Source organism: Enterococcus malodoratus ATCC 43197 (assembly GCF_000407185.1).
In the GTDB taxonomy this organism is placed as follows: domain Bacteria; phylum Bacillota; class Bacilli; order Lactobacillales; family Enterococcaceae; genus Enterococcus_A; species Enterococcus_A malodoratus.
This window is the reverse complement of sequence record NZ_KE136482.1, coordinates 403,700-519,042: the sequence shown is the minus strand read 5'-3', so window position 1 is coordinate 519,042 and position 115,343 is coordinate 403,700. Positions and strand designations below refer to the sequence as shown.

The window sequence follows — 115,343 nt, the reverse complement described above, 5'->3', positions numbered from 1 at the left end:
GAATATGGCGGGAAGTTTGTTCCCGAAACATTAATGTATGCGATCCAAGAATTGGAAGCGACTTACGAGGAATCGAAGCAAGATCCAGAATTTCAAAAAGAGTTGATGTACTATCTGAAGCAATATGTAGGTCGGGAAAATCCACTTTATTTTGCGGAACGTTTGACCAATGACTTAGGCGGAGCCAAAATTTATTTGAAGCGCGAGGACTTGAACCACACTGGTGCACATAAAATTAATAATGCTTTAGGACAAGTATTGTTAGCCAAAAAGATGGGCAAACGCAAAGTTGTCGCTGAAACTGGCGCGGGTCAACATGGGGTGGCAACGGCCACCGCGGCTGCGCTATTCGGAATGGAATGTACAATCTTTATGGGTGAGGTCGATGTGAAGCGTCAGGCCCTGAATGTCTTTCGAATGGAGCTTTTAGGGGCAAAAGTGGAAAGTGTGACTTCCGGCAGTAAGACCTTGAAGGATGCCGTGAATGAGGCTTTACGCTACTGGGTCGCAACGGTGGAGGACACCCATTATGTGATGGGGTCGGTTTTAGGGCCGCATCCATTTCCTGAGATCGTTCGAGACTATCAAAGCGTGATCGGTATCGAGACACGTAAACAAATTCTGGAAGCAGAAGGACGATTGCCTGATTTGGTAATGGCTTGTGTCGGCGGCGGAAGCAATGCGATGGGGATGTTTTATCCGTTTATCGAAGACGAAGACGTTCGATTAATGGGAGTGGAAGCGTCAGGTCATGGATTAGATACCGATGAACATGCGGCCTCAATCAATAAGGGGAGTGTAGGTGTCCTGCATGGTGCAAAAATGCACTTGCTGCAAGATGATGATGGTCAAGTATTAGAGGCTTTCTCGATCTCTGCCGGGTTAGATTATCCTGGGATCGGTCCAGAACATTCATTTCTACATGATATTGGTCGGGCAGAATATGCGGCGATCGATGACGATGAGGCGGTTGAAGCATTTCATTATCTTTCTCAATTAGAAGGGATTATTCCAGCGTTGGAAAGCTCTCACGCATTAGCGCAAGTTATGAAGGTGGCGCCGACGATGGACAAGGATCAAATCATCGTCATGAATCTTTCCGGTCGCGGGGACAAAGATGTTCAGCAAATCAAAGAACGAATGGAGGCAGCAAAATGAAACCATTGACGCAAAACTTAAAAAACAAAGCGGAAACAGAAAAATTATTCGTGCCTTATATTATGGCGGGCGCACAGGGCTTAGATAAATTAGCAGAAGAAATCGTGATGCTGGCCGAACAGGGGGCTGCTGCGATTGAGCTGGGTGTCCCTTTTTCCGATCCAGTCGCAGATGGGCCAACGATACAAGCAGCAGGATTGCGAGCGTTTGCCCAACAAGTCACCTTGAAAAAATTGATCGCAACATTGCATGAAATCCATTCAGAGGTGCCGTTGATTTTGATGGGCTACAGTAATTCTTTCTTCCATTATGGGATCAAGGAGCTGGTGCATGATTTGCAGGGGACGGCCGTTCAAGGTTTGATTATTCCGGATTTGCCTTATGAGCATCGCAATTTGGTGACACCAGATTTAGGTGAGATGGCCTTGTTGACCTTAGTCTCCTTAACGAGTCCCACGGAACGGATCGAGGAGTTGACTGCAGAGGCAGAAGGTTTCATTTACGCAGTAACAGTCAATGGAATAACCGGAACGGATCAAAATTTCCGTCAGGATCTGATGGAGCATTTAGCGAAGGTTAAGTCAGCCAGCAAAATTCCGGTATTGGCGGGCTTTGGCATCTCAACGAGCGAGCAGGTCAAAAACTTCCAACAGGTCTGTGATGGCGTGGTGATCGGTTCGAAAATTGTCCGTTCACTAGAAGAACAGGGAACAGCAGAAACTGGAAAATTAGTAGCCGAAATCTTCCAATAGGGTTTCATTTGGTGTTTAATTTTTTTAGCGTTATACTTGAGATACCATGAAAAGGGAGAGTGTTTCAAGTATGACAAAAAGAGTAAAAGGTTCATGTACCACTGTACTAGTCGGAAAGAAAGCATCAATCGATGGCTCAACTATTATTTCAAGGAACGATGATGGGCATGAAGCTCTGGACCCACAACGTTTTGTAGTCGTTCAACCAGAAGACCAGCCAAGAAACTATCAAGCAGTAATCAGCGGTGTGAAAGTTGAATTGCCTGACAATCCAATGCGTTACACATCAATGCCAAATTCTATTTTAACCAATGGTATCTGGCCAGCTGCGGGGATCAACAGCGAAAATATCGCGATGTCTGCAACTGAAACAATCACAACTAATCCGCGGATTCAAGGAATCGATCCTTATGTTGGAGGTGGGATTGGAGAAGAAGATCTTGTTACTTTAGTTTTACCTTATATTCACAGTGCCAAAGAAGGCGTTGAACGTTTAGGCGCATTGCTAAAACAATACGGAACTTACGAACCAAACGGGATCGCTTTTTCTGATCAAGATGACGTTTGGTGGTTGGAAACAATCGGCGGCCATCATTGGGCAGCAGTACGTATCCCAGATGATGCCTACGTAGTTGCACCAAACCGCATGAATATCGACGACTTTGATTTTGATTCTGCTGATACGCTTTGCTCTGATGATTTGCAAGCATTGATTGAAGATAATCACTTGAATCCAGATTTTGAAGGCTACAACTTGCGCCACATTTTTGGTAGTTCTTCTATTAAAGATACAGTGTATAACAATCCGCGTGCTTGGTACGGTCAAAAATATTTCACTCCTGAAGTGGAACAAGACCCAATGGATCAAGATTTGCCATTCATTTGTCATGCGAACCGCAAAATCTCCATTGAAGACGTGAAATTTGTGTTAAGCTCTCACTTTGAAAATACGAAATACGATCCTTACGGCGACGGGACAGAAGCAGAAAAAACCTTGATTCGTCCAATCGGGATCAACCGTAACCACAATGTACACATTTTACAAATTCGTAACGGTGTACCAGCTGAAATCGCTGGTGTTCACTGGTTAGCTTATGGTGCGAATACCTTTAATACTGTCGTGCCATTCTATTCAAATGTTAATGACACACCAGCATGCTATAAAGATGCGACTGGTACTTTTGACATGAATAATATGTACTGGTTAAGCTGTGCAACTGCTTTACTTGGGGATACGGATTACAATTTCTACGTTGATTTCCGCAATACCTTTGAATTGCAAGCAATGTCTGCCTACCACGGTATTCAAAATGAAACCGACAAGGCTGTTGCAGATCAATCTGATGTCCAAAAATTCTTGGAAGCTGCCAATGAAAAATTAGCAGAAGAATCTTTCACTCGTCAAACCAAACTATTTGGCGATATGGTCATCTCAGGTTCAGAAAAAATGAAATTGCGCTACAACTTGAACGACTAATAGATATTAAAAAAGCTGGAACCTCTCGTCTTAGCGAAGGGTTCCAGTTTTTTGTGGTTATTTCTGAAACATGAGTCGAAAGGTGCAGGTGTCTTTTTTTATGAGGAAAGTACCAAAAAGGCCGGATTTTTGTCAATAGTTTTTTTCAAATTCGTGAAATTCGGCAAAAAATGTCGCGTTTTTGAGACATTTCCCGACAAAGTGAAAAACCTCGTTGACTTTACTGCTTTTTTTGACGTATCGTTTAGGCGTGATCACAAGCAGAAAATGAAAAAAGGAGGCGACAGCATGTCAGAAACCCTATTTACACCGAGACAATTATTTACGTTAAAACGAAAGACTATTGAGAAACGTACGAGCACCTATTACGAAGAAACTCGCGATGAAGCGCAGACAGTCAAAATTTTGATAGCGCTTCAAGTAAGAGATGAACTGGGAGAAGCCGATTTCTCCTTCTTCATGTATGACCTCGTCCGCCGTCTATTTATGAAAACCAAATCGACCCGAGCATTGCGTCGTTATTATGTCTACTTCAAAGAATATTTTGAAGCGAAGGAGTGGCGGTTATTAACGCTCCGCCTATTTCCAATCAAAACCTATATCGCTGAAAAGCTTGAGCAATTATATACGCAATTTATCAAAGAGCCCTTAGAAGGATTGGCTGGGTCTTGACGAAGGAGCAGCAGTAAAAAAATCGAAAAGAAATGATAAAAATAAATGATAAATTTAGCCGCAACATTTGAAAACAGCAATGGCAGAAACCATCGCTGGAGTATGAAAGACCCAGATACCAGTAAATCCGCGACAGAAATCAAAACATCCTTAGAAAAGTTAACGGCGCTCAATCTATTCGAAAAAGACGGTGTCGGCTTGTTCCAAAAAGTCGTGACTGCAAAATTTGTCGAAACGATCGTGACTCCGATTTTTGATAAAAATGATCCAACGAACGATGAAGCAACTGCTATGACAAGGGCTGAATCTGTTAAAACGCAGACAGTTCCAACAGTCGAGCCGATAATTGAATCAACGGAAAATTCTGCAGAACCGATCCGCGATCTGCGAGAATTAATCGTGGAACAAAAAATGATTCAACCAGACATCCTGCGTCAAGTAGTTGAATTACCAGAATGTGTGAACGCAGAAGAGCCAAGCCAACATGAGGCAGTGTCCCTAGTGCTGGCAATCATACCGCCAAACGGGACACTCGAAGACCTTAGTATGGATCAGAGTACAGAGCCTGTGCGAATGATCCTAACCGTTCGAATGAAAGAAAAGCCCAAATCTACAGCTGGCGAATCGCCGCCGAAAAAGAGGCGAAAGCGGCTATTAGAATGGCTTAGAGGTTAAGCTGAAGGGTATAATTCGACGTGGAAAAAATCAAAACAGTATCAACAAAAGGGTGATGAATAGCGCGCAGCCATTGCCCATAGTTTGTGCTGATTAAATATAATTATCGCCTAAACTGAAAGAATCTTTGATAAAAAAGATTCCTTTGGCTTTGGGCTCTTTTTCGTGGGAGGCATCACCAAAGGTAAATCGCCCTCTACCTGTTATACTGAACTAGAAAACGGATACTTGATACTAATTTTCCAGATAACCGAAAAGGGGAGAAATGAAACTATGAAAAAAGCAGTCTTGATCGTCAATCCCAGCTCTGGGAATGAAGAGGCAAAAAAATACTCGGGTCAAGCTCGGAAAAAACTAGAGCAGTTTTTTGACGAAGTAGAAGTTCGGGAAACAGAAAAAGGCGGCGATGCAACTAAGTTTGCTCGTGAGGCCGCAGAAGCAAAAGCGGACAGTGTCTTTGCAATGGGCGGCGATGGAACAGTCAATGAAGCAATCAGCGGATTAGCAGAACAGGATTATCGACCGAAGTTCGGCTTTTTCCCGTTAGGTACAGTCAATGACTTAGGCCGTTCGTTGAATATTCCAATGGACCCGAAAGAGGCGATCGCATCGTTTGATAGCGAGCGAAAGACTTCCTTGGATATTGGCAAAATCAATGAGGACTATTTCATGAATATCGTGTCCGTGGGCAGTATACCCGAGGCCATTAGTGATGTAGACGTAGAAGAGAAGACCAAATTCGGCAAGCTGGCGTATTTCGTAAACGGAGTCAAAGAGGTATTCAATGATGAAAACTATCATTTTACTTTGGAAATTGACGGAGAAAAAACGGAGATCGAAAGCAGCGCCGTTGTGATCGTATTGACGCGCACGATTGGCGGATTTACTCACATCGTACCCGAGGCTAAAAATAATGACGGAAATCTTTATCTGCTTTATCTAAAAGATCAGAGCATTACGGATCGGTTGAAGAGCGTGCCGGACATTATCAAAGGTGTCGATCAGTCCACTGAAAATATTGGGTATACACCCTTTAAAGAAGGACGATTGACGGTGAAAGAGGATGCTGATCTGCATCCTAGTGTTGATGGCGATGAAGGTCCAGAGCTGCCTTTGAGTTTCAAAGTATTGCCGCAGCATCTTGAGGTTTATTGCGGAGCGGAATAAAACAGAAAGCCACTCGATCTAATATTGATGATCGAGCGGCTTTTTTTCTTTAAAAAGAAAAATTATTCTAATGGTACAAATTTCTCATTAAAAGATGTAGGTAAAATGATTTTTAAAGTGAGATTTATGTCAAACCAGCGGGAATTGGAAAACTATTTTCTCCATCAATCAGGAAATTTTTAACGGCAAATAGTTATTTTCCTCCGTTGCTCTCATGAATAATAAAAAGCGCTTAAGCTGAACATTTGGCAATTTATTTGTTAAGGATTATAGTAATTACAGAAAGGGTTTTATTTTAGTTTTGTTATTCACAACAGTAGGGGAGGAATTAAAATGGATATAGTGACGTTGGCCCGCTTTCAGTTCGCTATGACAACGGTTTTTCACTTTTTCTTCGTGCCATTCTCAATCGGGATGGTCTTGGTAGTTGCCATTATGGAAACGTTATTTGTAAAAACGAAAAATGAAAAATACCGTCAATTGGCGAAATTTTGGGGAAATATTTTCCTATTAAGCTTTGCGGTGGGCGTCGTGACTGGGATCATCCAAGAATTTCAATTTGGGATGAACTGGTCGGATTATTCACGGTTCGTCGGAGATATTTTTGGCGCGCCATTAGCAATAGAAGCTTTGTTAGCTTTCTTTATGGAGTCGACGTTCTTAGGACTCTGGATGTTTACATGGGATCGTGTGAAACCGCGGACACATGTCATCTTTATTTGGTTAGTAACTATCGCTTCAATGTTATCGGCTTTCTGGATTTTAGCAGCAAATAGTTTTATGCAGCATCCGGTCGGTTATGTTCTTCGTAATGGTCGAGCAGAAATGACCGATTTTGGTGCGGTCATTGCCAATCCAAAGGTCTGGTATGAATTTGGCCATGTAATCGCGGCGGCGATCACAATGGGCGGAATGATTGCGGCAGGTCTTGCGGCATTCCAATTGTTAAAACGCAAAGACAAAAAAACGCGTGAGTTCTTCATGAAATCGATGCGTATCGGGCTAGTAGTTACTTTATTTGGCTCGATCATGGTTTTAGGTGCAGGTGATGCGCAAATGAAGGCGTTGATTGAAGGTCAGCCGATGAAGTTTGCGGCGATGGAAGGAACGTATGAGGATACGGGCGACCCGGCAGCTTGGACGCTGATTGCTTGGGACAATGAACGGGAGCACAAGCAAGTGTTCGGCGTTCAAATTCCGTATATGCTAAGTATTCTTTCCTATAATAAACCGTCTGGCTCTATTAAAGGGATGGACACAGTCAATAAAGAATTGATCAAAAAATACGGGGATCGGAATTATTATCCGCCGGTAAATGTTTTGTTCTGGAACTTCCGGATCATGGCCGGCTTTGGTATGCTGATGTTGTTAGTTTCAATACTTGGCTTGTTCTTTACCCGTAAGAAGAAACCGATTCTTTATGAAAAACGCTGGATGCTGTGGGTGATGGGTCTTTGTACGTTTGCCCCATTCTTAGCAAATACTGCCGGCTGGCTAGTGACTGAACTAGGTCGTTATCCTTGGACTGTTTATGGTTTATTCACGATCGAAGACAGTGTCTCACCTAATGTTTCGGTTACTTCACTATTGATTTCGAATATCGTTTATTTCTTATTATTCTCAGGATTAGCGGTAACGATGATTTATTTAGTTAGACGTGAATTAAACAAGGGTCCAGAATTAGATGAAGGCAACAAATCTGATCAAGATTCAATTGATCCTTTCGACAAGGGGGCGTTCTCTCATGAGTAGTTTACAATTATTATGGTTCTTATTGATCGGCGTCCTGTTTTCCGGTTTCTTCTTCTTAGAAGGTTTTGATTTTGGTGTCGGCATGTCTGTTCAAACGCTGGCTCATGACGAGCATGAAAAAGATCAGATCGTCCAAACGATTGGACCGGTTTGGGACGGTAATGAAGTTTGGCTATTGACGGCTGGCGGAGCGATGTTCGCTTCTTTCCCATATTGGTATGCGTCACTGTTCAGCGGCTACTATTTGATCCTGTTTATCATTTTATTCGGCTTGATCATTCGCGGAGTGTCTTTTGAATTCCGCAGCAGTATGCCGAAGGAACGAAAACAATTATGGAACTGGACATTGAGTGTAGGTAGTTTCATCGTGCCATTCTTCTTTGGTGTTTTGTTCATCAGTATGATCCAAGGGATGCCGCTTGATGCGAATCACAATATGATGGCTGCCTTTACCGATTACATTAACTTGTATTCAATCGTCGGCGGAGTAGCTTTGACGCTGTTGTGCTACTTGCACGGCTTGAACTATATCGCATTGCGTACAGAAGGTCCGGTTCGTTATCGGGCGAAAAACTACGCGCAAGTATTATACGGTGTGTTGTATTTCGGGTTAGTTGCGTTCGCAGTATTGATGTATTTCAAAACGGATTTCTTCCAAAATAATTTTGCGGTGACGTTGATTTTATTGGCAGTGATCGTTTTACTTACTGTGATTGCCAATGTCTCTGTCTTCAGAAACAAGGAAATGCTGGCGTTTATCACCAGCGGATTGACCTTGGTTGCTTTAGTTGTATTATTGTTCAGCGGATTGTTCCCACGGGTATTGATCAGCTCGATCCCAGGCAATGATCTATTGATCCAAAATGCGTCATCAAGTCCTTATACATTGAAGGTTATGTCTTATATTTCATTGACGATCTTACCGTTCGTATTAGGCTATACAGCCTGGACATACTATATTTTCCGTAAACGGATCAAGCATCCGCATGCGGTGGAGTACCAGTCCAACTCTTAACAGTTTACTTGAAGTAAAAAACTAACGACGTTTATTATTCTATTAACATTAATGAACTAGTTGGATGGCATACGTGATGACAGTAAAACTCATTTTTCGGATTTTGAAAAATGAATACTTTATTAGGAATTAGGAGTTCAATCATGATCGACAAGAAGTTATTACAACTTCCCGGTATCAAAAAAGTTCTAATGTTGCTTGCAGGATCTGCTGTCCTGCAAGCAATCTTTATAATTGGGCAAGCGTATGGTCTATCCATGACCATTACGCATTTATGGAACGGGGAAGGGCTGAACAAACAACTAACTTGGCTGCTGCTGTTCTTTGTTTCTTTCGCGTTGCGGCATTTAATGACTTATTTGCGGGAGCACGCGTTAGAAGAATATGCTTATCAGCAGGCCAAGGATCTACGCAGTCAATTGCTGCGGAAGATTTTTCACTTAGGTCCTCAAGTTGTACAAAAGCAGGGCACAGGGAGTGTGGTCACGACCGCACTGGACGGGATTAATCAAGTAGAAGAGTACTTGCATTTGATTCTGCCGAAAATGCTGAATATGATGATCATTCCGTGGATTTTACTAGTCGCGATCTTTTTTATGGACTGGGAATCGGGCGTGGTCTTATTGATCGTGTTCCCGTTGATCATTATTTTTATGATCATTTTGGGCTATGCGGCACAAAGTAAAGCGGACAAGCAATATAAGGTTTTCCAAGTATTGTCGAACCACTTTATTGATTCGCTGCGAGGAATCGACACGTTGAAATTCTTCGGAATCAGCAAGCAGTACAGCAAGAGTATTTTTACAACCAGCGAACGTTTCCGAAAAGCGACGATGAGCACGTTGAAGGTCGCGATTTTATCAACGTTTGCGCTGGACTTCTTTACAACATTATCTGTGGCAGTGGTCGCGGTTCTCTTAGGTTTGCGTCTGATCAATGAAGCGATTCTTTTGTTTCCAGCATTGACGGTCTTGATTTTAGCACCTGAGTATTTCTTACCGATCCGTGATTTTTCAAGTGATTATCATGCGACTTTGGACGGCAAGAACGCGATGGATGAGGTCAATCAGATTTTAGAGTTGCCAGAAAGCCAAGATGCGACGATCGGCTTGCCAACGTGGTCGGAAGATAGTCAATTGGACGTGAATATGCGTTTTAACTATGAAGAAAAACTAGGCGCGGAAGTTGATTTTATAGTGCAAGGCTATAAAAAAATCGGGATCATCGGGATGAGCGGTTCCGGCAAATCAACACTGATCAATTTACTGAGCGGTTTTTTACGACCGGATGAAAGTCAGCTTCGCTTTAATGAGCACGAGCTGCCGGCCTTTGACCAGCCTCAATGGCAAGAACAACTGGTTTATATTCCGCAAAATCCTTATATTTTCCAACGCTCAGTTCGGGAGAACATCGCTTTTTATCATCCGCAAGCTAGTGATGAAGAAATTCTAAAAGCGATCGAAGTGACCGGTTTGACGGATTTGTTAAACGAATTGCCAGAAGGTTTGGACACGAATCTAGGCGAGGGTGCCCGAACACTCAGCGGCGGACAAGCACAACGAATCGCTTTGGCGCGGGCGTTCTTGGATCAAGAACGGAAAATTTTATTGTTCGATGAACCAACTGCTCATTTAGATATCGAGACAGAAGTGGAATTGAAGGAGCGGATGCTGCCGCTGATGGAAAATCATTTGGTCTTCTTTGCGACTCACCGCCTGCATTGGTTAGCCGAAATGGATTATCTGCTGGTGATGGATCATGGCAAATTAGTCGAACAAGGAACTTTAGCCGAATTGCAGCAGAAAAATGGCGCTTTTACGAAATTGAGTCAAGCATTGCGAGGTGAAAAAGCATGAATCGAATCGGCTTATTTCAAGTCTTAAAAACGGATGAATGGGTCAAGCCCTTCTTCAAACAATATAAAAGATCGTTGATTCTTGCTTTGGTGCTGGGATTCATTACCTTTTTCTGTGCTGGTGCATTAATGTTCAATTCCGGATTTTTGATCAGTCGGGCGGCGTCATTGCCGGAAAATATCTTGCTGATCTATGTTCCAATCGTTTTGACACGGGCATTTGGGATTGGTCGTCCAGTCTTTCGTTATGTTGAACGGTTAGTCAGTCACAATTGGGTTTTGAAAATGACCTCAAATTTGCGCGTGAAGCTCTACGATTCCTTGGAGCAAGACGCGATCTTCTTCAAACAGAATCATCGGACAGGGGATATTCTTGGCTTGCTTTCCGAAGATATCAATCATATTCAAAATTTGTATCTGCGGACGATTTTTCCAACGATTATCGCTTGGCTGCTGTATGCCTTCATCATTATCGGGATCGGCTATTTTTCACCGTTCTTCGCTTTGGCGATGCTGCTGCTTTTAGGCATCGTAGTCTTTTTGTTGCCGCTGTGGTCAGTAATCATTAATGGCGCACGGCAAGAGCAGCAGAAACAAATGAAGAATCAGCTTTACAGTGATTTGACGGATAATGTTTTAGGTGTGTCCGATTGGATCTTTAGTCAACGGGGGCAGGATTATGTGAACCACCATGAGGAATCGGAAGAAGCTTTGCGGGAAGTGAATCGGAAATTACAAAGTTTCCAACGAAAACGCAACTTCGTTTTGCAGCTGATGTTTGGTGTGATCACGCTTGCTTTACTACTATGGACGAGCCGGCAATTTCCTGGCAATCATGGTGGGGCGGCCAACTGGATCGCGGCATTTGTTTTATCAGTCTTTCCTTTGATCGATGCCTTTGCGCCGTTGCCAGCTGCGGCTCAAGAAACCAATAGCTATCAGGACTCGATCAAAAATTTGAATGATCTGCCAGCGATTCAGAAAAATCAATCCGCAGTACCAAGTATTTCGGGACCAGTTACTTTGAAAATCGATCAGGTTCATTATCATTATCCCGAAAGTGCCAAAAAGGTGTTGTCGGGCATTGATCTGACGTTGCACCCAGGCGAAAAAATCGCGATTTTAGGACGCAGCGGTTCTGGCAAGAGTACGTTAGCCAATTTGATTCGCGGCGATCTGCGAGCAACTGAAGGGGCAATCACGTTAAATGGAGAAGAGACCTACAAGTTTGGTGATGACATCAGCAGCTATTTAGGCGTTATCCATCAAACACTGTACTTATTCCATACCACGATCGCGAATAATTTGCGAATCGGCCGCGAGTCAGCGACCGAAGCAGAGCTTTGGCAAGTCTTAAACCGTGTCGAGCTGAGAGAGCTGGTAGAAAGTCTGCCGGATGGACTAGAAACGATGGTGGACGAAGCCGGCTTACGCTTTTCCGGTGGTGAACGTCAGCGTTTGGCATTAGCCCGGATATTATTGCAAGAGGCGCCGATTATTCTGTTGGATGAACCAACGGTCGGACTTGATCCAGTAACCGAGCAGGCGTTGATCAACACTTTCTTCCATGAACTGGAAGATAAAACGGTTATTTGGATCACGCATCATTTGCAGGGAATCGACGCGATGGATCAGGTTATCTTTATCGAAGATGGCCACTTGGCGATGCAAGGTCGTCCGAATGAATTAAAACAAACGAATGCCCATTATCGCAAATTGAAGCAAATTGATAAAGGGATCATTTAAACGAAAAACTTCTCTGGTGGATCACTGGAGAGGTTTTTTTCTGACTATAAAAAAAAATATTAATTATGCTTGACTCCCACGTTACGTGTTGGTCCATACTGATTGTAATGAAAGAGAGATGAATCAGTTCGATTCACTAACTATGAGGAGGAAAAAATGATGGCAAGACCAACGACTAAAAATGATTTGATCCAAGCAGGGAATGATGGGTATAAGAAAATGATCGACCTATTGGATTCTATCCCAAACGAAGAAGTGGACAGTAATTTTACCTTTGATGTTGAAAATGAAAAGCAGGCTCACTGGACACGAGACAAAAATTTGCGGGATGTATTGATCCATTTGTATGAATGGCATCAACTGCTGCTGAATTGGGTGAAGGCGAATCAGGCCGGTGAGGCTAAGCAATTCTTAAAAGAGGGCTATAATTGGAAAAGCTACGGGGCAATGAATATTGAGTTTTGGGAGAAGCATCAGACGACTAGTTATGAGAATGCGCGTGACCTGCTGGCAGAAAGTCATCAACAGGTGATGGATCTAGAAGAGGGATTTTCCAATGAGGAGCTATTTTCGAAAAATGTGTTCCTATGGGTCGGCGGCAGTACATTAGGCAGCTACTTTGTTTCCGCGACGTCGAGTCATTATGAGTGGGCGGCGAAAAAAATCAAGAAGTTTAAGAAATCGTTGTAAATCAAACTATTGAATGGAGCAGTGAATCTGCTCTTTTTTTTATAAAATATAATGCGAACTAAAAATATCGCAAACGAATTATTTTCAAAATTCACTCTTACTAGCCATTAGCGGAATGACTGATCGGATTCTTTTCTGGTAAAATGGAAGAAAAGGCAGGTTGGAGGTAAGGTATGAAAAAGAGCAAAGTTGTTTTAGCCGCAGGAGTACTGGGAGTCACGGCGTTGGTCGCGAAAAAGAAACTTATAGATGAAACCGTCACCAAACAATTAATCCCGCGTCATTGGGATGAGAAGGAACTCAACGATCGATTGATTGCATTTACAGAGGCGTTAGCGTTAGGTGAAGAGGAAGCAATCAAGTCCTTTCTTTTAGGAAAAACAGCCAAACAATTCAATTCGCTGAAAGGTCAGTCCTTAACATTTTTAGAAGCGCATTTCGTGTCCCTTTATAAGGTTAAAGGCGATTCCTATAATGATCTACGCGGATTAGTCTCCTATCGAGTGGCAACCCCCAAAAAGGAGTACACCTACTTGATCAAAGTAGCGCGTTTAGGAAATGAGCAGAAATTAGACTGGTATATCCAAAAAATCGTTGAACAGGATCACGGGATCAAATACCCAAATCAGTATCTACTGCAATTGACGCCGATTCGCTCAAACGAGGAGCTTTGTCTGATTGAAACAGACGCAGGGATGATCACTCTGCGAGTCTTTCAGCAGGATGCGCCGAAAGCAGTCAAAAATTGGCGCGGGTTGGCGAAGCAAGGATTTTATGACGGGACGCCTTTTGCACGCGTAATCAAAGATTTTGTGATTCAAGGGGGCGCCTTGGACGGGTCCGGCGAAGAAGGACAGTCAATTTATGACGGATTCTTTGAAGACGAAGTAGATGAAGGTTTGTATCATTTTGATGGCGCGGTGTGCTTGGGCAATCATGGGCCAAATACTAATGGCAATCAATTTTATATCGTCCAGCGCAGTTATGTAGACAAAGAACAGCTGTATCGGATGAACTTGCCGTTAAAAGTCCGTTCCCATTATGAAGCTGTCGGCGGAATCCCAGAGCTAGATGGCCGCTACACTGTTTTCGGTCAAGTCGTCGAAGGGATGCCGGTTGTGCGTGCGATTGCTGCTCAAGCGACAGATGAACAGGATGTACCGCTAAATCCAATCATGATTCAAAAAATCACGTTTAAAAAAGCCAATCAGACTTGATCTGATTGGCTTTTTCTATTTCTTTCCGTTGTGACTCATTCGTTTAGAGGTTGCCCAGTAAAGTATGATCAGCACGATCATGATAATCAACCGAGGCAGGGCAGGTGGAGACCAGACCCAAATGACAAAAGCCGCAGCTAAAAGATAGAGTAAGGTAGCAAGAATCATCAGATCGCTCCTTTAGTTATTTTATGTACAGAGTGACGAAGTGGTCGCCCAATATTTCTCGCAAAAAAAGTTAAGGAATGCTTAAATCAACTTCCTTAACTCTCTTTATAATACCACATTTTGGACTGAAATTCAAGATTGTCTTTTGGCTGCGGGTGTGCTATTAAGTCTTTGATAGGAGCGTGTGCAGAAATGACTCAATTTGATCTATCGTTATTTAACCAGTATTTATCGGAACGAAAGGAAGAACCGCGGACAAAGATAAACCAAGAGCTTCAGGTAAGCAACAAGAGCTATCAATTATCGGCGGCCGATTTTTCTGAATTGGCTGAGGAACGGAATCAGCTTTTCAAGGAGCATCACTTGCTTGATTTTAGCTGGGAGAATTCACAGGCTTTGGCAGGATTTTTAGTCACGGAACCCCTATTTTACAAAAGTGATTATTTAGAGCATTTGTCGGTATGCCAAGCGATCTTCTATTACTTGCGGGCGTATCATCCTGGTCAGATAACCGATCAGGAAATCATTGACGAAATTCAACGGCGCTATCAAACGTACCAAGGTGATCTCGAAATGTTGCAGGGATCATTTGAAGATTTTCCAGATATGGAGGCGGATGAATGAAAAACGAAATATTAGATCTGGCATTTTATCCTTTTTTTATGGAGAAATTACAAGAGCGTTTAAGTGGTTCGAGCGTCATGCCGATCGATGAAGCAGAGAGAATCCAACAATCAATCGCGTTTGTTTTGGAAAATGGAAATGAAGGGAGTCTGCCCGAACGATTTGAACAAGGGAAAGAACAATTAAAGCAGCGATTAGCCAGATTGAAAACTCTCTATTTGACGATAAAAGAAAATTATCAAAGCTTTGGAATCGAATCCTTAGAAGAGAGCTTAGAGGAAATCTGGCATTTTTTCACGACCTATGATTTGGATTATGGTGCAGCAGAGGTTGATCAGGCTTTTCTTGACTATCAACTCGCGGAGGCTGTTCCGGCAAATTATGTCGGTATTGAATTTTATGAGTGCTATTTGCACAATTTAGCCGCCGAAGTTTTCTTTCTTAAAAGTATTCCGTCAGTTCAAATCTATGAACTTTTGGATCAGTACCAGCAAAAATTAGGATTCGATTATCGTCAGGATGTGAATAATTTATTTGAGATCGTCTATCGACAAATGATTGGAAAACTATTAATTGGAAAAAATCAAAACACGACACTCTTATTTAATCGGATTGAGGCACAATATGCCTTTGGTCGGATCAAGAATGAAAATACTCCTCCAGAGCTAAATCAATTATTTGAACGTAGTGACTATTATCACCGTATCTATCAGCAATTCCAAGTGACTGTCCGTCAGCTAAAAGAGGCTGAGAGCGCCGTTCACTTCTTTATTACCACCGCTCCTAGGAAGAAGCAATTAGAATTGCCTCCTACAATGCCGGCAGCAGCATTTAATCGATTGCTAGAAGCTTATTCGGCCGCGGATTATGAGGAAAAAATCCGACTAATTACGACAAATATTTCAGCACCAGCAGATTTCGAAGAATACCTCAATTTGAGTCCAGAAAAGCCCGAGTTTTACAAAAGACTTTTTAAAGAGCTTGATAAAAACTTTATAATGACTTTAGTTTTATATTTTAGAAAAGAATATAACTACAGAATAGATGTAGAAAACATTGATATTAAAGCAAATAATGACACTTTGCATCTTTTAAAAGATTATTTAAAATCTTTACCTAAAAAAGAGCGATTCGAACTATTTGCCATCATTGATGAGTACCAACTAGTTCCCAATGACTATTCATAAAACTGTAAAATAGTCCCGCTATTAATAATTTTCCTAATTATGTGCTCGCCAGTTTTGTCGACAAAATAGAAAGTTATGAAAATATTGAGCAAAAACCGATTAATTATCGCTTTAAGCGAATAAATATAATATCAATGGTTATTTTATGAGCAGTATACAACTGATAGGACCGATTTTCCGTTAATTTATAAGCAAGAGCTAATCTCTTTGCTTAGGAGGAAATAGAAAATGAGTACCTATCTTAAAATTGTCGTTATCGCTGCCATGTTCCTATCGTCTGGTGCAGCATCTATATTAGGAGATTCTGAAACGAGTTCGCCTAGTACCACCGATCAACAAACAGTAGAACAGTCTAGTAGTAAAAAGACGGAGGAATCAAACCATTCGACGGACGCTTCAGCTTCATCAGCTAGTCAGGAAGCATCATCTGTTCAATCAACAAAAAATAGCGAGAAGGAATCGGCTGCACAAAACAGCAATGAAGTTGCGACAGCTGCTAGTAGTTCAGCTGAACAAGATTCGGCAACCGCTCCTGCAGTAGAAACTGCTGAAGCCAATAGTCGTCCTGCTCCTACTATTAATGAAGCAGCTCCCGCTAGTGAGCCAGCCGCAGCACCAGAAAATCAAAATGCGGCAACACCTGTTCCTGAAACCATGCAGGCCGACCAATTGAAGGTCAACGGTCAATTGATTTCATATTCAAATGCAGGGCAGGGATCTGGCCAAGCGATCATTGATGCTAATCCTAATCAAGTCGCAACTTGGGGTGGAGCGACTGTTCAATCTGGGAACGATGGATCGAATACTCACTTTATCGGTCATAACCCTGGAATCTTCAATGTACTATTCTCAGTAGGAAATGGTGCTACGATCGAAGTATCGGATGGATCAAATAATGTGACTGCTTATAGCGTGACACATACCGTGACCGTGGATGATTCAGGAATAGCCGCAGATGGAACGGACTATTGGGATCAAATCACTGGAACAGGCGGAGGCGAACGTATTACTTTGCAGACCTGTATCAACGATGATTACAACCTAATCGTTTTTGCCAGCAAATAGACACAAAAGAGCCGTGGATTTAAAGTGTAATTTCACTTTGAACCCACGGCTCTTTTTTAGTTGTTTAATACTTTTTGTGAAAAATAAATTTCCTTGGCGGTTTTCAATTTTACGTTGCCCAATTCTTTCAAATGCTTGCGAGCCGCATTTTTTTGAATCGCCACGATGAAGTTCAACAGATTCTCCCGATCGGAGGCAGAGAAGAAATTGTTGACGATCAATACATTTTCATTGTCATAGCCTTTGATCGGATTATTACTCAGCACAATGTCATATTGAGCAAACTTTTCAAAATCCTCTGGTCCGGTTGAAATGACCGGCTCATTGAAGGTAGAGACGACGATCCGCTTATTGTAATTGACGACCAGAAAATCCTGCAGCATTTCTGCATGTCTGCGGCCTAAATCGCTGATTACGAGAATCGTAACTTTCTTTCGCAGATTTTCTAAATGGATAGGCAGATGCGACCATTCTTTCATCAGCAGGAAGAAGACATTATTCAAACGAATGTCCGTCCACAGCTCCGGCGACTTCTTCTCAATATCCCCCAAATAAATTTTTACTAAGGTCGAGAAAATCGGATAGACAAGTTGGATCTCTCGGGCAAATTTTTGATGTTTATCAAACAGCATGATTTGGCGGTAAGGATAAAAATTATACTCTACGTACCAAGACATCATCTCTTGAATAATCTTTCGCTTGTCATCGCGATCCAGCGGGTATTCAATTGCCTGCGAAACGTTTTCTAAAAAGGTTTCGATTTTCCCATTGATTCGGACGATCTGTTCCGGATTGTCCCAATTATAAAATTCATGAAATACGGTTCGACTGATTTCCTTGTACCACTTTTTCGGAAGCTTGAAATCAGTCCCAGCTAATAAATGCTCCGCAAAAGGACGGCTGAAATCCAAGACTTTGTCGAGGGTATCATCTTCTTCAGCATAGACATTTTCCGGCAGATAAAACCCTTGATGCATGCGGTTCAGCGTCACCATGAAAAGATAGGCGGCTTCTTGGATCTCCCGATCATCTAATGAAACATCAAAATCTGTCGATGTCCGCATAATGAAACAGGTCGTACCCTCATGGTCCAAAGTGAAGGGCCACTGATTGACCCCATAAGCTTCAGTAAAATATTGCTGGTAGAAAAAGCGCACCCAGCGTTCATCAGGTCCGGTGACTCGAAAAGGGGAGCGTTCAAGCTTAAGACCGCGCCGCTGCAAGAAATCTTCTAAAGCATTGACCATTCGATAAAACGACGCCTCGCTCATAAACAGCTCATTGATCCAATAATCGGCGTCCTGATTGGATTCATAGAGCATTTTTTCTAAAAATTGAAATTCGAGTGATTCATGATAAATCTGGCCATAAACATTGCCTAATTTATTTGACGTGAGGTTGTTCAAGCGTACTCCTTGAAATTTTGAGTACTCGATATAAATATAGTCGCCCCAAAACTCATTGATAAAATCAATGTCTGATAATAGCGTTTTTACGGAGCAATCCACTGTATGTGCGGCTTCTTTGATATCGCACCAAGAGGGAAGCTGATCCAAAAACTCAACGAATTGAATTCGTCGATAGGTAGAGGAGTTTAATAGTTGTTTCATGTTGCACTCCTTTCAAGAAATAGTTTTTATCATTATAATTTTACCGATTTTTTTCAAAAAAAGCGAGTCATTTAGCTAATCAATCGGATAAATCCTGCAAAAACGCTCTGCACAAAGGAATAGAGGGCCTAAGCAAGTTCTGCCAGAAGGAATTTCCACATAGCTATAGCCGAAATCGATTTCCAGCAGAATTCGATTAAATGCGCAATCCGTTAATGTAGACTTCACAATTTTTTTCTTGAAAGGGAACATCTGTGCTTGTGAATCGTTTATAAATAGAACCACAAGAAATAATTCTGTAACCTTTTATCTTACTAAAACATACCAACAAATCATGCTTTAAGTGCTTTCTTATCAATTAAATTTGAAAAAATAAATATTTTGGGTAGGTTTTTAAGCTGATTTCTAATAAATATTCTAGAATCCTCATTGTGAAACCGTTATACTTTAATATAGACAGGCAGTCGGTCATAAAAGAAAAGGAATGAGTACTATGCGTGTATCAAAAGATCCAACCGTACGAAAAAATGAAATTTTGGATGTTGCTGGCAGGCTTTTTGCGGAAAAGGGCTTTGATCAAACGAGTACTGGGGAGATTATTACTCAGGCGGGGATTGCTCGCGGGACTTTGTACTATCACTTTAAATCAAAAGAGGAAATTATGGATGCCTTAGTGGAACGAACAACGAGTTTGCTGTTCGATGCAGCCAAAAAAGTGGCAGACGATCATTCGATTCCGGTTTATCAGCGTTTTGTTCAAACAGTCCTTGCTCTGCGGTTAGATACTTCAAAAGACGATACGATGATGGATTATGTTCACAAGCCGCAAAATGCACTGATGCATCAAAAAATTCAAACGGCGTTAGTACGGGAAATTACACCAGTACTGACAGGCATTGTTGAAGATGGTATCCAACAAGGAATTTTTCAAACGGATTATCCGTATGAATCGGTGGAGTTGGTGGTAGTTTACGCGAGCGTGGCATTTGATGAACAGGAAATGGTTCCAGACAGCAGAGCTAAGAAAGAACATCGAGTGAAAAGTTTCTTTTATCTTTTAGAACGATTGTTAGGTGTTGAAGAAGGAAAATTAGCAAGAGAAATGGAGGGTATGTTTGATTAGTACATGGGTAAAAATGAAGGAGGAATGGGTTTTATGTATGGTAGGTTAATCACAAATGATATCAAAAAAAGTAAGCTGGTGACCGCCGCGACAACAATTTTCATCGCGATTACCGCAATGCTGGTCTCTTTGGCCGCAATTTTGATAATCAATTTGGCTGGTTCGATCGATGGGATGATGGAGCGAGCGAAAACACCGCATTTTATGCAGATGCACTCGGGAGCACTCGATCAAAGTAAATTGGAGGAGTTCGCAGAAGCACAATCGAATTTGGCCGATTGGCAAGTCTTGGATTTCCTGAATATCGACAACAGTGAATTATTTATCGCTGGAAAGCCTATGACAGAAAGTGTTCAGGACAATGGTTTTTCGGTTCAAAGCGAACAATTTGATTTTCTGGTAGATACGAAGGATCGTATCATTCAGCCAAAGGTCGGCGAAGTCTATCTGCCGATTATCTACGAAAGAGAAGGCATCGCCAAAAAAGGGGATTCATTGGAGGTACGCGGTCATAAGTTAAAAGTCGCTGGTTTTCTGCGGGATTCTCAGATGAATGCGTCGCTGTCTTCGTCGAAACGATTCATTGTTAATAAAAAGGATTATCAAGTGTTAGAAAAGTTCGGCAACGTCGAATACTTGATTGAATATCGGGTCAAAGATACGGAGAAGATCGGTGATTTAGAAAAGGCTTATTTGAAAGCTGATCTGCCAGCGAATGGTCCCGCGTTGACTCATACGCTGTTTCGCATGATGAACGCCATGTCAGATGGAATCATGATCGCGATTATTTTACTGGTGAGTCTTTTGATGCTGGCGGTGGCCTTTTTATGTATTCGCTTCACGCTCTTGTCAAAGATCGAAGATGATTATCCGGAAATCGGAGTACTGAAGGCCATTGGACTAAGAAATTCGGATGTGAAACGTTTGTATCTGGCGAAATACGCGACGCTCGGATTGGTTGGATGTATTCTTGGTTATCTGCTGTCCTTTGCCTTCCGCGGTATTTTGTTGAAAAATATTCAGCTTTATATGGGAGAAAGCGGCAATCAAGGTTTGTCGCTGCTCGTTGGTTTGGTAGGAACGGCGTTGATCTTCTTTGGTGTCGTCTTGTACGTTAATCTCGTCTTGCGCCGTTTTCGGAAGATTTCGGCGGCCTCGGCCATTCGATTTGGCGGATCACAAGATAAAGCTCGTGGGCGCAAAGGAATAAAAATAGCTGGGCGCTCTTTCCCGAAAATCAACAACTTATTAGGGATCAAAGACGTCTTGGCACGTAAAAAGATTTATCTGACCCTGTTTACTGTTTTGCTGCTGTCTTCGTTTATTTTGATCATGCCGCAAAATCTTTACAGCACGGTTTCATCCCAGAGTTTTTCTCGCTATATGGGGATCGGAAAATCGGATCTGCGTTTAGACATTCAGCAAACCAAAAATATTCCTGCTAAAACAGCGGAAGTTATGGAAGCATTGCAGCAAGACAAACAAGTCACCAAATCAGTCGCTTTGACAACAAAAGCTTTTTCTTTGATCAAGCAAGGCAAAGCGGAGGACCAATTAAAAATCGAATTAGGCGATCATACGGTCTTTCCAGTGGAATACGCTGAAGGAAAGGCTCCGAAAAAAGCCGATGAAATTGCTTTATCCAGCTCATTGTCTGATGATATTGAGAAAGCACTCAATAGTTCGCTGACAGTGAAAACCTCAACCGGCAATCGCACACTTAAAGTTTGCGGCATCTATTCCGATGTAACTAATGGCGGAAAGACCGCCAAAGCTGTTTTCACTGATCAAAAGGCGGGAACCATGTGGTGTACGATCAGTGCGAACTTGAAATCCGGCATCTCGGCAAGTGAAAAAGCCAAAGACTACGGCAAACAATTCACCTATGCCAAGGTCTCTGATATTAAGAACTATATGCAGCAAACATTTGGTTCGACGATTCAAACGGTGGCGACCGCAGCCAAAGTAGCAGCAATCGTTGCTTTAGCAATCACAGCTTTAATCGTTTTATTGTTTATCAAGATGCTGCTGGCGAAAGATCGCCACGAAATCGCGGCGTTGAAGGCTTTGGGATTCACCAGTTCAGATGTACGCCAGCAATACTTTATGCGTTCACTCGTCATTGTTGTGTTAGGGACAATTATCGGAACGCTGTTAGCGAGTACATTAGGTGGACAGGTCGCGGGTATCGCCATGTCCATGATGGGTGTCAGCACCTTCCGCTTTTCGATCAATCCGCTAATCAGTTTTGTGCTTTGCCCATTGGGTATGCTGCTGGTGACTTTAGCAGCCACAACATTAGCGACCGGCTCGTTACAAAAAATAAAAATCAGCGATAATATAAAGGAATGATGACGATGAAAAAAATGATTATTGGGACCAATATAGAGAAAGCTTTCGGGCAAGAAAAAGTTTTACGCGATGTGTCAGTTGAAATTGATCAAGGAGAATTCGTCTCGATTATGGGACCCTCAGGATCAGGAAAAACTACTTTAATGTTCGCGTTGAGCGGCATGGATGAAATTGATGCAGGAAGTGTACAATTTGATGATAAGGAATTGGCGAGTCTTTCAGAAAATGCTCTGGCCGATCTGCGCCGCAAACAAATGGGCTTTGTTTTTCAACAGCCGACATTATTGAAAAATCTGAATGTGTTAGACAATATCGTGCTGCCCGCCCAAAAAGGCAATGAAAAACAGGCCAAATCATTAATGGAAAAAGGCCAGCAATTAATGAATCGAATGGGTATCGCCGGACTAGAGCAGCGAGACATCACACAAGTGTCAGGCGGTCAGCTGCAGCGTGCAGGAATCTGCCGAGCATTGATGGGTGATCCGCAAATTATTTTTGGCGACGAACCAACCGGTGCACTGAATTCTAAATCGGCCCAAGAAATCATGACGCTCCTAGCGGAAATCAATCAACAGGGAACAGCGGTTTGCTTAGTCACTCACGATGCGAAAGTTGCCGCGCAAACGCAGCGCGTACTATTCATGAGTGATGGTCAGATCGTTAGTGAACTTCAATTTTCAAAAGATGAGCCGAAAAACTTGGAAGAACGAATGGCTTGTGTTTCGGAAAAAATGCGAGAAATCGAAATCTGAACATCCTACAGAACAAAGGTTGGTGCATAATTGCCCAGCCTTTTTATTGTGCCGTCCAATAATATTCTCTTAAGACGAGAAAAAAAGTGAAATCGTTATGCTATACTTTTTCTATTAAATTTATATGAGAAAAGGGGAGGGAACTGGATGCGAATCGGTTTTATTGGCGCCGGGAAAGTTGGCACGAACTTGGGACGCTACTTTTGTAGCAAAGATTTTCCTATCGTCGGCTATTATAGTCGAAATTATGAAAATGCCGTCGCTGCTTCACGACAAACGAACAGCCGAGCGTTTACAGATTTAAAAGAATGTATTGAAGCCTGTGATTGGTTGTTTATCACTGCGCCTGATGATCAAATAGCCGCCGTTTGGTCAGAAGCAGAACCCTTTGTATCTGTTGAACAATTCATTTTTCACTGCAGCGGAGCGAAAAGTTCACTGGTTTTTGCTACGGACAAAGGTGTTTCTTGTTTTTCGCTCCATCCGTTAGCAGCCTTCGCGAACAAAGAAATGTCGCTGACTCAACTAGCCGATACTGCCTTTACTTTAGAGGGAACAAAGAATGTGGAGCAAGTCGAACAGGCGCTTGTGCGGCTGGGAAACCTGATCGCGGTCATCGCATCGGAGGAAAAAGTGCTTTATCACGCGGCCTGCGTGTTTGCCAGTAATCTAGTTGTCGGTCTAAGTGCGACCGCTGAGGAATTGTTCGTAGCGAGCGGACTGCCTAATGAGTTTGCCAAAAAAGCTTGGCGCCAGTTGTTTTCACAAAATATCCAGAATTTACTGATCATGAGTCCTAGTGATGCATTGACTGGTCCAGTGGAACGCAACGATCTTTCAACAGTAAGCGACCACTTAGCGGCGCTTCCACCCGAATCCGTAGAGATTTATCGCGAACTTACAAAGAAATTGCTTCAAATCGCAGCAGAAAAACACCCCGAACGAGATTACCGACCGATGGAAAGGAAGTTAGATCAATGAAAAATACCGTTTTGACAATGCAAGAGCAAAAAGTAAACCACGAAAAAATCAGTATGTTGACAGCCTATGATTATTCCACCGCCAAATTAATGGACGAAGCAGGAATCAACGCGCTATTGGTAGGCGATTCGCTAGGCATGGTAATGCTTGGATACGAGGATACTTTATCTGTAACTATGGAAGATATGATTCATCACTCCCGCGCGGTAGCTAGAGGAGCAAAAGAGGCATTCGTAGTGACTGACATGCCGTTTATGTCTTATCATGTCTCGATTTCTGATGCGGTTTATAATGCTGGCAGACTTATTAAGGAAGGAAATGCTGCGGCGGTCAAGCTTGAAGGCGGTGCGGAATTTTCCAAAACGGTTGAAGCCATTACCCGTGCGTCCATTCCTGTGATGGGACATATTGGTCTAACACCACAATCGATCAACGCTTTCGGCGGTTTTAAAGTTCAGGGTAAAACCAAGGAAGCGGCGAAGAAAATACTGAAGGATGCCTTAGCTCTGGAAAAAGCGGGTGCTTTCGCAATTGTTTTAGAAGCAATCCCCGCAGATTTGGCTGCGTTGATCACGAAAAAACTAACAATTCCTACGATTGGGATCGGCGCCGGAAACCAAACCGATGGCCAAGTTTTGGTTTATCAGGATATGTTGGGCATGTATGGCGATCTTCAACCAAAATTCGTCAAACGCTACGCTGAATTAGGAAAAAATATGACTACCGCTATTCAATTGTACAAAGAAGAAATCCAACAAGAACAATTTCCGGCTTCGGAACATACATTTAGCATCGCTCCAGAAATAATCGAAGCCTTGGAGAAGGAGATATAGTCATGCAAACACTTGAAACGATCCAAGCAGTCAGAAAACAAGTCAACCTCTGGCGGCAAGCCGGTGAAACCATCGGTCTTGTGCCAACGATGGGGGCGCTTCATGCAGGACATCAAAGTTTGATTGAACGTGCCGCAGAAGAAAACGATCACGTGATTGTCAGTATTTTTGTCAATCCGACACAATTTGCGCCAAACGAAGATTTGACCAGCTATCCTAGAAAACTTGAGGAGGATCAAGCGTTATGCGAAAAGGCCGGAGTAGAAGTGATTTTTCATCCTGAACCCCAAGAAATGTATCCTTCAGGTTTTGACACGTTTGTTGAGGTTCACGGAACGACCGAAGTTCTTGAAGGTGCCAGCCGTCCAACGCATTTTCGCGGCGTCACGACGATCGTTTTAAAACTATTGCAAATCGCTCAGCCTGATCGTGCGTACTTCGGACAAAAGGACGCGCAGCAAGTCGCGGTCATCCAGCAAATGGTTCGTGATCTGAATGTTCCGGTAGAAATCATTGCTTGTCCGATCATTCGAGAAGTCGATGGACTAGCCAAGAGTTCACGAAACGTCTATTTGAATCCCGCCGAACGCAAAGCCGCCTTAGTCTTGAGTCGAGCATTGAATCTGGCGCAGCAGCGATTAAATGCAGGCACACGAGAACCGAAACAATTAATTCAACTTATAATAGAAGAAATAAGTAAAGAATCCTTAGCGAAAATCGATTATGTTGAAATTGTTGATCAAAAAACCTTACAAAAGGTCGAAACGATCAATGCGGCCATCTTAGTCCCGATTGCGGTTTATATCGGCAATACACGCTTGATCGATAATTTTTATTGGGAAGCAAAGTGATATCTAGTTGCGAAGAAGACTGTATCCATATTATTGGATACGGTCTTTTTAATGATGATTTAGCGATTAACGATATCCAACCTTTCCCTGCCTAATTCCTTATGATACGCTTAATCATGAGGGGAGGGCCGCAAATGATTGAAAGCAGATTGTTACAGCTTCTTTTTATTTTATTAGAGAAGGGTTCGGTGACGGCACCGGAATTAGCAGAACGGTTCGAGGTGTCTGCGCGGACGATTTATCGCGATATTGATGCGCTCAGTGCTGCCGGCATCCCCGTTTATGCGGTTCGAGGCAAAGGCGGCGGGATTTTTATCCAAGAAGATTATGTGTTGGATAAGGCTGTATTTACTGACGAAGAACAAAAGGAAATATTGATCGCTCTTCAAAATTTGAATCTCACCAATGGGGCACTGACAAGCTCTTTAGTTTCGAAGCTTCATTCTTTGTTTAAAAAGGAAAGTCATGATTGGTTAGAGATCGATTTTTCCGATTGGACCGGATTACGGAATGAATTATTTACCGACCTTCAGCAGGCGATTCTTTCGAGACAGGTCATTCAGATAGACTATCTTAGTACAAAAGGACAAACGACTACGCGTGACTTAGAGCCTTTAAAATTGGTTTTCAAAGATAAAGCCTGGTATTTATACGCTTTTTGTCGTCTAAGAAATGAAAACCGATTGTTCAAGTTATCCCGAATACGCGCGTTTCAAACTTTAACTGAAAACTTTATTCGAGAGACGCCCAAAAAGGTTTTCGCAGAAAGACAGCATCCCACCGAAAATCTAGTTGAAATGAGATTATTATTCGATTCTAGTGCGGCCTATCGCGTCTATGAGGAGTTTGATACGATCACTCAAAACCCGGATGGCAGTTTGTTGGTTGAGATCACTTACCTCGATGATGAATCAACTATGAATTATTTGTTTTCCTTTGGGGACCATTTAGAGATTTTAGCGCCAGAGTATTATCGTAAAAAAATGGCTGATCGTATTGATGTACTGCGAAATAAATACAGAACTTGACATCAGATTGCAAGTTACACTTGCTAAACTGGAAATAAAGGAGGCGTTCTAAATGAAGCCGATTTTAAAAGACAAGGAAGAATTTCCGACGATTGAAAACTTGGCCAATCATCTATCCCAAAAAAATTTAGCTCTTTACCAGCAGCTGCTGGAGGAAATCCATGCGTGTTCTTTCAAGGAAGACTGGAACTACTATAACGATGGAAAAACATGGTTGAGCAAAATATTGTTCAAAAAGAAAAACCTTGGCTGGATCTCAATTTGGGAGACCGGCGTTAAGGTAACAGTTTACTTTGGGGAACGAGTTTGGCCGCAATTAGTAGCCAATGAACTATTCAACAAACTTGAGGCAAACGACGCGTCGATTCAAAAATCCGGCAAACTAAACGCTGTTTTAATTCCCATTCAAGATGAAACCAGTTTACACGTAGCTATTGAATTGGTGAATTTAAAAAAGAATATCAAATAGTTTCATATGAATACATCATAGTGAAAAGTCTTTTTATTGATAGGTGAAGAAACCGCAATAATTCTGGCTTTGACCTATGATGTTTTTTGTTTTTAGAGACTAAATCAACCCTGAAAATTTGCATATTTTTGGAACGCGAAATGGTATGATTATACTAGACATTAATTTTTTTGTACATAGCTTTATATGATTTTAGAAAACGATATTGGAGAAAAAAATGAAGAATAAACTAGGAATCATTCATGGAAGATTCCAAATCCTACATAATGGTCATTTGGAATATCTTTTAGAAGGAATGAAAAAATGCGAGTATCTGTTGATTGGCATTTCAAGTCCGGATAGCGACTATACTAAATACACAGCCTCAAACCCGCATAGATCATTGGATAGTGCCAATCCGATGACTTATTATGAACGCTTTGAAATGATCCGGTCAGCTATGCTAGAATGTTCGATTCCCAGAGAAAAATTTGATATCGTTCCTTTCCCAATAAATGTACCTGAGAAATTATTTAATTATGTTCCCAAAGAGGGCAAATATTTGATGACTCTTTATGATGAATGGAGCTATGAAAAATATGAGATTCTCTCAGCTCTTGGCTGCGATATTGACGTCATGTGGGAACGAACGAATGACCAAAAAGTAACTAGCGGAACGGAGGTTCGTTCTAAAATCATCCATGGCGAACCTTGGGGAAATCTCGTTCCTAAAAGTGTTTATCGTTTCATCAAAGAAAATGAGATAGATAAAAGAATTATCCATATCTCTAAGGAGAAGTAGCCATGTTAAAAATCTGTTCCCTGCAGAACTTTTCTTCCGCTCACCAGTTTGGAGGAAAAGCGAATGGTCTAAAAGAACTATTTTCGAAAAATTTTAATGTTCCTGAAAGCTTTTTTATTGAGGCAACAGCTGATGTTACTAAGGTAGATTGCTTATTGTTTCAGAATGAACTTTTTACGTATCTGGAAGATTTCAAAAATCAGGAAGGATTATATGATATCGCAATTCGCTCTTCTGCTTTAAATGAGGATGGCGTCAATGATAGTTTAGCTGGACATTATGAATCAATTCTTGGTTTGATGAGTTTTGAAGAGATATTATCAGGAATCAAAAGGGTTATTCTGAGCCAAGATAAGGTGGCTGACGAGACGCAATCGAACAATAAAATGGGTGTAGTCATTCAAGAATTTATTCGTGCTGATTATTCTGGGGTCATTTTTTCCTCGAATCCCTTAACTTTTTCAAAAAATGAAAGCATTGTCAGTTTTACAGATGGCTGTGGGGAGAAATTAGTTTCAGGAGAAGAAGAGGGCACGGATGTGCTGATTACCATCTGCGACAAAGAACTTTCTTTGGCTAATCAACAAGCGATTCCTTTTGGAGAACAAAAATTGTTCGAATTATGTCGAAGGGTAAAAGAGTTGGAGGATCGCTTAGGATATCCGCTTGATGTTGAGTGGACCATTCGGAATGGCAACATTTCATATATTCAGTGCAGACCGTTAGCCTCCATAACTAAAATCGAACCGATGACGGTTCCTGTTAAGGCTGAAGAGCTAGCTGTGCTACCTAAACAGCTTTTAAAAAGTGATAAAGTCGCTATAAGAATGGAAGCGCAGAAAAAAAATACGCATGTTTCCGATGCCTATGTAATAATTAGCAACGACTCGATCAAGCAAGATCGCTCAAATAATCTTAAAATCATTACAAGAAGTCCATTCTGTCAGGGATATAGCGCCGTAGTAATATATCCAAAACTCATTTCAGAAAAAGTTATCCGATCCTTTGTTGGAAATACTGGAAGGCTAAGTCTAGGGTCGCTAAACAAACAAGACAGTTTAATTAAAACTTACCCAAAATATCAGGACATAAACGAAGGCATAGCGGACTTTGTCAGCATGGCAAAGAAAGATTTTTGGGTTTTGTCAATCATCATTCAGGAAATTTATTCTCCAAAATTTACTGGTGTCATCAAAAAAGAAGGCGATAATTATATTATTGAAATTATAAAAGGCCACTTCTTTACAAAAGGGACCATTCCTTCTTCTAATTATCTCATTTCACGAGCGGGGGAAGTCATTTCTAAACAAGAAGTTTTGCAAAACGAATGGTATGAAATATCTGAAGGGGCAGTGATACAGCATAAAGACACGTCTAACAAAGAAAATAGCTTAACAAAACAGGAAATTCAAGCCATTCTAAATGAATTTGAAGGATTTTTGGCTGAAGAAGATGCTTTAATCGAATTTGGTTTATTAGAAATAGATCATGCAGCAAAACCTTATTTAATTGATCTCGTTAAAAACTCTGAGAAGCTCCTGGAGTTAACCTCCAAAGATATTTCTCAAGGAATTTTATCTCATGGAAAACTGACAGGAAAATTAGTCAATGTGGATTTAACCGATGACGAATCGTTTGATCTCCATTTTCATAATAAGTTTACGAAAAACAGTCAAAATATCGAGGAGAACATCATTTTTGCCTGTGATAAAACAAGTATTGAGCTTTTGAACCTCATCCATTCGTATGATTCGAAAAATATAGCTTTCATTTTTGAGCGCGGCTCCATTCTCTGCCACTTGTCGATTGTTCTGAGAGAATATGAAATTCCCGCAATTCAAGTTGGCTCTTTCGAGGAGTGTAATTTAGAGTTTGGGGCATATTACACTGTAGATGCAGAGAGCGAAATGACGGAAAGAACTCAGAGAGTGCAGAAAATTCTAAAGTAGAAGACAAAGGGATTTTTATCCAAGACGAGGGATAGTTTGCGAAAGGTTGTCGCGTTAGTAAATTTCAAAAGAGCAGCAAAAATAGAAACCGAAGTGTCGGAGTGATCAGTAGATGACTCCGATGCTTCTTTTTTAATACTCAAATATCAACCACTTGGTGGATAGGATTCGACTAGAACTTTTTCTACAATGGGTGTAGTTAGGAGGAGAGCGTTGATGAAATCATTAATCGAAGTAAAAAACTTAGAAAAAAGCTATAAAAACAAACAGGTGATTCATGGAATATCCTTTTCCATCTATCAAGGAGAAATTTTATGTCTCTTGGGGCCGAACGGCGCATCAAAAAGCACCACAATCAATATTTTGTGCGGCGCGCTTGGATTTGATCGCGGAGAAGTTACCTGCAAAGGCGATCCAATCGATCAGAATTTACAGGCATTCAAACAACAGCTGGGTGTTGTTCCGCAGGACTTGGCATTGTATGAGGATTTAACGGCTGAAAAAAATGTACAATTTTTTGCCTCCTTGTATGGTTTGAAGGGAAAAGAATTAGAAGCGGGAGTCACTTTTGCCTTAAACTCGGTTGGCTTAACTAGTCATCGAAAAGAAAAGGTCGCGACTTTTTCTGGCGGGATGAAACGGCGGTTGAACATCGCGTGTGCCATCGCCCACCGGCCTGCACTGTTAATAATGGACGAGCCGACGGTAGGGATTGATCCGCAATCGAGAAATCATATCCTGACTTCGATCAAAAATATGCAGTTAAAAGGAATGACGGTTCTCTATACCACTCATTATATGGAAGAAGTGGAAGAAATCTCTTCGCGCATCATTATTATGGATCATGGTCGGATCATTGCTGAAGGAACCAAAGAGGCTTTAAAAGAGAAAAATGATGAGCGGAAGATCACTATTGAGATCAGTGACTCCAATGATATTTCCTTGGACACCTTTTATCAAATCGAAGGTGTAAAGGAAGTCACGTTAAATAAGGATGAATTGCGGATTACTTCGATCAAAGGAATTGAAAATCTCGATCATATTATCGGCAAGCTGATCAGTCTGCAGCAGAAAATTCAAAACGTCTTTGTCCAAGAAGCAAATCTAGAGACGATCTTTTTAGATTTGACGGGTCGCTCGTTAAGAGATTAAGAAAGGAGAAAAAAGATGTATCGATTAGTTAAAATTATTCAGCGAGACACGATCAATCTATTAACGAACCCGATGTGGATTTTCTTTAGTTTGATGTTCCCATTTTTATTAGTGGCGATATTAGGTTTTCTTACGGAGGGGCTATATGGCGACTATTTCACTAGTTATGATTATTACGGCGTCACTCTAATGTTGTTTTCAGCGATGTATGCAGGCACTTTTTCGGCAAATAGTTTTATGGAAGAAAAAATCAAAAGGGCCAATCTGCGAATTGTTTATTCACCTATTCGCAATTGGTTTATCCCATTTTCAAAAGTCATTGCGACATTTATCTTTTCCACGTTCTTTTATACCATCGCCGCTGTGATCTGCCATTTTCTGTTTCAGATACGCTTCGGCGATGAGAAACTCTTGCAAATCTGGCTTTTATTTATCGGGATGAATTTGCTGTTTAGCTGTATTGGTGTTTTGATGTGTTGCATTTTCAGAAGTGAAGGCGTCGCTAATCAAATTTTGAGTATTTTGACGGCCGCTTTGGCGATGCTTTCAGGCTTCTTATTTCCAGTCGCTAATTTGGGCGAAACGTTTGTCAAAATAAGCAAGTGGCTGCCCACGGCCAAAGTAGCAAAGACAGTCTTTGAAATGATTTACGATCAGAACGCGGCGAATTTTTTGCCTGTTTTTATGCTGCTGCTAATTTTGTCTGGCTTGATTATGGCTGGATCAATGATTCTATTTAACGGGGAGGAATATGTATGATTGCGATGTTCAGAAATGATTGGGCTAGAACGTGGCAGAATAAAGCGCGGCTATTTGTCATGTTGGGCTTGATCCTCGTCTCCATTTTTCTAGCCGTTTTTGTCAGCAGCAAAGGAAACTTTTCAACCAAGATTGGAGTAATTGGCGGTCCTAAACAGGAGGTTGCTTCTGATACAGTAAAAATCGTCCCACTGTCCAAAGAGCCGAATAAATCAGCACTAGCATTAGGGACCTACGATGCCATTGTCGATATGCGCCAAGAAACGCCTGTAATTTCGACGTTTAAAGGCGCAGAATACAAAAAAGAATTGATGAACTATTTAAAAGATCCGCAATCGATCAAGGCGATTCAAAAAAATGAGGGCGGGACCGGTAGTAAGATAATCGGCTATATGCTGATGTTCTTGTTGATGTTTAGTGTGACGAATATGCTGCTGTTTAGTGAGGATAAGGAAAAGCACATCATGGAACGGATCATCACGACGCCAATCAGCTTTATCAAATTATTTGCGAACTACGCATTGTTCGCATGGCTGGTGCTGTTTATTCCCAACTTGTTGATTATTGCGGGTATTTCATTTTTAGGATTGACTGATATTGGTCTTTCTTTAATGAACTATACTATTTTAATTGGTGTGATCACACTGTTTGCGACGGCTTTCGCAGTCTGTAATGCGTCGTTTTTCCAAGTAGCTGATACCGCAAGTATGCTAGGATCAATGATCATGATGATTACTACATTGCTATCCGGCAGTTTCTTTTCATTGGATAATGGCAATAAATTCTTTAATGATCTGATCCATTGGCTGCCGCAAAAACAATTCTTAGAGCTGGTGAAAAATATCGAAGCTGGCCAAAGTTATGGAGACAATTTTCAGCTGCTATTCTATCTAATTGGTATCAGTGCCGTTTTGATGATCATCGCGATAGCTAAAACAAGAAAGGAGTATGTCCGCAACTGAGTAAACTGATATACTAAGGGTACTTTTTAGTGGAAGGACTACTTTTATGCGAAAACACTTATCAACCAATCGTGTTAAAGCACCAGAAGCGCTTGAAAATTCTATTACTAGAAGAGAGTTGGCAGAGAAGATCCAAACAGGACTTCAAAAAAAGCTGATGGTTTTGGAGGCTGGTGCGGGACACGGTAAAACAACGGCTATTCGTGAAAAGCTCAATCAACTGCCTTCTGATCGGTGGCAATGGCTGACGTTGAATGAAGACTGCAATCATTTAATCGTTTTTTGGAGCTATCTGATTGAAACGTTAAAGGATCAATTAGGTCCGATGAAAGAGGAAATGCTTGTCTATTTTCAATCTGGAATGAATGCCGAGAACATTGAGGAATTTATTTCCTTTTTAACGGATAGTCTAGTTTTGGAAACAAGTGATTACCTTGTACTGGATGATTTTCATACGATAAATGATAAAGAAGTGCTTCATTCCTTCGAGCGTTTTTTAGAAGAACTACCGGAGAATTTGTATGTAGTAATAACAACGAGATATCAGCCAGAGTTATACTTAACCAAATTTTTACTGGCGGAGCAGCTTCAGTACCTTCAGGAAGAGGATTTTCTGTTGTCCGACGTTGAAGGGGAGAGCTTTATCCAGCAAAATTCGCGAGAGACACTTTCTCAGGAAACAATGACGTATTTACTTAAGACAGCTAAAGGGTGGATCGGCGGACTGAAATTATTGATGGCCGTTAAAAAGATCAATCAATCGCAAAATCAAAAGATCCGCTTCGAAAATAAGATTCTCTCTGAATATCTAGCCAAAGAAATACTTGGCAACTTATCGAAAGAAGAACAGGAATTTTTAGTGATCACTGGTTATTTCCCTTTTGTTTATCCTAATCTGAGTCAACAGCTGTTTCCTGAGATCGACTTTTCAGCGATGATCGAGGACTTGCAGGAGAAAAATCTGATGATCAGCTGCATTGATCGTCTGGAGCAAAAATTTACTTTTCATCCGATTCTAAAAGACTATTTAGTGAAAGAATTTCAGGCGCAGTCCGTTGAGAAGCAGACAACCTTAAAAAATCAAACCGCGGCGATCTTTATTGAAGACGGTTATTTGGATGAAGGTGTGGCATTATTATTTGAATTAGGCAAGTACCAGCAGCTCATGAATTTGATTGTAGAAAACGAACAGTCTTTTCGGCGGATTTATTACATTGAGCAGATACCGAGAGAAGTTGCCTTGACGAATATCGATTTCGCGTTTCAAAAATTTGTCTACTATTACTCCAATCTTGAATATGAAAATTGCCACGATTTGATCGAAGCATTGGAAGAAAAATATCCTGATAAAAAAGAGATTCGCGCCTTAAGCGGAATCAAATTATTATTGGGATCAGATTATTTAACAACGGAGCAAACACCGAATACTATTCAAGAAATCAATCAATTGAAATTGGATGACGTTTCGAAAGCCTTCATTTTTCTAAAAAGCGCATTGATTCTTTTCTTTAAGGAAAGCTATCAGCAGGCCAAGCATTTTATTGAAGCAAGCTTGAAGCTCAATCAAAAGAGCAAGAATAACTTTTTGCTGTACTTTAACCAAACATTGCTGGCACAAGTTTGCGAGGAGACCGGAGAATTAAACAAAGGATTGGCCATTTTGACAGCTATCTATCAGAAGCTGGACGGTATGGGGTTCAATTCAAAGATGAAGGAGACCTATCAAGTCAGTTTCTTTATCACGATCACCGGTATCCATCTGAAACAATTGAATCTGGAGGCAGCGGCAGATACATTAAAAAAAGCCAATACAAATAAACATCCGCATATCCACGCGTCTTATTTGTACAATTTGGCCGAGCTGCATTATCTTTCTGGCGATGAAGAGAAAGGCTGGTTAGCCTTTAAAGAGTTAGAAACCGGGGCAACTGGAAGCTATAGCAATCCATTTACACAATCCGGCATCATGAAATATGCTTTAAAACTTGGTCAATTACCTGGGTATTACGAAGAGCAGTTCATCGAAGCTTTTGAGGCGCACCCAGAACTTCATAATATGGCTTATCGGTTGTTTTATGGCATGATCCTATTTAAAAGAGGGGATTATCAAGAGTGTCTAGCGATAGCAGATCAAATTTTGGAAAAAAGCCGCAAGCAGCGTATTTATTCCAAAATTATTGAAGCCAACCTGCTAAAACTTTCAGCATTGCTGAAAATGAAAGGCGACTCCGCCAGACAAATGCTTAATATCTATCACGAGTGCTTATACTATGGAAGTGAAAATCGAATATTGAATGACTTCTTTCTTTTTCGAAATGAAATCGAAGAGCTGACGAAACTGCTGAAAGACGAAATCGAAGCAAATTTGGAACCACGGGAAAAAGATTTTCATCATGAAATAATCAAGCTGTGCTGTACCAGCTCGGATTCTTTGCTGACCGAGCGAGAGAGCGAGATTTTGGCTGAAATGGCGAAAGGCTTAACCAATAAAGCGATTGGCGACAAATTATTTATTTCCGTAGCAACAGTCAAAACCCATATACTAAATATTTACCGCAAATTGGAAGTCAATTCCAGAGTCACCGCGATTGAAAAAGCGAAACAACTGCATATCCTTTAAACGATCCATAAGAACATACGACTGGTTATGTTTTTATGGATTTATTTTGCGTTTGTAGATGCTGATCAAGCAGCTTCAAAAAATAGATTGAATACAACTTTTTGTAGAGCAAAGTTCTATTTGCCGATTATTTCAATTTAAGAGTAGGAAATAGTCGCTTTATGGTTTGAGAATAATGTTAGTTTTTCTCAAACCATAATATAGCATAAATAGAAGAGCTGATTAAATCAGGAATCCTATAAGATCAGCAATTTTTTTGATTTTTATCGTATTTTTTTCAACAACAAAAAGTTTTACTAAAAGTGTTTAGCATTTTTATTTTCGGAACTAAACTGGTAAATCATAAAGCATAAATCAATTTATCAGCATTCAGTAGCAAGGTTTATGATGAAGTATCTATATGAACGATCTGAAACGAGTTCAAATGATTCGTTGTATGATTGTATGCACCAGATGATCACAGAACCGTGATTGGCCGCAATTTGAAGCTGAATATGGTCAATAAGAGCTGAAAATTGCTGTTAGTGTTGATATACGTGAGCACCAGCAGTCGTTTCAGATAATAATGGCTAGTCAACAGTTGTAACAAGCCTTTTTAGTAGATTATGGGTGGATCAGCAGCCGAGAACGACAAATGAAAAGAAATCATGTTTTCGTAACAATATCTATTTTCCCGAAAGCATGATTTTTAAACAGTGATCCGCGCTAAAAAGCGGCTTTTACGAAGAATTGCTTCGGATTATTTCTTGTGCGAATTTTACTAAAATACTAGTAATTGGTTCACGAGTTCAAGCAAAAACGTCTTATAAACTTAGTTGAACTAGCATGTGCGAACAGACCGATGTATCAAGGTTTTGTTGAGAGATTTCAATTGATTGTTAGCAACTAACGTAAATTTGCGGCAGCAATTGATCATGGATTTCTTAAGTTGAAAAATACTTTCGGTTCATTTTTTCTTGCGACTCTCCCTTTTCTATATTTCTCTATCAGTTATTTTATAGTGGTTTTATAGCAGTCTTTAGCTTTATAGAAAGAACCATTTTTCAGTAATAGTAAATGTTTTTTGATACCTCTCCTCTTTTCAAACAATTGATAAATTCGTTATTTTATAATTGACTTAAAGGTATATACCAATTATACTGTAGTTAGGGATTCCTATCCCTCTCCCACTATAATGAAAGGACTGAATCGAATGAGTCGAGAATTACTAAAAGAACGTTATGAAAAAGAATTTGAAAAATTGCCGGACTTCATCCAAAAATATTTATTGTATTTAGAAGCTATCCCCCGTTCGACCAACACTCTGTATGAGTACTCAAAAGAATATCGCCGATTTCTTGCCTGGCTCACCTCTGAGAAAATTATCTCTGTTAATGATATTTCAGAAATCTGCTTAGAAGATTTTGAACGGCTGAATAAAGATAAAATCGTTTTATATAAGTCCTTTTTGAATCAGTCACCTAAACGGACTTTTGAAGGAAAAACGGAAAATGATGTCGCCCAATCCCCTTTGAGTGAAAGAAATACGCATCGGTTAAAAGTAACGGTACAGAGAAGCATCACTGCCCTGCGTTCCCTCTTTAAATACTTAGCGAATGAGGAGGTCGAGGAATTTGACGAACAGACAGGCGAATATATCATTCGGCCAATGCTGCGGAGAAATATCATGGTTAATATCGAAAATGGCGGTGTTGATGCTTCCGATGCAGTCAGAAAAGACAAGATTGAAAAGATGCTGTATTTAGATTCTGATGCGATTGACTTTGTTGAATTTGTTTATGAAGGGTATGGAAACAACCTTACCTCGCGCCAGGCCAAAACAGCCTATGAAAAAAATCGAATCAGGGATACGGCTATCTTGGCCTTGTTTCTTGGATCTGGGATACGATTATCAGAACTAGTCAATACCAATGTTAGTGATCTCAATTATGATGGTCTATATATCCAAGTCCAGCGTAAAGGCGACACCATGGATCACGCGATGATCTCGCCCATCTTTATTGATTATATCCAGGAATATATCGATCAAAGAAAGGTTCTCTATAATGCGGACGATTCTGTGGCTGCATTGTTTTTGACCAAACATAAGAATGTTGCCAAACGAATGGAAGGCGGATCGATTGAAAAGATGATTGACAAATACTCCACAGCCTTTGGCAAACGAACCACCCCCCATAAGCTGCGGCACAGTGTTGGAACGATGGCTTTTAGAAAGACCAAAAATCTGAAAACGGTCAGTGAGATTTTGGGACAGCGTGGTACCTCAGCCACGGAGATCTATACCCATATCGTCAAAAAAGAAAAACGTTCAGTGATTGACGATTTATGGACATGAAAAAAAGGACACTCTCAATAGAGAATGTCCTTTTTTTGCGAATTTATTTCACTTCTTTAAAAATTGCACGGCGGCGCAGCTTGGGAGAATATTTTTTCAACTCCAAACGATCTGGCGTATTACGTTTACTCTTGCTCGTAAGGTATAAGCGTTCGCCTGTTTCTACGCATTCTAAAATAATGTTTTGTCTCATTCATTTCACCTGCCCCAATTGGTTTATCGATCTTCAAGGAATTCTTCAATCTGAATTTTTTCATCATAGCTAATTTCGTCCAGTACTAGTTTCCCTAATAGGTCATTTTTGATATCGAGCGGAATTTCCCAAAATCCATCTATTCGTTGAAAAAGAGTCGAATCATACGATTGAAAAATAGGATAAATCGTTAAGAAATCTTGAAAGGAAAGATTCGGCTCTTCATAAAAATCTCGGACCAATCCCTGTTCGATCGCTTCAGGCGTAGGAGCGCCGTTCTCATAAATAATATGATTTTCAACCATGGAACGATATAGCTCGCTCTTGCTATATTCCTGTTCATCGTTCGCTTGATAAAATTGAAAGCTTTGCTCGACTAAGGGGGGATAAATAATTTTCAAGAATACGCCTCCTATTCTTTATCGATAACTTTACGTCCTTTGTAGTACCCCTTTAGAGATACATGATGACTACGCCGATAATCGCCTAAACTTTCATCGAAAGAAATTTCAGGTTTTTTTAGATTATCCTGGGCTCTGCGCAATCTTTTTTTTGCTTTTGATGTTTTTCTTGCTGGTACTGCCACGCGGTTTCCTCCTTGCTTGATTAAATTACCAACTTGCTTTCTTTACGCCTGGGATCAGGCCTTGATGAGCTAAGTCGCGAAAGTTAATTCGCGACATTCCAAACTTGCGCATATATCCACGAGGACGCCCATCGATTTGATCGCGTAATTTTAACCGGTTGGGATTCGAATTCTTCGGCAGCTTAGCCAATCCGGCATAATCATGTGCTGCTTTTAGCTCTAGCCGTTTTTCAGCATACTTTTCAATTAACGCCTGTTGTTTTTTTGCTTGTGCTATCTTTGATTTTTTGGCCATAAGCAATGACTCCTTTTCGTTTTGCAACATTCAAATCGTAATAATTACGATTTGTCACGAATACTGTACCAAGTTCTTTTTCTTTTGTCAACAAAAAAATAACATGAAAATCTATTCATCTGAATAGATTTTCATGATTACTAGCAGCTTTTAGAGATATTAACGAACAGGATAAAAATGTCCATGACTTAAAAAGAAGCATCCACTTATTGGAATGCCTCTTTCTTGAGTGCGTCTTAGAAAAATTCTGTCTTTTGCATAGCTAATATATCCTCATAGAGCATCGTTGTATTTACTTTATATAAGTAATTTCTGGTTGTGTGTTTGATTTCCTTTGGAAGCAAAGTTCGGATCTCCTCTTCATTAAAACCAACTTGAATCTTTTTCTCATCGTAGATAATAGGCCTTTTCACCAGTTTTGGGTATTGACTAAGCAAGACCAATAATTGATTAAAGGATAGTTCGTCGAAATCAATGTTCAAGGCTCTATAAATTTTCGATTTTTTTGAAATGATCTTGTCAAACCCGCTTGGACAAAGCGTAATAATTTGTTTTAACTCCTCTTTACTTAATGGCTCATGATCAATATTTCTTGCAGCAAATGGAATGTCATGCTCCTGAAACCAAGCTTTCGTTTTTCGGCACGAAGTACAAGAGTTGCCAAGTAAAATAGTAATCATCTTTTCCCCTCCTCTTTTTTTCTATCTTAATTAAAAAAAGAGAGATGGATTCTACTATTTTTATTGGGAAAATGAGTAAATTGTAGAATGGGCAAACTATACTTGGCGCAAATCAAAAATATGATCGGACAGTTGATTGAATAAATCTTTTATTTTTGATGCGGTAATTTCCCCATCGATTAAATAGATAACCTTCGTATTTTCTGCTAAATCGTTTACTGGACAATCGCTGATAATGATGTCGCAGGTTTTCATCGCTTTCTTTTTTAGCAATACATTTGCTGGGCCGAAATGCTGCTCGATCTGCGAGCATAAATCATCATTAATGTAGTAATCCCTAGTAAAATTTACCCCAATAACAATTTGTGCATTTTCTTTGTAGCGATCATAAATATGAATCAGATCTTCAAGCAGCCACTGTTGGTTTTGCTGTTGAATAAATGGATACCTCTTCCTCTTTTTTGAGACAAAACGTTTGTAGAATTGCTGGATTTTTTTCTTTACATCATTTTGATTCTTTTCAGCGTAAATGCTATAACTAGCCATTGTCGTGTTGGGATGATTTGCGGTCAACACATCATAATAAATTTGATTTCTCAAAAAATTGAGTACATAGATTTTTCTTTCGTCCTCAGGGATCACCAAGCAAAATTCAGTCGAAAAGGCATCTATCAGCTCTTCAGAATACTCGAAATGAGGTGAATCATTCTCCTTCAGCACCTCGTATTGTTTGAAATTTATCCCCCTCGGTTCAGTCTTTGAAAGTAATAATCTGGCAAGAATATTGATTGTTGTTCGCAACTCACTGCTTAAGTGCGGCACTGGATTAAGAATATCAAAATAGGGATGGACAAATAATTCTGAGTTGGGCGTCGCTTTTAATTGTTTGCGGATCATTTCGATTGAGCTAATCGGAAAATTCCTCAAGCATAAGTGAATCAGCAAGAATAACTTATCGAGCATTCCACCTTCTAGATTTTGGATCGTTTCTTTTTTGACATAGATATTCAAGGTTGAATACACGAGTTGTGATTGTTCCTTATCGGTGTGCAGGTCGATATTGCTATGAATATTCCAATAGATATCGAGTATGCAATAGTGAAGCTGCACTTCACTTCCCGTGATCGTTTTCTTTCCGGGTTTAGAAAAGTCCACCCTGATCCCGTAATGAAAAAGAAAGGCATTGATCGCTTTCATCCGAGAGTAAATATAGGAAACACTAAAATTAGTTTTTTCGCTGATGCTTAAAATGGAGTTCGTGTCCCTTCTCAGCAAAGCGAGCAGAATATTGTAATTTGTGGACTGCTCACAATAGTCAATTAACAGACGATAATAGTATTCCGCAAGATCAGTGTAAGGCAAATTGATTTTGATGAAATTTGCCTTTTTCAAAAGTGGTTGTTCGCATAATTCTAATGAGAGAATATCCTTTTCAAGCTCCTTGATATAGATAGAAAAATTCAATTGCGACATGTTAAAATACTCAGCTAAATAGTCGCTGGTTATATAAAAGCGATTATCGGACAGAAACTGAAGAATCGATAATTTTACTCGGCTTTTTTTATCTAAGAGATTCTCTTTGATTAAGTTTTGACTGTTCATCGAATTCATCCTCTCCAATTTTGACTCCATTCTAACGTAACCTGCCATTTTTCTTCTAAGGAAATGCTTTGATAGAAAATGAAAAAAGATACCTCAGAAGAGATATCTTTTCATCGATAGACATAAATAATCGTTTGGCAGCATAAATATCAGCTGCATTGCTTTAGGATCCTTGCCCTTTTATTATTGATGTTTATTGTCGTAGTATACTAAATAGTATTACTCTTTCGCACCATTTCTAATATCTTCCTCTAAAGAATCTGTTAACTCCTTTAAAAGATCCAGAGTACTGTTCATATTGGCACTGTAATATCTTTCAGTTCCAGCCTTACTAACAGATAGAATCCCAGCATTCAGCATTAGTTTTAAATGATGTGAAACAGCAGGTCTAGATAACGATAAATGATTAGTAATCTGATTAACCGTTAATTTCCCAGATTTACAAAGCATTACTAGAATCTGTTGCCGGTTCTCATCCTGCAACATAGTAAAAATTGGAATTCCCTTTTTAAAAATTTCTAGTGTTTGTTCTGCCATTCGGAGGCCTCTTTCTCAATACCTTTATATTGCGTTTATGATTTTAAACTATTAAACAATACTTTTTTTTTGCTGTCAACAACTATTGGTTGACATTTTTAAACCAACGAACTAAACTCATAAAAAGCAAACGTTCAAAAGATTAAACGTTTGAACTATTGAATGATAAAGGTGGATATATTAATGATGACTACTATGAAAGCTGCAATTATTGACAACTACAAACAACCAATACCCTACATAAAAGAAACTGCTATTCCAAAAATTCGTTCCAATGATGTTTTGGTGAAAATCGTTGCTGCAAGCATTAATCCTATTGATACAAAAACGAAAGATGGCGAGATCAAAATGCTGCTTGAGTATGACATGCCGTTGATTCTAGGAAGTGATTTTGCCGGCATCATTGTTGAAACTGGCGAAAGTGTTTCTGAATACAGTGTTGGTGATGCGGTCTATGGGCGTGTACAAAAGGACCGTATTGGAACTTTTGCGGAGTATATCGCCGTCGATAAAGGAGATATCGCTTTGAAACCGCAGAATATTACTTTTGAAGAAGCAGCTTCAATCCCTTTAGTTGGATTGACTAGTTATCAAGCTTTGCACGATATTATGAAAATCAGGCCTGGGCAAAAGGTGTTGATCCAAGGCGGATCAGGCGGAATCGGGACAATTGCTATACAGATTGCTAAATACCTTGGTGCCTATGTGGCAACGACAACTTCAAGTGGCCACTTTGACTTAGTTAGAACACTGGGCGCCGATTATCCAATTGATTACCATACAACCAATTTTGCAGCAGTGCTTTCTGATTATGATTACGTGTTTAACACGCGTGGCGGAAAAACCTTGGAAGATGCATTTAAGATTATTAAACCGGGTGGAAAAGTTGTCAGCATCGCCGGTCTTCCTAACAAACAATTTGGTAAGGAGTTTGGTGTGCCATTATGGAAACAATTTGCTTTCGGATTCGTCACTCGTAAATTAACTAAGTTGGAAAAACAAACGGGCGTTTCTTACACCTTTCTTTTCATGAAGCCAAGTGGTGCGCAGCTTGAGGTTTTAAGCCAGTTAATTGAATCAGATACGATCAAACCTGTGATTGATCGCGTGGTTCCCTTTGCTGCTATTGAAGAAGCGTTCTCTTATTCCCAATCAGGAAGAGCCACTGGAAAAATCATTTTACAGATGAGCGATGATTCAGAAAGTGAAGTGTACCGTTCACACGATAAATAGTTCACTCGTTTTCTCGGAGTAAAGAAAGCTTCAAAAAACGTTTATCAAATTAAAAATGCAATTCGAAGACGGAAATCTCAGGCGGTACACCGAATCGTGCGTGGATCGAAGTTGTTCCTAATCCTGTATTGACGTAGAGTTTGGTGTGATCGCTGAGTTCATATAACCCTCGGATGTACTTTTCTGCTAAAACGTTTTTCACCGGATGAAATGGAATCCGGATTTGTCCGCCGTGACTATGTCCTGCTAAAACTAGTTGAGTATTGGTTCCGACAAAGTCATCGGCCACATCGGGTTCATGCGTCAGTAAAACTGAATAGTCATATTTTTCGCGATATGCCAAGGTATCGTTTACTGATGGGTTTCCCAGTAAGGAATCATCTAGCCCGCCGATAAAAAGTGTTTTGCCATTTTTGAGGGTCAGTGTTTCACCAGTATTTTTTAAGACATCAAAATTCGCGGCGTTCATCACCCGCTCGTAAATATTTGCTGCTCCGCCGCCATAATCATGGTTGCCCCAGACTGCGTATTTGCCAATGGAGGCCTGCATTTTGCTTAATTTTTCGATAATTTCCTGTTCGTGCTGATATTTGGCGTAGTTATCAAAAAGGTCACCGGTAAAAACGATTATGTCCGGTTTCTCCTTGTTCACTTTGCGGATCACCTTATCTAATCGATTGGTGGCATAGCTCTCAGATACTTGTATGTCTGAAAGCTGAACGACTTTCAACTCTGCTGGTTTCGCTTGATCGCCTAGCTTAAGGTGATGGACTACCGCTAAATTTGGTTCGATCTTAAAGGCATAAATGGGTATAGCCAATAAAATCAGAAATAGTCCTAGTAATATTTTTTTATTCATGCTGTTTTTCCTGCTCTCTTTTAATTAGTGACAGATTCTTTTAAAGCGTTATATAGCCACCAAAAGGGTTTCATTGTTGCTTGATCAGATTCGCTATTCTCCCAACGAATCTTTGGTATTCCATGTGAGGGCTGATCAGAGTCAGCATAGTCATCTATTTTGGAATCAATGAAGGAGTTATCCTTCAGAGAATTTGCGGGTTCCTGCGCTTTTGGCTGTGTGGCGAAGGAAGCTAATAGTCCTCCCGATAGCAATAAGGCAATCGTTAAAATGCTTATGATGATCTTTCTCTTGGTTTCATTTTTCATATCCTCGCCTCCTATGAGTAACATGATAGAATACAATTATGCAAAACTTGTGCAAAAAAAGAGACCGCACTTATTTAAGTACGGTCTCTTTTTTGATTGGTAAAGTAATCGTTGCGATGAAGTGATTATTTTTTTGCTGAAGGGTCATTTTTCCGTCTAAGCCCTTTACAGTTTGTTCGACGATTGAGAGGCCTAAGCCTGTTCCAGATAGATGATTGTTGCGGGACTCTTCTCCTACAACAAAAGGTTCTTTCAATTGAGCGATTTGCTGATCAGTCATTTGGATTGCTTTATTTTTAAAGATTAATTGGTAATCACTGCCGAGTTTTTCGCCAGTGATCGTTATTTGATTGTCTAAGCTGTACTTCATTCCATTTGTCAGCAGGTTAATGAAAACCATCCGCAACAGCTGCTCATTTGTTTGAAGTCGGCAAGGCTCCAAACGAAGCTCAATCTGAAACTTTGGAGCGATTAAGCGCTGCTGTGTTAGTTCTTTTTCAACGAATGCTTGGATATCAATCGTTCCAAGCGGGAGTTCTTCTTGCATTTGCTGACTATAAGCCAAAATATTGGCAACCAAATGATTCATGTCTTCTAGCTGCTGATTGAGATCAGGCAAGAAGGTTGGATTTTCGAGCCCCATATCTTCGCCATCAACTAAGAGCTGCATGACTGACAACGGCGTTTTTAATTCATGTGCTAAATTAGATGAAAAATTCTTTAACCGTTCGTTTCGTTCCAGCAGGTCCAATTCATGCTGGTGAAGGGAACGTTTCATTAAGTTGATTGAATGGCTTAGACTGCCCAATTCATTTTCTTCCTGGATATCTGAGTCCGCGAAATTCAACTCAGAAATACTGCGGGTCGCCTGCTCCAAACGGCTGATCGGTTTAATGATCTGGTTTCGAACCAGAACGATCACTAAACCGAAGAGCAACACTAGAAATAGAATAGTGGCTGCGACTAAGAGCGGCAGCAGCGTATGGATCGCAGACTTAAAATCAGGAATACTGGTTCCAACCAGATATAAGATATTGCCCTTACTGAAAAAACCGTGTAAAAATCACTCTTTTGTTTGGTTTGGTTGTATAGACGTTGGACGGAACGCCCATCATTTACGGCCTCGATCGTTGTTTGATCCACCCAGAATCGATTGAGGGAAATTCCTTCCCGCTCCAAACGGAATGTCAGGTCATCCGTTAATTCTTCTGGATTAGAATTCCCTTTAGTTATGGGAACCACGACAAGATCATCAGAAGACTGATAGTTTTGTCCATTTTGCAGCGCTTTCTGGGCCTCTTTCACCGGCTGCTCCATTTTCCAATAATAATAGGTAGGAAATCCCCAACGATAAACCAGTGTGACGAATAAAAGAATCAGCACAAAAATGATTCCCACCCGCTGGATAAAGGAACGGGTCAAACTATTCTTTCGGTAATTCAAAGCGATAGCCTATTCCATAAACAGTTTGGATGAATTCCTTGCCGATCTTGTCGCGCAAGATACGAATAAAACTGTCAACGGTCCTTTCGTCATTTTCATTATCCAATCCCCAAACAGATAACAGTATCTGTTCGCGGGTCAAAGGCAAGCCTTGATTTTGGTAGAGATAATACAGCATCTCGTATTCTTTTTTCGTCAAGGTCAGCTCCGAGTTATGCAGCAAAACTCGTTTTTCATTGGGAATAAATACTAAAGGCTGCTTGATATCCTGTCGAATCACACCCAATAATTTAGCGACGCGAATCAGCAGTACGTTCGCGTGAAACGGTTTGGCTAAATAATCATCAACGCCAGCCATCAGCGCATCAACCTCATCTTCAGGCATGTTCTTGGCCGTCAGCATCAGAATCTTGATATTTCGTTCCCGCTTCATGATTTGTGCGACTTCTAACCCATTCATTTTTGGCATCATCCAATCCAAAATGGCTAGATCAAATTTTTCGTCATAAAATTTTTCCAAAGCCGCTTCGCCATCACTGGCCTCAAAAACCTCGTAGCCTTCCATTTCAAAGAATTTCCGCAATAATTCCCGCATTTTATCTTCATCTTCACCTAGTAAAATCCTCATTCAAAAAAATCCTTTCGCACTTCTTCATTTCTACTATAAAATTCCATCTAGCCTATTGAATACCGATGCGTGAAATTTGTCCATTCATCTCCGCCAATCTTATCGTTTATATAAAAAAGATACCTCCGAAGAGATATCCTTTCTTAGTTAAGCTTTGTCTTAAAGCCAATTTTCTCATTATTCAATTGTTTTGATTACTTTACATGGCGAACCATAGGCCAGGACATTTTTAGGGATATCTTTTGTGACGATGCTGCCTGCGCCGATTACGGAATTTTCACCGATGGTTACACCGGGTAAAACAATGGTTCCTGCTCCGATCCAGACATTCTTTTCGATCACGATCGGCAGATTGTATTGGGCCTTTTTCAAGCGCATTTCAGGCGATAATGGATGGGTTCCGGCACATAAGGTCACATTGGGGCCGATCATCACGTCATCTTGGATATCGATGGTCGTATCATCTACAAGGGATAATCCAAAGTTTGCGTAAACATTTTTACCAAAATAGGTATTTTTTCCCCAATTCGCATGAAAGGGCTGCTCGATATAAGAATCTTCGCCAAAACTGCCCAACAGCTTATCTAACAATACTGCCTTTTCCTGTTTTTTACTAGGCAGCGTCTGATTGAATTGAAAGAGGAGATCGCGATAAACGGCTTGTTCATCTTTCAGCTCGCTGGACTCAAAATAATTATCACCCGAGTCCATTTGTGCTTTCATCGTTGTATCAGTCAATGTGCTTTCCTCCATTTAAGACGTTGCGTTGAAAGGGACGTTTCTTATGCAAGAAGATTCCGACTAAAATGACAATCAGCAGCAGGCTTAATAGTTTGAATGGTGCAAAAAGGTCGGATGTTCCTGAAATGAATTGCAGCGTGCTTAATCCGAATGGCGCGATAAAGTTTCCAAGGTTGCAGCCGATCAGAATGATCGAAGTAGCCGCTGTCATTTTCGCTGGTGATGCGTAAAGATTTAGCGAATTATAAATGAATGGAAAAATCAGACTGCCGGGAATCCCGCTGATAAAGTAGCCGATCAGCAGCAGACCAAAATTATTTTCAGAGATAGCGATCATAAAGGTCGCCAATGCTAGCAAAGCCAAACCAAGGTACAAGCATTTCTCCCCTAATAAGCGGTTGAAAAAGCCGAATAGTGAACCTGTGATGATCCCGATAATCGGCATCACCGCCAAGAAAGTGGACGCGTTATAGTTGGCGCCTTTGATATCTGTCACCATAGTAGGGAAACGAACACCGATGGCTACAAAGGTCATGACTAAAAACAGGGCGAAAAGCGCTAACAAATAGACAGAAATTTTAAGTTCACCCTTCTCACTTGTCTTCGCTTTGCTGCCTTCTTTGATTTCGGGAACAAAGAAGGTGAACAAAATCAGGATTGGAAAGGCAATCAGATAAACACTAAAGGAGAATCTCCAGCCGAATGCCAGTAATGCCCCAGCCAATAAGGTCAGGCCGGCATTCCCGATATTTTCCGCTGCTCCGCGATACCCCAACAAGGTTGCTCGTTCTTCGGGTTCATCTTGAAAGAGCAAGTTGATGATTGAAACGGCTAATGAATTAAATAGACCAAAACCTGCACCTAAAATGAAGCGGCTGATCAGGATCGGAACATAGCTGTTCAAAAATAAGGGTGCTACCCCGCCGCCAAAGCCAACTAGGAGTAATCCTAGCTGGACGGTGCGTTTCGTGCCGATTTTTCCAGCTATAAAACTAGAAAGGACAACGAATATTACGACCGCTAAAGCGGGTAAAGTTGCGACTAATTCTACTTGTGTCGTGGTCATACCAAGCGCTGCCCGCATTTGCGGCAGTGCCCCATTGATTGATAAGGCACTGGTTAATAAGAGTGAGATAGACAAAATAGATAAACGGGTCATGATACTGTTTTTATTGATCATTTTTCTACGCCTCAACTTTCTTTATATGAAGCAAAGCAGTTTGGAAATCGCCATAAAAATCAGGTACGTTGACGCCGAGATTCATCAGTTCATCTCCATAATACTGTTGCTCTGTCGCCTGATCTTGATAGCGAGCGGTTTCATCTAATCCGGTCAAAAAGACTTCATGGAAAACCGGCTGCGCCGATGCCAAGGTACGGGCCATCATGACTAATGCTTCTGTTTTGTCAGCTGAGACAAACATCCACGCGGTCATATTTCCTTCAAAAGGACTATTCAAGCGATAAAAGTCACCGAATTGGACTAAAGGACGAATCGTTTGATATTGCTGCACCTGTTCTTTCACAATTATTTTCTCTTCTTTGGACATTTCCGTCAAATCCAATTCGTACCCGAAAACTCCGCTCATAGCAACGTCACCTCTTGTTTTCAATGAAGTGATTCGACCTGTTTGATGATTTGGCACGGCCGAAACATGTGCAGTCATAGAAGAAATCGGATAAGCCAAACTTGTCCCATATTGAATCTTCAAACGTTCCACTGCATCGGTATTGTCAGTTGGCCAAGATTGCGGCATGTAGTAAAGGAAGCCGGCATCAAATCGTCCGCCGCCGCCAGAACAGCCTTCCCATAAAATCTTCGGATAGCGTGCGATTAGATTTTCCATTAATTCGTAAACACCTAGAATATGGCGATGAGCCGTTTCTCCTTGATTTTCAGCTGAAAGTTCAATCGAATAAACATCTGATAAGCTGCGGTTCATGTCCCATTTGATATAATCAATCGGCACTTCATCTAAAATGCGGCACATTTGATTTTCGATATTTTGACGGACCTCTTTGCGTCCCATATCCAATAAATGCTGATCACGTGAAGATGACGGCGTCCGATTTGGTTCTTGCATTAAGTAATCAGGATGTTCTTCGTAAAGTTTTGAATCGACGGAGATCATTTCCGGCTCAAACCACACGCCGAATTGCAGACCTTTTTCATGAACGTAATCCGCGATGCCCTTCAACCCGTCTTTTAACTTGCCCTCGTATTCAAACCAATCTCCTAATGAAGAATTATCTGAATCGCGATGACCAAACCAGCCATCATCCAGCACAAACATTTCGATACCTAAATCAGCAGCCTCATCAACGATCTGCTCGATCTTTTTACTGTCAAAGTCGAAATAGGTTGCTTCCCAATTGTTTACTAAAATAGGACGTTCCTTCAATCGGTGTTCCCCACGAGCTACTCGTTCCCGCAATAAATGGTGAAGGCTGCCACTCATTCCATTCAACCCTTGATCGGAGTATGTCAGAATGACTTCTGGTGTTTGGAATTCTTCATTGGAAGAAAGTTCCCAAGAAAAATTGTAGTCATTGATCCCTGCCAGCACCCGAACCTGATCAATTTGATCTTTTTCCAATTCGAAGGCGTGATTGCCGGAATAGACCAGATGCATTCCGATGGCCGGACCGCTCATTTCATTCGTATCGTGATTGACTAACGCGATAAAACTATTCATATGATGGCTTGAAGCACCACGTCGACTCTCAAAGCTTTGGATACCGGAATGAATGCTGTCGCGATTAATTTGGCGTTCCCGCAAGTGGGCGCCCGGTAATGAGATGACTTCATCGTAGACTCCGCTGTTGCTTAGGTCCATTTGCATCGAAGCGATTTTTTCTAAAACGATCTTCTCGCTGGTCTTATTAAGAACTTTTGCTGAACGCGTGATTACAGGCCGTTCATGATAGATCGTATACGCTAATTCTACGTAAATCTCTTGATCGCGATCTTTCAGAACGATGACTAAAGTGGTCGCTTCCTCTTCATTCAGTACATAAGCTTGCGGCATTCCTTTTAGCTCAGGTTTGCCTGCTTCGATGCGATAATCAAAGTAGCGCAGATCGTGCAAGTTCGAACCATTTTCCCGCCGAATGATGGATGCTGGTAAACGATAGTCCATTGATCCGTGACTGGAATATTCCTGCGGCAATGTATCCTTTGAGTAAGCCCTTTCAGCGTTGCCCGGTACATTTCCCGAAAATCCGCGATCTCTGCGCAGGTAGTTTTTATTACCGGTATAGTGTTGGACAGCTTTCCCAAAGTATAGATGATGAAGAACCCCATCCTCTTCTATTTGTGCGATGTAAGAGATTTCATTGTTGTGTAGATGGAAAACCTGTGTTTCTTGATTAAATGCTGCGTAGGTTTGTGACATTTTTTTATTCCTCCTCTTAACTTGTTGTTTACCTTATAATGTTTACTAAACAATTATGTCAAGAGAAATCTGCAAAAAAAGAGAACTTTTTTTCAAAAGCCCTCTACATCACTATTTGTTTGGAATAAAACTTTCCCGCACGACCAGCTTTGAAGGAAAAGTCATGATGACTGTTTCTTTTCGTTCTTCCTCAATCCGTTCTTTGGCTAAACGTACGGCTGCTTTGGCAATTTCCTGTGCGCTGATATGCACCGTTGTTAAGCTGGGAGTCAAAAGCTCCGCGATTTCGATGTCATCAAAGCTGGCGATCTCAATGTCTTGTCCGACCGCAATCTGAGCAGATTGCAGGGAGCGGTATACACCGACGGATAACGGATCACTGCCGACTAAAAGTGCGGTAGGCAGCTCTTCCTCTGAGTTCAGCCATTCATCCATCAGCCGCTTTCCTTCAAGCGGTTCCCAAAGTCCCAGTTTTGCCTGCTTCTGCAATTCGTTCTTTTCCATAAATTCCTGATAGGCGCGAAAACGTTTCTCGTCTTCGCTGTAAATTTTCTCACCGGCCTCATTGATGTCAATATTAAACCCGCCAATATAGCCAATGCGCCGATGTCCCTTTTCATAGAAAAGCTGTAGGACACGTTTAGTCATTCGCTCAAAATCGGCGTAAACCATATCGACCTCTTGATTGATATCCGGATTATCGATTACAACGATGTTCTTATTTTGTTTGCTTAACCGTTGCACAGCCGTCTCAGAGACGGTCCCGACAATAATAATCGCTCCGAGTTTATCGAAGTCCTGCCAGGTTTTTGGATTGTCCTCCAGATTGTAAACGCGGTTCATACCGAGATGCAGCCGCCGTGCTTCTTGCTCCAAACCAATTCTGAGAGCGTTAAAATAAGGATCATCCAACTCCTTTTGACGACTGGTCGTGGTGATCACACCAATCGAAGGCAATCGGCGTTTTACGTATTTTCGTTTGTCGATATCATAGTTCAAGTCTTTGATTGCTTGATAGATTCGTTCTTTGGTTGATTCTGCGACGGATAATGTCGGATCGCTGTTCAATACTCTTGAAACGGTTCCTGGGCTGACCCCTGCTTTTCTGGCAACGTCTCGAATTCCTACCATCTATGTTCACCTCAATTGTTTACTAAACAATAACTTGGAATTTGCTGTTCGTCAATGATTTTCGGCAATAAACTGTTTGATCGTCTCGGCGACCTTTTCCGCACTGGTTCCGATGGCTGGATGTCCGGGAGTCTCAAATAATTTGAATTGCGCTCGTGGGACCTCCTGAATGATTGCTTGATATTCCTCTTCTAGGTTCGACCGAAGCGCGCTATCATTTTTGGAGCCGGTCAAGAGTAATGGGCAGCATAGAGACTCCAGCGAATCGACAAATAGGGATTTTTCCGAAGTGATTAATCGCAGCATCGAATCGGTATCTTTCTTGACAACGTCGCTCCAATCGTCACCGATACACCAATGATAAAACTGCGAAGCTTCGGGATCTGCTGCTGCGGCCGATCGTTCAGCCGTTAATTCTTCAGCAAAACCCTCATGCAGAGTGCGGCCGTCAAAACTATCAGCGGTAACTGTCGCAAACAAATCAGGCCTCAGTAAAGCCGCATTGAGCGCGACCCAAGCGCCGCCGCTGGTTCCGATTAAGTGAACTTTTCCCAATTGGAGGTGTTCAAGTAAAGCAATCACTTGAAGCACCTCGGCTTTCCAAAGTTCGGTAGGAAATGTATCTAGGCGATCAGACTGGCCATAACCTAAAAAATCGAGCAGAATCACTTGAAAATCCGCATATAACGGCAACATTGGTGTAAATAATTTTGATGACGAGGTATTCCCATGCAAAAAGAAGAGCGGCTCGCCTTCCCCGATGATGTCGTAATAAAGCTGTTTACCTTGATAATTGAAGAAGCTCATCGTCAAATCCTCCTAGTTTATTTTCAGTATAAAACAAAAGCAATCACTCATGTTATGATCCACGTCATAAAGTAGTGATCGCTCTTGTAGTCATTTTCTAAGTGTTCCTCAATTGAATTCGGTAATGAATTGATTGATTGTTTCGGCAACCTCTTCCGCGCTGGTTCCTATTGCGGGATGTCCGGGATTATCAAATATCTTAAATTGACCATTAACGACTTCTCCTGCGATCGCGCGGTATTCTCTTTCGATATTGGGGCGAATGGTTTCATCTTTTTTAGTCGCAGTTAAAAGTAATGGTGCCTGTAAAATTTGCAGTGAGTCGAAAAATAGTTCTCTTCTAGAAATGATCAGCCGCCACATGGAGTCTGTATCCTGTTCAACAACTTCTTCCCAATCGTCACCGATACACCAATGATAATATTGCGAAGTCTCGAAATCGGTTTGGTTTGAACAAGATTTTGCCAATAAGGTTTCATCAAAGCCCTCGTGAAACGTCCGACCGTCAAAACTGTCCGCGGTAACGGTTGCAATCAGATCCGGTCTAAGAAATGCTGCGTTGATCGCGACCCAGGCGCCGCCGCTGGTACCAACTAGGTTTGCTTCTCTGATGTTTAAGTGCTCTAATAATGCAACTGTTTGACGTGCTTCATCTTTCCATAGTTCTGTAGGGAATTTATCCAAGCGATCAGATTGACCATAGCCTAAAAAATCAATCAAAATCACTTGAAAGTCATTATAAAGGGGTAAAATGGGCATAAACAATTTTGATGACGAGGTATTTCCGTGCAAAAAAACGAGTGGTTTTCCTTCTCCAATTGTTTCGTAAAAGACGTTCTTTCCCTTATAGCTGAAAAAGCTCACTATAATCCCTCCTTAGAACTTAATACATCCATTTTTATTATATCAAGAAAAGTAAGTGGGAATAATTATTTGTCTTAACGATAATTTTACAAAAAATAAAATATTTGGGTTTGACAAAATATTATAAATATGATTTTTAATATTATAATTCGTTTTCGACCCTCATTTGTTTAAATATTTTGATTGAAAAGAATGCGATCAGAACTGTCACAAGTGAAGTTCCGGCAATCAATATCAGCAGCATTGCTTCTGAGGCTACAGCCGCGAAACCGCCGTACATTACCTGTCCTAACGGTACCGCTAAAGTTGTTACGATCATAACCAAAGACATGATCCGGCCAAGCAGTGCTTTGTCTGAAACCAATTGAATGTAGACGATTAGTTGGACTGAAACTACTGTAACAACGCCCATTGCACAGGCAACGATGATTGTCATAACCCAAAAGGCCAAAGCCGCGTTTTGAATCAGACCAAACGGGATCACCAATAAACCAAACAGGATAGCAACTAAAATCAGATTTTTAGTAATACTTGTTTCATTCAAACGATTGGCGATCACACCATACACCACGGTTCCTAACAAGCTGCCGATCGCCAAAATAGTATTCATTAACCCAAATTGGGCGTCGCTCACCCCTAGTTGAATGCGTGAAACGTAAGGGATGATCACTTGAATGAAAGATGCTAAGAAAAAGTTCAATAAGAACGCCACCATAGCGACTTTGACAATCACCTTTTGCGCCTTCAAATATTGCGTGACTTCTTTCAAATCACCCGCTACGACTTGGAAAAGCGAGCCTTCTGTCACCGCTTGTGATTGCGTCGGAATAGTTAGCAGCACTTCACAAAAAATAGCAATTAAGAACAAGACGCCGGTGATCACAAAGATCTGATAAACGGCGTCGAAACGATAGATGATGCCTGCAATAATTGGACCTAAAACGGTACCTAATGTTCCAATAGAACTGATGATGCCGTTCGCTCTCGGAATTTCCTCGTCAGTACAAATCACTGGGATTGCTGATTGAACGACTGGCGTTTCAAAGGCTGAGACCATTCCGATGATTACGGTCAGAATTCCGATGGCCGTAACAGGATTCGCTAAACGAGTGACTAAGAAGAGCCCCACTGACAAGACTAGATAAAGGCAATCCATGAACAGCATCAAGTTTCTTTTTGGCAGACGATCGGCCAGCACACCGCAGAACGGCAGACAAATCAAACGTCCCACAACTGATAATGAAGCAATCACACTAAATGTGAAGGCTGATTTGGTGATATCCAAGACATACAAGGAGATCACGAATTGAACGATCGTGGTTCCTAAAACTGAAAATAATTGACTTCCGATTAATAAATTAAAATTTTTATTTTTTCTCATAGTTAAACCCTGCTTTCCTACTCCTTCAGTGACGATCAATAATACTCATTAACATACCTACCGTTGGTATCTATATGTTTAAAAAAAATAGCTCATTCACTGCTATCTTTTTTAATATACTCAAACATCTTATACGCTTCTGTCATGATCTCCTCATTGAAGATCGGAATTCCCATGCTGTCAAAAATCTTCTTAGTAAAGTCAATCTTGCGTTTTAACTGTTCTTCTGTAAAAACGGTCAGATGCAGTCCAATCCAAGTGTTCAGGTTCATCATCAAGACATCCGCTACCTCTTCCGGATATTCCGTCTCGATCGATCCGTCCTTGACGCCCTCTTCCACGATCTTTTTGATCTCAGGAATCACTTCACTAAACATATCAATGAACTGCTCTCCGATAAAACGCGGGCTTCGCAGCGTAACCGCCGCTGAATAGTTCAATCTCATCCGTGAATAGTCGGTAAAAGCATCTAAAATCGCGCTTTGCAGCTTTTCTAGTCCAGTATTCCCCTGGTGCTTGCGCAAACTTTCCTCCGCCGATTCTGCTGGTTCAATAATCGTTTCAAAAATCTCAAATTTCGATTTGAAATGCTGATAGATCGCACCTTTGGTCATTCCATCTAAGCCGTTCACGATATCTTGAATCGAAGTGTTGTCGTAGCCCTTTTCAAGAAATAACTTTTTCGATACAGAGAGGATTTTTTGCCTTGTTTCCTCAGGATTTTTCCCTCTAGCCATAGCGTCAGCTCCTTACATACCACTGGTATCTATTTAGAATATACCCCGCTTTTAGCTAATTGTCAAACGGTTTTTAGGAAAAGATATTTGTAAATATTTTCTTTGCGATATTTTTAGTTCGTAATCTCCCCCTTCATCCTCCCCTTCCCTGTTTGATTAAACCTTTAATAGCGGTATGTAAAAGGTTTTTTCCCTATTTTTTCTCGTAGTTCTACGCAGATTGTTTTATGCTATAAGAAAGATAGATAAACGAGGGATTAAAAATGGATGTTGGACAACGATTGAAACAACGAAGAAATGAATTGCATCTGAAGCAAGATTATGTGGCGGAGAAATTGGGTATCACCCGCCAGACGATGTCGAACTGGGAAAATGGCAGAAGCTACCCAGATATCGAACGAATCATTCGCTTATCAGAAATTTACGACTTATCGCTGGATGAGTTGTTGAAAGGAGATCGAGAGATGGTCAAGCATTTGCAGGAAAACACAGTCGTCAATCATTTTTTGAAGATTTTTATTACGATGCTTTTTATCAATGTGTTCTTAATGGTTGTGCTTTTGTTTAATCGAACGATGAGTGAGCCTTTTATTATCATTATCTTCTCCTTGATTGGGGCCAATACTCTCTCGCTTTTTTATCTGATTATTAAAAAAATTTAGGAGCTGATTTTTATGAGTCAAACAATGATAGTGATTCTTTTGATGGTCTTACTGGTACTAGCGGCGGGATGTATGTGGTACTTTATTTACTCTCTTGTTATGATAGACGCCAAAAGTCGTGGAATCAAAAATCCTAAGTTTTGGTCTATTGTAGCTTCCGGCGGACAAAACGGCGGCGGCCTGCTCCTCTATCTCTTTACACGGCGAAAGACTGTTAGTCGGATGAACACTGCGGAAACGGCTGAATTCCTTACTCTCAAAAAGAAGATTTATTGTTTATTAGCCGTGATGTTTTTTCTATTCTTGTTGTTTGTGATGGTCATATTTCGTTTCAGCTAAAAAGCGAACCAATGTTACTCGCCTCGCTTTTTAGCTGTTTCTTTTATTTTTCCCGCCTTCTTCTCCAGCTCCAGCAGATACTGCTTTCGTTCCAATCCGCCGGCATAGCCGGTCAAATTCCCATCGCTTCCGATTACTCGATGACATGGTACGACGATCGCCAGTTTGTTTAACCCATTGGCCCGTCCCACCGCGCGAACTTTATTTTTATCCCCTAATTGAAGAGCGATGTCTCGGTAACTCAACGTTTCACCACTGGGGATCGTTTCTAGAATTTTCCAGACTTCTTTTTGGAACGACGAACCGTCATAAAACAACGGCAATGAAAATTCGGTCCGCTCGCCTCTGAAATACTCGCTTAGTTGTTCTTCCACCTGCTGATTAATAACCGTTCGTCCATAGATGATGCGGAAGTTATACTTTGTCCGTAATTGCTCGACTTCTCGTTCTAAGCCGCGCCGATCTTCAAACTCCAATAAGTACAAGTACTCATCGTCACTCAAACAGAGCATCCGACCGATCGGTGTTGAGATAAATGACGCATTTAATGTTCGAGCATCCAGCTTTTTCGCCGGATTGCCCATGATTTTGGTAAAGGCATCATTAAATCCGCTGGAGGATTCATAGCCCGTTTCAAGCTGCTGATCAATTACTTTACTGCCGTGACTGATTTCTTTAAAAGCCAACCCCATTCGGCGTGCTCGTGCATACTGAACAAAAGTCATATTGTAGACCTCTTTGAATCTTCTGCGGGCTGTAGCGGAATTCAAACCGATGGCTGAGAAATCTGCTTCTTTCCAACGTTTTTCCGGCTGTTCTTCCACCGCGTTGACTAGTTGCTGCACCTCTTCAGGAATTGCTTGCGGAAAAGACAACGGCTGACAGATCTTGCATGGGCGATATCCCGCCAACAACGCTTCTTCCGCTGTTGAGTAAAATTCACAGTTTTCAAATTTTGGTTTTCTAGCACGGCAAGTCGGATGACAGAAAATTCCTGTCGTCTTGATTCCGGCAAAAAAGAGCCCATCGTAATGACGATCCTTTTCCTTTAAGGCATGATAGTATTCTACTTGTTTTTTCTTTGAAGTAATCATGAGTTACTCCCCCTTTATTACCCCTAGTATATCTTTTTGCGAATCGGCTTTCTTGCGGAAAATGAACAACTATTTTTTTATACCATTAATTATTAAATAACCAATTTATGATAACAATAATCATTTCACAGGTTATTATACCTTATAAAATAACTGTCGTTTGACAAGATTTAGCCTCTGTCATATACTTTTAGTTATAAAGGAGTTGGCCAGAATGAATCAGCAAGAAGCCAATCGGCGAATGGAGGAAGAAATCCAGTTTTTTCCCTGGTTCGTCCAAAATTATTTTCGTAAAAAAAGCGGTGATCAGTACTCTTCCATCACCTTATATGAATACGCCAAGGAATATCGGCGCTTTTTGAATTGGTTGATTCAAGAAGGCTTTTCTTCGGCTGACCAATTAGCTGAAATTACTTTGGCTGAATTCGCTGCTTTGTGGCCAGAAGATCTGGAATTTTACAAAGCGCATCTTGTCAAAGCACCGAAAATTTTAAAAGAATCAACCAAGAAACGCCTAGAAGAAAGTGAACAAGCTCTCCCCTTACGACAAAATGCGACCGTTCAACGCGGGGTTACTGCTTTACGCTCGCTCTTCAGTTATCTGAGTGAAGCGATTGATCGCAAGACAGGCAAGCCTTATCTTGAACACAATATGATGGGAAAAGTCGCAAATGTCAAGGATAATAAAACGATGGCTGAACGCGGGGCGGCTATTGAGAAGAAATTATTCTTAGACGAGGAAGCCTTGGATTTTCTTGATTTTATTGAAAAGCGCTACATCGATACCTTGGAAACGCGCCAGGCAATTACCGCATTTAAGAACAATCAAGTACGAGATCTCGCGATTATCGGGCTTTTTCTCGGAACGGGAATGCGGCTGTCTGAGCTGGTCAATATGAACGTGCAGGACCTCGACTTGAACACTGGTGAAGCACGGGTGTATCGTAAAGGCGGAAAATGGGATATGGTGGTGATTTCTTCGATCGCGATCGAATATCTAAACGTCTATCTGGAACAGCGAAATCAGCTTTACCAGCCAGACGAAAATGAATCGGCCCTCTTCCTCACCCGCTATCGCGGCAAGGCCAAGCGCATCGCCAACGGCGCCGTCGAAGCCATGGTTGGAAAATATTCAGAGGCCTTCAAAATCAAGATCTCGCCGCACAAACTGCGCCACTCAGTCGCGACCCAATTATATAGCAAAACCAACTCTCTCGTGCAAGTCGCCGAGCAGCTCGGCCAGTCCGGAACCTCAGCAACGACCGTTTATACGCATATCGCTGGTAAGAAGAAACGCGATGCGATGAATGATTTGTGGACGTGATAAAAGGAGCCAAGAAATCGCAATGATTTCTTGGCTCCTTTTTAAATTTCCCATTGAAGGGGGCTTCCTAAGTATCGAGAACGAATGACAAAGTGAAAATGCAGTCTAACTATTGGGCTTTACTTCACACTCAAAAAGCTTCTGAGGTCTTCTTCTACGTTTTAACTAAATAATCTAAAGCTGTTTCTTGTTACTATATTATTAAGCCCAAATATCTCCAATTGTAAATCCTTCTGTAAATGGATCAGTCGGATCTAAAACCAGATTATTGAAGCCATATATCCATGAACAGCCAGTGATTGTTGGGACAATTGCTTTATAGTCCCCAATCGTTGTCTCTTCAACTAATTCTCCCTTATAGACAACACCTAAAAGTCCTTGATGTAGGAAAGGTTCATTTAGTTTTAGTTCACCTTTAGCATACATCGCAGCCATACGAGCACAGGTACCTGTTCCACAAGGGCAGCGATCGAGCGCTCCGATCCAGGTAGACGGGTTATCAAAATCGACCTCACCGCTGGCTACGGTTACCGCATTTTTGACATCTGCATTTGGATCATCCGTTGGGCCGAACAATTGAGAAATAGTAATCCCTACTCCAGGATAATCTGGATGAACGACAGGTAATTGCTCTTGTGCCGCTTTTAAAATCAATGACGAAATACGTGTGATCTCACGACCTTGATCAGGCTCTAATTCTACCCAAGGGAATTGACGAACATCTGCCATAGCATAGAACATCCCTCCCCAAGCGACATCGACGGTGACTTTTTCAACGCCATGTCCAATGTGAGGCACATCAATGACAGTATCTGTGTAAGCAGCAAAAGCAGGAACATTTTTAAAGGTCACTTCTGTAGCTTTGCCATTTTCACATTTCGCCTTGATCCCAATCAATCCAGCTGGAGCTTCTAAATTAAACTCAGTGTATGGTTCTTGCATCGGGATAATCCCCGTTTCTAATAAAGCAGTAGCCACAGAGATTGTGTTGCCTCCAGACATCATGGGATACTCTACTTGTTCCATGATAATGAAACCAGCTGCCGCATCAGGATGCTTTGGCGGCACAACAATATTGCAACAAAGAGGCGGATATCCTCGAGGTTCTCTAAGAAGAAATTTGCGTAAGCCATCATCTGTTTTTCTTAGGTTTTCCATCATTTCGTACACACTGTCACCTGGAATATGTCCTACGCCTCCAGTTACAACACGCATAGGCTCGCCGTCATGAGTCTCTACACAATTGATCATTCGTTTAAATGCCATAATTACTTGCTCCTCTTTAATTGTATTTTTTATTACTAAAATTCGGCTGAAATAAATAGGTTTTCAGATTCAATTTTGTCTTCAACACTATCCTTCCAGTCATCTGCTTCAACGTCTTGAATGGAAACGGAAAAATATTTTTTGTCTGCTTGCATTTCTTCAGCAAGAACAGCCTGCATTCTTTTAGCAATTTTATCTTTCGTTTTTTGATCCCGTCCTGGATACATTTGGATCGCAATATGGGGCATCGAATTTCTCCTCCTTCCGCTTAAATTTATTAGACGTTTCAGGGGCATACAATTGACAAAAGACACCGCCGACTATTAGAACAGCCGCACAAACACCTAGAGCAGTATATGCACTAAAACGATCAACAATTATCGGTAAAAGAAATGTTCCGAGGGCAGCACCAATACGACTTATCGCAATCACGGCACCCACACCTGAAGCTCTCAGTCTTGCTGAAAACAATTCAGGCGGATAAGGATTCTCAGCAACAACGGAAGCAGCCATGCCGAGCGCAAAGATAGAAAATAAAACAATCGTAATCACGAGCGGTGCCTTTTGCAAAAGAATCATCCCAATAACCGCAATAGCCGGTACGTAAAAAGTTGTCATTAAAAAGGCTTTCCTTGAGATTCGATCAAAAAGAATAACACCGACGATTGCACCAACTACAACAAAAATATTGTAGATCGTACCAGACGTACCGCTATTTCCCATGTTCATGTTTTTGACCAATATGGGAATAAAGATGCTTACGCCAAAATATGGAAATACTTGGCAGCCGTAGAAAATACCGCCAACTAGAGTATTTATTCGATTGTGTTCATTAAACAACTCTGACCAACTAACTTTCTCAGACTCTCCTTGCTCAACTATCGGTAAACTATAGTCCGAACCCAGCTGAGCGTGTACTAAACGTAAAGCCTCATCCTTTTTGCCAACAGTCGTTAACCATTCTGGAGACTCTGGAATATTGAGAACAATTCTAACAATCGCCGCCACGACACTAAGCAGCGCAGACGACATAAAAATCCATTTCCACGCACCATTCCCTAGATTAACCATGGCGCTTCCAACAAAATAGGATGCAACAAAGCCGATACTCCAGAATATGATCAGATAACTTTGAAATTTATCCGCCCATTTATCTGGCAGCCATTCGGTCAACAAGGCACTACCTACTGTATAATCGATCGCGATCATTAACCCCAAAGCAATTCTTAAAATAAATAAGCTGATTGGACCGACTACGAAAAATTGAACTAAGGAAATAACTGTGAACAGGATCATGTCTATATTGAAAAGGATTCGTCTACCCATGCGATCGGCCAGATTACCAACCACAATGCTCCCCATTAAACCAATCAATGTCCCGGCACCTATTAATCCCATCCAAAAACTGTTCAGTCCTAACGGTTCGGAAGCTTGTGTTAATGCTGTCCCTGCAATCCCTAATGCATAGGAACAAGCCATTTGTCCTAAAAGCATACAAAGAAATACTTTTTTATGAATCGTCTTTAACGATGAATCCTTATAACTCGTTTTCATTTCCATCATCATTTACCCTTTTCCTCTTTATAAAGACTTTGGTACACATAGATCGACAAACCAATATCCAAAACACCTGAACCTACACTTTCATACAAGGTGATTTCTTGATCGTTGTCTCTGGCAGATACTTTTTCAGTCAATGCGTCACCGAGTTCTCCAGTTACATCCTCTTTAGTAATCCTCCCTTCATTGAACGGAATCAAAATATCGCCAGCGGCTTCCCACAAACCCTCTACATGCTCAGTTAAAATCTTCGATGCTTTAAGAACGGTGTTTTCATCGATTTCCTGCATGAAAGGAGTAAAAGAACCAATCGCATTTACATGTGTCCCGGGCTTAAGCTTCTCACCTGAAAAAACTGGAGATTTTGCTGTCGTACACGTACAAATAATATCTGCTTGTTCTGCACATTCATCCCCTGATGCAGCAGCGACAATCGAATAGTCCTGATTTTTTTCTTTTTCAATCATTGAGATGAATTCATCGATCCGTTCGGGCACAACGTCATAAACATAGACTTTTTCTAATTTTCTAACCTCTTGAATAGCAAGTACTTGAGAATATGCCTGCAACCCTGTACCGATGATGGATAAAACAGACGCGTTTTTTCTAGCCATTAAATCTGTCGCAACAGCAGCACTTGCGCCTGTTTTAATCGCCGTTAAATAATTCGCATCGATCAAAGCCTGCAGTTCTCCTGTTTCTGCTGAGTAGAGGCTGATTTTTGAAATGGTACTTGGAAGTCCAATAGCCACATTTTTGGGAAATACAGAAGAAAATTTTGAACCAAAAAATGGTTGACTAAGTGAATTAGCGACTAACCATTGCCCTACATTTTCTTCACCGCGTATAGGCATATATATTCTATTACCAGCACGTATTTGGCCTTCTGTACATTCAAAATATAATTTCTTCACAACCTCAATCACATTTCCCATACTTAAAAATGTTTTGACCTGCTTTTCATTGATTGTCTTCACGATATCATCCCTTCAACATTTGAGTTATTTACGAGATTATTGTAACGATGGGCTTGTCGTAAATAAACCAACAAAAAGTGTTGCCCGCTATCAGTTTTCTTAATACCAAGTCAACCTGTGCTTTTGTTCACAATTAGTGATGGCGTTATAAGACCTTTTGTTATCGGGTATTCAGGTTCCTAATACCAGCGCTTGACATTGCATTAGAAAAAGCTGATAATTTCTAGGTTCGCAGTACATATACTCTTAGGAGGTCAGTATGGATCCTGAATAATTCATAGAATTTCTGAAACTCTATTAAAAGCTTATTAACGCACGGTTCTTCTTTTCTTTTACCGCACCCTTTGGGTGTACAAAAAGAACCCCAATCTGCTATGGTTAAAGTGTCTAAACTAAACCAAGAAAGGGGTTCTCTCAATGGCTACATTACAGGAAAAACACGTAAAATTCAACTCTAAAATGGTGGTGTCAAACACCGGTGGTAATCTTTCGTCAGATGCCGGTCTCATCTTGGTGAAGGAATTCATGAATTCGCTTGGATTTTATTCGTTCGCGAAGCAATTCCTCCACTTCAATGAGGACCGTATTTATTGGACTCATGACAACATCTCCCTGCTCGAACAGCTGCTCTTCCAGTTGATTGCCGGATATTCCGCAGATTCATCCGCCAATCTCTTGAAGGAAGATCCCATTTTTCGGTTGGTTTTGGATAAGGAAGCCATCGCCTCCCAGGCCTCGCTATCCCGCTTCTGGGACCGGATCAGCGAGGAGAACATTGCACAGTTCCAGGAACTGAACCAAGCCATGCTGGACAAGGTCCGCATGGAACGGAACAATACCCAAATGATCATCGATTTAGATTCCACACATTCGGATACGTTCGGGAATCAAGAAAAGACTGAGCACAATGCCCATTACGGCACACAGGGCTATCATCCGTTGGTAGCCTTCGATGGCCTTACGGGAGACTTTCTGAAAGCAGAACTTCGTTCTGGAAATGTGTATACGTCAAAAGGTGTAAAAGATTTTCTGGCACCGATGCTCACACATTACCGTCAAGTCCTTCCCTGCACTGATATTTTGGTCCGGGGAGACAGCGGCTTTGCGACGCCCGAGGTCTATGATACGTGTGAATCCAACGAAAGTTTCTATGTCATCCGCCTGAAATCAAATAAAGTCGTGGAAAAACTAGCGGAAACCTTTGTCCTGGTTGGGGACGACCATCCCTGGGAGGAAAGGGAAGTCCACTACTATTCCGCGTTCTATCAAGCCAATAGCTGGTCCCAAAAACGTCGAATCTGTATCAAATCGACTCGGGAATCGAATCAGCTGGTGTTCAGTCACGAGTACGTGGTCACTAATTTTCACGAGGAACTATCCGCGAAAACCATCTTCCAGATTTACCATAAACGCGGCACCATGGAGAACTTCATCAAGGAAGCAAAAAATGGGTTCTATTTCGACAAGACGGATAGCTCAAGCTTCTTGGAAAATCATGCACGGATGATGGTAAGCCTGTTGGCTTACAACCTGGTCAACTTCATGAAGACCATATGTCTACCTGAAAAGGAAGCGACATTCCAAGTCGACACATTGCGGCTCCGCCTGTTCAAGGTCGCGGGTAAATTAGTCCGCAGTGGCCGTAGATTGCTTTTACGGATGAGCTCCTCCCATGTCTATCAAGACTTGTTTTATCAGTTACTGGACAAAATCCAGCAACTCAGTTGGCAAGTGTAAAATAGCAATCAGCTTTTAAAAAGACATGGAATCACTAAGGGATTCGTGCGCCCAAAAACAGCTCCAGATTCCCTATCTTCGTTAAAAAAACAAAAGGAAATCTGTTTTCGCAAGTACAAACCGGTTGAAAAAAGAAAATTCAACTCAAATCGATGTATAAACGTTATTTTCCCAAAAAAATTAGATCTATGAATTATTCAGGTGGATAAATACGATGTAATATTAGAGGTTGTAAAAACAAGTAATATTTCTCAGGCCGCAAAGAATTTAAACTATAGCCAATCAGCGATTAGTCAAACCATTAAATCTTTTGAAAATGAGATGGGGTTCCCAATTTTTAAACGAACGAACTCTGGTGTGATGCTTTTACCAAATGCAAGTTCTGTTATAAAATCACTTGAGATTATTCATCAAGAGAACCTGCGATTACAACAGCTATCAGATGCTATGACGCAATCAGAAATTGGGACTGTCCGCATCGGAAGCTTTATTAGCTTTGCAATGACCTACCTGCCCAAAATATTAAAAGAATTTACGACAAAATATCCAAAAATCAAATTTGAGATTTTTACAGGAAATCAACAAGAAATCTATGAAAAATTAAGCCGAAATGAAATTGATGTTGCTTTCACATCGATGTATGGCATGGATGAGTTTTCTTATGAAGTTTTCTTACAAGATGAGTTTGTCGTCGTGTTGCCCTGCGATCATCCATTTGTTACCGAACCTACTATTTCCATCAATCGGATAGTCGATGAAACATATATCCTATCTGGAGAAAGATTTGATTTTGAAATTGGTAGTTTCATTCATTCCCTTGGTTTAGAACCACAATACACCTTCGAAATTTTCGATGAACTCGTGGCTTTAAAACTTATCGAAGCCGGATTTGGCATCAGTATTTTTTCGAAATTTTTTCTCGATAGCATACCTAACCATGTCAATGTCGCTATTCGGCCAATTAGTGAACACTATTATCGTTCATTAGTCATTGCTAAAAACTCAGATGTCTATTCTTCTGCAGCGTCTGATATTTTCAACCGATTTGCCACAACATGGCTCGAGAATATTGGTGAAAAATAGTAGCTTGAAACCTACTTGTTGGTTATTTAAAAGAGAGTGGAGTTTAAGAAGAGACTGACTAAAAAGTCTCTTAATTATGAAAAACAGCCTCCCAAATCTTAAAAAGAGTTGGGAGGCTGTTTTAGTGTGGAGTTTAGAAAATCCAGAATGATCATTATATGTTGGATCAGTTACCTTCTCATGTTCAGGTTTGTCGGACAAAGAACAAAATATAATGGAGCTGCCATCATCACTGATCCGCCAAGAACATTTCCGACAATTGAAAAAAGGATATTTTGAAATACTAATGAGCCGCTTAGGGCTGTTCCACCACTCATTGCTTGCATCAGAAAAAGTCCAATATTAGCAATACAGTGATCGAAACCGCATACCACAAATGTCATAATTACTACTAACATAATAAAGGTTTTGGCTAGATCTTCCTTGATTTTTAGTGCTACATAGGTCGCGATACATACAATGAAATTGCATAGGATCGACTTAATAAGTAAGCTTTCTAACGTGAAATGTTGTTTCGCTTCCACTAAATTAGCAAGGTATGGAATAATTATAGTGCTCAGTGCACGACTTCGGATGAAAAGTACACTATAAATACTGATTCCCACTGCATTTCCCAGTAAACAATTTCCCCACATTTTAAGTAAAGATGAAAGAGACTGTTTTTTGTTATAAATTGGAAAAATGGTGGTGAGACAGTTCCCCGTAAATAATTCCCCATTCAAAAAAATGATGAGTACGAACGTTAGCCCGAAGAACATTGCGAAGGCGATCTTTGCTAGATTAGGATTTATCGTAGCAATAATCCCACCCAAAGCAAGTGACAAACTCATCGCCACCCCTAAATAGATACCTGCCAAAATGGATTTAACGAAAAACTTCATTGGTGTTTTCTGAAAGAAAGTAAATTTATTTTGTCCAACCTGTAAAAGTAAAGAGTAGTCATCCATTAGTGGTACGACCCTTCTAACTCGACTGATTCGCCGTTTGTTGCAATAACTTTTTTGAACCACTCGAACGATTTTTTCTTCGATCGGTTTAAGCTACCATGCCCATCATCATCCTTGTCGACATAAATAAACCCGTACCGCTTTCGCATTTCGCCAGTACCCGCTGAAATAATATCGATTGGTCCCCAGACTGTATAGCCTAAAAGGTCAACGTGATCTTGTTCGACCGCATCCTTCAACGCCTTAATATGCTGTGCTAAATAATCAATTCGATAGTCGTCGTTAATCGTGCCATCTTTTTCGATCGTATCCAATGCTCCCATCCCATTTTCAACGATGAACAATGGAATTTGATAACGGTCATAAAGACTGTTCAATGAATTTCGCAAACCGACAGGATCGATCTGCCAGCCCCACTCCGTTGTTTCTAAAAAGGGATTCTTGCCTCCGCTAGATAGATTTCCTTCTGCCATTTCAATTTCTTCGCTGATCCCTTCAATCGCTGAAAAATAGTAACTAAAGGATAAATAGTCAACGGTTCCTTGTGCTAAAAGCGCTGCATCTCCCGGTTCGAAATCAATCGTTCCATTTAGCGACTCCGTATACGCAAGACAATTATTCGTATACTTTCCTCTAATATGAACATCCCCAAAATAATAAGTAGCCAGCATTTTTTCTCTTGCTTTAATTTGATCGTTCGGGTGGCAAGTAGCAGCATAAGTACATGGATACAACAGCATGCAACCAAATTTGAAGGATGGATTTATTTTCTTGCCTTCAATTACGGTTTTTGCGCTGGCGACCAATTGATGGTGAGCCGCTTGGAACATCGTATTCATGCGGTTTTCGTCCTCTTGATAAATAATTCCGGCCATATGCCAAGGCTGTGAAGAGATGAAAAGAGCATTGATTTCATTAAACGTGATCCAATATTTCACTTTATCTTTGTATCTTTCCATCACTGTCTGGGCATATCTGACAGCTAGATCAACTAATTTTCGATTTCGCCATGCGCCGTATTTTTCTACCAAATTCAATGGCAACTCAAAATGGTGCAGGGTTACGATTGGTTCGATCCCATAGCTCAACAGTTCATCAAACACACGATCGTAAAAAGCCAATCCTCGTTCATTCGGTTCTAAATCGTCCCCGTTTGGAAAAATCCTCGCCCATGAAATTGAGATTCTCAAACTTTTGAATCCCATCTCCGCAAAAAGCGCGATATCTTCTTCGTACCGATGGTAAAAATCTACTGCCTCATGGCTAGGATAATAGTTGTTTGCTTGAACTGTTTGATGAATCAACCGTTTTTTTCCATGCTCAGCCCCTAGTTCAACATCATTGATTGTCAATCCTTTTCCATCCTCTAAATAGGCCCCTTCATATTGGTTAGCTGCTGTAGCGCCGCCCCACAAAAAATCATCTCTTAATTTCATCACTAATTCCCTCGCTTCAAAATTTACTAAACTATCTGTATCGGCTGCTCATGCTGAATATCGATTTTTAAATTCTCAAATTTAGAGCTGTTGGTAATCACGAAGATCACTGTCGTATCATATCCGGCTGCTTGGATCTTTTCATTGTCGAAATGGATCAAAGGTTGCCCCGGATCGACTTTTTGTCCTTGTGAAACAAGACTGTCAAAGTATTCTCCAGCTAATTGAACGGTATTGATTCCAATGTGAATCAATAACTCCACACCTGACTCAGTCGTCAATCCGATCGCGTGTTTGGTAGGAAAAACCGCGGAAACGGTCCCAGCAAAAGGTGCTTTGATCAACTCTTCTGTCGGGATCACTGCGAAACCTTTTCCCATTGCGCCTGAAGAAAAAGCTGGATCATTCACCTGCTTCAGCTCTATTTTCTTCCCTTCAATCGGGGTTTCATGAATCAAGTCATAAGAGAGCTTTTCTTCGTTATCTGTAGTATTTTTTACTCCGAAAAGATAGGTCAGTAGCGTAGCACCACACAATCCTACGATTAACCCTACTACCTCAAAACCAAACCCATTGCCTAAATAAGTTGGAATAGCTAGAATACCTGGAAAAGTAAACGTCGATGCCTGAACTTGACCAAAACCTGCAATTGCTCCACCAATTCCGCTGGCTAAAAGAGCGAAATACATCGGTCTTTTCAGCTTCAGATTTACTCCATAGATTGCGGGCTCTGTAATACTAAAGATGGCTGTAATAAAGGCGGAACCTGCAATTGATTTCAATTTTTTATCTTTTGTTTTCATAAAGACACCTAAAGCCGAACCTGCCTGCGCAAAAACCGCGATACAAACAATCGGCAGCCAAGGATCTTGTCCGAATTCTGCAATGTTATTGATCATCAAGGTGATCAAGGCCCAATGAACACCGAAAATGACGATTACTTGATGAGTCGCGCCTAATATAAGACCAGCGATCATTGGAGAAAAACTATACACTGATCCTAGTACTGTTGCTAACACACTACTGACACTATTTCCAATCGGCCCCACAACTAACAAGGTAAGAGGAACCATAAGCATAATTGATAGTAACGGTGTAAAGATATTTCGGACCGATTCTGGAAAAAATTTATCAAATAATGGTTCGATGAAAGACAACAACCAAATAGCCAATAATATTGGAATGACCGACGCGGAGTAAGTTGCCGATTGGATCGGTAAACCAAAGAAATCTAAACTTTGAGCTTCTGCCATCCGTGTGATCAAATTAGGATAAATCAATGCTGCAGCGATTGTTACCGCTACAAATTGGTTGACTTTCAACTGTTTTGCTGCTGTGAAGCCGATAAATAATGGTAAGAAATAGAAAATTGCATCGGATGAAGCACTCCAAATCTGGTATGCTCCATCTGTCTCTGACAAAACATTAAAGTTGGCAGCTAAAATCAGCAACCCTTTTAAAATTCCTGAAGCAGCTAACGCACCTAAAAACGGTGTGAAAACACTTGAGACAAAAGCCAACAGACGGTTGATTAAACTTTGTTTTTCTTCATTACTATTAGCTGCCTGATCACTTGTATTTCCTTCAAATTTGGTATCTAATTGTACGATCTCCTCGAAAACTTTAGCCACTGAATTGCCTATCACGACCTGATATTGACCAGCACTTTGAACAACTGTCACTACCCCATCCAACGATTCCAGGACCGTTGTATCAGCCTTTTGTTCATCGACTAGTTTGAATCTTAAACGCGTTGCACAGTGCCAAACCTTACTGACATTCTGACTGCCTCCAACACCTCTTATTATTTGTTTTGCTAATAATTTGTAATCCATTTCTATTTCACCCCATACTTTCTGCAGGTTAGGCGCCTTAACCTAGCTTGTTTTGCTTGGTCTTACAATGTAAAATATAGTGTATTCTAAACTGTTTTCCAACAGCGTTTAATCATTTAGGAAAACCGTTTTCATTTCTAGTTGAAATCATTTACTTTTTCTGAAATGAAATTCTAATTTCGAAAGGAGGCACTATCCATGTCCATTTTAGAATTAATGAAAACCACTAAATTCACCGGGGCTGAACAATTAGTGGTAGACTACATGCAAAGTCAAAAATATGAATTAGCCGATAAGACAATAAAAGTGGCTGCTAAGGAAAGTTTTTCTTCTCCGTCAACGTTTATTCGTGTCGCAAACAAGATGGGATTTATGGGCTGGAATGATCTGAAGCTGTCTTATATCAAAGAACTTACTTACTTTGAGAGAAGTATCTCAAAAGTAGATTTAAATATTCCCTTTTCTCAAAAAGATTCAGCGTTAAGTATCGCAAATAAGATCACTGAATTAAAAAAGAATACCTTTGATGACATCGTTGAGCTCCTCTCTTACAAAGAGTTGACCAAAGCAGTAGACTATTTGAATAAACAAAAACACTTTACGATATTTGCCAGCAGCGTAAATCTTCTGCTGGCAGAGGAATTTCAATTTAAAATGAGACGCTTAATGTACTCTGTAACCATCAGCAACGTTGAAGGTGAGCACATCTATGATGTCTTAAATATGCCGCAAGATTCTTGCGCTTTGCTGATTTCTTATACGGGAAGCAGTTCAAAGATGCAGGAAGTCACTGAGGTATTGAAGATTAGAAATATCCCGATCATTGCCATTACCAGCTTTTCTGAAAATATTTTGTCGCAAAATGCGGACGCCATTTTATATATGGCAACACGGGAGCGTCTTTATTCGAAGGTTGGTCATTATTCGACTAACACTTCTGTCGTCCATTTATTAGACATCCTTTATTCGGCGCTGTTTGCTAAAAACTTTGAACAAAACATGGAACATATTATCAAAACATCGAAGATTGCGGATATTCGTAGTGCTACTTCTTTAACGATGGAAGAGTAAAGTTATGATATGTATTAGATTATAAAAAATCTGAATTGAATTCTCTAAAATGATGTTTATCACAATTCTATCCTTTTCTCTTTTTAACCCGACAAATAGCCCGCTGTTTTAGCGGGCTAAAAAATCTCACTATAGAAGATGGTTAATCACTCCTTCCGCCTCATACCAACGTTGGATTTCATGATGAGAGGAAGGAGTTTATCAGTTATTTTCGACTTCGAATGCGATCCAGCAGCCGCTTTCGAAGGCGCTTCGGTTTCTCTGGCGGTGATTGAGTGATCTCTGAGGTATCAAGCGGCACCTGCTCTTGCTCAATCTTCTCTGTGACGATCAATCTTGCCGGAACTGATTGGTCATCGACCACCACATTTATCAGTGAAGTATGCGGCGGCATACATGCTAGGATCAGGCTAAATGCTTGGTTCTCATCCAGCTTCCACGGATTGATTCCTTTCGGCAGTTCGATGGTTTGAATCAGTACATCTGGTTCTGGTCTCTCTTCCAAGATAGTCAAATCTTGCGGAATCCGGATATTCTCAAGGCTCTCCATTGGTTCCACGGGTTCTGTTTGCGGCGGCAGAGCCTCTGGTTTTTTCGGCAGCGGTTTTGTCTGAGTCTGGCCCATCGCCGCCTCCATCATTCTAGTCAGCGGGTCCTTGGCTTTTTTCTTTGCCTTCTTTCGGTCGTCAAAAATCGGTTCAACGATTTTCTCCCGCACAGTTGCATGCAGCACCTCCTTAAATAAGCCGACACCGTCCTTTTCAAACAGATCGAGCTTAGTTAATTTTGTCAAAGATGCTTTGATTTCTTCAGCCGTTTTTGTCGGATCGAAGTTCTTTAGTTGAAGATGCTGGGATTTGCCATTACTGTTTGCAAATTCCGCATCTAGCGTGATTGTTTTTATCATTTCATTCATTCCCTTTCTTTTTTTGTTTTTAGCCTCCTTTCTCGCTACGTGGTCATGATTCCGCTAATCCTGTCAAGGGTCTTTTAATTACTTGTGTATATAATTGCTCAAGCTTTTCAGCGATAAATGTTTGTGTTGGAAATAATTTGATTGATAATAATTGCCAGTCCTTTTTCCCAAAGTATTCGCCAAAATAAAGATAATAGCGGCGCATCGCAGCTGTCGAACGCGTTTTTAGAAAAATATGCTGAACCAAGGCCCGCAGGACATTTGAAAAATCCGCATCACACAATTCTTCTCTTACTTGAAGTGCGATCAACATTTCGATGGTGGCCTTTCCATCTGTTGTCTCATAGTAAAATGTACGGATACGTTTCTCCAATGTTCGACGGGATAATTTGAATAATTGCTGTCTGCTTAGTCCATGTTCCTTCAAAAGACTTCCTCCTTTCGGGCTAATTTTTAATCATTATTATCTAAGATATCTACACCAACAAAATACCCCTTTTGTCACGGCTTTTACACACCATTTAATTAATAATAAATTAATCATAATGATTTTCAGAGGCTGATTGTGATGCTATCAGGCTTTAATCCATCATAAAATAATGAAAACCTTTTCAAAAAATGTTGATTCTGTAGTTCAAAAAACGCCCTTTAAGTTAGAATCAACTTAAAGAGCGCACTTCATAAGTATTTTTATATCGTTGATTATTCCGATGCTGTGTCCGACTGACCATCGTCTAGGACAAATTGAAAGGTCCCTTCATGGGTAAATGGTCTGCGTCCACCACGATAACTGTCATCTGTGAAGGTCATGAAGCTCTTTACAAACTCATTCTTAGTATCAATGGTATAAGAGACGCAAAGTCCGGATTCCTCGACCCAATCAACGGAATAAATCCCGCCAGGATACTCCTCAATATGGATCTTTTCGACATCAGTCGCCCCTTCGTCTTCTTTGCGAATCGAGGTCCAACGCAACTGTTTTTCCTCTAAAAAATCAATGCGAAATTGCAGCCCTGAATCGAATTTAATGATCGCTGTTTTACCTTCTAATGGATGTTGTTTCATACATGCACCTGCCTAAAATCAATTATTTGAGTACACCACTCATAGTCAGCATACAGGGTTTAGCAGCGGATATCAATCGAAAAAGTAAACGCATACAGGAATTTGCTTTCCCGATTTTTATTCTGCTGGATTTCCGGCCGCGATGGTTTGAAAACCAGAATTTAAGGCCTCATTTTCTGTCAGATTAAAATGCAAAGCCTTATCAGGCATTCCTTGATTCTGCATTGAAACTAACACTACTGGCTGATTGCCTCTGAATCCAAAGAAATAGATATGTCTGCCAGCCGATGGGTTCGGAGTCGTTTGCGCATCGGAATAAACCGAGACGATACTATATTCTGATGCCGACTCCCCCGAATCAGACCATTCAGTGTCAAGGGCCATAATAAAATGTTGGTTTTGGGCCATTGAAATTGTAGGTAGTTTTCTCTTTATCGTTTCGTTTCTTTTCCTTTCGTTTCACTATAACTTTTCATTCGATAGGAAGGTCCTGTAATTTGAATAATTTTAGAATGATGGACCAATCGGTCCAATAAAGCATTAGTCAATTTCTTATTACCAAAAATTTCGGACCATTGAGACAGAGGAATATTCGTTGTAATAATCGTTGATTTTCTTTCGTATCGCATATTAATTAGTTGAAACAGTAAGTTAGATCCTTCTTTTGAGAAGGGGAGATACCCGACTTCATCAATAATTAATACAGAATAGCTCGCATATTTTTTGAGCATGGTATCACTTGTCCCACGTTTATGTGCCCGGATAAGTCGATTAACCAGTTCTGTACTAGTGATAAATAAACAGCTCTGCCCTCTATCAATACACTCTAAACCAATTGAAACGGCTAAATGGGTTTTTCCAACACCGCTATTTCCAATGAATAAAAGGTTGTCATACGTGTCTAAAAAGCGTAATGTCACTAAATCTTGAATTTCACTTTTTTTGATTTTGGGTTGAAAATCAAAGTTAAAATCATGAAGGCGTTTATGATAGGGAAACATTGCCCGTTTTAAAATTTTTCTTTGGGTCTCCTTTCTACGATAGCTAATTTCTTGATGTGTTAATTCAAATAAAGAATCAACTAGAGATTGTTCATTTTTAGCTACTTCATCTAAATGGGCAGGTAAAATTTCTTTGATACAGGTAAGATTTAAATCTGATAATTGATTTAATAACTGATGGTAATTTGACATATGAGCCTCCTTATAATTCATCGTAAGCATCTAAATTTTCTTCTACAAAGCGCTCCAACTCTTCGTCTTCTAAGTATTTGAAGACATCAGATCGAAGAATCTCAAGAGAGTCATCACGTTGATAATTTAAGGTTTTTTTGCTTAATGGGTGCGAGCGAATACATTGATGGCCATACCAAATGAATAGACTGTCCTTACGGACATCTAAAGTTACCTCTTTACCAATATATTTCACGGGAACAGAATACTTTGAGTTTTGATATTGGACCATGGATTCAATGGAAACTTTTCTAATTACGTGTTGGGTTCTAGAAACATATCTGACTAATTCTAAACGATTGAAAGGACGCAACACCGATTGTTCATCTATAAGAAGCTTAGAGGGATGATTATTCACTGCTTGAGAACGTTCATTATTTAAGTCATTCATAAACTCATAGACGATTCGTTTTAGCTCCTGCTCATTTTCAAACTCGTAGTTAAAGACCATTAAGCGGTTAACAGTACGAGCTAAAGCTTCAACTTTGCCTTTGGTTTGTGGACGAAAAGGGCGACAAGCAATCGGATTGAATCCAGCATCTTTAGCAAATTGACGAAATTTTTCGTTAAAAACGGTTTGACTAAATTGGCTTTTACTTCTATCAACAACTGTTTTCATATTGTCAAACCAAATTTCTTGAGGAACACCATTCCCGCAGTACTCAAACGCATTGACCAAACAATTGAAGACATTCGCTTGGGTTCGATCAAAGGTTACCTCTAAGTATTTCATGCGAGAATAGCCTAGAATATATAGAAAAAGATTGAAGTAAAAGACTTCACCATGTTTACTCACCATCTTAATATTTTCTTTCCAATCGACTTGAGCAGAAAGACCTGGCGTCGTTTCAATTCGAATGGTTGCTTTTTTTACACGCTTTTCTCGATAGTTCCGACAATATCGTTTGACGGTGGTATAGCCACCTTGATATCCTTTTTTCTTAATAAAATAATAAATTGAAGAAGCGGAACAGCTTAACTCCATTTTATCTTTAATAATTTCTTCAAAACCGCTTAATAAAAGAGGAGCAGAAGATTGTCTCTTTTTGATCTGTTCTACTTCCCCTTTAGTTCCAGCTTCATAGTAACGCTTGACTGTTCGGTAATCACAATTATATTGCTTGGCCATGGCTGCATAGTTAGGTTGAATATCGTTCATAATGTGTCGTAAGACTCCTTCTAAGACATCTTTTCGCATGAGTCACTCTCCTTGAATGGTTTCATGAAAAAGAATATCAGATTTTAAATCTAACCTACATTTTCGATGGCCCTTTTCCTACATTTTATCGTGGCCCTTTACAATAAACTTCGTTATGATGACATAATTAATTATTTCCGAATCAATTTTAATATACACTTTGCTTTTTTTGAAGCCGATCCAACAGAATTGTACGGTGACGAAGGATGGCCCGAGACTCAGCCTGACAGCTCTTGGATTAAATACAAAGATACTATTCAAGGCGCTGATTTTTGCTTTTTAGATTCAGAAATTGTTGATCGAATTTCTGGTGTCACTATTCCTGAAGGCAACCGCACTCTTATCTTAATTAATCAGGATCGGGTTTATCCTAGAATCATTTTTACAATTTTGCATGAACTATGTCACTTTTATTTTCATATAAGAGATAAAGACAAGAAACAAGCATTCGTTTCGCTAACAAATGACCAGATTGACGGTCAATACTCTGAGGAACTAATTCCTTTTGAGAACGAAGCGAATATTATCGGTTCTATCCTTTTTTGCCCAGGAGAACGTCTTGAATACATGTTAGCTAAAAAATATACATTTAAGGACATGTGCCGAAATACTGGTATGAGTGAGCCGGCTATGCATAATAGGTTACTTAATTATATTGAGCATGCATTGAGATTACCTTTTCGATTAGCTTTAAATTATGTATTGAAATTCCGATCCGAAGATCCCAAAACACGTCAAATCCTTAGATATAAGGTTAAACAGCAAATTGATCAACGAGCTGCAAACAAAGAAACTGAAACTTTAATCAAAATTCAATCCGCATATGTTGACAAGTTAAAGGGCAGTAGTTTTTGGGGAGAGATTGTTGAGGAATTAGGTTTTTCTGATGACCAAGTACCCAATTCTGAAGACGATGATTTTCCGAATATATAAAAAAAACACGATCCCTACCCCGCCAAGAGATGTGATCGTGCAAAATAGGTTACTCATGATTTTGAAAAATTCAAATATTTTAATTTTAAAGGAGTTTGTATGATGAAAGAATTTGTGTATTTAGATACAGAATTGGTAAATTCTTGTTTAGCTCAACTCAACGAAGGGCTTCTAACCAAATTAACTGTTAGTAAAGCAGAACAAAAAGAAAATGAAGAGGAAGGTGGCAATCAAATAACTAAAACTGTCGGAGGATCTTTGGGAGTTGAAGGCCTCGTAAAAGGTAACGGAGATTATTCCAATACTGAATTTGATAAATTTAAAATTGTTTTCTCTGAGGCAAATACAGAATTAGTTGATACAATTTTAGATGATTACTCTTTAGATGTACTTGTTGACAAACTAGGTTCAGAACGCTTATTGACTTCAGAGTCAGTTTGGTCTGAAGGAGATTTCATCTCTATAAAGGATAATTTCTATGTATATAATTTCGAAATATTGGAAAGCATTACGCGAGACGAATCAGTGAGCTTAGTCATGCTCGAGGATGAAGAACTTATTGAAGCAGAGACAGAACTAAAAACATTAACTTCTTCAAAAGCGCTTAGGAATAAACACTCTGAAAGAATTAAAGTCTTGAAAAAATTCATTAAATCCAAGAGTTCTAAAGATACCTTTAATTTGGTCAATCGTTTTGCAGCCTTTGGGCAACTTCTATACCCAGACTCTATACTTATAAGAATAGACGACACTTTATCTATTTTAGACAAGAAGAATTTGCGAGTGAACTCCCCTACTCTTTCTGCGATGGGGCAAACTAAAAGGCCTTTAAAAATGATTGGCATTGTAATGTCAAAGAGAAATAAGAACATTATTCCCGAAGAAGGAGTCCAATTGGAATCTGACATAATCGCTTCATCGACACATTCCATATTTACTGAAATAATTTTAGATTCGTATAACCTATTAGAAGATGATGGATACTTCGTTCGACCTATAGCTATTTTTTTCGATTTGGAATAAATCTATTTAAGCGGGAATCAACTCTTTTTTTAGAGATATTAAAACTGATAGAACTATTTTCGATTTCCTTACTAAATTGCTTCCGCCTCGATAAGTTTTTTTTATGTAATTTTTCATACTCAATTTCTACTTCTTTATTCATAAAAAACACCACCCGAAAAATTGTAAGATTTACTGTGATTATACACTATTTATCTTTATTGATGAAGGGATAAACACGATTAGCCTCAGGGCTTTTCTTTTTACTAAACAGAGAACATACATTCATAAGGAGATTTTAAAAATGTGGGTTGAACAAACTAAGGACGGGCGTTTCAAATTTATCGAGCGCTACAAAGATCCGTACACTGAGAAAACCCGAAAAAAATCAGTGATACTGAATAGCCAATCTAAACAGGCATGGAATAAAGCGTTAAGTATTCTGAATGATAAAATTGAAAATGAGCTGGCCAAAAAGAAAATTGACAAAGTCCCCTTCCAGCAAGTTTATACGGAGTGGGAAAATAATTATTTTAAATCATTGAGACCTAACTCAAAGAACACGTATGTAGCCATTCGAAAAATTATTTTCAAGGCTATTAACGAAGACATTTTAATTTCAAACATTGATACAAGATTGCTGCAGAATTTCTTTGCTTCTCTCGACTATTCTCAGACCTATGTCGCACATATCAAGTCAAACCTTAACCTAGTGTTCAAGTATGCGATTAAACTAGGCTACGCCGATAAAAACCCTGTAGAAAACGTGGAGATCATTTCTAAAGCGAAAACGTTAGAAGATATAGAACGTATTGAGGATAAGTACCTTGAAAAAAGTGAAGTAAAATTGATCCTAGATCAACTATATAAAAGTCGCTTAACTTTTCGTGTCGGACGACTAGCTGAATTTATGTATTTAACAGGAGTTCGCTTTGGCGAAGCAGTCGCATTAAGAGAAGAAAATTTCGACTTGGAGAATAATATCGTTCACATTAGAGGTACAATCGACTACAGCAAAGGTTACAAACAAAAAGCGATAGGACCAACCAAGACCCAGAAATCAAATAGAGATGTTCAGTTGACTCACCGGACGGTTGATCTAGTAAAACGCACTTTTGAGGAAAATAAACTAGATTTGGTATCCGAATCTGATTTTAGTAATGATGGGTTCGTTTTTGTGACCCGATCGGGAACGCCCATGCAAAATAGTTCATTCAATCGATCTTTTGCTGCTGCAGGTAAAAAAAGTGGAATTCACAAGCGATTAACCTCTCATATTCTTAGGCATACCCATGTTTCGTTACTCGCCGAACAGAACACACCTTTGAAAGCAATTATGGATCGAGTAGGGCACGAAGATGCAGACGTCACAAATAAAATTTATACGCACATTACCGATAAAATGAAGACTGACTTAATCAGCCAACTAGAAGAGAATGGTTTATAGCCATTCTTTTTCTTTTTGCCCCTTTTTTGCCCCTTTTACCCTTTCTACAAAACAAAAACCTGCAAGAGCCTTACAGCCCCAACAGGTCTAATGTCGATACTATTTTACAGCGTCTTTTAATTGTTTACCGGCTTTAAATGCTGGTGATTTGCTTGCTGCGATGGTGATTTCTTCACCTGTTTGAGGGTTACGGCCTTTACGAGCAGCACGTTCACGTACTTCAAAGTTACCAAAACCGATGACTTGGACTTTTTCGCCATCTTTTAATGATGATTGAATGCCGTCAAATAAAGCATCTACAGCTGATGTTGCGTCTTTCTTTGTTAATCCAGTTTTTTCTGCTACTTGTTCAACTAAACTTTGTTTATTGATCATAATGTATAGCCTCCACTATCTTTTTAATGTATTCCAAAGATAATTCTATTCGTTCTTGCGGAGAAAGGCAACAGTTAACGCTCTTTTTCTCTCTTTTTCGGTTTTTTCTTTTTTTTTAATTATATATTAAAAAATAAAAAATTTATTCAAAGTTTTTTAAAATAATTTGTATTTGCCCTTATTAAATTGGTATCCTAAATTATAATAATTCTTATTGATAGTTAGTTAAATAACAAATATAACGGATAATTAGGCCTTTTAGGCTTGTTTAACCACTCTTTTGACATTATATTAAATAAAAAAATATTCAGGGAGTTTTATTTATGAGTTTAAGAGGGTTAATGAGACAAGAATCATTGCGACGGATAATCATCGTTGAAAAACTTTACTATGAAAAAGATTTTGTGACTTCTGAAGAATTAATGGAGATATTGGATTGCTCACGACCTATATTGCTTAATGACATCCGTTTTCTAAATGAAGAAAATCTACCTATCAGAATTATTAAAAATAAAGGTCTTTACTCCATTGAGTTTGATTTTCACGCGACGATCGATACGATCTACGCCTACGTTTTACGCAGCAGTCTGGAATATGATATTATTGAAAGTCTCTTTTTTGAAAAGAATGAAAAGATTCAGTTTGCTGCGAAAGATTTGAATTGCAGCTTTTCCAACATGCAGCGCTATCTGATTGCGATTAAAAGCGAATTGCTTAAATGGGACATTGGCGTTAACCATCGCCCGCTGCAAATGGTCGGGGATGAAGCTTCAATTCGTCAATTTTACTATCTCTTCTTTAAAGAGTCACGAATACAATTTTCAAATTACGGCTTTTCAAAAAACCTGATTGACGCTGTCGACCAGTTGATTCGTCGAATTTTAGCCGACAATCATATTACGAATAACATGAATGTGCATTTTCAACTGATGCATAGTTTTTTGATTGGCCTGCAGCGTCGAAAACATGGACATAAGATGAAAGGTCTTTCTTCAAAATGCGGATTGATCATTCCTGAATTAGATCAGCTCACTCACTTGGGCTACCTAATCCGCCGAGAAAGCGAACGGCCCTTCAATGCGGCCTACTTACGTGAATGCTTGTGGCCGCTCTATTCTCACCAATTGATTTTGACTCGCCAGCAGCAGACCCTCGTTCATAAAAAAAATAGACAGTTGGCACATTTTTATGAAGCCCGTCATTTTTTAATAGACAAGGTCAATAATCTGTTAGTTACGCCGCTTTCTCAGACTGAGAGGCTGGATACCTTGCGGCAGCTGGGCAATCGCCTGTTCTGCTACAATCATAAAGAATGTTCGATTGAAATTATTCAAGAGACAGACAAAGCAATGTTGAAATTAATTGGGAAAAAGTACGGCCGAGAAATAAGAAAATTGAGTAAAATTGTGAGTGAATTTCTAATTCCGCGAAAGCAGGAGTTACTTATTTCGATGTATATCAGCAGCCTGATCACTATAATTCCGGACTTATTACAGCGCTTGGTCGATGCAGACCGTCCGATCAGAGTTCTTTTACTATCGGATACCTCTACATCTCATGAACGCTTTTGGCACTCTGTTTTTCCGGCTTATATTAAGGGGTCGGTTCAATATGAGTATTTTGAGAGTCCTTATCTTTTTCAAGAACAACTGGTCAACTTAACACGCAATTACGATTTGGTCGTCACAAATGTTACTATGAACAATTTGGTACCGGCTTGCCCATTGATCGCGATCAATACTTATCCGACATCAAAGGATTTCGATCGCATCCAACAATTTATAAATGACTATGAACCTCTTCCGTCACGAAAGGAACTATATAATGAACTTACGCCATCTGCTAAAGCGAGATAGCCAGCGTCAACTGCTCTTAATTGAAACACTTTATTATTCTCAACATCCTCGCTCGAGTGATGAATTATCTAAGATAACAGAATGTACAACACCAGCTTTCTTAAATGACATTCGCGCAATCAATGCCCAAAGTGATTACTATAAAATCGTGCGGGAAAATGGTTTATACCGTTTGGAACTTAAAGACAATGCCACGATCGATGTGCTTTTTTCAACCTTAATCAGAAACTCCGTGGCTTTCAAAATTTTGGAGGCGATTTTCTTTGAAGATTGCCTTTCTTTATTGGACCTTTCGAAAGCTCTATTTTGCAGCCTGACAACTATCCAAGCGGCGATGAAGGACTTACAGGAGGCCTTAGCAAAATGGAAGTTAACGATTCACCGCCGTCCCTTTCGATTAACCGGGAATGAAACGGCGATTCGTCATTCGTACTTCCTGTATTTTTCGGAAAAGAAAATTGAGCGGGAAAATACGCGCTTTAGTTCCGAATTTTTCCATTTCGGCGACGCGATTACTCGTTCAATGATTAAGAACAATAACCTTACAGTCTCTTTGGCCCAATATAATCGCTTGACGCTTTCCTTCTTTATCAGTCTTGTTCGTGTTTCCAGAGGGCATCGAGTATCTTCCCGTACCTTGGTTTCTACTAGTATAATTCCGCCTGATCAAAACACCATCAACAATTTCGGCCCTTATTTGCGTAATGAGTTGCTGATACTCTATTCCGAAGACGTGATGAAGGACAGTTTCTGGCTGCTCTACTCAGATTTGTTTTTACTAGGAGAAGAACAGCGAGATCGGGTTTTAGAAGCAAATCATTCCTTAGCTTATCATTATGAAACACATTATGAACTGACGGAAAAATTGAGTAAAATGCTGAACGAACCTTTAAGCGACCTGCAAAAGGACCAGTTAGCGACTATATTAATCAATCAGCATCTGTTTCATGCAACAACAAAGGAATTCATCAGTGTGGTACAGGATCGGAAAAAGGATTGTTTGCGTTTATTGGAGGTTTTTCACGCTCATTGTGTTCATCAGCTGCGTAAACTAGTGATTGATTTCACAGACGACTATCATCTATTCAACTCTACGGAATTTATCGATAATTATATCTATCAAATCATCGCCACTGTCCCAAGTTGTTTGAACGGCATGAAGCAATCGGAAAAGCCTGTCAATTTGTTGATTGTTTCAACCGATTCAAAAATGCAGGAGAGTTTATTAATCGAACTTTTACGCTTTTCAATTCGAGGGAATTACGTGATTCATCAAGTAAATGTCACTCAATTACATAATAAGAGCTACTTAGAAGTTTTTGAAGAACACGATGTAGTGATCAGTACGTCTACCTTTAACGTACCCAATTGCCAAACACCGATCATTGCTGTCGAGCTCTGTCCCAGCATTCATTCTCTGAACAAAATCCAGTTGATGGTCGATCAGACAAACGAACGAAACAATCTGCTGGCAATACAATAAAGAAGGACTTGAGCAATTACTCAAGTCCTTCTTTTTCTGCTGTTAAACGCGCCAACTCTTTATCCATCGAGGCCTTCTCTGCTGTTAAGCTGGCAATCATCCGCTGATATTTTTCTTTTCCATTCTTTTTACGAATTACATTCAATTGAATCGCAGAAAAAAGAATGATAAACAGTGATAAGATCACAATTACAGCGAAAATAACGCTTAACTGCACTCTAAAAAGTGTATATAGTAACACGATCAGGCCGATCACAATTTCGACAATGCTGAGTTTAGCTCTGCGTCCCCCGCCAAATACGATTCGCTTTAGCATGGGACCGTTAAGTAATTCCTCATAACGAGTCAAGCGTGCTTCCAGAAAGCTGACTTGCTCTTTTAATAGATCAATCCGTTGTTTTTCCGGCATAGTGACTTCGCTCCTTAATATCCTTTTCTTATTATCCCTAGTAATCTCCATTTTCGCAAATATTTTATTTCTTATTATCTAAATAATAATTTTTTATTCGGCAGCCCTCATCAATAAGAGCACGCTAAGCAGAATCGGGCGACTATTAAAATATGTAAAGGATTTCATTTGGTCACAATAATTCACATGCGTTAAATCCTTTGCAAATTCTTAGTTGAAATTGTTCTATATTCCTGTACAATTATTTTGTAAGCGAATCCACTTCGTATACGAATCGTTAAGAAGGAGTGTGTCAAATGATTATTGGAATTCCGAAAGAAATCAAGAACAATGAAAACCGTGTTGCCCTTCCCCCATCTGGAGTATTTGATCTAACCAATCGTGGTCATCAAGTATTAGTAGAAAAAGATGCCGGCAAAGGTTCCGCAATTTCAGACGAAGAGTATGCTGCAGCAGGTGCAACAATTATCGACAATGCCGCAGATGTTTGGGCTGCTGAAATGGTCATGAAAGTAAAAGAGCCGCTTCCCGAAGAGTATCAGTATTTCCGTAAAGGATTATTATTATTCACCTATTTACACTTAGCAGCAAACAGACCGTTAACAGAAGCTTTAGTAAACAGTGGTGTGAATGCGATTGCCTATGAAAATGTACAACCGGCAGATAATACATTGCCATTACTTGCACCAATGAGTGAAATTGCCGGCCGGATGGCTGCGCAAATCGGTGCCAACTATCTAGAACGTGTCAACGGCGGTAAAGGAATCCTGCTTTCTGGTGTTCCTGGCGTACGTCGCGGCAATGTTGTCGTAATCGGCGGTGGTGTTGTTGGATTGAATGCCGCAAAATTGGCTTTAGGTTTAGGAGCGAACGTAACTATTTTAGATGTCAGCGTTCCCCGCTTGAAGGAATTAGACATTATCTTCGGCAATAGTATCCAAACCATGATGTCAAACAGCTTCAATATTCAAGAATGCTTGAAAACGGCTGATTTAGTTATCGGGGCTGTTTTAATTCCAGGCCATAAAGCACCAACTTTAGTTACCAAAGAAATGGTCGCAAATATTCCTGATCATTCTGTCATCGTCGATGTTGCCATCGACCAAGGCGGGATTTTCGAAACTGAAGACCGCGTGACTACCCATGACGATCCAACTTATGTCAAAGAAGGTGTTGTTCATTACGCGGTTGCGAATATGCCTGGTGCTGTGCCGCAAACAGCGACTTATGCATTGAGTAATAGTACAATGGCGTATGCCAACTTATTGGCTAACAACCCGTTAGAAGAAATCTTGAAAAATGATTTAGCGCTTCGCCGCGGTGTGAATACTTACAACGGCAAGTTGACGATTGAAGCTGTCGCAAAAGATTTATCGATGGACTATACGCAGCTGGATGAGTTGCTAAACGAAGAATTAATGATGAATTCGTAAGAATGATTAAACCTGCCAGCCTCCTGCTGGCAGGTTTTTTTGTTATACTTAGTTAGCTTATAAATAAATGGAGGTCTCATATGATATTTTCTGATTTTACTTATGAACGTCCTGATCTTAATCAGTATGAAACGACGTTCAATGCAGCAAATAAACATTTTTCCGAAGCAAACAGCTATTCGGATGCCAAAACGGCTTTGCAGGAGCTGAACCGTTTGCGCGGTGACATGGCCAAAAACATGAAATTAGCCTATATCCGTCACTCCATTGATACTAGTGACAACTTTTATCGTGACGAGAATGATTTTTGGGACCATCATGAACCGCTGGTCAATCAGATCCACAATCATTTTTATGAAAGCTTGCTGTCCTCCCCTTTTCGAACTCAACTGGAAGCAGACTTTCCGGCGACGCTGTTTCTTTTTGCGGAGGATCAATTGCGGCTTTTAGATGATTCGGTGATTGAATTAAAACAGCAGGAAAACGAAATGGTCAGCCAGTATATCCAAGTGATCGCCTCGGCTGAATTAGAGTTTGAAGGCAAAAAACGCACGTTGTCAGAACTGTCGGCTTTCTTTACAGAGCCCAATCGTGAGACCCGCAAAGCCGCCCACGCGGTTTATGAGAGCTTCTTCGTGACTCATGAACAAGAAATTGATGAGATCTTTGATCAATTAGTCTCGCTGCGTCATCAGCAGGCACAAAAATTAGGCTTCGCGAATTACGTGGAGTACGGCGATCGGTTAATGAATCGTTGGAGCTATGACCGCCAACAGCTTCATGCTTTCCGTCAGTTTATTGTAGAAGAAGTCGTCCCGATCAATCAAAAACTATACAAACGCCAACAAGAACGCCTTGGGATTGACACACTCTTCCATTATGATCTGCCGCTGGTCTATCCAACAGGCAATCCGCGACCACAAGGAAATAGAAACGACTTAGTTCAAAAAGCCCAAGCGATGTATCATGAACTGTCGGACGAAACGGGAAACTTTTTTGACCAAATGATCCAGCAAGAATTGATGGACTTGGCTGGCCGCCCCGGCAAGCAAAGCGGCGGTTACTGCGAGTTTATCGATGAGGTGCAGATGCCCTTCATCTTTGCTAATTTCAACGGAACCTCCGATGATGTTGATGTCTTGACCCATGAAACCGGTCATGCTTTCCAAAGCTATTTGTCCCGTTGGATCACTGAACCCGAATTGGTTTTTCCAACATCTGACACCGCTGAAATCCACTCGATGAGTATGGAATTTCTAACGTGGCCGTGGATGAGCAAATTTTTCGGTACGGATAGCGAGAAATACAAATTCGCTCATTTAAGCAGTGCTCTGCAATTCTTGCCTTATGGCGCTTTAGTCGATCATTTCCAAGAAGAGATCTATCTGCATCCAGAATGGTCGGCGGCTGACCGGAAGAATTGCTGGCGAGAGTTAGAGAAACGGTATTGTCCAGAACGCGACTATCAATCTTCGGAAGCGTTAGCCCACGGGATCTATTGGTATCGTCAAGGGCATATTTTTGAAGTTCCCTTCTATTACATCGACTATACCTTGGCACAAGTTTGTGCTTTGCAGTTCTGGCAGCGTAGTATCGTTGAACAGGACCCGACCACATGGGAAGATTACCTAGCGATTTGTCGCATCGGCGGCAGTAAGACCTTTTTGGAGACCGTTCAATTAGGTCATCTATCATCGCCATTTGACCACGCGAAAATGACCGCCCTATTGGCTGCGGTCGATCAGTATCTAGCTGCGATTCCTGAAACAGAACTGAATTAATCGTCAAAAGAACCTGCTGAGATTTTTCAGCAGGTTCTTGTTTTATCCTTTTTTCTTATTCAAAAAGATGGCCGTGAACAAGGAAATGCATGCCCCACCGAGAATCGCCAAATATGAACTGGACTGCTCGTTGGTTTTTGGCAACTCCGCTTGTGCTATCTGAGGTACTGCTGTTGATTTCGTTGAACCGACAGATTGGGTCGCTTTTTCACTTAGCTGATTGGCTTCAGTTTTTGCCAAAACCGTTGCCACCCATGAGCCGGGTTTGGCAATTAGGTTTGCTGATTGATCCTGTGAACGCTCATTTACTTCCGACTCCTCTGGTTCTTCTACATCAATTGGGATGGTCGGATCAACGATGCCCGGTGGAATTTCGCCGATTGTCACGGGCACTTTAAAGGAATAATTAAAAACCGCATTCGTTTCATACTCCTGATTGTAACGTACATCAAATCCGGAAACATTTTTATAGGTGTAGGTCAGCCAATAGTGCATATTCAGATTATTAATTTTATTATTATTGATCTCGCCGATTTTAATGTAACCATCATGTTTTTTATAATAAAGCTGATTGGACTTTGTTACATAGAAATTCTGGATATTATTCGCATCAAAAAGATCGATGCTTTGTTCCAAGTCGATATCGGTAAAATTGAAAAAGCCCGACAGCTTGACTGGATTGGCGGTTAAATTATCTAGGAAAGAGTAATTCAGCAGCACGTCGCGAATCCCACTCATTGTGATCCCGTTGTCTTTATTGATCTGCAGGATTTGTTTGCCCGCAAGAGCCGTCCAGCCTTTGACAGTGATTCTCATGTCGATGACTTTCCCTTGGTAGCTGCCGACATTTTTATAGGTGACGGTGATTGTGTTTGGCTTTTCTGTATCCAGATCAAAGGTGAAGGTGTAGCCGTCGTTCACATAATTATTCGTGCCGCCGATCACGATACCCTGCACATTTGCAAAGTTCGGCATGAAGGCATGGTCATTAGGAAGCTGTGTATTTTCATCAGTAATCGTCTTCTGGTGATCCACGATCTTGCCGTCATTTTCTTCTTTCAAAGCTGGTGCAGAGGCTCTTGTTTCGCTTGATTCCCCCGTTGCAGCAGGTTCGGACTGCTTTTCCTGTACAGTCGGGGGTTCTTCTGTCGTTTTATCTGGTTCAATTATCGCTGTTGTTTCGGTTGATTCAGGAGAGACAGACGACGACTCTGTAACTTCAGAGTCGGTCACCTCTTCTATCTGCACTGCTGAATTTTCTGATTCAATTGAATACGTTGAAACTGCGGTTGGTTCTGCCTGCTCAGCGGCAATTTCTTGCTCACTAATTGGCGAAGCCTCCACTTCCTCAGCGGGACTTTCCGAAACATTATGGGGTCGTTCAACTAACTCGGTCGTTATATTCGCCGCTTCTGATTCAGTGACTTCTTCACCCCAGACTACATTTGGAATCATTGAAACGCCTAAGAGTGCCACCGAAAATAGATAAATGCTTTTTTTAGCCATAAAAAAGCCTCCTTTATGATAAATATCAATAATTATTATAACGTTTATTATCTAATTTGCTGTTTTTTCTACGATAATAATATTTAATCTTTATAATAATCATTTTATTTGTTTTGAAGGCCTAGCTAGATCGACAGATAAAAAGGCTCCTCGGTTTTTTCCGAGGAGCCGCTATTTCTATACTTTCTTCTTATTCAAGAATAATGCGGTGAAAAGGAATAGGCAGGCACCGCCAAGTGTGATAAAAATTGAGCTTACTTTATCATTTGTTTGCGGCAGCACGGCTTGTTTCAACGGTTCTGCTTTTTTAACCTCGACCTTTTTCACTTCTGTTTTTGCTACTTCACCCTTTGCAGGTGCCGCTTTAGCAGCAAGACTTACCGTTGCGGTCTCAGTTTTGACCGGGACAACTTCGTCGGTTGCAGTTTCTTCTTCGATCGGCGTTTCTTCAACGACTTCTGGCTCTTTTGTCTCAGGGACGACCGCCGTTTCTTCAATGACGATCGGTGCTTGGTACGTGTAATTAAAGACGGCACCAGAATCGTAATCTTGATTATAGCGGACATCAAAGTTAGAAATATTTTTGTAAGTATAGGTCAGCCAATGATCCATGTTTAGATCATTGGTCCTGTCTCCATTAATCTCGCCGACTCTGATAAAACCGTTATGTGTTTTAACGTATAGTTCGTTGCCCTTAGTAACGTAAAAATTCTGTACGTTGTTATGGTCAAATAAATCGATACTTTGCTTCAAGTCGATATCAGTAAAATTGAAAAAGCCCGACACATTTGCCGCCTTAGCGGTTAAATTATCAAGAAACGAATAGTTCAAGCGAACATCGCTGATTCCATTCATGGTAATTCCATTTCTTTTGCTAATTGACAATTGTGCGTAGACACTTCCAGTAAAGACAGTCCAATCCTTGACCGTCACCTTCATATCAATTACTTTTCCATTGTAGGTACCAACATTTTTATAGATGACGGTAATTGAGTTTTTTGCCGCATTTTTCAAATCAAAAACGAAGTAGCTCGTTCGCTCTGTGTAGCCGGCACTCGATTGCACCACAATGTCATCTAGCTGATCAAAATTAGGCATGAAGTTGTATTCGGCAGAAATTTTAGCCTCTTCATCTGTAATCGCTTTTTCGTGGTCGACGATTTTCCCGTCATTGTCATCCTTTAAAAACGGTATCGCTGCCCGTGCTGCTTTTTGCTGCGGTGCGGCAAATGGTTCAACCTTTTTTTCTGGCTCAATTGTTTTTGGCTCCGCGGCCGCTGGTTCTTCTGGTGCTGCGACTGGTTCAGCTGGGACTTCGATCTCTTCAGTATTACTTTCCTGATTTTCGGTAGCTGGAAGTTCAGCTGCTTCTTCCCCAATCGAAGCTTGCTGTTCGGTCGGTGCTTCCACCACTGTTTCTTCAGGCTCAGCGACCGGTTGTTCCACACTATTGACAGGGCTTTCAACCAACTCTGTTGTTATAGCAGGTGCAGCCGATTCGATTGCCTCGTCGGCCCATGCGCTGCTGGGCACTAGCGATAACCCTAATATCGCTACAGAAAACAAATAAACACTTTTTCTAAACATACAACATCCTCCTTTTTATGATAAATACCGTCTCTTATTATAACACACTGAATCAGAATCCGCATGTGTACCAGAAACTCCCATAACCACATTAATTACCATTTAAATAGTGATTTTTAACAACACATATAAAAGAAATAAATCGATAAATTAATTGTTAAATAACATAAAAATAAAATCGAACGAAAAAATAAAGATCGGTGATTTAAATCTAAAATTTCAACTATCAGGAAATGTATCGCTATTTTTTTGAATAGATATTTCAAGTCGAAAATAAGAACATGTTTCACTCCCGCTACTAAATGCGTTTAGACGAACATAATTCCCACTTATTTCTTTTGCGATATTTTTATTTACATAATTCAAACGTAAAAAAAGACTCTCAAAACGAGAGTCCTTTTATTTAGGAATCACCATCATGCGATCGTCACTCATTCCATGAATTTCGATCGGCCGTTGATAGAACTCATTCAGTACGTCTACTTTCAAAAGTTCTTCTCGTTGGCCTTGTTTAAAAATTTTGCCATCGCGAATCATCAGCACGTGATTCAACAATGGTAAAATTTCTTCGGTATGATGGGTCACGTACAATAAGCTTGGCGCATCCGCCGCTTGTTTCATTTTTTTGATTCGTGCCAATAAATCCTCACGAGCAAATAAATCCAATCCATTACACGGCTCGTCCAAGATCAACAGCTCTGGTTTGGCCATTAATGCCCGAGCGATCAAAACGATTTGTTTTTCTCCCTGAGACAATACTTGATACACCTTGCCAATCAACTTTTTGGCTCCTAAGGAATTCAAAACTTGTTTGGCCTCTTCCAGTTCTTCCACTGAAAACTTCTGATAAATACCGATACTGGCGAACTTCCCTGACAAAACGATATATTCAGCCTGTTCTTCTCGATGAATTCGTTCTTGTAAGGACTGACTCACCCAGCCGATTCGTTTCGTTAGATCAGGAATCGACGTTTGACCAAATAACTCACCCAAGACCGTCAGCTTTCCGCTAGAAGGCCATAAATTGCCTGAAATCATGTTCAGCATCAAGCTTTTTCCGGCACCGTTCAACCCTAAGACGGCCCAATCCTCGCCTGCTTTGATCTGCCAATTAATATCTTCTAATAGAACCGTTTGCTGACGAACGAATTGAACGTGCTCAAATGCTAATATTTCCATACCTTCTCCTCCATCTTTTCCCTTTTAATAATCTTATCAAAATCTCACAGAAAAGATATGGGAAATGTTATAATTTTAGCAAATGTCTTTGAAGGGAGTTTTACTATGAATTACGAATTATCTGAAAGCACTTTTGCCCCTATCGCAAAGGTGACACTGCAGCGCGGAGAACAATTACGGATCGAACCAGGTGCAATGGTTTATGAGATCGGGGAAATAGAATTAGAAGGCCAAATGAATACCAATGGCAAGAAAGGTCTTGGCGGTGCATTAAGTGCTTTGGGCCGCTCGGTGACTAGCGGCGAAAGCTTCTTCATCAGTACAGCCACTGCCCACTCTGCTAATGCCATGATCGCCATCGCTCCAGCGGTACCGGGGAAAATCTTTGCCCTCGATGTCGGTGCAGAACACTGGCGTTTGAATACTGGTGCTTTTCTTGCCAGCGAAGAAAACGTCAACTACCAAATGAAACGACAAAAACTTTCTGGTGCCCTATTAGGCGGAACCGGCGGCTTTTTCGTCATGGAAACGACCGGCAGCGGGCAAATCTTAGTTTCTGCTTTTGGCGATGTTGAGAAAATCGAATTAGACGGCAGTGCACCGGTAATTATTGATAATCAGCATGTGATCGCTTGGACCAGCTCGTTGGATTACAACATCAAGGTGGCCTCAGGTACCTTCGGCTTCAAGACCGGCGAAGGCGTGGTCAATGAATTCCACGGACGCGGATCTGTCTATATTCAAACGCGAAACCTTGAAAGCTTCGCCAGTCATATCAATACCTTTATCCCTAATTCTTAAAGATTTCCTGACAGGATTGTAACTCCCTGGAAGAACAGGTAAAATATGGAGGATACTGTTGCAGAAAGCTGGTTTATATGACTGAAAAAAATAGCTACGAAAACGAGTTGCAGGGTTCAAGATCCCGCGTCGCTCGTTATCATACAGAAGCGGCACCGCCGCCTAAAAAAGAACACAAAAGGAATACAGCGCAGGCGCCTGAAGCAGAGCCAATAACAGACGCCCCTGCTGAACCCAAAAAACAGGCCACAGCTCAAGAGAAAATGGTGCAAAGCACAGCTTGGCTGACGGTCGGGAATATCTTCTCCCGTTTACTAGGTGCCGTTTACGTAATCCCTTGGATTGCTTGGATGCAGCCCCATGGCTTAGAGGCCAACTATTTGTACACTAAGGGCTACAACGTTTACGCGCTCTTTCTTATGATTTCTACCGCGGGGATTCCAGCGGCGGTAGCTAAACAAACAGCCCGTTATAATTCCATGAATGAATACGGGTTAAGTAAAAAACTATTGTTTTACACCATGCGGCTGATGACCATCGGCGGTGTGATTTGTGCCGCTATTATGTTTGTGGGCGCACCATACCTGTCTCAAGGCAACGCTGACCTAGTTCCAGTCATGCGCTCCTTAAGTGTCGTGCTGCTGATTTTCCCGGCTATGAGTGTAATCCGCGGCTTCTTCCAAGGAAACAACAATATGAAGCCTTACGCGATCTCTCAAATTGTCGAGCAAATCGCCCGAGTCTGCTACATGTTAGCTTCCGCTTTCATTATCATGCAGATCAACAACGGCAGTTACAAGACAGCTGTTGTACATTCAACGTTCGCTGCCTTCATTGGTGTCGCCTTCGCGATGGGAGTTCTATTGTTCTCGCTTTTGAAAGAACGGACAGCCTTTCGTGAATTGATCAGAGAAAGCAATAACGAGATTACCTTCTCCGGGCGTCAATTAGTCCTGCAAATGATCCAGCAAGCGATCCCGTTCATTATTGTCGGCAGTGCGATCAGTATTTTCAAGCTGATTGATCAATATTCCTTTGAAAAAATCATGTCGATCGTAACGAATTATTCCGCGGCGAAAAATGCCGACCTGTTTGCGTTAATCTCCGCCAATCCGGATAAATTGACGATGGTGGTGATCGCACTTGGGACAGCGATGGCAACGGCCGGTTTGCCACTGATCACGGAACGTTTTACGAAAAAAGATCACAAAGGATTAGCCAAACTAGTAACGAATAATATCCAATTATTGTTCTTCGTAATGATGCCGGCGACTGTCGGAATGTTCATCTTGGCTTATCCCTTGAATACCCTATTCTACTGGCCGAATCCGCTGGGCGCGCAACTATTGGCCGCTTCCTGTGTGGTCGGCATCATGATGGGACTCTTCATGGTCTGTTCTACGATGCTGCAAGGTTTAGATGGCAACATGCAAGCTGTCTGGTTTTTAGGTATCGGGATCTTCGTTAAGGCTGTTTCACAATTTCCACTGACCTTTATGTTTGAGGCTTACGGCCCGCTGATCGCTACATTTGTGGGATTCCTAGTCGCAAATATGTTCTTATTGGATCGAATCCATGTCATCACGCAATTTCCGTTTAGAGAAACGATGACCTCTATTGGAAAAGTTACATTGATGTCGCTGGCAATGGGTGTGGTCGCCTTTGTCGTGAAATACGGCTGTGAATTAGTTTTAAGCTCAGATTCGAAAATGCAATCCATGATCATTATTCTGATCGTCGCGGCCTTTGGCGGATTGACTTACATGATCTTAGCGTTGAAGACGCGGATGGCCGATAAATTATTAGGCCCTCGGGTGGATGGCATTCGCCGTCGATTACGGATGCGTTAAACCTATTTAAGTCGTGCAGATAACTCTGCGCGGCTTTTTTTATTGAAAAAAAACAGCTCGAAGTTTACGCTTCGCGCTGTTTTGCTGGAATTGATAGATATTTTGGTTCGATTGCCAGATTGGCTAAAAATTTCCTGAAATCACTAAAGGCGATCACGAGCGTCGCAGTATTCGTATTCGGATGGAAACCGATCTTTTTCGTTTGATCGATCGTCTCATCAATGATCACCGTAATTTGCCGTTCAGTATCATGCGGCAGAGCCAGCGGTGTGACCGAACCTCTTTCCAAGCCAAGCAATTCAAAAAGCTCCGCTTCTGAAGCAAAGGATAAATGACGTTCGCCCAAGGCTTTTGCTAGTCCTTTAATATCCAGCTGCTTTTTACCCGGACAGATCACAAAATAATAGTTTTTAGTCTTCTTGCTTTTCATCAACAGGTTTTTCACATCGCTGCCATCGATCGAAAAATCGATCTCCGCCACTGTATAAACAGCTTGATGATCCACACGCTCATAAGGAATCTGCCATTTTTCTAACAGCTGATAAACTTCAGTATCCGTCGCTTTACCCATCAAACTCACCTGCTTTCCTTCAGCAGATTGCGCCAAGTAATGATGGTTTTATTGACATGATTCAACACATCCAGCTCCAATTTCTTCGTATCAGCTACTTCTTTTTGCTGAAAAGCCGCTAACTTTTCATAGTTTTTCTGCAGCAGCTCATGGATCGGCTGATTGGTCTCCGAGACAATCAAACTGCTCGCTTCCGCCTTCAATTGTTCAATCACGATCGGTGTCGTTTCTTGAAAATAGACATAGCCAAATTTATTTAAATTATTTTTATACGATTGCAAGGTTGCCAGCGATGTCTCAAGAATGACTGTCCCATCTGCCGTTTGCTTCGGGCTCTGAACCACTTCCGCTGGCCGTTCCGGCTTCGGCTTTCGTTTAAGTACCCAACGAGTAATCAAAACAGTCACTAAACAAACAATCACGTTTGACAGCAACACTTCTGGGCGTAATAAATTTTCGATCATGACTTTCACTTCCTCCAAGAGATGATACCATTATACCGAACTCGTTCAACTTAAGGTATTCATTTTTCTAAAAAGACAGAAAAATGAGTTTGATTTTCACTGCGTATAAGATCCAATTAAACTAAACTATTCATTTTTTGTAGAATGAATCCGGATTTGCTTTACTCAATATATACTGCGAAAAATTGGACTCGCAACTCCTTCAACTTAAGGTATTCATTTTTCTAAAAAGACAGAAAAATGAATTCGATTTTCACTGCGTATACGATCCAATTAAACTAAACTATTCGTTTTTTGTAGAATGAATCCGGATTTGCTTTATTCAATATATACTGCGAAAACTTGGACTCGCAACTCCTTCAGCTTTAGGTATTCATCTCCCCTAAAACAGGAAAAACACATTGGGAAGGAAATTCCCAATGTGTTTATTTTACGGTTATTCGAACTTTGGCTAATGCTTGTTCTAGGTCTGCGATTAGATCTTCGGTGTCTTCGATTCCCACAGATAGACGCAGCAAACCTTCTGTTATGCCTTGTTTTTCTCGTTCTTCTTTTGGTACGCAAGCGTGGCTCATGGTGACTGGATAAGATAAAATCGACTCTACTCCGCCGAGACTTACGGCTGCGATCGGGATCTGCAAAGCATCCGAAAAAGTATACACGGCTTCTTGACTGGCTAATTCGAAAGATAAAACCGCTCCGCCGGAAGTCGCCTGACGTTTGTGAATATCATATTCGGGATGGCTAGGCAGCCCGGGATAATGAACTTTTTTTACAACCGGATGGTCTTCAAGCATCTGACTGATTTTTTCCGCGCTGCGTGCACTCTGCTCCATCCGCAAGCCCATCGTCTTAAGCCCGCGCATCGTCAACCAGCAGTCTTCGACACCTAAAATGCCGCCCAAAACCTTTTGTTGGAGCTTGATTTGCTTGTGCCACTCTTCGTCATTAGTTATAACTAACCCCGCTACTACATCGCTATGTCCATTGATAAACTTAGTAGCGCTGTGAATCACCACATCGACTCCTAATGCCAATGGTTTCTGGAATTGCGGTGTCATGAAGGTATTATCGATCATGGTCACTAAGTGGTGCTCTTTTGCGATTGCGACTACTCCCGCAATATCCGTCACTGATAATAAAGGATTCGATGGTGTTTCTAAATAAAGTCCTCGTGTATTGGGCCGAATCGCATGCTCCCATTCCGAAAGATTGGTCTCATCGACAAACGTCACTTCGATCCCGAAGCGATTCATAACCTCGTTAACCAATTGGAAGGTGCCGCCGTAAATGCTCTTGCACATCACCAAATGATCGCCTTGATTGAAACTCAGCAGAACCGCCGAGATTGCTCCCATACCAGAAGCAAATGCCGTTCCATATTTGCCGGTTTCTAAAGCGGCGACGGCTTCCTCTAAAGCTGTCCGCGTTGGATTGCCGAAACGCGAGTACGTATAGGCCTGTCCATCCTTGATGGATGCCTGTTTAAAAGTTGAACATTGATAGATCGGAAACGATGAAGCGCCGGTTTCTTCATCAAAGGCATGATAGCCGTGGATTAATTTTGTCTTGTCTTTCATCACAAATCCTCCTAAGTTCCTGCAAGTGCTTTTTCGAAGAGTCACTTTACCGCTTCATTATCTGTTACACGGTCAAAGTTCTTCGGTCATTTCTCACAAGACTAGCTTAACACCGTTTGAAGCGTTTTCATTGTTTTTGGATGAATTCCCATAAGAAACTTAGCTTATTTTTAGGAATTCTAGGAGCTTTCTAATGGATGAAAAAATAAAAGAGACCGCCTAGGAAAAACAAAAGGCCAAAATTAACTGCACTGAATAGACCGAAAAAGCGCTTTGTCTCTTTGGGATAGTAAATCCGGAACAAGTTGTAACCAATCAAATTCGCTAATGAAGCCAGTAAAGTCCCTAACCCGCCGATATTCACGCCTAAGATGACTGCCTGCTGGTTGGTTGTGAAAGGCGCGATCAAGAAAGCCGCCGGTACATTTGAGATCACTTGGCTCAGGCCTAAACCTGCCAAATAAATCTGTTTGCCATTCAGTCTCTGCAAAAATTCTTTAATAAATTGTGCTTCCCCGATATTTCCGACAATGATAAAAAAGCAGACAAAGGTCATTAATAGACCATAATCAACGTGCTTAAACAATTCCCAACGATAACTCGCCACGATCAACGCCACCGCAGGAATCACCCACTGATACGGCAATACATCCAGCACTACCAAAATCATGACAATCATTAAACCTGACAACAGCAGTGTTTCTTTTCGCTCAAACGGACTATTTTCAAGGTTAATTTCCGTCAATGAGTCCTTAGCGACGAACAGTGTCAAAAGCGCTAATGAAATCAGACTGACTAATAACACCAGCGACATCCATGTCAAAAACTGAGGGAGTGGTACATGATAATAATCATATAAATATAAATTCTGCGGATTCCCGAATGGAAAGAAGCTGCTGCCTAAGTTCGCTGCAACGATAATCAAAACACTGCCTAAAAATCGGCCCTTAAATTTTGGCAGTACTGATAAGAGCTTCAAATAGATCGGCAACAATGTCAATATCGCCACATCATTCGTTAGAAACATTGAGCCGATCAGCGACAAAAGAATCATCAGCTGAACCAGCTGTCGGCTATTTTTAGAAAAGTGCAGCAGTTTTTGCGCCAAGTACTGCAAGAGGCCAACCTGTTCAAAGCCTTGAATCAGAAGCATTAGGCCAAATAAACTGAAGATCACTTTATAATCGATAAAATCGGCGGAAAAACGACCGATCAAACAGCTAATCAGCGCTAGAACCAAAGAACCACTCAATAATCGATTGTTTTTAAAATAATTCGTCACTCGCTCCAATTTCCCACCCTCTTCGATAGATTAGACTTTATTAGCATACTCCATCGCCCGAAATTTGCGCAAAAAATCGGCCCTCAAATCGAGAACCGATTGACATCATTTTTTTCTTCACTACGCACGTTCTTGGTTAATCCAGCGTTGGGAGATATTGCGCTTGCTTCGGTAATAGACCACGATCCCGATTTGAATGATGGCTACGACCACGATGATCGCACTGATGATCAAGCGGATCGAAGCTGTATCCCCTGTCGAAATATAGTGCAGCACATCCCCGTTAGACCAGGTCTGTTCCTGTAATAAGTCGACCAGCTCTTGGCTGAAAATGTTGTTGCTTAGCAATAAGAGGACCCACATGACCGCGGAGACGGCATTGTCAATAATCGACCAAAAACAGACACGATTGCTCCAGCGGCGATCTATCAGTTTCAGAACACTAACGATCAATGTCAATACTGTTCCAATGATCAGCACTGGTATCAAAAACCGAACGAAATCATTACTGAATAATGGCATATTGACGATCGCATGACCTGTTTTAGAAAAAACTTGTGGAAAAGCGTTTAATGCTCCAAACAGTAAAAATGCGCTGAAGACTAATACTGCGATGATTTCCGCCACCGCATCAGAGATCGGAATCGCTTTTTCTGTGGTCACGGGCGGCAGATCATCAATGGTCCACTCTTCCGTTTTCTTTTTATCAAAAACTCCGGTGCGTTCAGCAATCACAAAACCAATAGTCGTCCAAACCAGCGTCTGCAAGACCCCAGACACACCGCTCTCGATCCCAGATTGAAACATGACTTGAAGGACGCTTCCTACCTGCGCCCCATTTTGCTGAAAGGCTTCGAGCCCGCCGGTAACAGCCCCCACGACTAGCGTAATGATCCCGATTATCGGAACCAATAATTTTAACAAGCGAAGATAATCCTCGTAGACCTGAGGCGATATTAAGTAACGCGGATTTTGCCGATATTGTTCCGCCAGTTTTGCCGGCGAGCCCATCGCTTGCAGAACCTGTTCAATTTCTGCGGCACTTGGCTGGTCCGATAGCATATCGTAAATATTGCCACGTAATTCTTGTGCCACTTCTTTTCGTTCGTTTTCCGGCAGCTGCCCTACCACCGCAGCGATGTAACGTTCGATTACATTTTCCATAGTTCACCCCTCCGAATAAATACCAATTAAACTCTTTTGCATTTCCTTCCACTCTTCAAACAATTTTGTCCGAACTGCTTTTCCCGTTTTGCTGATCGTGTAATATTTGCGCGGCCTGCTTTCGGTCGTATCCCAATCACTGACCAGCAGCTCCTGTTTTTCTAATCTTCTCAGCAATGGATAAAGCGTATTGGCCTCGATATCCATCCCCTTCTCCTGCAAAGTCTGCAAAAGCGCGTAGCCGTAATGAGGCGTATTCAGACTGCCTAATACAGCCAAAACCAAATTTCCTCTTTTTAATTCTGTAACATAATTCTGTACGATATCCTTATCTGGCATAGGATCACCTCTTCAATATTATTATACTGTGTGACACACATTATAGTCAATAACATAATATTTTAAATACAAAAAACTCTCGAAAAGATTCGAGAGTTTACGTATTATTTCGTTTCTAAATCGTGTAAGAACAAACCGCTTAATAGTTTTGGCTCAAACCAGGTTGATTTCGGCGGCATGATTTTTTTCGCATCCGCGACGGCTAGAAGATCCGTCATTTGCGTTGGGTACATTGAAAAGGCTAATTTCCAGTCGCCTGAATCGACTAATTTTTCCAGCTCTTCTGTTCCGCGAATCCCGCCGACAAAATCAATTCGTTTGTCTGTCCGAATATCCGCAATTTCAAAGATGTCCTCTAAGACAAATTTTTGCAGCAGAGCCACATCTAATTTTTCGACGGGATCATTCGGAACCTTTTCCGGTTTGATGCTTAAGGTATACCAAGCTTCACCGTCATATAATTGGCAGTCGCCGGCTTTTTCAGGCTTCTTAACGCCTGTTTTGGTGACTTGGTAGTTCTCAGCCAAACGATCCATAAAGTCCGCTGGCGGTGCTGATTTCAGCACTCGATTGTATTCCCAGATCGCTAACTCATCCTCAGGGAAAATAATCGACAAGAACTGTTCTGTTTCTGAATTCTGATCGCCGGATTGGCGTTTTTCCAAACCGATCTTGACTGCTGACTCTGTCCGATGATGTCCGTCCGCAATGTACAGCGCGTCAACATCAGTAAATAGTTTCGTCAATTTCTCGTTCGTTTCCGCTTGATCGATCACCCATACACGATGCGTCACATCATGATAACTGGTGAAATCATAGACCGGCGCATGCTCCTGCTGCCAATCCTTGATGATCGTTTGAATCTCTGTTTGTGGTCGATAGCTTAAGAAAATCGGACTAGTATTCGCATCACAGGTGCGGATGTGATTCATCCGATCGATTTCTTTTTCATGACGGGTAAATTCGTGCTTCTTGATTTTTTCATCGATATAGTCGCTGATCGATGTACAAGCCACGATCCCTGTCTGGCTGCGGCCATTCATCACTAATTCATAGAGATAGAAATACGCCTCAGACTCTTTGAACAACCAGCCTTTTTCCAAGAATGCCGCTAAATTGTCGGCAGCTTTTTGATAAACCTTTTCATCGTAAGGTGACAGGTCGGCTGGCAGGTCGATCTCTGCTTTGTCGATATGGAAATAGCTGTACGGGTTATCCGCCGCTAAGTCTTTAGCTTCTTGTGAATTAACAACATCGTAGGGCAAAGCCGCTACCTGATCGGCCAACTCTTCAGCTGGACGAATACCTTTAAATGGATGAACTTGAACCATTAAAATTCACTCTCCTCATCCCGTTTGATTGCACGAACGCGGACAATGCCTTCGTTCTGGCCTAGTTTTTCTGTGATCGCCGCTATTTTAGCCGGATCTGTTTCTGAAACGTCCACCAGTGTATAGGCATGATCGTCTTTCCCGCGATTCAGCATGTTATCGATATTGACTTCTAATGAAGCAATCTCAGATGCGATCAATCCTAGCATGTTCGGTACATTGCGATTGATGATCGTAATACGGTATGGAGAATCAAATGCCATCTCGACATTTGGAAAATTGACTGACCGTTTAATGACGCCGGTTTCTAAGAATCGTTTCAAACCGCGGGCTGCCATCTTAGCACAGTTAACTTCCGCTTCTTCGGTTGATGCGCCTAAGTGCGGCAGCACCGTGATTTTATCATTATGCAATAATTTTTCTTCCGCAAAGTCGGTTGTAAAACCAGCAATGCGTTCTTCGTTTACAGCTTTCACTACAGCATCCGTATCAACGATTTCGCCGCGCGCGAAGTTCATTAAGTGTGCTGTTTGCTTCATTTGCATCAATTCTTCGGTGCTGATCAAATGACGGGTATTTTCAGTTAACGGCACGTGGACAGTCACGAAATCACAGTTGGTCAAAACCTCTTTCAAGTCCTTCGCCCGTTTTACTCGACGAGAAATGCTCCAAGCCGTATCGACTGAAACATACGGGTCATAACCCGTAACTTCCATTCCTAGACGGTAAGCATCGTTGGCCACCATCGCTCCGATTGAACCTAAACCAATGACCCCTAGTTTCTTGCCTTCAAGTTCCGTTCCGGCGAATTGTGATTTTTGCGCCTCAGCCTGTTCATCGACATCGGCACCTTCCAATGTTTGCACCCAATCGATCCCTTGAACCATCGGACGAACCGCTAATAATAAGCTCGCAATCACTAATTCCTTCACCGCATTCGCGTTGGCCCCCGGTGTGTTGAAAACCACGATGCCTTTTTCGGTACACTCTTTAACTGGAATATTGTTCGTTCCGGCACCTGCCCGCGCTACCCCTAAAACAGATTCAGGAAAGGCATAGTCATGCAGCTTTTGGCTTCGCAGAATAATGCCGTCTGGTTCTTCGCTTTCGTTGATGCGGTAGTTTTCTTTATCAAAACGCGCCATTCCCTCAGGAGCAATCGCGTTGAATGTTTTAATCTGAAACATCTAATTCCCTCCATTTTCCTTTTCAAATTTCGCCATGAAGGCCACTAACGCCTCGACACCTTCCGTTGGGAACGCATTATAAAGACTCGCACGCATGCCGCCAACTGAGCGGTGACCCTTCAGATTCTCGAAGCCTTCTGCTAAAGCCGCTTGGTTGAAGGCTTTGTCTAAGGCATCGTCACCTGTCACAAATGGGATATTGGTGATTGAACGGCTATCTTTTCTCACGGGACTCGTGAACAACTTCGATTTTTCGATCGTATCATATAATAGTTGGGCTTTCTGCTGATCCTTTTCGGTAATTCCGGCTACGCCGCCTTGAGCTTTCACCCATTCAAAGACTAGCTTCGCGATGTAGATCGCATAGGTAGGCGGTGTATTATATAGGGAATCATTCTTCGCCTGCAACGCATAATCCAACATCGGCGCAAAAACCGCTTCTTGATTGAGCAAGTCTTCACGAATGATCACGACCGTCAATCCAGCCGGACCGATATTTTTCTGTGCGCCGGCGTAGATCACGCCGAAGTCTTCTACTTTATAGTCATTGGCTAAAATATTTGAAGACATATCTGCTACCACGGGAACTTTGCCGAAGTTTGGAATCTTCGCAAACGCTGTTCCTTCTATCGTATTGTTCGTTGTAATATGCACGTAAGCGGCATTTTGATCCACCGTTTCCGGCAATTCTGGAATATAGGTGAAATTTTTATCTTCACTAGAAGCGATCACTTCTACTTCGACATTATCAAGTGCTTTTGCGGCACTGATAGCCTTTTTTGACCACGAACCGGTGCTGACATACAACGCTTTTTTGCCTTGGGCCAAGTTCAACGGCACCATGCTGAATTGCAAACTTGCTCCGCCTTGTAAAAACAAGACCTTGTAATTGTCAGGGATCGCCATTAATTCTCTCAATAAGCTTTCAGCAGCTTGGATGATTTCTTCAAACAAGGAGGAACGATGACTCAGCTCCATCACCGACATACCGCTATTTTTGTAATCAAGCATCTCGGACTGTGCGATCTCCAACACAGCTTTCGGTAATACTGCGGGACCTGCAGAAAAATTGTAAATCGTCATACTCATTCTCTCCTTTTTCATAGTTATGGAATTATTTCCATCTTTAAGCCGTAAATCTCTTCCTGATCCACTGTTAAGAAACAAACTTCTATAGTAATCAGACAAAGATTTCCTGCATCAAGATGTGATGACAATTATAACAGATGTCCTTAAATGATAAAAGCCTAATTCTAAATTAATTTCACTGTAATTTGAATTTTGTCAGAAAATTTCATGTTTGCTTACATAAAATGAAAACAAGCAATCCATTTCTGGCTAAAAAAACATCCCATAACTGACGCTCCCGCTCAAAAGCATAAAAAACAGAGTATCCGCCATCCAATGATTCGATTGGCGGATACTCTGTTCAATTCTTATTCATGGTTTACAGGTTCATACGGACGTTTAACGCTTGTCATTATTAATGAACAAAACTATTTCCGTGAACGTTTCAACACCCAAAGGTAAAGAGCAGCAACACTTCCTAAAACAGTATAGCCTACAGTTGATAGGGCACTTTGTTTAGACCCTGTTTTCGGATACTCTTTCACCGTTCCACTTTTTTGAGGGGTATAACTCTCTGTATAACCGTTCGTTTGAGTGGTATGTTTATTATTTACTAAGACCACTTTTTCAGTAATCGGCGATTCGGGTTTCGGTGTTTTAGGATGCTCCACAATGTCGGTTGCCGGCTGATATTCTGGCGGAATCGGCGGAACTGGAGGTTCGCCTACTGGAAGCAGCGGCTTCAGCTCTGGCTGCACGGGTATCTTCGGCATGACCGGAAGTTCAGGCACCACTGGTATTTCGGGCAAGACTGGCTCCTCAGGCATAACCGGCGGTACCAAGTTCGGATTCTCAGGCACGGTTTCATGCTCTGGCGGTGTCGGAGCAATCGGCATGACCGGCATCGCAGGAACGTTTGGTACTTCTTGCAGCACTAATGGTTTAGGCGGCTCAGGAACAACCGGCGGTACAGGCTCATCGGGAACCTTTTGATACTCTGGTTCCGTTGGCGGTGTCGGTTCTATAGGCAGTACCGGATACACCGGCGTCGCCTTTGTTGAATTCAAACTCAAGCCCCAATAGCCTGGATAATAGACATCATTCGTCGCTACTTTAATGACTTCACCCGGTTTCGCCGTAAGCTCATGATAATAGCCAAATACAGTTGCTCCAGCCATTTTAGTTAATAGCGTCAAGTATCCATATTTATTGGCCAACTGATCAGAGGAAACTGCCGTATTCGTCAGATCATTCAAAAATTCGCGATTGTTTTCACCGAGATCAACCTTTTTACCGCTTATCAAATCAACGGCATCTCGCTCGATTGCATTCACACTAACTACTTGATCCTGCAGATTTTTCAGTGCCTGCGGTCCCCGATCGGAGGCATTAAATGTTTTGAATGCCTGTACATAGAGATCGAACGCCTGATTGAATTCACTGTCACTCAGTTCTTTTGTCCTTTTCAAAGCTGTTTTCCATTTATCAACTAGTTCAGGCGTAATCTGGATAGCTACCTGATCACTATTCGATGCATTAAATGATTGCTTAGAAGTAAAGAGCGGCGGAATCGCATTTAAAATATCTTGTTCCGTCGGTGTCCGCAAGCTTTCTGGAATGTTGCTGGTCGTAGCATTCTTTGCTTGTTCCGGATCCCCCTCAAATGAACTTGTAAAACTGAAATCGAACCCTTGTCCTCTTAGATTTTGACTAAATCCATTGGGTCCCTTTGCCCCATTCGTAACGGACGGCACCGTTTGAAAATAGATTGGCACGGACGAAGTAATTGGCAAATTCTTATAAAACGTATAGGTCTCTGTAAAAACCGGTATCGAATTCGTTAACTTATCTTTTAATGTTCCTTCTGGTATCGCATTTTTGGAACGATACGTGTCCATCAATTTGACCATGTCGTCTCCACTGGTAGATAAGCCATACTCAAGGTAGGCTTGCATACCCGTGTAATTGGTAAACAGCGAATAAAGGTTGAAGGAATTATCCCAAGAGCTTGGCATTGTATAATGACCGGCCAATAAATGATCATTTATTGTCGCCATCTTCTGATCATAATCGGTCTTTTGACTATGATAAGTAGCCAGATCTGCTTGGTATTTTGTATAGGCCGTATTGAACGCTTCGTGTAAACTCTCGTTGGACTCCACCACTTTTTGTCGTTCGGCTAATTCATCATTATAGGTTTGTAATTGTTCCTTGTATGTATTTAATTTTTCTTGATAGGCCTGTTGTTCTGCTTGGTAGTTGTTGGTTGCGTCTTGATTGGATTGGATAATCTCATCACGATTTGCAACGGCTTCGGAATACTCTTTCAATTGTTCCTCGTAAATCGCCAGTGCCGCCTGATATTGCTTTAAAGCCTCTTTATACTTTTCATCCATCTGGTTATTTCCCACGATTACTTCGTCCAGATGCTGATGATACTCAGACAATAGCTTTTGATAATTCGCCAGCTCTTCCCGGTATTTCGCCATCTTTTCTTGATAATCACTCAATAGTTGCTTTTGCTGATCTAAGGCTTCATTATGCTGCGCTAATTTCGCTTCATAATCTGCCATCTGAGTATTATACAACGCCATATCTTCGTTAAACTTCTTCAGCTCGGCCTGAAAAGCACTCGTCGCTTGTTCATTCTCTTGCTGAATCTGCTTATTAGCATCAACTTTTTCTTGATACTGTTTACTTTTTTCTAGGAAATCAGCTTGATTCTTTTTATACTCCGCTAATGCCGCCTCGTATTTCCCTTTGTCCTTAAAAACAATTGTATTCTCTGCTGCAAATACCTGCGTCAAGGGACTCGCAATAGATAAACTTAATGCTGCTATTGTAAAAACAGCTAGACTTTTTCTTTTTCTATTCATATACTCTATACTCACCCCTAGTTGGAATTGGCTTTCATCTTCTCTATGTTCACTCTAAAAAAGAAGCAACAAGTCAAATAGCAAAATAAATACTGCAATAATAAATTCCTACATTGTGAATTACATAATGAGAACTTTTCACAAGAACGCTCTTATTTATGGCTTATTTTCTATTTGAAATAACTTTACTATTGTCATATATTAACCATATATTTGTGCATTGCAAGTAAAAGCGTTTGCTTTCAATTTGTTTTGTTCTTATAAATCTATAAAATGCTGTTAAACAAGCTAAAACCTATTTCAATCAGTTATTTTTTTATTTATGACGAAAATGACTAGTTTGAAGCATTCAAGCCCCCGTTCAGTTAGATTCAGATATTCATTGCACTTTACGACTAAAATCTTACGGGCTGAAAGCAGATACGTTTTTGTTTTTCACGAATAGTTTAAATTACAACTATTTATTTGACAACTAAATCAGAACAGCGTATGCTGTCGATAGTTAAAGTTACAACTATTCATTTTTCAAGAAAGAAGCGGATACCATGTCATTAAATCCTCAACAAATCAGCGATACAAAAAGAGAGTTCCAAGAAAATTTCGAACAGACCGGACTCAGCATCGAACAAATCGCTGTTGATCTAAACACCACTCCGGCAATAATCGAAGATACCTTGAATTTGAATGTTAGCCGCATCGAAGATCCTTGGGTTCTGAAAAACTATTTGGAGGCCGAACTTTCAGCACAAGGAAAACCTGCTGTTTCCTTCACCGCATTAGTCGGAGATTATCATCGCCATTGGTTTTTAAACAGCTGCCGGATCGACAAAAAGAAACTTGGCTAATCGTTTTTAACACGATTAACTTTGAAATGAAGACTTACCTCATTTATTGCTAGAAAAATAATCCTCGTAATGTAGAATTTTTTTCATTTAAACGAACAAAAAAACACAGACCTGATTAAAAAAAATCAAGTCTGTGTTTTTAAGTGTCTTTGTTTGCCCCAGCGCATTGAACATGCTAAAAATAATAGACTATTTTGATTAAGAAAGAAGGAGTCTTAGAGATGAACAAAGGACGCGTAGAGGCATTTTCTGACGCTATCGTAGCCATCATTATGACTATTTATTATGATTTTAGAGTTTAAAACCCCTCATGATTTTCACTGGACAGCAATTTTGGAGGATCTGCCTTATTTATTCGCTTATGCTGTCAGCTTTTTCTTTATCGCGGTGGCTTGGTACAATCATCATTACATGTTCAGCCTGACCAAACGAGTAACTAAAAGCATCTATTGGATCAACAACATTTGGCTTTTCACTATGGCGATGATCCCTGTCGCAACAGCTTGGGCAGGTGAATTCATGCTGTACCATGCGCCTGAATATTTCTATCTATTGATTTTTACTTTGTGGAGTATGGCTTATTACTGGTTAAGCCGAACCATTGACCGCGTGAACCATGAGGCTAATACTGAGATCAGTCAAAAAATCAAGAAAATGGGACCATACTTTTATATGGGAAGTATCTATTTTCCATTGACCGTTTTTGCAACGGCTATCGGCATTTACTTCTATCCGCCGATTGGCCTAATTGCGACATTGATTGAACTGATTGTTATGGCTTTTTGGACCAATGACGATAGTGATAAAATTTTTAGCGAAACGGCGGAATAATCCCCCCGCCAATAGCCTTCTGCACACACACGCCGAAGGTTTTTTATTTCTTTCGTTTTTTGTTCTTTTGACTGCCGCTACCGCCTTTTTTCTTGCCGCTGCGCTTACCGCTACTCGTCTGTTGGCCTTGTCCTCTTTCGCGATTGTTAATCAGACTAAGTGCGGAAAGCTGTCGGCCGCTGAGTGGACGATTATTCGTTGATCGTTTGGGAGTTGATTCTGTTACCGGCGGATCAGCAACACCAATCGCACGATCTTCTTTTATTAAGGCGGATTCCGGTTCATGGGATTTCTGCTGTACTTCATTAGATATAACTGGGGGATCAAATACTGGATCTGCTGCTTCTGCCGAATCAGCCGGACGCTCAACAAACAAGACCTCTATATCTGCCAGTGTCTTTCCTTCAGGTAAGTGCGCCTGAATCAAGACTATCGCTTCTGCATCACTCAACGTTCTCGGATCAAACCCGTGAGGCACCATGATAGTAAGTGTTTCCTTTGCCTCTTCTGAATTTTGATCAGACTCCTCCAATAATTCTTGCGACTCCTCATGGTGCATGACATTAGCACTTTCTATATAGTCAAACTTCACAAGCTGGGCAAATTTTCGGCTGCCATTCTGCTCAAATATCGTCAATGTCGTTAATACTTTTAGTAAGGCCCGCGTTTTTTCTCGCGCCTCTTCCTTCGACATCGCCGGATCAATATTCCTTAATATCCAACTATGCTTCTTCCCGCTGGCCGCTTTAAAAACTGAAACAAGATGATAGCCATATTTAGCGTCTTCCTTTGCTGGTGCATCTTCTGTGTGCAGATATTTACAAATTGAACGAGCTTCCTCGGAAAATTGAAGGTATTCCTTTCTATTTTTAAACAGGCGATTGACCAATTTATCAAACTCGCCGCCTTTGAAATATGGCTTGAAATAGCAAAGATTTTTACGCAGCACCTCGCTTGGTTCAGCATGCAAGAATAACTCTCGCACCAATTCTTTTAAAAACTCTGAATAGTCGCTGAGGACCAGGGCGTTCTTGACCATGATCGCAACAGCATACTGGATCACATCAGAAACATTTTGTGTGTTTTCGTAATAGCTGCTGATCTTTTGCTCCAATGTGTTGCGTTTTGTAACAAACAATTGTACCTGGCTTAATGGTTTGGTCTGTACGTTTTTCTTCATGGAAATTCCCGTCCTCTCATTCTTGTTTGCGCTTTCATAAATGACTCAAAAACATCATACCGCTAAGAACCCTAAAAGACGAACCCGGTTTTTTACCAAAAAATTAAATATTTTGCAAACTCGTTCGCTTTATTTAACAAAAAAAAGTGCCTATAAGGTTGATCTAATCACCTTTCTAGACACTTAATCCTGTTTCCTAAAACATTCCGCTTATCCACATACTTGCTAAAACCACGACTAAAACTACAGCGGTAAAAACAATAACGATCATTGTTTTTGAGAGTAGGTCCTTCCCTAAGCTGCGCTCCTGCCGCTTTTCTTCGACATTGTCCCCATCCATGTAAGCGACAATCTCTTTATAGGTTTTGATATTCTTTTCTTTCTTGATTTTTTCGATTTTGATCGCTGCCCACATACCGACCATCCAAAGAACTAAAGGGATCACTAGCCCTTTATCGCCTAAAAACTTCCAAGCTGGGCCAAATGAAATCGCTGCTGCTCCAATCGTCCCCATCATAATGTAACTGTACTTATCCATCTCATCCTTTTTGATCACTTTTTTCATCGTTTCCACGTCTCCTTTGACAAGTTCATCTAAAGTCACGTCGAAAAGAACACTCAACAATAACAGATTATGAATATCTGGATAGCTCCGTTCATTTTCCCAATTGGAGATTGTTTGGCGCGAAACGTAGATCCTTTCCGATAATTCCTCTTGAGAAAATCCCGCCGTCTCTCTTAATTTTTTAATCTGCTTGCTTAAATTCATTTCATCCGCTCCTTCATCCTCACCATAAAGTTTCCCACCAATCCTCACCAGCAAAACTCTTTATCATTAGGCCTTTTCCACTTGTCAAAAGTCTTTGTCAACCTTGTATTTATTGATTTAACAACGTTTTATATTAGAAAATCATCGACCAAAAGTATTCATCGCTCCATGTAACAACATCGTCGAATAGCAATTCTTTGTTTTCCAACGCAGCAATCCCAGAACCAATCCGTAGCACAATCTCGTAATCATCTTCCAAATCAGCGCTTGCATGAGATCAGTTTCCACTCGAGAGGCAAGCGAATCAAAGTAGCCAAGATACTGGATGTCAAATAATCCGATATGGGATGTTTAAAATAACAGACATCTGATTCCATAAATAGCCAAGAAGCCAAATGGTTCGTAAAATCCGTCCGTTCTAAGAATCGAAAAAAGGCCTGCTTGATCCCGAACCTCATCAGCTAAAGCAATACTAGTAATCCACACATTCTGAAAAGCACCCTTTGTCCATTTCAATCTCCATTAACCTGCAAGTTTTATGTCAACACTTTGTAACTTATTTCCCTACCTAGTAGTTGATCCACCTCGTTCAATCGTTTCAAAAATCTCGATTGGCGGAGTCGTCATACATTTCGAGATGACCTGAGCCATTTCTTTAGGAGACTCCTTCGCGCCGTTTCGTATCCAGCGTTTGACGATTGCGATCGCACCGAAATAGATAAATTCCTGCTGCAGTTTTTCCACTTCGCTAAATTCATGGGAACTTAACCGAATCTTTTTTTGAACTGCTGAGATGTAGGCGCGTTCTAATTTTTCAATAAACTGCGGGCGCCCGTGCTCCCCCAACAGTGTTTGGGCAGTCTCTTTTCGCTCATACAGGAAATTCATTACGAACGAACAAGCCTCATTGAAGAATTTTTCTACTTGTTCCCGACCATAGACATCGATTTTTTCCGTCACTGCCCAGCCGACATGATCATTCAAGACCTGTTCAAAATTTGAATAGATCTCATCCTCCACCTCTTCTAAGACCGCGTATTTATCTGGAAAATGATGGTAGAAGGTTCCGCGATTGATTTTTGCTCGTTGCGATAGATTCGCTACTGTAATTTTTTCGAAACCAATGTCATTCATCATTTCAAAAAAGGTCTGAATGATATGCATTTTTGTTCGATCCGTTTTATTCGACATATTTTCCCCCAACAATTTGACTTGATTTGTTGAATCTTTGAACACTTGCTCGTGAAGTGGTTAACTTTTGAACACTCGCTGGATTATTGTTCGTTGTTCAACTACTGCTTTCAGCTTAAACTAGGGAACATAAAAAATCAACACAGTGTTCAATTTGGAGGGATCATATGAAATACATTCAAGCAGCAAAGCTAAAAAAGAGTTATCGAACAGCAACAGCAGAAATACCTGCGCTAACTGATGTTTCCTTTTCGTTGGACAAAGGCGAGTTTACCGTCATTTTAGGCCCTAGCGGTTCCGGCAAAACAACGCTGTTGAACCTTTTAGGCGGGATGGATCAACCAACAAGCGGGGAATTATTTGTTCAACAAGAACCGATTCACAGCTACAAAGAAAACGAACTAACGGATTATCGGCGTAAAAACGTCGGCTTCATTTTCCAATTTTATAATCTGATCCCAACCCTAACAGCCCTAGAAAATGTCGCGATTGCTCAAAAAATCGCTGAGAATCCATTTCAGGCTAAGGACGTATTAGAGAAGGTTCAGCTCTCTCATCGCTTAATGAACTTTCCTCAGGAGCTTTCTGGCGGCGAGCAGCAACGTGTTTCGATCGCTCGAGCCGTTTGCAAAAATCCGCAGCTTATTTTGTGCGATGAACCCACCGGTGCTTTAGACAGCGAAACAGGAAAACAGGTCTTGCACCTACTGAAGGACATGGCAGTCAACCACGGTCATACAATCATCGTGGTCACTCATAACGCCTCGATCGCCCAAATCGCAGATCGGGTACTCTACTTAAAGGATGGCGCAATTATTGAAAATACTCGTCAAAAGCATCCTTTACAGATCGATGAGGTGAAGTGGTAATGTTTCGTAAAACCTTCCGTGATCTGCGAAAAAACTGGATCAGCTTCTTCTCAGTTTTTCTAATGAGCTTTATCTGTCTGTTTATTTTTACCGGTATTTTCCATCTGAGTCAGCAAATGGACGCAACTGGAAAACAGTTTTCACAGAACAGTCACTTGGCTGATAGTACCTTGTCCCTCACAACTTTCAATGATCAAAAAGAGCAGCGAACGAAAGAGCTGACCACCATTAAGAAAGTCGCTCGACGCTCGATCGGACATTATCAAAACGATGATCTTTCTTTGACCTTTCTGACCTTTAACCACTCTCGTCTTAGCAGACCGCAAGTGATTCACGGGGCCAAGCTGTCGGATCAGGATGGGATATGGCTGGACGAAGATTTCTTTCAAGCAAATAAGTATCAGCTTGGAGAGTCTTTCTTGATTGAGAAGCAAAAGTATAAAATTTTAGGAACCGTTCGTCAGCCAGAGTTTATCTATCATACAGAAAGTGACGATCAGCCGCTGCCAAATCATAAACGATCCGGCTATGCTTACATGTCAGAGTCGCAAATTAACTCCTTGCCGGTCTACCCGACGCGTCAGCTTTTATTGAAAACAAACAAAGAAAACAACACGCCGTGGCTGGAAAAAGAGTTATCAGATATCTGGGACGCTGATTATCTGCGATTGAGTCATACAAGCGATAGCAGCGGACTCTCGATTTTCTTTGATCGAGTCACTCAGGTTCAGCGATTGGCTTTTCTTTTTTCAAGTCTATTCTTGTTGTTGACACTAATTACACTTGAAGCGACGATGCGGCGCTTCGTCAAACAGCAGCAGCTGCAAATCGCCACACTGAAAGCACAAGGGTTCAGCCGTCGAACGATCTTGCTCCATTATTTATCCTTTGGCGTGATCGTGACCTTTTTAGGGTCGATTAGCGGCTGCGTTTTAGGGCCAAAATTGCTCTCCCCTGCTTTATTATCAGCTATCGGCAATCAATTCTCGGTTCCCAAATGGTTGGAAGTCCAGACCACGCTTGGTTATGCCATTGTCGCGCTCGTCACTTTATTCAGTATGCTGATCACTTTGATTCCTGTACTGCCGCTGATCGGTCAACTGCCGGCGACAATCATGCAAAGGCAGTCAAATCAACGATTTAAACGGGTCTGGCTGGAACAAACGAAGCTCTGGTCTTACCTGCCTTTTGCTTTACAATGGACGCTGCGAGATATCCAAAGAAACATTCGCCGGGCTATACTTGGGGTTTTCGGCGCGCTTGGCTGCATGCTTTTATTGATCGCCGCACTTGGGATCAAAGATTCCATTGATTTCTCTTTAAATTCTATCTTTAATGACACTTATCGTTACGAAGAAAAAATCAGCTTTAAAAAGTCCTTAGATCACCAAGAGCAAAACGCGGTCGCTAAAACCATAACTACTGATCATCAGTGGCTGGAGCAGCAATCTGTCAAACTGTTGCAGGATTCGAAAGAGCAGGCTGTAATCGCCACGATTGTTTCAGATGGAGACCAGCTGAAATTGCCCGAACTCGATCTGGAGGATCTAACTGCTAATCAGGTCGGTCTATCTGAAGCATTGGCAAAAAGCCTGAATGTAAAGGCAAAGGATACTCTTTACATCAAACTGCAGCAGCAGATTATTCCTGTATATATTAAAAAAATTGTTCCGCTTTCTGCACCACAAGGATTATTCTTCTCGGAAAATACTTGGAACGATATCGGGCAAGCCTTCGAACCCCAGAGCCTTTTACTACGAGAAAAGGATCAGCTAGCCGCCTCGCCTCTGATTGCCAGCAAAAATGAAAAGCAGCAGCAGTTCAAGGATTCGCAAAAGTTGATCGAGGGTATCTTAATGATTGTTTCTTTATTGATCTTAGCGGCATTGGTTTTGGGAATCACTATTATGATGAACTGTCATTTGCTGATCTTTTCTGAACGTTTTATTGAGTTCGCTACTCTGAAAGTTCTTGGCTTTACGAAGCGGGAAATCTTTTTATTATCTTTTTTGGAAACAGCCTTATTAACAGCGCTTGGCTGGCTGCTGGGGCTACCAGCTGGCAAACTTTTTCTAACGGCTTATACGGCCATGGTCTCGACCGATCAGCAGCAATACTTGCCTCATATCACTTTCCAAAGTCTGGCAATTGCCAGTCTGGTCCTGTTTATCTGCATGCTGCTGGTTCAAGGGTATATAACTGTCCGAATCAATCGAATCGATTTCGCGGTCGCTTTGAAGCCGGCAGAATAAAAAAAACTCCAGCGAATATTCGCTGGAGAATTTTTTATTGTTCAGCTTTTGAACGACGGATATAGTTTTGGTAAAGAATGATACCAACAGCTGAGAATCCGACCGGACCTGCGATCATCCAAAGTGTATCGCGAACGCCGGCGCCTTCGATGATTGGTTGGAAGATCGTGAAGACATTCGCACCCAATACTAATAGGAAGACTACAACGCTGATAGCCATCGTCATACCATGAGATTTGTACACTTCAAATGGACGATCCAAGCCATCTTTTTTCTTGAATTTAGGGAACGCATAGATCAAGAACAAATATGGTAATGTCATTGAAACGTTCGCCATCAAAGTCAAAATGTTATAAAACGCAGATGGGTCTGGTGTAGCGAATGAAGCAATCAAGATGATTGCAACAACGATCCCACATTGTGCCCACATTGCTGTACTTGGCATGCCGTTTTCATTTAGTTCAGTAAATTTCTTAGGCCATAATTTTTTCGGTGTTCCCATGATCAACGTCTTCAATGGAGAATACGTTAAAGTAAAGAACGCGCCGCTATACGCCAAGAACATTCCTAAACCAGTGTAACGAGCAAACCAGTTACCCATACTGATAGCAGCTGCTTGGCTAAGGCCGATACCTTTACCAAATTCAACCCCTAAATTGTTCATCATTACGTAAGAGATATTTCCTAAGTTTGTTGTGTTGCCTGATAAAACATCTTGCCAGTTGGTGCTTACGCCCCAAAGGAAGATTCCTAATGCGTAACCGATTGAAATAATCAAGGCAGAAAGTACGACCGCTTTAGGGAACGTTTTTTCTGGGTTACGTGTTTTATCAACCATCCCACCAACAGCTTCAAGACCGCCGTAAGCGAAGATCGCGAATACCGCGAAACCTAACAAACCGATTGGACTTTGGTAACTAGGATTTGGAGAATGTAAAATGTGGTCGAAAGGTTGAGCCAAATGCCCACCGTTAGCAACCAAAATAATACCTGAAATCACAATAAGAACAACGTTCAAACTAGTTACCGCTAAACCACCTAAGCTAGTGATTTTGACGATTCCTTTAACCCCTTTGATTGAGACTAAAGTCACGATAATCATCCATACACAGGCTAAGATCCCAACGATTTGTGTTGAGTTCATACCAAACATATGTAGTTTTTGTGTTTGGTCACTCCCAGCAAATGCTGTTGTAAAAGGAATCCAAACTTTTGATGATGTTGACACCATCCAGACAACGTATGAAGCAAACCACATGAACGTTCCGATAAACGCGAAACGTGGTCCTACGCTGACTTCCAACCATTTATACATCCCGCTGTTTTCGCCTTTGATCGTTGAACCGAATTCAGCCATCATTAGGGCAAAAGGAATGAAAAATAGTATTGCAGCAACGACATAAAAGACGATTGAGCCATACCCCATCAAGTAAAAGGCTACCGGTCCGTTGGCAAACCCAAATACTGAGGTAAAGATCATCATGACCAGAGCGCCAAGCGTCATGCCTTTTTCTGCTTTGGACATTGAAACCACTCCTATTCAATTTTATCTAGGGCATTAATTAACTCAATGTGCTTCGATCTTATAATAAGTTATTAATTGAACAAGAACACTTTAAATATAAGAAATCCCTAAATAGTACTGTACAATGAAAAAACACAGAGCGCAAGAAACACGAAAGTCCTTGAATATTCTGAAAAGTCTTACAATATCATAGACCAAGGTCATTTTATCGCCAGCGAAACTAAATGATAAAATAACGAAAATAAGAAAAGAATAAACGTACTATTTTCACTTGTTTTTTTATCTCATTTCACCAATTGCTTAAAACTACGTTATATCAAACCCAAAATACTTTTCAAAAAATTAGAAAGCGCTGCCTATTTATCTCATAAATTTTATTTAAAATTAAAAAAATACAGAAAAATTGTCACCGATATTTGATTAATCACCGATTTAAATGAGTGCTTATTTGAAAACCCGCGAAAACAGCACATTATTATGGCAATAAGATTTGATTTATTTTATCTTATTGCCATCTTAAACACATGAATAATCAATCGTAAAACGAGAAAAATCTAATTTTATTATTTTGATTTTTGTAATGTTTTTAGTCGCAAAAAAAAGAATCTCGACCGAGACTCTTTTCTAGTTTCATAAGTTAGTCGTTTAACTTCCGCCAAAAATTATTACGATTAATCAGCAGCCACGCGACTGACAGAATAGCCAGCCAGATCACGACACCGCCGTTTAATAAAATTGGATTGATGTCCATCAGGACCGCGACAACATATAACGCGATCAAGATAGCCCCGACAAATAAGGTTCCGAACATCCACAGCATTAGGCCATAATTCCCTACCCCGCGTGTGAACAGCTGGCTGACGTTTGTCCAGGTCACATTCAGCAGCCGGTAATCACGACTGAAGAAATGCAGCGACATCAAGTATGTTCCCCATAATATCCCAACAAAAAAAGGAATAAGCAGGAATAGCGGCATCTTTAAAACCAGTCCGATGATCAGCCCGACGCCGCCCGCGATCATCATTTGAATCTTGCATCCGACCCAAAATTTTTGCCGCAAATATCTTCTTATGGACAAAGGCAGCGATTGGATAAAAGAAAAATTCTCGCGATCCAATGAGATCAGGTTGCTGACAAAGGAGGTTTGATTCAACATAATACAGGCAAAAACGATGCCGCATACGAAGAAGACTCCCATAAATTTAGGTTCCAATGTTTTGAGACTGACTGGAGTGGTAGTCACCATAGTTCCCACCATCACGATCGGCATGATCAATGACGATGTTAGAACCTGCATGATCAGATTCGGATTTTTCAGCAGCTGATGATTATAGCTTTCCGACTGCTTCTTCAGCGTTTGATTGAGTTTACGTTTTCGGGTGGTTGCAATCGTATGGGACCCTTCATCGCTGAATTGTTCATATAAACTAGGAACAAC

108 protein-coding genes (2 of these 108 running past the window's edge) are annotated in these 115,343 nt (G+C 40.9%); 50 read left to right on the top strand and 58 right to left on the bottom strand.

Features of this window, described 5'->3' with window-relative positions; all coding sequences use genetic code 11:
• From trpB to I585_RS12285, 12 genes are all read left to right on the top strand, one after another.
• Positions 1–1,158, top strand: partial view of a tryptophan synthase subunit beta gene (trpB, locus tag I585_RS12340; protein WP_010742120.1) — the 3' portion only. Its footprint begins 36 nt before the window's first position; the window shows 1,158 of its 1,194 coding nt (coding positions 37–1,194); the start codon falls outside the window, past its left edge; it ends in the stop codon at positions 1,156–1,158.
• A complete protein-coding gene (gene trpA / locus I585_RS12335; protein WP_010742119.1) occupies positions 1,155–1,910 on the top strand; it encodes a tryptophan synthase subunit alpha in 756 nt (251 codons plus the stop codon). The genes trpB and trpA overlap by 4 nt, the downstream gene beginning before the upstream one ends.
• A gap of 70 nt (positions 1,911–1,980) precedes the next feature.
• Positions 1,981–3,387: a C69 family dipeptidase gene (locus I585_RS12330; RefSeq protein ID WP_034708974.1), complete on the top strand. Its 1,407-nt coding sequence runs from the start codon at positions 1,981–1,983 to the stop codon at positions 3,385–3,387.
• A gap of 288 nt (positions 3,388–3,675) precedes the next feature.
• Entirely contained in the window at positions 3,676–4,059 is a 384-nt protein-coding gene (locus I585_RS12325; protein ID WP_010742117.1) for a hypothetical protein, read from the top strand.
• 45 nt (positions 4,060–4,104) lie between these two features.
• Positions 4,105–4,734, top strand: a complete 630-nt coding sequence (locus I585_RS12320; protein ID WP_010742116.1) for a DUF2922 domain-containing protein — start codon at positions 4,105–4,107, stop codon at positions 4,732–4,734.
• A gap of 273 nt (positions 4,735–5,007) precedes the next feature.
• Positions 5,008–5,901: a diacylglycerol/lipid kinase family protein gene (locus I585_RS12315; protein WP_010742115.1), complete on the top strand. Its 894-nt coding sequence runs from the start codon at positions 5,008–5,010 to the stop codon at positions 5,899–5,901.
• A 333-nt stretch (positions 5,902–6,234) separates the two neighbouring features.
• On the top strand, positions 6,235–7,653 hold the full coding sequence (locus I585_RS12310; RefSeq protein WP_010742114.1) for a cytochrome ubiquinol oxidase subunit I: 1,419 nt from the start codon (positions 6,235–6,237) through the stop codon (positions 7,651–7,653).
• Entirely contained in the window at positions 7,646–8,668 is a 1,023-nt protein-coding gene (gene cydB / locus I585_RS12305) for a cytochrome d ubiquinol oxidase subunit II (RefSeq protein WP_010742113.1), read from the top strand. Before I585_RS12310 ends, cydB begins: the two co-directional genes overlap by 8 nt.
• Before the next feature lie 143 nt (positions 8,669–8,811).
• On the top strand, positions 8,812–10,524 hold the full coding sequence (gene cydD, locus I585_RS12300) for a thiol reductant ABC exporter subunit CydD (protein ID WP_010742112.1): 1,713 nt from the start codon (positions 8,812–8,814) through the stop codon (positions 10,522–10,524).
• Positions 10,521–12,269, top strand: coding sequence for a thiol reductant ABC exporter subunit CydC (cydC, locus tag I585_RS12295; protein WP_010742111.1), 1,749 nt, complete (start codon positions 10,521–10,523; stop codon positions 12,267–12,269). Before cydD ends, cydC begins: the two co-directional genes overlap by 4 nt.
• A 159-nt stretch (positions 12,270–12,428) precedes the next feature.
• Entirely contained in the window at positions 12,429–12,959 is a 531-nt protein-coding gene (locus tag I585_RS12290; RefSeq protein ID WP_034708972.1) for a ClbS/DfsB family four-helix bundle protein, read from the top strand.
• 173 nt (positions 12,960–13,132) lie between these two features.
• Positions 13,133–14,176 carry a peptidylprolyl isomerase gene (locus I585_RS12285; RefSeq protein WP_010742109.1) on the top strand — a complete coding sequence of 348 codons (1,044 nt, stop codon included), beginning with the start codon at positions 13,133–13,135 and terminating at the stop codon, positions 14,174–14,176.
• A 15-nt stretch (positions 14,177–14,191) separates the two neighbouring features.
• Here the strand turns inward: I585_RS12285 and I585_RS23400 are convergent, their stop codons facing one another.
• Entirely contained in the window at positions 14,192–14,344 is a 153-nt protein-coding gene (locus I585_RS23400) for a hypothetical protein (RefSeq protein ID WP_010742108.1), read from the bottom strand.
• A gap of 192 nt (positions 14,345–14,536) precedes the next feature.
• Between I585_RS23400 and I585_RS12280 the strand changes: the two genes are divergently transcribed.
• The 3 genes from I585_RS12280 (at position 14,537) to I585_RS12270 (ending at position 17,220) form a co-directional block, all read left to right on the top strand.
• Entirely contained in the window at positions 14,537–14,968 is a 432-nt protein-coding gene (locus I585_RS12280) for a DUF6323 family protein (RefSeq protein WP_010742107.1), read from the top strand.
• Entirely contained in the window at positions 14,965–16,155 is a 1,191-nt protein-coding gene (locus tag I585_RS12275) for a DUF6179 domain-containing protein (RefSeq protein ID WP_010742106.1), read from the top strand. Before I585_RS12280 ends, I585_RS12275 begins: the two co-directional genes overlap by 4 nt.
• Positions 16,156–16,383: 228 nt before the next feature.
• On the top strand, positions 16,384–17,220 hold the full coding sequence (locus tag I585_RS12270) for a class F sortase (protein ID WP_010742105.1): 837 nt from the start codon (positions 16,384–16,386) through the stop codon (positions 17,218–17,220).
• A gap of 56 nt (positions 17,221–17,276) precedes the next feature.
• Here the strand turns inward: I585_RS12270 and I585_RS12265 are convergent, their stop codons facing one another.
• On the bottom strand, positions 17,277–18,830 hold the full coding sequence (locus tag I585_RS12265) for an AcpB/EbpR/MafR family transcriptional regulator (RefSeq protein WP_010742104.1): 1,554 nt from the start codon (positions 18,828–18,830) through the stop codon (positions 17,277–17,279).
• A gap of 493 nt (positions 18,831–19,323) precedes the next feature.
• Between I585_RS12265 and I585_RS12260 the strand changes: the two genes are divergently transcribed.
• The 15 genes from I585_RS12260 to xerS (I585_RS12190) all read left to right on the top strand — a co-directional run bounded on the left by I585_RS12260 (position 19,324) and on the right by xerS (I585_RS12190) (position 37,777).
• A complete protein-coding gene (locus I585_RS12260) occupies positions 19,324–19,953 on the top strand; it encodes a TetR/AcrR family transcriptional regulator (RefSeq protein WP_010742103.1) in 630 nt (209 codons plus the stop codon).
• Between the two features lie 33 nt (positions 19,954–19,986).
• Positions 19,987–22,305: an ABC transporter permease gene (locus I585_RS12255; RefSeq protein WP_010742102.1), complete on the top strand. Its 2,319-nt coding sequence runs from the start codon at positions 19,987–19,989 to the stop codon at positions 22,303–22,305.
• Positions 22,306–22,310: 5 nt separating this feature from the next.
• Positions 22,311–23,057, top strand: a complete 747-nt coding sequence (locus I585_RS12250; RefSeq protein ID WP_010742101.1) for an ABC transporter ATP-binding protein — start codon at positions 22,311–22,313, stop codon at positions 23,055–23,057.
• A gap of 147 nt (positions 23,058–23,204) precedes the next feature.
• A complete protein-coding gene (locus I585_RS12245; RefSeq protein ID WP_010742100.1) occupies positions 23,205–24,038 on the top strand; it encodes a Rossmann-like and DUF2520 domain-containing protein in 834 nt (277 codons plus the stop codon).
• Complete coding sequence (gene panB / locus I585_RS12240; RefSeq protein WP_010742099.1) at positions 24,035–24,871, top strand: 3-methyl-2-oxobutanoate hydroxymethyltransferase; 837 nt, start codon at positions 24,035–24,037, stop codon at positions 24,869–24,871. Before I585_RS12245 ends, panB begins: the two co-directional genes overlap by 4 nt.
• 2 nt (positions 24,872–24,873) lie before the next feature.
• Positions 24,874–25,722 carry a pantoate--beta-alanine ligase gene (panC, locus tag I585_RS12235; RefSeq protein WP_010742098.1) on the top strand — a complete coding sequence of 283 codons (849 nt, stop codon included), beginning with the start codon at positions 24,874–24,876 and terminating at the stop codon, positions 25,720–25,722.
• Between the two features lie 134 nt (positions 25,723–25,856).
• Positions 25,857–26,750, top strand: a complete 894-nt coding sequence (locus I585_RS12230; protein ID WP_010742097.1) for a helix-turn-helix transcriptional regulator — start codon at positions 25,857–25,859, stop codon at positions 26,748–26,750.
• Between the two features lie 52 nt (positions 26,751–26,802).
• Positions 26,803–27,219 carry a DUF3788 family protein gene (locus tag I585_RS12225; RefSeq protein WP_010742096.1) on the top strand — a complete coding sequence of 139 codons (417 nt, stop codon included), beginning with the start codon at positions 26,803–26,805 and terminating at the stop codon, positions 27,217–27,219.
• Between the two features lie 217 nt (positions 27,220–27,436).
• Positions 27,437–28,000, top strand: coding sequence for an adenylyltransferase/cytidyltransferase family protein (locus I585_RS12220; protein ID WP_010742095.1), 564 nt, complete (start codon positions 27,437–27,439; stop codon positions 27,998–28,000).
• Positions 28,001–28,002: 2 nt separating this feature from the next.
• Positions 28,003–29,949 carry a PEP/pyruvate-binding domain-containing protein gene (locus I585_RS12215; protein WP_010742094.1) on the top strand — a complete coding sequence of 649 codons (1,947 nt, stop codon included), beginning with the start codon at positions 28,003–28,005 and terminating at the stop codon, positions 29,947–29,949.
• 216 nt (positions 29,950–30,165) lie between these two features.
• Complete coding sequence (locus tag I585_RS12210; protein WP_010742093.1) at positions 30,166–31,101, top strand: ABC transporter ATP-binding protein; 936 nt, start codon at positions 30,166–30,168, stop codon at positions 31,099–31,101.
• A gap of 15 nt (positions 31,102–31,116) precedes the next feature.
• Positions 31,117–31,860: an ABC transporter permease gene (locus tag I585_RS12205; protein WP_010742092.1), complete on the top strand. Its 744-nt coding sequence runs from the start codon at positions 31,117–31,119 to the stop codon at positions 31,858–31,860.
• Positions 31,857–32,822, top strand: coding sequence for an ABC transporter permease (locus I585_RS12200; RefSeq protein ID WP_010742091.1), 966 nt, complete (start codon positions 31,857–31,859; stop codon positions 32,820–32,822). Before I585_RS12205 ends, I585_RS12200 begins: the two co-directional genes overlap by 4 nt.
• A gap of 46 nt (positions 32,823–32,868) precedes the next feature.
• Positions 32,869–35,442, top strand: coding sequence for a LuxR C-terminal-related transcriptional regulator (locus tag I585_RS23850; protein WP_010742090.1), 2,574 nt, complete (start codon positions 32,869–32,871; stop codon positions 35,440–35,442).
• 1,192 nt (positions 35,443–36,634) lie between these two features.
• Positions 36,635–37,777, top strand: a complete 1,143-nt coding sequence (gene xerS, locus I585_RS12190; protein ID WP_010742089.1) for a tyrosine recombinase XerS — start codon at positions 36,635–36,637, stop codon at positions 37,775–37,777.
• Positions 37,778–37,820: 43 nt separating this feature from the next.
• On the opposite strand, the gene rpmG is transcribed toward xerS (I585_RS12190), so the two are convergent.
• The 7 genes from rpmG to I585_RS12155 all read right to left on the bottom strand — a co-directional run bounded on the left by rpmG (position 37,821) and on the right by I585_RS12155 (position 41,670).
• On the bottom strand, positions 37,821–37,970 hold the full coding sequence (gene rpmG, locus I585_RS12185; RefSeq protein ID WP_010742088.1) for a 50S ribosomal protein L33: 150 nt from the start codon (positions 37,968–37,970) through the stop codon (positions 37,821–37,823).
• A gap of 23 nt (positions 37,971–37,993) precedes the next feature.
• Positions 37,994–38,371 (bottom strand): hypothetical protein, encoded by a 378-nt coding sequence (locus tag I585_RS12180; protein ID WP_010742087.1) that lies wholly within the window; start codon positions 38,369–38,371, stop codon positions 37,994–37,996.
• A gap of 11 nt (positions 38,372–38,382) precedes the next feature.
• Positions 38,383–38,556, bottom strand: coding sequence for a 50S ribosomal protein L32 (rpmF, locus tag I585_RS12175; protein WP_010742086.1), 174 nt, complete (start codon positions 38,554–38,556; stop codon positions 38,383–38,385).
• Positions 38,557–38,581: 25 nt separating this feature from the next.
• Positions 38,582–38,851, bottom strand: a complete 270-nt coding sequence (rpsN, locus tag I585_RS12170) for a 30S ribosomal protein S14 (protein ID WP_010742085.1) — start codon at positions 38,849–38,851, stop codon at positions 38,582–38,584.
• Between the two features lie 236 nt (positions 38,852–39,087).
• Positions 39,088–39,531: a transcriptional regulator Spx gene (spx, locus tag I585_RS12165; protein WP_010742084.1), complete on the bottom strand. Its 444-nt coding sequence runs from the start codon at positions 39,529–39,531 to the stop codon at positions 39,088–39,090.
• A gap of 96 nt (positions 39,532–39,627) precedes the next feature.
• Entirely contained in the window at positions 39,628–41,133 is a 1,506-nt protein-coding gene (locus tag I585_RS12160) for a helix-turn-helix domain-containing protein (RefSeq protein ID WP_010742083.1), read from the bottom strand.
• Positions 41,134–41,352: 219 nt separating this feature from the next.
• Positions 41,353–41,670: an ArsR/SmtB family transcription factor gene (locus I585_RS12155; protein ID WP_010742082.1), complete on the bottom strand. Its 318-nt coding sequence runs from the start codon at positions 41,668–41,670 to the stop codon at positions 41,353–41,355.
• Positions 41,671–41,865: 195 nt separating this feature from the next.
• On the opposite strand from I585_RS12155, the gene I585_RS12150 reads away from it, so the two are divergent.
• On the top strand, positions 41,866–42,903 hold the full coding sequence (locus tag I585_RS12150; protein WP_172463198.1) for an NADP-dependent oxidoreductase: 1,038 nt from the start codon (positions 41,866–41,868) through the stop codon (positions 42,901–42,903).
• A gap of 49 nt (positions 42,904–42,952) precedes the next feature.
• On the opposite strand, the gene I585_RS12145 is transcribed toward I585_RS12150, so the two are convergent.
• From I585_RS12145 to I585_RS12090, 13 genes are all read right to left on the bottom strand, one after another.
• Positions 42,953–43,762 (bottom strand): metallophosphoesterase, encoded by an 810-nt coding sequence (locus tag I585_RS12145; protein ID WP_010742080.1) that lies wholly within the window; start codon positions 43,760–43,762, stop codon positions 42,953–42,955.
• 20 nt (positions 43,763–43,782) lie between these two features.
• On the bottom strand, positions 43,783–44,070 hold the full coding sequence (locus I585_RS12140) for a hypothetical protein (RefSeq protein ID WP_010742079.1): 288 nt from the start codon (positions 44,068–44,070) through the stop codon (positions 43,783–43,785).
• 70 nt (positions 44,071–44,140) lie between these two features.
• Entirely contained in the window at positions 44,141–44,992 is an 852-nt protein-coding gene (locus I585_RS23665) for a sensor histidine kinase (RefSeq protein ID WP_010742078.1), read from the bottom strand.
• 41 nt (positions 44,993–45,033) lie between these two features.
• Positions 45,034–45,513, bottom strand: coding sequence for a hypothetical protein (locus tag I585_RS23660; protein WP_010742077.1), 480 nt, complete (start codon positions 45,511–45,513; stop codon positions 45,034–45,036).
• Entirely contained in the window at positions 45,494–46,141 is a 648-nt protein-coding gene (locus tag I585_RS12130) for a response regulator transcription factor (RefSeq protein ID WP_010742076.1), read from the bottom strand. Before I585_RS12130 ends, I585_RS23660 begins: the two co-directional genes overlap by 20 nt.
• A gap of 177 nt (positions 46,142–46,318) precedes the next feature.
• On the bottom strand, positions 46,319–46,879 hold the full coding sequence (locus I585_RS12125) for a sugar O-acetyltransferase (RefSeq protein ID WP_010742075.1): 561 nt from the start codon (positions 46,877–46,879) through the stop codon (positions 46,319–46,321).
• A complete protein-coding gene (locus tag I585_RS12120; RefSeq protein WP_010742074.1) occupies positions 46,872–48,062 on the bottom strand; it encodes an MFS transporter in 1,191 nt (396 codons plus the stop codon). Before I585_RS12120 ends, I585_RS12125 begins: the two co-directional genes overlap by 8 nt.
• 4 nt (positions 48,063–48,066) lie before the next feature.
• The gene (locus I585_RS12115; RefSeq protein ID WP_010742073.1) at positions 48,067–50,277 is read right to left on the bottom strand and encodes an alpha-galactosidase; all 2,211 of its coding nucleotides are present in this window, start codon (positions 50,275–50,277) and stop codon (positions 48,067–48,069) included.
• A 111-nt stretch (positions 50,278–50,388) separates the two neighbouring features.
• Positions 50,389–51,408 carry a LacI family DNA-binding transcriptional regulator gene (locus I585_RS12110; RefSeq protein WP_010742072.1) on the bottom strand — a complete coding sequence of 340 codons (1,020 nt, stop codon included), beginning with the start codon at positions 51,406–51,408 and terminating at the stop codon, positions 50,389–50,391.
• Positions 51,409–51,459: 51 nt separating this feature from the next.
• Entirely contained in the window at positions 51,460–52,215 is a 756-nt protein-coding gene (locus I585_RS12105; protein ID WP_010742071.1) for an alpha/beta fold hydrolase, read from the bottom strand.
• A gap of 108 nt (positions 52,216–52,323) precedes the next feature.
• On the bottom strand, positions 52,324–53,079 hold the full coding sequence (locus I585_RS12100) for an alpha/beta fold hydrolase (RefSeq protein WP_010742070.1): 756 nt from the start codon (positions 53,077–53,079) through the stop codon (positions 52,324–52,326).
• A gap of 142 nt (positions 53,080–53,221) precedes the next feature.
• Positions 53,222–54,460 carry an MFS transporter gene (locus tag I585_RS12095; RefSeq protein WP_010742069.1) on the bottom strand — a complete coding sequence of 413 codons (1,239 nt, stop codon included), beginning with the start codon at positions 54,458–54,460 and terminating at the stop codon, positions 53,222–53,224.
• Positions 54,461–54,552: 92 nt separating this feature from the next.
• Positions 54,553–55,197 (bottom strand): TetR/AcrR family transcriptional regulator, encoded by a 645-nt coding sequence (locus tag I585_RS12090; protein WP_010742068.1) that lies wholly within the window; start codon positions 55,195–55,197, stop codon positions 54,553–54,555.
• Between the two features lie 263 nt (positions 55,198–55,460).
• Between I585_RS12090 and I585_RS12085 the strand changes: the two genes are divergently transcribed.
• Both I585_RS12085 and I585_RS12080 read left to right on the top strand, forming a co-directional pair.
• Positions 55,461–55,859, top strand: coding sequence for a helix-turn-helix domain-containing protein (locus I585_RS12085; protein ID WP_010742067.1), 399 nt, complete (start codon positions 55,461–55,463; stop codon positions 55,857–55,859).
• 12 nt (positions 55,860–55,871) lie between these two features.
• Positions 55,872–56,198, top strand: coding sequence for a hypothetical protein (locus I585_RS12080; protein WP_010742066.1), 327 nt, complete (start codon positions 55,872–55,874; stop codon positions 56,196–56,198).
• 14 nt (positions 56,199–56,212) lie between these two features.
• Here the strand turns inward: I585_RS12080 and I585_RS12075 are convergent, their stop codons facing one another.
• On the bottom strand, positions 56,213–57,292 hold the full coding sequence (locus I585_RS12075; protein ID WP_010742065.1) for a bifunctional transcriptional activator/DNA repair enzyme AdaA: 1,080 nt from the start codon (positions 57,290–57,292) through the stop codon (positions 56,213–56,215).
• Positions 57,293–57,506: 214 nt separating this feature from the next.
• Between I585_RS12075 and xerS (I585_RS12070) the strand changes: the two genes are divergently transcribed.
• On the top strand, positions 57,507–58,616 hold the full coding sequence (gene xerS / locus I585_RS12070) for a tyrosine recombinase XerS (RefSeq protein ID WP_010742064.1): 1,110 nt from the start codon (positions 57,507–57,509) through the stop codon (positions 58,614–58,616).
• A gap of 201 nt (positions 58,617–58,817) precedes the next feature.
• On the opposite strand, the gene I585_RS12065 is transcribed toward xerS (I585_RS12070), so the two are convergent.
• Genes I585_RS12065 through I585_RS12050 form a run of 4 tightly spaced genes read right to left on the bottom strand, consistent with a single transcriptional unit; the run spans position 58,818 to position 62,419 of the window.
• Positions 58,818–59,882, bottom strand: a complete 1,065-nt coding sequence (locus tag I585_RS12065; RefSeq protein ID WP_010742063.1) for a proline racemase family protein — start codon at positions 59,880–59,882, stop codon at positions 58,818–58,820.
• 35 nt (positions 59,883–59,917) lie between these two features.
• Complete coding sequence (locus I585_RS12060; protein WP_010742062.1) at positions 59,918–60,130, bottom strand: tautomerase family protein; 213 nt, start codon at positions 60,128–60,130, stop codon at positions 59,918–59,920.
• On the bottom strand, positions 60,075–61,448 hold the full coding sequence (locus I585_RS12055; RefSeq protein WP_010742061.1) for an MFS transporter: 1,374 nt from the start codon (positions 61,446–61,448) through the stop codon (positions 60,075–60,077). The genes I585_RS12060 and I585_RS12055 overlap by 56 nt, the downstream gene beginning before the upstream one ends.
• A complete protein-coding gene (locus tag I585_RS12050) occupies positions 61,445–62,419 on the bottom strand; it encodes an ornithine cyclodeaminase family protein (RefSeq protein WP_010742060.1) in 975 nt (324 codons plus the stop codon). The genes I585_RS12055 and I585_RS12050 overlap by 4 nt, the downstream gene beginning before the upstream one ends.
• Positions 62,420–62,836: 417 nt before the next feature.
• Between I585_RS12050 and I585_RS12045 the strand changes: the two genes are divergently transcribed.
• Together I585_RS12045 and I585_RS12040 are read left to right on the top strand one after the other, a co-directional pair.
• Positions 62,837–64,156, top strand: a complete 1,320-nt coding sequence (locus I585_RS12045) for an IS1380 family transposase (RefSeq protein ID WP_010739320.1) — start codon at positions 62,837–62,839, stop codon at positions 64,154–64,156.
• A 201-nt stretch (positions 64,157–64,357) separates the two neighbouring features.
• Positions 64,358–65,239, top strand: coding sequence for a LysR family transcriptional regulator (locus I585_RS12040; protein ID WP_010742059.1), 882 nt, complete (start codon positions 64,358–64,360; stop codon positions 65,237–65,239).
• Positions 65,240–65,409: 170 nt separating this feature from the next.
• On the opposite strand, the gene I585_RS12035 is transcribed toward I585_RS12040, so the two are convergent.
• Genes I585_RS12035 through I585_RS12025 form a run of 3 tightly spaced genes read right to left on the bottom strand, consistent with a single transcriptional unit; the run spans position 65,410 to position 69,457 of the window.
• Positions 65,410–66,186: a formate/nitrite transporter family protein gene (locus tag I585_RS12035; protein ID WP_010742058.1), complete on the bottom strand. Its 777-nt coding sequence runs from the start codon at positions 66,184–66,186 to the stop codon at positions 65,410–65,412.
• The gene (locus I585_RS12030; RefSeq protein WP_010742057.1) at positions 66,186–67,622 is read right to left on the bottom strand and encodes a 6-phospho-beta-glucosidase; all 1,437 of its coding nucleotides are present in this window, start codon (positions 67,620–67,622) and stop codon (positions 66,186–66,188) included. The genes I585_RS12035 and I585_RS12030 overlap by 1 nt, the downstream gene beginning before the upstream one ends.
• Positions 67,623–67,648: 26 nt before the next feature.
• On the bottom strand, positions 67,649–69,457 hold the full coding sequence (locus I585_RS12025; protein WP_010742056.1) for a beta-glucoside-specific PTS transporter subunit IIABC: 1,809 nt from the start codon (positions 69,455–69,457) through the stop codon (positions 67,649–67,651).
• A gap of 198 nt (positions 69,458–69,655) precedes the next feature.
• Between I585_RS12025 and I585_RS12020 the strand changes: the two genes are divergently transcribed.
• Positions 69,656–70,528, top strand: a complete 873-nt coding sequence (locus I585_RS12020) for a MurR/RpiR family transcriptional regulator (RefSeq protein ID WP_010742055.1) — start codon at positions 69,656–69,658, stop codon at positions 70,526–70,528.
• Positions 70,529–70,733: 205 nt separating this feature from the next.
• Here I585_RS12020 and I585_RS12015 read toward each other — a convergent pair whose 3' ends face one another.
• From I585_RS12015 to istA, 6 genes are all read right to left on the bottom strand, one after another.
• Positions 70,734–71,435 carry a DUF2922 family protein gene (locus tag I585_RS12015; protein WP_010742054.1) on the bottom strand — a complete coding sequence of 234 codons (702 nt, stop codon included), beginning with the start codon at positions 71,433–71,435 and terminating at the stop codon, positions 70,734–70,736.
• A gap of 52 nt (positions 71,436–71,487) precedes the next feature.
• Positions 71,488–71,871, bottom strand: coding sequence for a hypothetical protein (locus tag I585_RS12010; RefSeq protein ID WP_010742053.1), 384 nt, complete (start codon positions 71,869–71,871; stop codon positions 71,488–71,490).
• 275 nt (positions 71,872–72,146) lie between these two features.
• A complete protein-coding gene (locus I585_RS12005; protein ID WP_010742052.1) occupies positions 72,147–72,509 on the bottom strand; it encodes a MoaF-related domain-containing protein in 363 nt (120 codons plus the stop codon).
• A 117-nt stretch (positions 72,510–72,626) separates the two neighbouring features.
• Positions 72,627–72,917, bottom strand: a complete 291-nt coding sequence (locus I585_RS12000; RefSeq protein ID WP_010742051.1) for a DUF4767 domain-containing protein — start codon at positions 72,915–72,917, stop codon at positions 72,627–72,629.
• 23 nt (positions 72,918–72,940) lie between these two features.
• A complete protein-coding gene (istB, locus tag I585_RS11995) occupies positions 72,941–73,702 on the bottom strand; it encodes an IS21-like element helper ATPase IstB (RefSeq protein ID WP_003129321.1) in 762 nt (253 codons plus the stop codon).
• A gap of 10 nt (positions 73,703–73,712) precedes the next feature.
• Entirely contained in the window at positions 73,713–74,939 is a 1,227-nt protein-coding gene (istA, locus tag I585_RS11990; protein WP_005237732.1) for an IS21 family transposase, read from the bottom strand.
• A gap of 189 nt (positions 74,940–75,128) precedes the next feature.
• Between istA and I585_RS11985 the strand changes: the two genes are divergently transcribed.
• Together I585_RS11985 and I585_RS11980 are read left to right on the top strand one after the other, a co-directional pair.
• The gene (locus I585_RS11985) at positions 75,129–75,872 is read left to right on the top strand and encodes an ImmA/IrrE family metallo-endopeptidase (protein WP_244265993.1); all 744 of its coding nucleotides are present in this window, start codon (positions 75,129–75,131) and stop codon (positions 75,870–75,872) included.
• Between the two features lie 102 nt (positions 75,873–75,974).
• Positions 75,975–76,895, top strand: coding sequence for a DUF6414 family protein (locus I585_RS11980; protein ID WP_010742048.1), 921 nt, complete (start codon positions 75,975–75,977; stop codon positions 76,893–76,895).
• Here the strand turns inward: I585_RS11980 and I585_RS23215 are convergent.
• The gene (locus I585_RS23215; protein ID WP_010742047.1) at positions 76,873–77,037 is read right to left on the bottom strand and encodes a hypothetical protein; all 165 of its coding nucleotides are present in this window, start codon (positions 77,035–77,037) and stop codon (positions 76,873–76,875) included. The genes I585_RS11980 and I585_RS23215 overlap by 23 nt on opposite strands.
• Positions 77,038–77,178: 141 nt before the next feature.
• Here I585_RS23215 and I585_RS11975 point away from each other — a divergent pair, with 141 nt between their 5' ends.
• Positions 77,179–78,321, top strand: a complete 1,143-nt coding sequence (locus I585_RS11975; RefSeq protein ID WP_010742046.1) for a tyrosine-type recombinase/integrase — start codon at positions 77,179–77,181, stop codon at positions 78,319–78,321.
• Between the two features lie 99 nt (positions 78,322–78,420).
• On the opposite strand, the gene I585_RS11970 is transcribed toward I585_RS11975, so the two are convergent.
• Complete coding sequence (locus tag I585_RS11970) at positions 78,421–78,696, bottom strand: HU family DNA-binding protein (protein ID WP_010742045.1); 276 nt, start codon at positions 78,694–78,696, stop codon at positions 78,421–78,423.
• Between the two features lie 323 nt (positions 78,697–79,019).
• On the opposite strand from I585_RS11970, the gene I585_RS11965 reads away from it, so the two are divergent.
• Together I585_RS11965 and I585_RS11960 are read left to right on the top strand one after the other, a co-directional pair.
• Positions 79,020–80,552 (top strand): helix-turn-helix domain containing protein, encoded by a 1,533-nt coding sequence (locus tag I585_RS11965; RefSeq protein ID WP_010742044.1) that lies wholly within the window; start codon positions 79,020–79,022, stop codon positions 80,550–80,552.
• Entirely contained in the window at positions 80,521–82,035 is a 1,515-nt protein-coding gene (locus I585_RS11960; RefSeq protein WP_010742043.1) for an AcpB/EbpR/MafR family transcriptional regulator, read from the top strand. Before I585_RS11965 ends, I585_RS11960 begins: the two co-directional genes overlap by 32 nt.
• 16 nt (positions 82,036–82,051) lie before the next feature.
• Here I585_RS11960 and I585_RS11955 read toward each other — a convergent pair whose 3' ends face one another.
• Positions 82,052–82,444 (bottom strand): hypothetical protein, encoded by a 393-nt coding sequence (locus tag I585_RS11955; protein ID WP_010742042.1) that lies wholly within the window; start codon positions 82,442–82,444, stop codon positions 82,052–82,054.
• Between the two features lie 296 nt (positions 82,445–82,740).
• On the opposite strand from I585_RS11955, the gene ald reads away from it, so the two are divergent.
• Positions 82,741–83,877, top strand: coding sequence for an alanine dehydrogenase (gene ald / locus I585_RS11950; protein ID WP_010742041.1), 1,137 nt, complete (start codon positions 82,741–82,743; stop codon positions 83,875–83,877).
• Between the two features lie 80 nt (positions 83,878–83,957).
• Positions 83,958–85,658, top strand: a complete 1,701-nt coding sequence (locus I585_RS11945) for a M3 family oligoendopeptidase (protein WP_010742040.1) — start codon at positions 83,958–83,960, stop codon at positions 85,656–85,658.
• 42 nt (positions 85,659–85,700) lie between these two features.
• Here I585_RS11945 and I585_RS11940 read toward each other — a convergent pair whose 3' ends face one another.
• The 3 genes from I585_RS11940 to I585_RS11930 form a co-directional block, all read right to left on the bottom strand.
• Positions 85,701–87,164, bottom strand: a complete 1,464-nt coding sequence (locus I585_RS11940; protein ID WP_010742039.1) for an LPXTG cell wall anchor domain-containing protein — start codon at positions 87,162–87,164, stop codon at positions 85,701–85,703.
• Positions 87,165–87,341: 177 nt separating this feature from the next.
• Positions 87,342–88,751, bottom strand: a complete 1,410-nt coding sequence (locus I585_RS11935; RefSeq protein WP_010742038.1) for an LPXTG cell wall anchor domain-containing protein — start codon at positions 88,749–88,751, stop codon at positions 87,342–87,344.
• 399 nt (positions 88,752–89,150) lie between these two features.
• On the bottom strand, positions 89,151–89,930 hold the full coding sequence (locus I585_RS11930) for an ABC transporter ATP-binding protein (protein WP_010742037.1): 780 nt from the start codon (positions 89,928–89,930) through the stop codon (positions 89,151–89,153).
• A gap of 105 nt (positions 89,931–90,035) precedes the next feature.
• On the opposite strand from I585_RS11930, the gene I585_RS11925 reads away from it, so the two are divergent.
• Both I585_RS11925 and I585_RS11920 read left to right on the top strand, forming a co-directional pair.
• On the top strand, positions 90,036–90,731 hold the full coding sequence (locus I585_RS11925) for a TIGR00266 family protein (RefSeq protein ID WP_010742036.1): 696 nt from the start codon (positions 90,036–90,038) through the stop codon (positions 90,729–90,731).
• 77 nt (positions 90,732–90,808) lie between these two features.
• Entirely contained in the window at positions 90,809–92,581 is a 1,773-nt protein-coding gene (locus I585_RS11920) for a putative polysaccharide biosynthesis protein (protein WP_010742035.1), read from the top strand.
• Positions 92,582–92,645: 64 nt separating this feature from the next.
• Here I585_RS11920 and I585_RS11915 read toward each other — a convergent pair whose 3' ends face one another.
• The 10 genes from I585_RS11915 to I585_RS22650 all read right to left on the bottom strand — a co-directional run bounded on the left by I585_RS11915 (position 92,646) and on the right by I585_RS22650 (position 104,443).
• Positions 92,646–93,152 (bottom strand): prolyl-tRNA synthetase associated domain-containing protein, encoded by a 507-nt coding sequence (locus I585_RS11915; RefSeq protein ID WP_010742034.1) that lies wholly within the window; start codon positions 93,150–93,152, stop codon positions 92,646–92,648.
• A gap of 5 nt (positions 93,153–93,157) precedes the next feature.
• On the bottom strand, positions 93,158–93,616 hold the full coding sequence (locus I585_RS11910; protein WP_010742033.1) for a hypothetical protein: 459 nt from the start codon (positions 93,614–93,616) through the stop codon (positions 93,158–93,160).
• A gap of 425 nt (positions 93,617–94,041) precedes the next feature.
• The gene (locus tag I585_RS11905) at positions 94,042–95,196 is read right to left on the bottom strand and encodes a trans-sulfuration enzyme family protein (RefSeq protein WP_010742032.1); all 1,155 of its coding nucleotides are present in this window, start codon (positions 95,194–95,196) and stop codon (positions 94,042–94,044) included.
• A gap of 190 nt (positions 95,197–95,386) precedes the next feature.
• Positions 95,387–96,487, bottom strand: a complete 1,101-nt coding sequence (locus tag I585_RS11900; protein ID WP_010742031.1) for an SLC13 family permease — start codon at positions 96,485–96,487, stop codon at positions 95,387–95,389.
• Between the two features lie 111 nt (positions 96,488–96,598).
• Positions 96,599–97,642 carry an HAAS signaling domain-containing protein gene (locus I585_RS11895; protein WP_010742030.1) on the bottom strand — a complete coding sequence of 348 codons (1,044 nt, stop codon included), beginning with the start codon at positions 97,640–97,642 and terminating at the stop codon, positions 96,599–96,601.
• Positions 97,643–97,645: 3 nt separating this feature from the next.
• Positions 97,646–97,981: a PadR family transcriptional regulator gene (locus I585_RS11890; RefSeq protein WP_010742029.1), complete on the bottom strand. Its 336-nt coding sequence runs from the start codon at positions 97,979–97,981 to the stop codon at positions 97,646–97,648.
• 104 nt (positions 97,982–98,085) lie between these two features.
• Positions 98,086–99,312, bottom strand: coding sequence for a DUF1015 domain-containing protein (locus tag I585_RS11885; protein ID WP_010742028.1), 1,227 nt, complete (start codon positions 99,310–99,312; stop codon positions 98,086–98,088).
• Entirely contained in the window at positions 99,312–100,499 is a 1,188-nt protein-coding gene (locus tag I585_RS11880; protein ID WP_010742027.1) for a 3-phosphoglycerate dehydrogenase family protein, read from the bottom strand. The genes I585_RS11885 and I585_RS11880 overlap by 1 nt, the downstream gene beginning before the upstream one ends.
• Complete coding sequence (gene serC / locus I585_RS11875) at positions 100,500–101,582, bottom strand: 3-phosphoserine/phosphohydroxythreonine transaminase (RefSeq protein WP_010742026.1); 1,083 nt, start codon at positions 101,580–101,582, stop codon at positions 100,500–100,502.
• A gap of 413 nt (positions 101,583–101,995) precedes the next feature.
• The gene (locus I585_RS22650; RefSeq protein ID WP_010742025.1) at positions 101,996–104,443 is read right to left on the bottom strand and encodes a coiled-coil domain-containing protein; all 2,448 of its coding nucleotides are present in this window, start codon (positions 104,441–104,443) and stop codon (positions 101,996–101,998) included.
• A 545-nt stretch (positions 104,444–104,988) separates the two neighbouring features.
• Between I585_RS22650 and I585_RS11865 the strand changes: the two genes are divergently transcribed.
• Together I585_RS11865 and I585_RS11860 are read left to right on the top strand one after the other, a co-directional pair.
• On the top strand, positions 104,989–105,288 hold the full coding sequence (locus I585_RS11865) for a DUF2316 family protein (RefSeq protein WP_010742024.1): 300 nt from the start codon (positions 104,989–104,991) through the stop codon (positions 105,286–105,288).
• 285 nt (positions 105,289–105,573) lie between these two features.
• Complete coding sequence (locus I585_RS11860) at positions 105,574–106,119, top strand: TMEM175 family protein (protein WP_010742023.1); 546 nt, start codon at positions 105,574–105,576, stop codon at positions 106,117–106,119.
• 43 nt (positions 106,120–106,162) lie between these two features.
• On the opposite strand, the gene I585_RS11855 is transcribed toward I585_RS11860, so the two are convergent.
• From I585_RS11855 to I585_RS11845, 4 genes are all read right to left on the bottom strand, one after another.
• Positions 106,163–107,299, bottom strand: a complete 1,137-nt coding sequence (locus tag I585_RS11855; RefSeq protein ID WP_010742022.1) for a hypothetical protein — start codon at positions 107,297–107,299, stop codon at positions 106,163–106,165.
• A 196-nt stretch (positions 107,300–107,495) separates the two neighbouring features.
• Positions 107,496–108,068, bottom strand: coding sequence for a helix-turn-helix domain-containing protein (locus I585_RS11850; protein ID WP_010742021.1), 573 nt, complete (start codon positions 108,066–108,068; stop codon positions 107,496–107,498).
• Between the two features lie 141 nt (positions 108,069–108,209).
• Complete coding sequence (locus I585_RS22910) at positions 108,210–108,320, bottom strand: CPBP family intramembrane glutamic endopeptidase (RefSeq protein ID WP_244266006.1); 111 nt, start codon at positions 108,318–108,320, stop codon at positions 108,210–108,212.
• 312 nt (positions 108,321–108,632) lie between these two features.
• The gene (locus I585_RS11845; RefSeq protein WP_010742020.1) at positions 108,633–109,259 is read right to left on the bottom strand and encodes a TetR/AcrR family transcriptional regulator; all 627 of its coding nucleotides are present in this window, start codon (positions 109,257–109,259) and stop codon (positions 108,633–108,635) included.
• Positions 109,260–109,426: 167 nt separating this feature from the next.
• On the opposite strand from I585_RS11845, the gene I585_RS11840 reads away from it, so the two are divergent.
• Positions 109,427–110,128, top strand: a complete 702-nt coding sequence (locus I585_RS11840; protein ID WP_010742019.1) for an ABC transporter ATP-binding protein — start codon at positions 109,427–109,429, stop codon at positions 110,126–110,128.
• A complete protein-coding gene (locus tag I585_RS11835) occupies positions 110,128–112,380 on the top strand; it encodes an ABC transporter permease (protein ID WP_010742018.1) in 2,253 nt (750 codons plus the stop codon). The genes I585_RS11840 and I585_RS11835 overlap by 1 nt, the downstream gene beginning before the upstream one ends.
• A 34-nt stretch (positions 112,381–112,414) precedes the next feature.
• On the opposite strand, the gene yjeM is transcribed toward I585_RS11835, so the two are convergent.
• Positions 112,415–113,905 (bottom strand): glutamate/gamma-aminobutyrate family transporter YjeM, encoded by a 1,491-nt coding sequence (gene yjeM / locus I585_RS11830; RefSeq protein WP_010742017.1) that lies wholly within the window; start codon positions 113,903–113,905, stop codon positions 112,415–112,417.
• Positions 113,906–114,542: 637 nt separating this feature from the next.
• Positions 114,543–115,343, bottom strand: partial view of a hypothetical protein gene (locus I585_RS11825; RefSeq protein WP_010742016.1) — the 3' portion only. 795 nt of this gene lie beyond the right edge of the window; 801 of the gene's 1,596 nt are visible here — the last part of the coding sequence; its start codon lies beyond the right edge, outside the window — the gene reads right to left on this strand; the stop codon is at positions 114,543–114,545.

What these genes read in the sequence shown, in the direction of transcription:
- trpA (WP_010742119.1), top strand. Translation starts at nt 1,155, where the DNA reads ATGAAACCATTGACGCAAAACTTAAAAAACAAAGCGGAAACAGAAAAA.
- I585_RS12330 (WP_034708974.1), top strand. Translation starts at nt 1,981, where the DNA reads ATGACAAAAAGAGTAAAAGGTTCATGTACCACTGTACTAGTCGGAAAG.
- I585_RS12325 (WP_010742117.1), top strand. Translation starts at nt 3,676, where the DNA reads ATGTCAGAAACCCTATTTACACCGAGACAATTATTTACGTTAAAACGA.
- I585_RS12320 (WP_010742116.1), top strand. Translation starts at nt 4,105, where the DNA reads ATGATAAATTTAGCCGCAACATTTGAAAACAGCAATGGCAGAAACCAT.
- I585_RS12315 (WP_010742115.1), top strand. Translation starts at nt 5,008, where the DNA reads ATGAAAAAAGCAGTCTTGATCGTCAATCCCAGCTCTGGGAATGAAGAG.
- I585_RS12310 (WP_010742114.1), top strand. Translation starts at nt 6,235, where the DNA reads ATGGATATAGTGACGTTGGCCCGCTTTCAGTTCGCTATGACAACGGTT.
- cydB (WP_010742113.1), top strand. Translation starts at nt 7,646, where the DNA reads ATGAGTAGTTTACAATTATTATGGTTCTTATTGATCGGCGTCCTGTTT.
- cydD (WP_010742112.1), top strand. Translation starts at nt 8,812, where the DNA reads ATGATCGACAAGAAGTTATTACAACTTCCCGGTATCAAAAAAGTTCTA.
- cydC (WP_010742111.1), top strand. Translation starts at nt 10,521, where the DNA reads ATGAATCGAATCGGCTTATTTCAAGTCTTAAAAACGGATGAATGGGTC.
- I585_RS12290 (WP_034708972.1), top strand. Translation starts at nt 12,429, where the DNA reads ATGGCAAGACCAACGACTAAAAATGATTTGATCCAAGCAGGGAATGAT.
- I585_RS12285 (WP_010742109.1), top strand. Translation starts at nt 13,133, where the DNA reads ATGAAAAAGAGCAAAGTTGTTTTAGCCGCAGGAGTACTGGGAGTCACG.
- I585_RS23400 (WP_010742108.1), bottom strand. Translation starts at nt 14,344, where the DNA reads ATGATTCTTGCTACCTTACTCTATCTTTTAGCTGCGGCTTTTGTCATT.
- I585_RS12280 (WP_010742107.1), top strand. Translation starts at nt 14,537, where the DNA reads ATGACTCAATTTGATCTATCGTTATTTAACCAGTATTTATCGGAACGA.
- I585_RS12275 (WP_010742106.1), top strand. Translation starts at nt 14,965, where the DNA reads ATGAAAAACGAAATATTAGATCTGGCATTTTATCCTTTTTTTATGGAG.
- I585_RS12270 (WP_010742105.1), top strand. Translation starts at nt 16,384, where the DNA reads ATGAGTACCTATCTTAAAATTGTCGTTATCGCTGCCATGTTCCTATCG.
- I585_RS12265 (WP_010742104.1), bottom strand. Translation starts at nt 18,830, where the DNA reads ATGAAACAACTATTAAACTCCTCTACCTATCGACGAATTCAATTCGTT.
- I585_RS12260 (WP_010742103.1), top strand. Translation starts at nt 19,324, where the DNA reads ATGCGTGTATCAAAAGATCCAACCGTACGAAAAAATGAAATTTTGGAT.
- I585_RS12255 (WP_010742102.1), top strand. Translation starts at nt 19,987, where the DNA reads ATGTATGGTAGGTTAATCACAAATGATATCAAAAAAAGTAAGCTGGTG.
- I585_RS12250 (WP_010742101.1), top strand. Translation starts at nt 22,311, where the DNA reads ATGAAAAAAATGATTATTGGGACCAATATAGAGAAAGCTTTCGGGCAA.
- I585_RS12245 (WP_010742100.1), top strand. Translation starts at nt 23,205, where the DNA reads ATGCGAATCGGTTTTATTGGCGCCGGGAAAGTTGGCACGAACTTGGGA.
- panB (WP_010742099.1), top strand. Translation starts at nt 24,035, where the DNA reads ATGAAAAATACCGTTTTGACAATGCAAGAGCAAAAAGTAAACCACGAA.
- panC (WP_010742098.1), top strand. Translation starts at nt 24,874, where the DNA reads ATGCAAACACTTGAAACGATCCAAGCAGTCAGAAAACAAGTCAACCTC.
- I585_RS12230 (WP_010742097.1), top strand. Translation starts at nt 25,857, where the DNA reads ATGATTGAAAGCAGATTGTTACAGCTTCTTTTTATTTTATTAGAGAAG.
- I585_RS12225 (WP_010742096.1), top strand. Translation starts at nt 26,803, where the DNA reads ATGAAGCCGATTTTAAAAGACAAGGAAGAATTTCCGACGATTGAAAAC.
- I585_RS12220 (WP_010742095.1), top strand. Translation starts at nt 27,437, where the DNA reads ATGAAGAATAAACTAGGAATCATTCATGGAAGATTCCAAATCCTACAT.
- I585_RS12215 (WP_010742094.1), top strand. Translation starts at nt 28,003, where the DNA reads ATGTTAAAAATCTGTTCCCTGCAGAACTTTTCTTCCGCTCACCAGTTT.
- I585_RS12210 (WP_010742093.1), top strand. Translation starts at nt 30,166, where the DNA reads ATGAAATCATTAATCGAAGTAAAAAACTTAGAAAAAAGCTATAAAAAC.
- I585_RS12205 (WP_010742092.1), top strand. Translation starts at nt 31,117, where the DNA reads ATGTATCGATTAGTTAAAATTATTCAGCGAGACACGATCAATCTATTA.
- I585_RS12200 (WP_010742091.1), top strand. Translation starts at nt 31,857, where the DNA reads ATGATTGCGATGTTCAGAAATGATTGGGCTAGAACGTGGCAGAATAAA.
- I585_RS23850 (WP_010742090.1), top strand. Translation starts at nt 32,869, where the DNA reads ATGCGAAAACACTTATCAACCAATCGTGTTAAAGCACCAGAAGCGCTT.
- xerS (WP_010742089.1), top strand. Translation starts at nt 36,635, where the DNA reads ATGAGTCGAGAATTACTAAAAGAACGTTATGAAAAAGAATTTGAAAAA.
- rpmG (WP_010742088.1), bottom strand. Translation starts at nt 37,970, where the DNA reads ATGAGACAAAACATTATTTTAGAATGCGTAGAAACAGGCGAACGCTTA.
- rpsN (WP_010742085.1), bottom strand. Translation starts at nt 38,851, where the DNA reads ATGGCCAAAAAATCAAAGATAGCACAAGCAAAAAAACAACAGGCGTTA.
- spx (WP_010742084.1), bottom strand. Translation starts at nt 39,531, where the DNA reads ATGATTACTATTTTACTTGGCAACTCTTGTACTTCGTGCCGAAAAACG.
- I585_RS12160 (WP_010742083.1), bottom strand. Translation starts at nt 41,133, where the DNA reads ATGAACAGTCAAAACTTAATCAAAGAGAATCTCTTAGATAAAAAAAGC.
- I585_RS12155 (WP_010742082.1), bottom strand. Translation starts at nt 41,670, where the DNA reads ATGGCAGAACAAACACTAGAAATTTTTAAAAAGGGAATTCCAATTTTT.
- I585_RS12150 (WP_172463198.1), top strand. Translation starts at nt 41,866, where the DNA reads ATGAAAGCTGCAATTATTGACAACTACAAACAACCAATACCCTACATA.
- I585_RS12145 (WP_010742080.1), bottom strand. Translation starts at nt 43,762, where the DNA reads ATGAATAAAAAAATATTACTAGGACTATTTCTGATTTTATTGGCTATA.
- I585_RS12140 (WP_010742079.1), bottom strand. Translation starts at nt 44,070, where the DNA reads ATGAAAAATGAAACCAAGAGAAAGATCATCATAAGCATTTTAACGATT.
- I585_RS12130 (WP_010742076.1), bottom strand. Translation starts at nt 46,141, where the DNA reads ATGAGGATTTTACTAGGTGAAGATGAAGATAAAATGCGGGAATTATTG.
- I585_RS12120 (WP_010742074.1), bottom strand. Translation starts at nt 48,062, where the DNA reads ATGATCAATAAAAACAGTATCATGACCCGTTTATCTATTTTGTCTATC.
- I585_RS12115 (WP_010742073.1), bottom strand. Translation starts at nt 50,277, where the DNA reads ATGTCACAAACCTACGCAGCATTTAATCAAGAAACACAGGTTTTCCAT.
- I585_RS12110 (WP_010742072.1), bottom strand. Translation starts at nt 51,408, where the DNA reads ATGGTAGGAATTCGAGACGTTGCCAGAAAAGCAGGGGTCAGCCCAGGA.
- I585_RS12105 (WP_010742071.1), bottom strand. Translation starts at nt 52,215, where the DNA reads ATGAGCTTCTTCAATTATCAAGGTAAACAGCTTTATTACGACATCATC.
- I585_RS12095 (WP_010742069.1), bottom strand. Translation starts at nt 54,460, where the DNA reads ATGAGAAAAAATAAAAATTTTAATTTATTAATCGGAAGTCAATTATTT.
- I585_RS12090 (WP_010742068.1), bottom strand. Translation starts at nt 55,197, where the DNA reads ATGGCTAGAGGGAAAAATCCTGAGGAAACAAGGCAAAAAATCCTCTCT.
- I585_RS12085 (WP_010742067.1), top strand. Translation starts at nt 55,461, where the DNA reads ATGGATGTTGGACAACGATTGAAACAACGAAGAAATGAATTGCATCTG.
- I585_RS12080 (WP_010742066.1), top strand. Translation starts at nt 55,872, where the DNA reads ATGAGTCAAACAATGATAGTGATTCTTTTGATGGTCTTACTGGTACTA.
- I585_RS12075 (WP_010742065.1), bottom strand. Translation starts at nt 57,292, where the DNA reads ATGATTACTTCAAAGAAAAAACAAGTAGAATACTATCATGCCTTAAAG.
- xerS (WP_010742064.1), top strand. Translation starts at nt 57,507, where the DNA reads ATGAATCAGCAAGAAGCCAATCGGCGAATGGAGGAAGAAATCCAGTTT.
- I585_RS12065 (WP_010742063.1), bottom strand. Translation starts at nt 59,882, where the DNA reads ATGGCATTTAAACGAATGATCAATTGTGTAGAGACTCATGACGGCGAG.
- I585_RS12060 (WP_010742062.1), bottom strand. Translation starts at nt 60,130, where the DNA reads ATGCCCCATATTGCGATCCAAATGTATCCAGGACGGGATCAAAAAACG.
- I585_RS12055 (WP_010742061.1), bottom strand. Translation starts at nt 61,448, where the DNA reads ATGATGATGGAAATGAAAACGAGTTATAAGGATTCATCGTTAAAGACG.
- I585_RS12045 (WP_010739320.1), top strand. Translation starts at nt 62,837, where the DNA reads ATGGCTACATTACAGGAAAAACACGTAAAATTCAACTCTAAAATGGTG.
- I585_RS12035 (WP_010742058.1), bottom strand. Translation starts at nt 66,186, where the DNA reads ATGGATGACTACTCTTTACTTTTACAGGTTGGACAAAATAAATTTACT.
- I585_RS12030 (WP_010742057.1), bottom strand. Translation starts at nt 67,622, where the DNA reads ATGAAATTAAGAGATGATTTTTTGTGGGGCGGCGCTACAGCAGCTAAC.
- I585_RS12025 (WP_010742056.1), bottom strand. Translation starts at nt 69,457, where the DNA reads ATGGATTACAAATTATTAGCAAAACAAATAATAAGAGGTGTTGGAGGC.
- I585_RS12020 (WP_010742055.1), top strand. Translation starts at nt 69,656, where the DNA reads ATGTCCATTTTAGAATTAATGAAAACCACTAAATTCACCGGGGCTGAA.
- I585_RS12015 (WP_010742054.1), bottom strand. Translation starts at nt 71,435, where the DNA reads ATGATAAAAACAATCACGCTAGATGCGGAATTTGCAAACAGTAATGGC.
- I585_RS12005 (WP_010742052.1), bottom strand. Translation starts at nt 72,509, where the DNA reads ATGAAACAACATCCATTAGAAGGTAAAACAGCGATCATTAAATTCGAT.
- I585_RS12000 (WP_010742051.1), bottom strand. Translation starts at nt 72,917, where the DNA reads ATGGCCCAAAACCAACATTTTATTATGGCCCTTGACACTGAATGGTCT.
- istB (WP_003129321.1), bottom strand. Translation starts at nt 73,702, where the DNA reads ATGTCAAATTACCATCAGTTATTAAATCAATTATCAGATTTAAATCTT.
- istA (WP_005237732.1), bottom strand. Translation starts at nt 74,939, where the DNA reads ATGCGAAAAGATGTCTTAGAAGGAGTCTTACGACACATTATGAACGAT.
- I585_RS11980 (WP_010742048.1), top strand. Translation starts at nt 75,975, where the DNA reads ATGAAAGAATTTGTGTATTTAGATACAGAATTGGTAAATTCTTGTTTA.
- I585_RS23215 (WP_010742047.1), bottom strand. Translation starts at nt 77,037, where the DNA reads ATGAATAAAGAAGTAGAAATTGAGTATGAAAAATTACATAAAAAAAAC.
- I585_RS11975 (WP_010742046.1), top strand. Translation starts at nt 77,179, where the DNA reads ATGTGGGTTGAACAAACTAAGGACGGGCGTTTCAAATTTATCGAGCGC.
- I585_RS11970 (WP_010742045.1), bottom strand. Translation starts at nt 78,696, where the DNA reads ATGATCAATAAACAAAGTTTAGTTGAACAAGTAGCAGAAAAAACTGGA.
- I585_RS11965 (WP_010742044.1), top strand. Translation starts at nt 79,020, where the DNA reads ATGAGTTTAAGAGGGTTAATGAGACAAGAATCATTGCGACGGATAATC.
- I585_RS11960 (WP_010742043.1), top strand. Translation starts at nt 80,521, where the DNA reads ATGAACTTACGCCATCTGCTAAAGCGAGATAGCCAGCGTCAACTGCTC.
- I585_RS11955 (WP_010742042.1), bottom strand. Translation starts at nt 82,444, where the DNA reads ATGCCGGAAAAACAACGGATTGATCTATTAAAAGAGCAAGTCAGCTTT.
- ald (WP_010742041.1), top strand. Translation starts at nt 82,741, where the DNA reads ATGATTATTGGAATTCCGAAAGAAATCAAGAACAATGAAAACCGTGTT.
- I585_RS11945 (WP_010742040.1), top strand. Translation starts at nt 83,958, where the DNA reads ATGATATTTTCTGATTTTACTTATGAACGTCCTGATCTTAATCAGTAT.
- I585_RS11940 (WP_010742039.1), bottom strand. Translation starts at nt 87,164, where the DNA reads ATGGCTAAAAAAAGCATTTATCTATTTTCGGTGGCACTCTTAGGCGTT.
- I585_RS11935 (WP_010742038.1), bottom strand. Translation starts at nt 88,751, where the DNA reads ATGTTTAGAAAAAGTGTTTATTTGTTTTCTGTAGCGATATTAGGGTTA.
- I585_RS11930 (WP_010742037.1), bottom strand. Translation starts at nt 89,930, where the DNA reads ATGGAAATATTAGCATTTGAGCACGTTCAATTCGTTCGTCAGCAAACG.
- I585_RS11925 (WP_010742036.1), top strand. Translation starts at nt 90,036, where the DNA reads ATGAATTACGAATTATCTGAAAGCACTTTTGCCCCTATCGCAAAGGTG.
- I585_RS11920 (WP_010742035.1), top strand. Translation starts at nt 90,809, where the DNA reads ATGACTGAAAAAAATAGCTACGAAAACGAGTTGCAGGGTTCAAGATCC.
- I585_RS11915 (WP_010742034.1), bottom strand. Translation starts at nt 93,152, where the DNA reads ATGGGTAAAGCGACGGATACTGAAGTTTATCAGCTGTTAGAAAAATGG.
- I585_RS11910 (WP_010742033.1), bottom strand. Translation starts at nt 93,616, where the DNA reads ATGATCGAAAATTTATTACGCCCAGAAGTGTTGCTGTCAAACGTGATT.
- I585_RS11905 (WP_010742032.1), bottom strand. Translation starts at nt 95,196, where the DNA reads ATGAAAGACAAGACAAAATTAATCCACGGCTATCATGCCTTTGATGAA.
- I585_RS11895 (WP_010742030.1), bottom strand. Translation starts at nt 97,642, where the DNA reads ATGGAAAATGTAATCGAACGTTACATCGCTGCGGTGGTAGGGCAGCTG.
- I585_RS11890 (WP_010742029.1), bottom strand. Translation starts at nt 97,981, where the DNA reads ATGCCAGATAAGGATATCGTACAGAATTATGTTACAGAATTAAAAAGA.
- I585_RS11885 (WP_010742028.1), bottom strand. Translation starts at nt 99,312, where the DNA reads ATGGTTCAAGTTCATCCATTTAAAGGTATTCGTCCAGCTGAAGAGTTG.
- I585_RS11880 (WP_010742027.1), bottom strand. Translation starts at nt 100,499, where the DNA reads ATGTTTCAGATTAAAACATTCAACGCGATTGCTCCTGAGGGAATGGCG.
- serC (WP_010742026.1), bottom strand. Translation starts at nt 101,582, where the DNA reads ATGACGATTTACAATTTTTCTGCAGGTCCCGCAGTATTACCGAAAGCT.
- I585_RS22650 (WP_010742025.1), bottom strand. Translation starts at nt 104,443, where the DNA reads ATGAATAGAAAAAGAAAAAGTCTAGCTGTTTTTACAATAGCAGCATTA.
- I585_RS11865 (WP_010742024.1), top strand. Translation starts at nt 104,989, where the DNA reads ATGTCATTAAATCCTCAACAAATCAGCGATACAAAAAGAGAGTTCCAA.
- I585_RS11860 (WP_010742023.1), top strand. Translation starts at nt 105,574, where the DNA reads ATGATTTTAGAGTTTAAAACCCCTCATGATTTTCACTGGACAGCAATT.
- I585_RS11855 (WP_010742022.1), bottom strand. Translation starts at nt 107,299, where the DNA reads ATGAAGAAAAACGTACAGACCAAACCATTAAGCCAGGTACAATTGTTT.
- I585_RS11850 (WP_010742021.1), bottom strand. Translation starts at nt 108,068, where the DNA reads ATGAATTTAAGCAAGCAGATTAAAAAATTAAGAGAGACGGCGGGATTT.
- I585_RS22910 (WP_244266006.1), bottom strand. Translation starts at nt 108,320, where the DNA reads ATGATTACGAGATTGTGCTACGGATTGGTTCTGGGATTGCTGCGTTGG.
- I585_RS11845 (WP_010742020.1), bottom strand. Translation starts at nt 109,259, where the DNA reads ATGTCGAATAAAACGGATCGAACAAAAATGCATATCATTCAGACCTTT.
- I585_RS11840 (WP_010742019.1), top strand. Translation starts at nt 109,427, where the DNA reads ATGAAATACATTCAAGCAGCAAAGCTAAAAAAGAGTTATCGAACAGCA.
- I585_RS11835 (WP_010742018.1), top strand. Translation starts at nt 110,128, where the DNA reads ATGTTTCGTAAAACCTTCCGTGATCTGCGAAAAAACTGGATCAGCTTC.
- yjeM (WP_010742017.1), bottom strand. Translation starts at nt 113,905, where the DNA reads ATGTCCAAAGCAGAAAAAGGCATGACGCTTGGCGCTCTGGTCATGATG.